The organism is Paenibacillus hebaui (genome assembly GCF_051934385.1).
Lineage (GTDB): Bacteria > Bacillota > Bacilli > Paenibacillales > Paenibacillaceae > Paenibacillus.
This window is the reverse complement of the sequence record NZ_CP196836.1, coordinates 403699-519041: the sequence shown is the minus strand read 5'-3', so window position 1 is coordinate 519041 and position 115343 is coordinate 403699. Positions and strand designations below refer to the sequence as shown.

Sequence of the window (115343 nt, the reverse complement as noted above, 5' to 3'; positions counted from 1 at the left end):
GCGCTTAGCGCTACTTCGCCTCCGTCATAAATGTTCCCCATCACGTCCTGCATATTGGAAGATACGACGCAAGGTGACCCTGATTCCCCTGAACACCAATTGGGACCAAGTGACCCCCCAGCTACAAGTCTGTACAGTTCTCCAAGCTTGATCTCCTCACTCGGGCGACTTAGCAGATATCCACCATGAGCCCCTTCCTTGGTTGTCAGGTAACCATGCTTCCGCAGAACACTAAGCACCTTGCGCACTCTGGCGGGATGTGTACCTACACTCTGGGACAAGTCTTCACTATTCGCCATACACTCATCTTTCATGGACAGAAACACAAGACAGTGCACAGCAATGGTAAATTCACTGTTCATAACTTACTCCCTTCCCGGCATACAACACCGATGAACTTCAACCCAAGGTCATTATAACTGTTATTATATGAATAACAGTTATGTTTGTCAACTTCCGCCTACTGGTGAGCAGAAGACCTCATTTCCCTATCATAACAGTATATACAGCTCTCTCATGCACACACAAACAACCTCTCATATCCCTAGTCCATTCAATGGAAAAAGAACAAAAAAAGTGAGCCTTTCGCTTCGCGAAGGGCTCCAATAAGATAGACATATGAAAGGGCTTACGTGATTATTATAATCGGTTATTCTCAATTTGAAAACGCTTTTTTTGTAAACTGGATCATTATTTCAAATTTCTTTATTAAAAGAATAATCCATGACTATTGCATAACTAATGTAATTAGTTTACGATACTAACAACATTAGTTTTGAGGAGGGTTTTATCATGCGAATTACTCGTGAGCATGCTGTCGTTCAAATTTCATTCCTTCCACGACTCTTCCCTGTGAACGTATACCTTGTGGAAGAGGCAGATGAATTAACTCTTATCGATGCGGGTATGCCATTCAGTCTTAAAGGGATATTGGCCACTGCACAATCCCTCGGCAAACCGATTACCAAAATCATTCTGACCCACGCCCACGGCGACCATGTTGGTGCTTTAGATGGTCTCAAAGATGCGCTGCCCAAAGCAGAAGTCTTCATCTCCAGCCGGGATGCCCGGCTGCTAACCGGTGACGCTTCCCTGCTGCCCGGCGAGCCACAGACCCCGGTACGCGGCAGCGTACCCAAAGCTGTACGTACCCGTCCGGATCGACTGCTGGAAGATGGCGACCAGATCGGCTCGCTGGTCGCCATTGCCTCACCAGGCCATACGCCGGGGCATATGGCCTTTATGGATACGCGCAGCCGCGTGCTTATCGCTGGGGACGCGTACCAGCTACACGGCGGCCTCGCCGTATCCGGTCACCTGCGCCCGCTCTTTCCGTTCCCCGCGCTGGCGACGTGGAATCGCGAACTCGCTCTGACCAGTGCGAAGCGTCTGGCGGAGCTGGACCCGTCCGTGCTGGCGGTAGGCCACGGACGGATGCTGCGCCAGCCCGCGGCCGCCATGCGCGCAGCTGCCGCTGATGCACAGCAGCGGCTGCGCCCTGCCGGGGGTCACCTGTGAGCCCCCGGCAGGGTCTGGATCGCGGCGCTCTGCTCAGCGCCGCCGCCCAGCTTGCTGACAGCGACGGCTTTCAGGCGCTGACGCTGGCCGCATTGGCCCAGCGGCTGGATGTGCGCTCCCCGTCGCTCTACAACCACATCAGCGGACTTCCGGGGCTTCGCCAGGAATTGGCGCTGATGTCTGTACAACAGCTCAGCCACGCATTAACCGCGGCTGTTGCTGAACGCACTGGCGGCGTTGCCATTCAGGCCGTCGCTGCGGCATATATTGGCTTCGTTCGCGAGCATCCAGGCCTATATGAAGCCTCATTCCACGCCACAGACCGTGAGGAGCCACAACTCGTTGCGGCCAGCATGGCTACGCTAGATTTGCTACTTCACACGTTAGAGCCCTATCCTCTAACCGAAGCGGAAGCACTGCATGCCGTCCGTGGTTTGCGAAGCCTGTGTCATGGGTTTGCATCCATCGGCGCACAAGGCGGCTTCGGCATGAACTTCGATCCAGACGAAAGTTTGCGCCTTGCAGTCGCCGCTTTTCTTAATGGACTGCACCATCTTCATAAAAGCTGATCCTTCATCATACCAATGGAAAAAGGGCTGCCGATGCTCTGCAGCCTCTTCCTATGTATATCTCCGTTCCGCTTCTCTGGTGGAACGGTTTTTCTATTGCCAGGGCTGCCGAGCTGCCTGCACTTCCTGCAAAATACTCTTCATCACCGGAACATATACCTTCCAGTAAAACAGATCAGGAATTCCTTTTTGATCCGGCGTAAGTTTCGCTTTAACTACATCCCATCCCTTGATTCGGCGCCAGAATGAATAATATTTCATCTCTCCGAAGGTGCCTGCCATATAATAAGCTCGATTATAACCCTCATAACAGATAAGTGCAGCGAACTCCGCTGGTATACCTGCATTCACCAGCTTCTGCTGACCACTCTCAGTCAAATCGGTATTATACCAAGCGAGTACAGAGTCTTTTTGTTCCGGCACAATGATGTCGAACCAGTTACTATAATGATTATCCTGTTTAATTCCACTCCACTCCTCACCTTTCTGTGTGAATGCGAGTTGTATATCTCCTGTCTCTACATCTTGCCCCTTCTCCAGTACAAGCACCCGTCCATCCTCGTGTACCAGTACAATACCGGCTCCATGAAAAGCCCAATTTCTATTCTCCCTAGCCTCATAACTCATCCGCACCCTCGGGGGTACTTCATCCGCGCTTTGCAGTTTAGATACTGATTTTGCCTGCCACCCGCTGCTTTTCATGCCCAGAATGGAATACATCTGCTCTCTCGTCGAATCAGAAGCCGAGTTCAACAGGGCGCTAAACTCGGCTACAATCGTTACTCCTTTATATGCAGCTTCACGAATTTTTTGCGCATCATATATCGTGAGACCTTCATCCATTTTGCCTTGTATACGTTCATTCGTATCTGACAAAGAAATATTCTGGTTTGCTGTCAGGTAGATCAGATCTGTGTCCGTCAATTCATCGGGCAAGGTCTTCTTAATATAGGAAACGCCATCTTTGATATCATAACCGTAGTAATCTTCCTCATACCTGTAGCGTTCGCCTGTTTGTTGTACAATTTTCTGCTGGTTCAACAGCCACACCAGTCCCTTATGACCCTGATAGGTCAAGTCTGGTTCACTTTTGTCGATAATCATGATGTTAAGTGGTACCGGGGCCTGTGATTGCCACAAAATCCAGGGGACAACCAGAACCACCGATACCACAGTCAGGCAAGCCATCGTCCATACCGTGACTGGCCTGTGATTTCTATTCATGAAACGTCTTCCTCCTTGCTCTGTTCCAAGGTATTACTGCCGACCTCCAACACAGGTCCCAACCATTCTACAACCATGAAAGATGCTTCCTCTTTATCCGTATATGTAACACTTTCTACGAAAGTTTAACTTTGTCCACTGAAGAACTGGGCATACCTGCGTAAATGTTTATTCATGCCCTGATTTTCCCTTACTCGAATAAACCGTTATACATAGGGTACAATAATACAAATTTTTCAATTATATCCTACATGTAGAATACGGATAAATGATACACTAAGCATTCTATCGGCTTTCTGCGTTTGTGATATAATAGGAACAGAAAATTCCGGTAATTCGCATTTTCATCCGGATGTCCGGATCATATATTATTCCGAAAAGAGGGAGTTCTACGTGGCTCAAATCAGTCCGTTTTACCTGCAGATCGGTGCAACTCTGGGTATGCTTGTCATGGCCCTGCTTGCCATTTTCATTCGCATGAAAGCCAGCCACCGTCCGGTAACCATTCGCAAAATACTTATTCCCCCGCTGGGAATGAGCACGGGGTTTCTCATGTTTGTTGTGCCGCAGACACATGTTCCGCTGCTGTGGGCACTAATCGCACTGCTCGTGGGCTGGTTTATTTTCTCGTATCCCCTCATTCGCAGTACCCGGTTTGAACGCATTAATGATGAAATCTTTGCCACACGTTCACGAAGCTTTGCTTTCATTCTGCTTGGCTTGCTGGCTGTACGTCTGATCCTGCATGAAATCATTCAGCGCTATGTGAGCATTCCGCAAACGGGTGGATTGTTCTTCCTTCTGGCCTTCGGCATGATTGTTCGCTGGCGCGTATATATGTACAAACACTACAAGGAAGTTGCAAGTGCTGCATCCTGACAGGCAAATCAAAAGACACGTTCTCCGCACTTTCATCGTGCGAAAAACGTGTCTTTTCCTGTTATCTGCATATTGCATCATTCGATTCAAGATGCTCTTTGGATGTATGCAAAATGCTCGTTGTAGCTATGTGCAAGTTAAAAAATTGATCTATTCAGGGTCTGCAACTTTTACAAGCTGCTTGCCCAGATTATCTCCAGAGAAGAGGCCCATAAAGGCTTCTGGCGTCTGTTCAAACCCGTCCACAATGTTCTCTTCGTACTGGATATGACCTTCCTTGATCCACTTCGCCAATTTGGCGCGACCTTCCTTGAAGGATTTCGCATAATCACCCAGCAGGAAACCTTTCATCAGCGCAGTGTTCGTTAACAGTAATGTCTGTGGACGCATGCCAATATCCGGCTTCTCCAGATTATAGGACGAAATCTGACCACATAACGGAATACGTGCATTCCGATTGATATGACGTAAAACCGCATCAGAAATGTCACCGCCAACGTTGTCGAAATAGACATCCACGCCATCCGGACAAGCCCTCTCAATGGCAGCTGACATATCCTGTTCCTGTTTGTAGTTCAACACCACGTCGAAGCCCAGTTTTTCTTTCAGGTACGTGCATTTTTCGTCAGAGCCTGCGATCCCGACTACGCGCGCACCTACAATTTTGCCAATCTGACCTGCAATCATGCCTACCGCTCCGGCTGCTCCCGATACAACCACCGTCTCGCCGTCCTTCGGTTTACCGATGTCTTCCATACCGAAATAAGCGGTCAAACCCGTCAGACCGAGCGCACCCAGATAAGCTGTAATCGGTGCCTCTTCGGTATCAATCAGAGAAAGATCACCCGTATTCACTGCTGCATATTGCTGCCAGCCCCACATTCCTGACACCAGATCACCTTTGCGCAGATTGGGTTCCGAAGACTCCACAACCTGTCCAATGGCTCCACCCTTGATCACTTCATTCAACGCGTACGGTGCAGCATAGGATTTTGTATCTTTCATCCGGCCCCGCATGTACGGATCGACCGACAAATATAATGTACGTACCAGGACTTGCCCAGCTTCCGGTTCAGGAAGAGGTGCATCAATGAATTTGAAATTCTCTCTGGATGGGGCACCTTCGGGACGAGACGCAAGTACGATCTGTTTATTTACAGACACCAAAATTACCTCCTTGTTGCCAAGTGGACGCAAGGTTATCCCTTGTCAGCTGAGATCACTTACCACTGGCTCTGTGTTAATCACTTCTTATTAGTTTAAACCGAAACAGGCGGATCACAAACGTGGGCCGCCTTGAAATATGCAAATATCGTCACATTGTAGCTGCTTTTAGCTATTATTGTGCAGTCAAAATCACAGGACCATCCGCTGTGATGGCAATTGTATGTTCATACTGAGCAGACAGACTTCCGTCTTGCGTACGTGCAGTCCATCCATCCGAATCCAGCTTACTGCGGTACGTACCGATGTTCAGCATCGGCTCAATGGTAATAACCATGCCTTCCTTCAGACGCGGACCCCGATGTGGCGGGCCGTAGTGAGGTACTTGTGGTTCCTCATGCATCTTCTCACCGATCCCGTGTCCAATAAACTCACGTACAACAGACAGGCCTTCACCTTCCGCATACGTTTGAATCGCATTGGAAATATCACCGATCCGGTTGCCAATCACCGCTAGTTCAATGCCTTTATACAGAGATTTTTTGGTCACATCCAGCAGGTGTTGTGCTTCAGGAGTGACTTGACCTACAGCATAAGACCATGCGGAATCGGCCAACCAGCCGTTCAGATTCACAACCATATCGATCGTAACGATATCGCCGTCCTTCAACGCGTATTTCCCCGGAAATCCATGACATATCACATCATTAACCGACGCACATGTCGCATATTGGTATCCGTTATATCCCTTTTGTTCTGGCGTAGCGCCATTTTTCTTCATAAAAGCCTCTGCAAACTGGTCGATCTCCTGTGTTGTGATACCCGGACGGATCATTCCCGCGATTTCTCTATGGCATGCGGCGAGAATTTCTCCGGCCTTTTTCATATGTTCTATTTGCTCTTTCGTCTTCAACGTAATCATTACAACTACTCCTTGTCCGTTAAAATCTTATCCTGTCTTCTATTGTAACGCGAAACGCTCAAAATAAAAAATTCCGTGTAATCATCAACATCCTATTATACGCCAATGACTTGTCCAATGAATACACTTTTCCATAAAAAAATCGAAACCCCTCCGGTAAAGCCACGTATAAGCTTAAAACAGTTGAAGACGAAAGGATGAACTTTCATGTTCAAAAAGATTATAGGCAAACTTCTCGATTCTAAATCTTCATCTCACCGTAGGCGTAACAGCTCATCGGATCGACGCTCATATAAACGTTACAGCAGTTCTTCAGGCAAACGTAGTTACAAACGCTATTCATCTTCAGATGTGAAATACCGGGATAACCGTCATGGCTCAGGTTACTATAAAAACAGAAAATACAGCTCCAGCTGAACTGGTGCTACTCTATTTAAACTGAACTGCTCGTACCAGCCAGACTGGCGCTAAAATAATGGGATATGTAATATAAAGGGGTGTTCTGCCAGCCGTACTCACGGTCAGCAGAACACCCCTATTTTGTTTCCTTATCGCACCTTCAGCAACACACGCTCAATTTCTACCTGTAACTCCGTTGCCCCACCCTCATACGCTGGGCGTAACCCCAGAAGTCGCTCCAGCATGTGGCGCAAATCCGGCGTGAGCTTGAGTTCTTCCTGCCAGCTGGCAGGTTCTCGGCCCTTCTCCGGTTCGTAAGCGGAGTACAGCATAAACAAGAGAAAATGACCGATATCCTGCAAATCTTGCTCAGGCGAAGCCGGTTCATCTTCAGGCTCGGGCACTTCTCGCATTCGGCGTTTCAGCTCAGGCAACAACGGCTCCCCCATTCGCCGCACCAGGCCAAAATCAATCAGATGTACATGCCCGTTACGCAAAATGACATTCGGGATGCGCACATCCCCATGAATAAATCCTCTCTCATGAACATGAGCAATGGGCACCAGCAGTTGGCCTACCAGCTCCAGGCATTCCTGTTCCGTATATTTGCGGCCTTGCTCAAATATGCACTGTTCCAGTGTCTCCCCACGGATATACTCAGTCACGATGTAACTACGTGCCCGATAGGTGAACGCCTCCAGCAACGCCGGGATAGCCGGATGATCCAGACGTCTCATCACGTCTGCCTCCCGGTCCAGCAATTGTGCAGAGAGTCTGCCCTTGCTGGGCTTGGATTCTTTTAAAGCCACTTCCTTACCAGTATGTTCATCCATACATAGGTATGTCAGTCCATAGCTCCCCATGCCGAGCAATTCATGTATCGTATAACGCCCGGCAACCACCGTCCCTTTCCCCCGGGGACGGTCAGTCCATAGTCCAAGCAGTCTTTGCCAGCTTCGTCGCAGCTCCACAGATCCTCCCTACGCCAGCCATCTGATCTCATCTCTATCTCCTTATAGGTAGAAGCAGAGCAGCAGCCAGTCTTCTTGTTGTTGTATGGAGCCTATTATATCAAGCTATTTGTACGAAATCACGATCAGCGTGAACCTGGTTCTCAGGCTTCTTTTCGCTTCCTCGGCAGCAATCCAAACAGCATGCGCAGCGAACTCCCCTTCGGTTTGCGTTTTCTTCCCTGGAAGCTTCGCAGATTGGTGACCAACTCACGGTCCCGCTCCTCTTCCAGCTTTTCATTCATCCACAGGCGCTGCTTCTCCATCTGCTCCTGGAGAGCAAGATGGGTGTCCGCCAGATGTTGCAGTGTTAACTCCAGCTCATCCACTCGCTGTTGTAGTAGCTGCATCCGATCGTCCTGCTGCTCCACTGCACCGTACGTCACTTCACTCACCAGTTTTCCAAGGCCTTCATAAGCTCTCAGATTAACCGATGGTTCAGGTTCCTCAGGAAATATCGCTGGCATGACGGTTGCCGCACATTCTGTCTCCGAAGGACTCTCCACTGCCATCACAGGCAGGTCTGGAGACAGTACGGTCACTACAGCATCTGCCAGTGGCAAGTTATGTTCTCGGAGTTCTGTCATCAGACGTTCGATGCACTCGATATCATCCGATTTGAACAGTCTGGATTTGTTAGCGGAACGCTCGAATCGGTATCCCTGTTCCTCAAGTGCAGCCGCATATTTACGAAGAGTACTGGCACCAATGCCCAGGCTTTTGGCCGTTTCCGTCGTTGCTCCTGCTTCTTCAATCATTATTATTCCCTCCCGGAATGAAGTTTTTGTGAATTAAAGGTAGTGGCTTCAGCGTTTCCCTTCTGGAACTGTCATCGGATCGGGTCAACCTGTCTCAGGATCAAGTACGCATTTCATTTGCTTGTCCCTATGTATTCGTCAGCTTCTTTACAGATCCCTTTAGCGGTTTTGTTCTGTTTCTGCGGATTCATAAGAACATTTGTCAGTTCTTTTATTCGTAAAAATAACCCTGCATCCGACAATGAGCATAAATGCTGTCATGTCGAATTTCAAGGGTGCGAACGCTGTCACTTTATATAAATATGAATTATTCATGTCAATTTTATTGACTCCGCCACTCCAATACGCTCCCGCGATAGAGGATATCATTGCCGCACAGCTTTTCCTTGTGTTATCTTATGTAACGTAGAAGTAGGAATCAACATATAGTATAGGACTATACTTAACATAAAACTCAATAAGAACGGATAAATCAATGTAAATGGGGGCTGAACGGCGTGTTAGGCAAATCAGGTAAGGTAGCGGTGATCGGGGCGGGTCTTGTCGGTTCCAGTTGTGCATATTCCATGATTAATCAATCGATATGCAGGGAAATTATGATGGTGGACCGGACGTATGATCGCGCCGTTGCGCAGGCGCTGGATTTTTCCCATTGTATGGACTTCACTCACAACCGTACCAAAGTATACGCAGGCACTTATGCAGATTGCGGTAGCATGGACGTGATTATACTGACAGCCGGAGCGAATCCGAAGCCAGGACAGACTCGTCTGGACATTTTGGAAGAGGCCGAATCCATCACCAAAGATATTGTCATTCCCATCATGGATAGTGGATTCCGCGGGATTTTTGTCGTTGCAGCCAATCCGGTTGACATAGTAACTTATATGGTATGGAAGCTGTCCGGGCTTCCGCGTGAACGTGTCATCGGCACAGGGACTTCCATTGATTCCTCACGTCTCAAAACGTTGCTATCCGAAGTCTTCTCCATCGACCCACGAAGTGTGCACGGTTATGCTCTCGGAGAACATGGAGAATCTCAGTTCGTAGCCTGGTCACATGTCACCATCGGGGGCAAACCCATTATGCACATTCTGGAGCAGCACAAGGAGCGGTTCAAACATCTGGATCTGGACGATATCGCCCGTAAAACGAGGGATGCCGGATGGGAAATCTTCACCCGTAAAGGCTCTACTCAATTCGGAATCGGTAACGCACTTGCGCATATTACCCGTTCGATTCTCAATGATGAACACAAGATCATTGCCGTATCTGCGATCCTCGATGGAGAGTACGGGCAGCACAATGTCTGCGTTGGTGTTCCGGCCATCATTGGTGGGGATGGGATTCAGGAGGTTATTGAACTGAATCTGGATGCAGCCGAGCGCGAGAAATTCGACCTCTCCTGTGAAGTACTGTCAGGCAACATTAATCGTCTAACCTTGGTATGATTCATCCCTTCTACGAATGTACTAATCAAATCATCGTAAACATCCAAAAGCCAATAATCTCCTGAGTCAGGAGCCTATTGGCTTATTCATTGTATCTCTGCCTATTATTGTATCTCTGTCTATTATATATCTGCTCATCCATTGTTCAGCTTGGTGCAAGCTGAGGTTCATCTGTGGGTCCCCACTGCTGCAGCACCCGCTTCAACTCACTCAGCATGACTGGTTTGCTGATAAAGTCACGCATTCCAATTTCCAAACAGGCTTCCTTGTCTTCACGTTTGGCATTACCGGTTACGGCAATAATAGCCGGAATTCGTTCCTGTGGAATTAATCGATGTACAAGGTCTGTCGCTTTGAGCCCATCCATGACAGGCATCTGAAGATCCATCAGCACGATATCATAAGCATTCTGCGAAATGGCCTCGATCGCCTCGACTCCATTGGAGCATACATCGGCTTGGTAACCAAGCTTCTCCAGATACTCCGTTAAAATCTTCCGGTTCACCGGGTGATCTTCGGCAACCAGAATACGCCTCGCCACCTTGTCACCCTGACGTGTTCGATCATCCTTGAACTGACGGGCTGATTGCTCTGCAGCCGCATCTACACTTGTTGAAGGAATGGCGAATCGGAAGGTCGAACCTTCCCCGTCCTCACTCTCGACACCGATGCTTCCACCCATAATCTCCACGAGTCGCTTCGAAATAACCAGTCCAAGACCTGTACCGCCATACTTGCGGTTAATCACCGGATGCAGTTGAGAGAACGACTGGAACAATTGATCCAGCTTATCCTCTGGAATGCCGATCCCCGTATCCTTCACGGCAAAATCAAGCATACTCAATTCAGGTCGATTGCCATGAATAATATCCACTGACACATCAATGCTTCCCTGATCGGTAAACTTTAAGGCATTACTGACCAGATTGACGAGAATTTGCCGAATGCGCATCGCATCACCCACCATAAATTGAGGGATATCAGGATTCAGACGATACCGTATCTTCAACTGCTTTTTTTCCGCTCCTGGGGAGAATAGCTCTGCTACCTGTTCTAGCATCTCGCGCAGCGAGAAAGGTTCATAGGCAATAGCCATTTTCCCGGACTCCAGCTTACTGAAATCAAGTATATCATTCAGAATGTTCAACAGTGCATCGCCACTCTCACGGATAATCTCAGCATACTCACGCTGTTCCTCCGAAAGATCTGTGCTAATTAACAATTCCGTCATTCCCACGATTCCGTTCATCGGGGTGCGAATCTCATGACTGACCATCGACAGGAATTCCGACTTGGCCTGTGCAGCAAGTTCAGCAGTCTCCTTGGCTCGTACAATCTCCCGATCGCCGGTCACATCATTGAATACAATAACGGCGCCCCGAATCTGACCCTCATCGATAATCGGTGTAACCTGGTACTCGACCAGAAAGCTGGTTCCGTCTTTTCGCCAGAATACATCCTCCTTAACCGTGCGACACTGTCCGTCCATCACGGTCATATGAATGGGACAATCATCTTTTGGTAAATGACTGCCGTCTGCACGTGAATGATGAATGATCGGATGCGAGCTTTTGTTAACAAACTCTTCAGCTTCATAGCCGAACATGGAAGCAGCAGCCGGGTTTATAAACATGGTGATGCCATCTGCATCCAAGCCATAAATACCCTCTGTAACCGAATTGAGAATCAGGGCATGCTGTTTACTAAGCTCCTGAATCCGCTCCATGTAGTCTTTACGCTCCGTTATATCAGACACAATACCATATACACCCACGAGTTCCTGGTCCACAAGAATAGGGACATTAAGGATGGACACGTCCACCTTCCTGCCACCTGAATTCACAATCCGCGTTTCATACTGCTGAGGTTTCCCCTGCTTCACCAATTCAAAGTAAGCCTTTCCACTCTGAACCTCACATGGATCGAGATGCGATAGGAAAGACTGACCGATCAACTGACCGCGAGGCACATCCAGCATTTTGACCAGATTGCGATTCACTGCACTATACTTGCCCTCCAGATCCAGGGAATATACAGCTGCCGGATTGTGTTCGAACAATGATTTGTACCGCTGACGACTTTCTCTAAGACGTCTTTCGGTATTCTTCTGCTGGGTAATATCACGGCTTATACTTACGATCTGTGTACTTTCGTCTTGCTCTCCAGCCACTGGCTTAGCCAGTGTTTCAACCCAGATGTAATGCCCCTCCTTATGGCGCACACGCATCTTGCAACCATTTCCATTCGTGGACAGTTCCAGCAATTCAGGATAGTCCCCAGGGTAACAATAATCCTTAAGGAACTTACCGGTCACCTCTTCAGGACGATATCCCAGCAACGGATATACGGATGGGGACACATAAAGTAACTTGCCATCCAGCGAACTTGTGGTGATCAGATCCTGCGCATGATCCGCCAGCATCTGATATTTCTCCTGCGTTTCCTTCAGTTTACGTTCCACTTCCAGAATCTCGGTTACATCCTTGGCTATGCCATAGATCCCCACGACATCCTCTCCAACGGTTATGGGAATGTAGGTTACTTCCGCATATTTTATGGACCCATCTTTATGATAAAAGGCCAGTGAATCACTGACTGAATGTCCAGCCAGTACATCCCCGATGTATTTTTGCCGTAAACGTTCACTTTTCGGTGGACTAATCCGATCACGGCTTATTCCAGCCAGATCTTCAATTTTATATCCAGATAACCGCTCAAACGAGGGATTGGCGTCGATATGATTTCCATGGATGTCCATTACATAAATGGCATCGGGATGATTGAAAAACAAGGATCGGTAAGAACTTCCTTCAAAAATAATACGCTTTAGGGTTTCCGTTTTATCCATATCCAAGGCTTACCCCTCTTTTCTCAGCCTATATCTTCATCTAACAATTAAAATGAGTTGTTTTACACGAAATGGTCCTACCTTCGAATAACCACGTAAGCCTGCCTAGAAACAGCTTTTTATATTTTCCAGACTCCAGTCTCGTTTTGCTTACAATCCATGATTCATACTTGCCATTCCTAAAGGCTGGATCAGAATGTTAAAAAATCCCCCTTAAGCCCACATACAATAAGTCTTTGCATGTATTGGCTTAAGAAGGATTATAGATTACTGCCCTCACGGGATGATCAGGCTGTGTAACTGGTCATTTAAATCTCTTTTTTTCTAAAATAGATGATCCCAATCAAAATGAAGAGAATGGCACTGCCTCCGACCACTGTCAGCATCGTTCCCAGCGATGCAACTGGCGGAAGACTATAGCTGTTATTCCCCGCCGTCGACATTAAAAGCATCGGCTGAGCCCATGGATAATACGGGCCAACTGTGGCAGAATTCACGACCAGAATATTGGGTACCGTTAGCGCAAAATTCAGTGCCAACGGTGCGGCAAAGCTGCTCCACACCAAGGAAACGAACAGCTGCAGGGCAGCCAGGGGTACACAAGCGAACAGCCCCAACAGCAATTTGCCTGCCATGAATCCCCATGGCACAGGTGCTGTTATCCCATGAATCACACCCGCCAGCAAAATGGACCCCAGAAGTAATCCTTGAGTCCCCGCCAGAAGTAAAAGCACGATGGTCAGTTTACCAGCATATACGCCTGTACGCGTAAGAGGTAGCACCAACATCTGCTTCCACCCTCCCCCCGCGTGTTCGAAACGGCACACAAAGGAGGTGAATACTCCGGTCAGAATCGGTAACAGGAGCAACCCGTGCAGAAAGACCATTGTGCTCATTAGCACGCCCCAATGGCCAGAAGGGGTGGATAACAATCCGATGAGCAGTGCTATTAATGGACTCAGCAGGATCAAGAGCCATATGGGGGATTTGCCCATTTTCAACCGTTCGGCGGACAGAATTCGGAAATACGTTGTCGCAAAGCTCACTCTAGGCCACATCCTTTCGGCTGAAATGCATCATACCCACGAACATGATCAAGAGCCCCAAGCCTGCACCCATGCCTGCATACATGAGCGGATTTGGTCCAGTCCAGGCCATCTGTGCCCATGCGAGTGGAAAAAGCGGGGATAGGCTGAGCGAGAACAGGCCCATTACGGCGAGAATAATACCAAGGGTAACCGGAAGCGCCTGATTCTTGGCTACCATTGTGAGCCATAGCTCAAGCGCTAACACCGGAAGGGCACCAGCCAGCGGCAGGAGACCCAGCTTGATCGCTTGCGTCCAAGGTATTTCACCGGCATCGAAGCCGAGCACCAGCCCCAGTCCTACAGTCCCCACTGTTAGCAACAAACACGAGATGATAAGAAGAACGCAAGCCAACAGAAACTTGGCCAGATACACAGCCGATCTAGGAATCGGCAGCGCCAGAAGCTGCTTCCATGATCCTTGTTCATGTTCAACATTGGCGATCATGGAACTGAGAATGGTTGCGCCCAGCATCAAGGCCAAGGGTACAAAAACAACCATGTTGCCCAGCAATCCTCCCCATAAATTCCCCGCGTACTGCTCCTTCAGATAATCCAATCGTAATCCGAAGTTCAACGCCTGCATCGCCGTTAGTCCAATCGGCGCCAGAAAAACGAGAAACCAGATGCCTTTGCCACGAATCTTGAGCCAGTCGGACGATAACGCACGGCCGGTCATACGGTTGCCCCCTCGCCGATGACCCGCATGAACAGGTCCTCCAGAGACTGACGGTGTTCTTCCACGCGGTACACCGCGTGATCCTGCTCGACTAGGCGACGTACAAGCAGCGCAATCGCGCTGTTGTCCATATAAGGGAATGTTAACGCAGCCCCTTGTTGCTGTCCGAACTGTCCCTGTTCCCTTGCAAGCTTCATTGCCTCTTCCGGTTCAGATACGGTTAGTCGAATAGAGCTGCCCGTCTGGCTATGCAGATTGGCGATGGTATCCTGGAGCACCATCTTGCCTTCACGAATAATGCCGACACGGCTCGCCATCTGCTCTACTTCACTCAGCAAGTGACTGGAAACCAGCACCGTAATCCCATGTTCCAGTGGCATACGTTTAATTAATTCCCGTATCTCCTGAATGCCCGCAGGATCAAGCCCGTTCGTAGGCTCGTCCAAAATCAGCAGTTCCGGTTCACCCAGCAATGCACTGGCAATACCCAGACGCTGCTTCATGCCAAGGGAATATCCCTTCACCGAACGCTTGGCATCCTTGGTCAGATCCACAATGGACAACACTTCGGCAATTCTGGATTTCGGTACATTGATAATCCGGCGCAAGGCTTCCAGATTCTCTACGGCATTCAGATGTCCGTAATATGACGGATACTCGACCAGTGAACCTACACGACGCAGAATATCCATACGATCCTTGCGGATATCCTTGTCAAATATACGGATGATTCCTTTGGTTGGCTTGATTAAGCCAAGAAGCATCCGAATCGTTGTTGTTTTGCCGGCACCGTTGGGACCGAGGAAGCCGTAGATATCTCCCTTTTTAATATGCAGGTCAAGTTCACGAACCGCGGCACGGTCCCGGTATGTCTTCCATAAATTAGCGGTTTGAATAATGTTATCACTCACTGTTTAATCACCTCGGATATCATCATAACTGCCCGAGGTTAAAGCTAAGGTTGGCTCAAGTTTAAGTTTGGTTTAAAAAAAGCTATTCCAGCGGTTTGACCACTCCCGAACCACTGTAGATGCACATCTGAACACCTTCTTCGGAACTGTCCACCCGCTTGCGCAATCCCATCTCACGAATCAACAGGTCTACAATGGATAAACCCAAGCCTGTCCCTTTCGTATCGGCATCCTTCTGCATTCCCGGACCCCGATCTCGAATAACGAGCGCCGTCTCTCCCTGAATCTGCTTGGTTGATATACCAATGTACTTCCCACTCGCCGCATGACGGACCACATTCTGAAACAGATTGTCGAGAACCCGGCGCATTCCCTGCTCATCCATATGCCAGATCAATGGTTCTTCCGGCAGATCAATATCGATCTCGAACTGTTCTTTTTCCCAGACCGGGTACCATGCTGCCGCCGTTTCCCTTACAACACGGAAAATATCTTTCTCCTCCAATTTCAGTGTATACTTCCCGCTCGTGAGCAGATTGTAAGATAACATGTTATCGATGAGCCCGCCCAGGTCCTCCATCTTCGCTTCCATGCGATTTAATGAACCAACGCCTTGCTCGCTGAGCGCTTCCTTGTTCAGCGCATGCATATGTCCACGAATGACAGTCAGCGGAGTGCGCAGATCATGGGAGAGCCCGGCAATGAGACGTTTCCGCAAATGTTCTTCCTCACGCTCTCGGTGACGGCTGTCCGTCAGTTGATGCACCATCTGATTAAATGACTCCTCCAGCTGACCAATCTCGTCTGACCGACGAATATTAACCGGAAGCGGAATGCCCTCCTTTCCTGTGGTCATCATCGCTGTCTGCAAACGAATAAGCCGCTTGCGAATACGTGCAAAGAAGAGAATCGACATGATGATGAAGATCATGAAAATGATGGCCGTTACGATTCCCAGATACAAAAGTTCCATCTGCCAGTTATTCTGTGACTTTTGCAAAAGTGATCGCGGCACTTCAATGACCATGAAGCCCTGTCCTCTGTCCTGTCCATCCCCGCCTATATATGCAACTACGGTCAGTGGATCACGATAGAAAGCTTCTTTCATGAATTGCACGGCATTGTTCGCATTCCACTCGGCTGGAATTTGGGTCTCTTCGGTTTTACCCGAATCCAGCGACCACTTTAATATGGTGTCTGTCGCGCCATCGGATGAAGTGGATTTCACTAGTGTTACATCTGCACCACCCAGAATAAAGGTGGTCTTACCATCCGCATTCACAAGATACATGGACGATTTGGGATACTGTTCATGCAATCGCTCCAACCGCATGCTAATCTCTCCCTCGGAGGCTCCATCCAGATTCAGCGCTTCACGCGACCACAGTTTACTGATCCGGTCAACGTCACCGTATGGCGCCGTTTGATTCGGGCTCGTGTTGTTCACCACGACCACATAGATGATGGATATGATCGGAAGTACGACGGGTACAAACAACACCGCCGCCAAAATCAGGAGAATATAGCGGGACATCAGGGATCGTCCAAAACGCAGCCTGCTTTTCCCTGACGAAGTCTGAGCGATGCTTCTTTCTTCCCTCGTCGACTCTCGTGCTCTGGACCGCCGGATCATGGCTTCTTCACGCGGTACCCTACACCACGGACGGTTTGAATAACGACAGGGTTGGCCGGATCACGCTCCAGCTTCTCGCGCAGATGACGGATATGTACCATTAATGTCTTGTCTCCATCCAGATAGGATTCATTCCAGACCGCTTCGTAGATCTGCTCTTTGGTCCGAATCATGCCCATATGTCTGAGCAGGTAGGCGAAGATGTGAAACTGTTTTCCCGATAAAATAATCTCTTCCCCCGTCTCGTCATTGACGATCCGATGATCTTTCTCATAGATCGACAGATGATCGAGCTTCACTACCGTATCCGCCGAGATCGCTGTTCCTGCCTTGCGCAGCTGTACTTCAATCCGTGCAGCAAGTTCATCGGGGTGGAACGGCTTGGTTACATAATCGTCGGCAAAATCGAGCCCATGCAGCTTGTCATCAATGGACGTTCTGGCCGAAAGCATGACAATGGGCACAGCAGGATGTTCTTTTTTGAGCCGTTGCCCCACCGTAAATCCATCCAGACCCGGCAGCATGACATCCAGAATAATCAGCGAACAGCCCCCGGCAGCTTCTGCTGCGCCTTCACCACTTCCGAGCCATATCACCTCATATCCGCGCTCCTCCAGGTCCGCCTGGACCCAAGTGGCTATTTCCGTATCATCTTCAATATATAGCAGTTTCGTTTTCATGCGCGCATTCGTTTCCTTTCTGTACCCTTTGGGTTAATTATATATTTGAACACAATGGCGTAAGCTCTTACTAAAATCATCGCTTGTTAATTACACGAAGCTGTTCGGTTATGTCCCTATTCATTATATCGTAATCAATCCATTGAATGATGCCATACCCGCTCCACAAATACATAATCTCTGTATCCATGACGGGAGGAATTTCAACATGCTGCTGGAAGCCATCTATCATCAACCAAAACGGAATTGGGCCTATGCCTACGATCAGGATACGATCCGCCTGCGTCTTCGTACCAAAAAGAACGACCTCACTGAGGTACACGCCCTGACCGGGGATAAATACGCCTGGGAACAAACCAAGGCGTTTATTCCTTTAACCAAGTTTACCACGGACTCCATGTTTGATTACTACGAGGGAGAGGTGAAGCCTCCTTATCATCGGCTGAAGTACTCTTTTCTGCTTAAAAGCGGAGACGAGCAGATCTGGATGACCGAGACGGACTTCCAGAAGGAAGAGCCAGACGATCCTGGTCGGATGTTCCAATTCCCTTATATTCATGCCGGAGCCGTGTTTACACCACCCGCATGGGTGAAGGATGCCGTGTTCTATCAGATTTTCCCGGAACGATTTGCGAATGGCAACCCGGATATCAACCCGGACAACGTAGAACCCTGGGGCGGCGAACCCACACCTTTCAATTTCTTCGGAGGTGACCTTCAGGGTGTAATCGATCATCTGGACTACCTCAGTGAGCTGGGCATTAATGCGATTTACTTCACACCGATCTTTGAGGCGACCACCAATCATAAATATGATACAGAGGACTATCTACGGGTAGATCGGCATTTTGGTGATGCAGACACCGTCAAACGATTAGTCAAGCTGTGCCATGAACGTGGCATCCGGGTACTGCTGGATGCCGTGTTTAACCACTCCGGGAAGACGTTTGCACCTTTTGTCGACGTGCAAGAGAACGGGGAGAAATCCAAATACAAGGACTGGTTCCATGTACACGAGTTCCCGCTGGATGTGAAGGATGGCATTCCTACGTATGAAACCTTTGGATTTGAAGCGCACATGCCGAAGCTCAACACGGAAAATCCCGAGGTAAAAGACTATCTGCTCAAGGTTGCCAAGTACTGGATCAAGGAAGTGGGTGCGGACGGATGGCGGCTGGATGTCGCAGACGAAGTGGATGATGCATTCTGGCGCGATTTCCGCCGTGTAGTGAAGGCCTCCAATCCAGATGCGTATATTCTCGGCGAGATATGGAATGAATCCTCGTCCTGGCTGCAAGGTGACCAGTTCGACGCATCCATGAACTATCCGTTTACCGATGCCGTGAATAGTTTCTTTGTGAAAAACAAGATGCATGCCGAGACATTTGCGAATTCCATTGGACGGCAATTATCACGTTATCCGCTGCAAGCCAGCGAAGTCGCATTCAATCTGCTGGATAGTCATGATACGCCGCGACTACTCACCGTATGCGAAGGCGATCAGCGGAAGCTGAAGCTGGCAGCGTTGTTCCAGTTCACTTACCTGGGTGCCCCGTGTATCTATTACGGAGACGAAATTGGGATGGATGGCGAGCATGATCCAGGTTGCCGAAAATGCATGGAATGGGATGAGGCGAAGCAGGACCGCGAGCTGTTTTCTTTTTATCAAAAGCTGATTGCACTTCGCCATGCCCATCCTGCCCTCCGTGCGGAAGGCGGCGTTCGATTCTTGCAGGCCCGTGAAGGCGGAAGCCAGCTGGTGATGGAACGGCAGGATGATGAGGAACGTATTTTGATCCTGTTCAATCGCTCGGAAGAAACGGCAATTATTGAGCTGGAGGCGGGTGCCGGGGAATGGACGGAACTGTTTGGTGAGAAGCATCGTACAGCTCTGGAGGATGGCATTCTGGCGGTTGAGCTGCCCGCATATGGATATGCTGTTCTAAGTACGAATCCCGCGTAATACGATAAATAGCGCTCACAGACCTGTAGCTGATCTGTTGAGCGCTTATTTGGCGTTAAGGATGGTTCGTTGGGGCATGCTCTTTTTCCATCGTAAGGAGCATCAGACACGTTCAGACCACGCACTCGCTCGCTACAGACGTGTTCAGATCCGCGCCAGCTTTCAGACCGAGGTTTTGAAGACACACTCTAGTTAAAATAGAGTTCATGCCAAGCAAGTTATACCTTAGCTTCTGGTTCGTTTTGATCGGGAGACTTAGACTCCACTTCAGCCTCATTCTCCGCACGCTTCGCCTTCGGTTTGGCAAGCTTCTCCATCATCTTCCGTCCCGTTGGCGTCTGAGCTAGGCCGCCTTGGGCTGTCTCCCGATGACGACTTGGCATCGCGCTGCCTACTTCCAGCATAACGCCAATGACTTCGTCGGAAGGAATGGCACTGCGGACTCCGGCCAGCGCCATATCGGCCGCAGCCAGCGCGGTTACGGCACCCAGTCCGTTACGGACGATGCAAGGAATTTCCACGAGGCCAGCAACCGGATCGCAGATAAGGCCCAATGTATTTTTCAACGCAAGACCTACCGCATGAACCACTTGCTCTGGCGTTCCTCCACGCAGCTCTACCATGGCACCTGCAGCCATACCGATGGCAGAACCCACTTCCGCCTGACAGCCACCCTCGGCCCCGGAGATAAATGAATTGTTGGCAATGACATAACCGATTGCTCCCGCACAGAACAGACCATTTACGAGGTGCTCATCACTCCAGCCAAAACGCTCTTGGGAGCTGATAAACACACCCGGGATAATACCGCAGGAACCCGCTGTCGGTGTCGCCACGATTCGGCCCATAGAAGCATTCACTTCAGATACACACAAGGCATACGCCATGGCAAGTGCCGAAGCATCACCGGAGCAAGTCTCACCCTTGCGAATATACTCGGCCATTTTTTTGCCATCTCCACCCGTCAAGCCACTGCGTGATGTCGTATCTTCTGTCAGTCCTTTGTGTACCGCTTCCTTCATCACCTGATAGTAATCCGACATCTGCCGCACAACATCCGCTTCTGGCGTATTGGTTTCCTGAACCTGCTCTTCAATCATTAACCGGGCAATGGTTTTGGACTCGGCTGTACAGATGGTATTCAGTTCATGCAAATGTTTAAATCGCATCCGGCTCCACTCCTCTCTTCAAATCGATTACGCGAATTTCAAGTACATGGTCCAGCGCTCGCAGGTAATTCAACATCTCAGGATTTGGCACACCATCCATCTCCATCGCAGTTAAGGCTTCACCATCCCTGGCTTTCCGATCCACTTGCATATACCCGATGTTTACACCTGATGAGCTAATTGTGGACGTCACCGAAGCGAGTACCCCAGCTTTGTCCGAATGGCGCAGAACAAGCGTCGGAAACTCTCCGCTGATCTGTACACGGAAATCATTCAAAGCATGCACCGATACACTTCCACCACCAATGGAAGCACCGATTAGAGAACATTTGCGCTCTCCATACCACAACTCAATCTTGACCGTATTCGGATGTGGGGCCGGCAGGCCGCTCGTAAAAAATTCTACCTCCATGCCCGCTTGCTCTGCGTATTGCTCCGCATCCGGGATACGCGGATCGTCTGTGACATAATCAAGCAAACCACCGATCAAGGCAAGATCCGTACCATGCCCCTGATACGTATCGGCAAACGAGCCGTACAGGGTTAACCGGGCGCGTTCCGGCGTACACCCCAGCCACTGACGAGCAATTCGTCCCAGCCTTGCCGCTCCGGCGGTATGTGAACTTGAAGGCCCCGTCATCGACGGACCAATAATTGAGAAAACATCCTTAAAACGCATCAAAAGCCCTCCATTATTAATCATGGTTCATATTTGTAACTTGTATTCGTCATCGTTTCCATCCAGGAGATTAATCCATAATGTCCCTTATTTAAGGTATAATGACATCAAAAAAGGACAGAAGAAGGCCTTAGGCCCTCTCTCTGTCCTCGATACCTGAGAGTTTCATGATGTAGCTACACGGAACGATGCAATCCTGTATTCACCAGGCGATGGCATCAGACAAACCCGTGCTGCTTGATCATATACCCCTTGGGTGGCGCAGTTCGCGCACTCTCCAGAGTTGCGTCCAACGATGGTACTTTTACCTGAGAGATTAACCGCTGCGCCGGGTGCGCAGCAGCTTGCTCCTTCGGTGCCCGATAGCCCGCCATCTTACTTGGTCTGCTCAGGTCTCTCCCGCTCGTTTTCATTCGCTGTATTATCAATCATTTGATTTGGAATGTTACATTACTGAGTTTTGGATCATGTATATCCATAGAGTAATGTACCCAATCATATATGTCAACAAAAGTAACGTGTATTTATCATCTGTTAAGAAAATCTATTCTAACTGAAGCGGATGGCATTGATATTTCTCACTTCTGCTGAAGCACTTGTGACGTTTCAATTTTCGTAAATTCTATGCCTACCGTGTATGCGTTGGTAGTTGTCGCAGGAGCGGTATCCACGTAGGTATTGGAAGAAAGAAACCTCAATGTCCCTGCAGCATTATCTGTACGGGAGAGCTGCAATTGATTAATCAGAACCCCGTTACGTCTGAGGTTAATTGTTATACGAGATATTCCAGTTTGAATCTACAACCACGGCCACTTGCGTACTATTGTCGATTTTTACCCGCTGACCAGCCATCACAGGCACATTAAGGGTTTGAACACCATAGTATTTTCGATAGGGCCTGTGGATAAAACAGCCATATTTTGATGCCTCCTTTTCTCAGCCTTCTGTCGGCGGATTGAGATCATCTTATATGAATATGCTTCATATCGAGTAGCGTGCGCCCGTTTACAGCTTTATGGATGGGATGGATGACCCGCGTTCCTCATAGAACGATCTTCTGGAAGCCAACACTATTTGTCCATCATACCAACAGGGAAGAGAACCAAAAAAAAGGACTGCCGTATCACTTCAACGGCGGTCCTTTTTTTTGGTTCCATTCACGTCAAGATGGATTGGGCAGGGTCAACGCTTCCGCCCAGGCTTGCAGCTTCGCTTCTGTCCAGCCATCGTGCTCACCCATGAGAGAATAGCGTAGTCCAGCTTCGTCCCAGGATATATTCCGAATACTCTTCATATATGTGCCTTCAACCCCACGCACTTCAGTTGATTTCTCATCTGGCAAAAGTGTTGGATTCGCGTCATCTTCCGGCGTCTTGAAGATCGTCAGACTCACTTCAACCTTATTATCCCGCACATAGTACAGTGTCACTTCATCCCGGTTCAGCTCACCGCCCGTATGAGACATCTCGATACGAGACAGCTCCATTCCTTCGCCCTTATACTGCAAAAAAGATTGCCCCAGTGCCTGCTTCGCTTCCTCCAACGTTACTTCCGAGCTCTGGCTCAGATCATTCAAGTCCTTCACATCGACTTCCTTCGGGATGTCGATCACGAAAATGTCTCCTGGAAATTCGGGATCATATTGAATCGGATTGTAGACCATTTCTGATTTTCCATCACCATACTCACTAATGACTTTGACAATCATCCACGTTTTGGGATCCACCCAATATTCAGATGAGATGGATAATGTGCCCTCTTCCTTCGGCGTCAGTTTAATGTGGATGACATCCTGTCCGTGAAGCTTTTCCTGCCCCTTCATATCCACATCATGGGAATCCCGTAACCGTTCTAACTGATCAACCAGCATCTGCTTCTGGGTTTGTTTAGGCTGTTCACCCAAGCTGGATACGTTCATTGAATAAGCTGTTCCCGTCTCTTTTTCGTAGATTGTAATCTCCGTTCCGTTATTGACTGCGTAACTTACCTTGCCATTCTCCTCTGTTTCCGTGCGCTTTCGTCCAGTTTGGCCGTCTACCCATTCCTTGATATGCATCGTGTTAGTCAACTTGTCATCCGTCCATACTTTCATCACACCTTCAGCATAATACGAGGCGGGTTCCGTTTCTGCAGATACAACCTTCTCGATCATCTCATCTCCTGACATGGCCAGCATGTCCTTCTCCGCGCATCCTCCGAGCAAAGACACTGCAAGCAACGCAGTACCAATCATCATCCATCCTTTATTCATCATCCCAATCTTCCTCTCCTGTTTCGAATGTTCTACATTTCAGGTAATCGACATACTGCCAGTGTCCCGTATCCCTCAGATGACCACATACGCATAGCCCCTCTGTGCCGTATTGCAATCCGTTTGGCTATACTTAATCCCAGACCCGAGCTACCTGCATACCCCTTTTCCTTTTCCTTCTGATTCTGATGTTGAACATAGGGCTCGAAAATGCGATCAAGCTGTTCCCCTGGAATAGCCTGCCCTTCGTTATGCACCAGAATCAAAGTAGATCCCTTCCTATATTCATTCAACTCCAAACCCAGCGAAGGAATGATCCATTCCGGCAGCGGCTGATCTGAAGCAATTACCCCCAGACCCATTACACCATTCGTCCTCGTATAGCGCAGTGCATTGGTAATCAGATTATCTGTCAGGCGCATCAGTTGTTCGGGATGAACCCGGTACAGGTGGTCTGTGCGGACAACCGTCCTCACGTCAACATGTTCACGCTCGGCGAGTCCCCCATAACTTCCCAGCAACATGTCGAAGAACTCTTCTCCTTCCACCTCAACCATGGCCATCTCCAAATCACTAGAGCCCAGTGCCGTGTACATCTCAAGTTCACTAATCATCTGTTTCATCCGCTCCACATTTCCAAACAACACTTGCCGGTATTCCTGCCTTTCAAGGTGTTCCAAATGCCGATCATCGCTAAGCACTTCCGCATAGGCACTAATGGACATTAAGGGTGTCTTCAGATCATGGGATAGCGAAGCGACCATAAGCTCTTTCTCTTTTTGCTCCTGCTTCACTTTGATCTGCGTCCGCCTGACCGTTTCCTGCATCGCATCGAATTGCTGCATTAATATCCCCATTTCATCATGGCGAACCGGGAATGAATCCTTGACATCTGTTCCTTGAGCAAAAGCACCCATTCGCTCCATCAGTCGTTGCATGGGACGAAAGAGTTTTCTCGATAGCAGCCAGAGCATCGTCCCATAGAGAGCAGCAAAGAAAACCACCAAGCAGCCTACCACCCATGCGGTGCGCAAGGAAATGCCTTCCAGCCAGTCTGTACGCAGCATCGTTATCTCATAAATACCGATCAGTTCACCCTTTTCCCATACAGGCTTCTTGAGTGAAAATGTACGGTGCTTCAATTGCATATCGTACAGATCCCGGTACAATTCCGCACCTCTAACGGTATAACCGCCCACGCCCACAGACAGTGCATCGGATTCAGATGCGTATACCCGTATGCCTGACGGCAAATAGAGGTTGAAGCTCACCTGATCATTTGCCAATTTGGAGAGCCGCTCATGAGGTTGCGAGGATTGCAATTGATACAGACTTGGATCAGATAACGCCTGCTCAATGGGAGCCATACGACTGGACAGTTCCACATATTCGGACACGGCGCGTTGATCGTTGTAATGGTTGTACAGCGAGAACAACGCCCATCCGGCAATTACAGGCAGCAGCATCACTAGGAGAAACGCGATCATCAACCAGTATTTCAGCTTCATTCCACTGTCACCCCGACAAATCGATAACCACTGCCCCATACCGTTTGCACCCAGCGTGGATGATGCGGCTCGTCTCCAAGCTTCGCCCGAAGACTCTTCACGTGAACTGTGACCGTGCTGGAGTTTCCCGATTCCGGCTGACCCCAGACATGTTCATAGAGTTCAGCCTTGGTGAATGCACGACCCGGGTGAGAGGCAAGCAGTGTGAGCAAGCTCCATTCCTTGTTGGTCAGGATCACATTCGTTCCATGAAGCTGCACCTGCTGATTCAACGTATCGATTCGTAACCCGTCATTGTACAACTGCATACCCGAATCAAGCTTTATACCCTGATATCTTCGGTATCTGTTCAGGTGGGATTCAATTCGTGCGCTGAGTTCAGCCAGACTAAAGGGTTTAGTAATGTAATCGTCAGCCCCCAGACCAAGACCCCTAATTTTGCTCTCCTCTTCGATCCGTGCACTCATCATGAGCAGCGGCACGTCGCTGATCAGCCTGATATTTTTGCATACTGTGAACCCATCCATCTCCGGCAGCATCAGATCCAGCAATACCAACTGATACGTCCCCTCCCTGAAGTCTTCCCAGCTCTCCATGCCAGTTGATGCCCAAGTCACTTCATATCCCTCATGCCGCAAATGATCTCGCAGAATACGGGCTATCTCAGGGTCATCCTCCACGAGCAGTATGTTCACGCTGTCTCTCATCGCTGTCCCATCCTCCCATGACTGTATTGTAACGAAGAATATCCATCTCTCCGCAGAGTTTATACTTTCTTTATAAATGGCGTCACACGAATACAAAAAGAGCACCCTGATCTCCAGGACGCCCGTTCATTATCTTAAAGTATATCTACTAGCATTTATTTATCATACAGGTTAACTCATCCAATAGGAAAGACCTCATAGTTCGTAGAAAATACTCTCGTTCTGCAGATATGGTTTGCAAAATTTGCTGCATATGAGTGGCATCCGTTCTTTCATCCATTCGTGCCTCGACTCGTTCGCCATCTGAAACGCAAAGTAACCAAACGTAAAGATAAGCATAAACCCTTCCATTAACCGGATATCCCGTTCTGTCAGTGGCGCTGTCTGCTTGGTGTAACCCGACAGGAAAATATCACGTTCCTCCCGGTTAAAAATCGTAGCTGCACCTCCTGCATCAAAGAGATAGTAGCCATAGCCATATAAGCAAAAGTCGATCATGGAAATGCCCTGATCCGTCACGAGCAGATTATTGCGCGTAATATCTCCATGGATGACTCCCCATGTCTCAGGATGGTGCGGATATATTTTAAGCTGTCCGTTGATGTTCTCGATCGTCTCGCGAATCACAGTGAAATCTTCCGGAGTAAAGACCCCTCGTCTAACGCCTTCCTCCAGTTGTCCCAGCAGAACCAGATTTTCCTGAATGCTACCATACGCCGGGCGTACCTTTGTCAGATCCATCATGTCAGTCCCCAGTCCTGCCAGCTGTTGATTCGTTTCTTCCACAGTACGATGGCCTTTCTCCGTGCCCGCCGTTGTTCCAGACTCCTCCTGCACACGACCATGCTGATGAAGTATCTGAAGTTGATCGCCAAGATCATGGATCTGCTCTGTGGACAGGCGTTCTCCCTGTTGAATATCCCTGCCCTCAATCCATTCCAGCACGGTACAGCAGATGGTCGCCCCCTCTTCACTTGTCCATACCGTAACCCATTCTCCCGATGCATTTCGCACCGGCTTCTGCACGTGCATTGCTGTCGTTGCGTTTAATTCATGAAGAAGGTTCATCTCTGCTTCAAGGGCTGGCTGTGTATGCTGAATGCCCGTCATACTTGCAAAAGCGGCTTTATGTATACGCAACAGATACTTCTGTCCGGTTACTTCATCAACGACTTGATACGTTAGATTCTCATTATGACGGATAAAGGAAACCGAAGGCTTCTTCATTGAATAATGCTTTATGATCTCGGCCGCTATATTGTCATGGGACATCGTGTGGTTAGTCATCATCAACATCTCCTTCGTTATATCGCATTAGAAGTGCTTGGCCTTTCGTTTCCAACCTATCGAGCTTATCTCTGAAAACGCTATATTCACTCCGGTTATCGTAGCATGATTCTTTTTATTCTGGCAAACAACCCCAAATTAAAAGCATATATAAAAAGGCATAACCCCCGAACAACCTTGCACGGGAATTATGCCTTTCGTTTATTTCTATAGATCTATCTCTTTCTCTATCTCATACTCCATCCAATATAACAATTAACCGAAACGTCCCATGATATATTCCTGTGTGAGACGGTTGTCCGGGTTGGTGAAAATATGCTCCGTATCCCCGTGCTCAATCATGTTTCCCAGATAAAAATAAGCCGTGTAATCCGAGATGCGTGCCGCCTGCTGCATATTATGGGTGACAATGACGATCCGCAGATCCTTCTTGAGCTCCGAGATCAATTCCTCGACCTTACCCGAAGATACCGGGTCAAGGGCAGATGCCGGCTCGTCGAGCAGCAGAATCTGCGGATCAACCGAGAGTGCGCGGGCGATGCACAGCCGCTGCTGTTGCCCACCCGAGAGAGATAGGGCAGACTCGTTCAGTCTGTCCTTTACTTCGTCCCAGAGCGCAGCGCGGCGCAAGCTTTTTTCCACAATTTCATCCAGTGCCTTCTTGCTCTTGATACCACGGTAGCGGGGGCCAAACGCGATATTGTTGTAGATGGACTTGTGAAAAGGGTTAGGCTTCTGCCACACCATGCCAATCTTCTGACGAAGCTTGATTACATCCGTACCTGGCTCATTCAGATCGTTGCCATCCATCCAGATATGTCCCTCCGTGCGGGAGCCTGCGATCTCGTCGTTCATCCGGTTGAGCGACCGCAAGAACGTCGATTTACCACAACCAGACGGCCCAATGAGTGCCGTAACACTCGCTTCGGGAAAAGCCAGGCTAATCTGCTTCACTGCCTGAAAGTGTCCATAATATATGCTTAACTGTTCCGTACCAAAAGGTATGGCCATGTTGGTTCCTCCTTATTTCGATGCTGTCATGCGGCGGTAAACCACCCGACCGATCCAGCGTGCACTCAGATTGAACGCCAGCACGAGAAGTACAAGCACGGCTGAAGCGCCAGCTGCTATCTCTTTGGAATCCGGACCAATGCCTTCACTGTTGACTTTCCAAATATGGACAGCAAGTGTCTCTGCCGGACGGAAAGGGTTAAGCGGCGATCTTGGGCTGGTTGGATTCCAGTCTGTGAAGTCCAGCGGAGGACTACTCATCCCTGCCGTAAACATCAGCGCTGCTGCCTCACCGAAGATCCGGCCCGAGGCCAGAATTGTACCCGTAATTAAGCTGGGCAAAGCCACAGGCAACAGAATGGAAGTGATAATTTTCCATTTGGACAGTCCAAGCGCCAGACCTGCCTCTTTCTGTTCCTTTGGAACGGCCCGGAAAGCCTGCTCAGTCGTCCGCACCATCAGTGGCAGGTTAAAGATCGCCAGAGCTAAGGCACCTGATATCAGAGAGAAACCTAGACCAAATGTATTTACAAGCAGCAAGAGACCAAACAAACCGATAACGATGGACGGAAAAGAAGATAATACTTCAACGACCAAACGAATGAAGCTGGTAATCTTGCCTGGTTTGGCGTATTCCGCCATATAAATGCCGCCGCCCCATCCAAGCGGAATGGTAATAATCAAGGTCAGGACAAGCAGGAAAATCGAGTTAAACAGCTGAGGACCTATCCCCCCGCCGCCCTTGAGCAACTGTGGTGTACTGGTCAGGAAGTGCCAGTTAATCTGCCCAATTCCCCGTACCAGAATGAAACCGAGCAAACCAAGCAGAAGAACAACAATGAACAGGGCCAGTACAACGATGACGGAAGTTGCAATTTTATCGACCGTTTTCGCCTTCATTTTCATACCCGGTTCCTCCTTTCAAGCAAGCGAACCAGAATGACGAAGACAAAGGTCATCACGAGCAGGACAAGCGCCATACTCCACAGTGCATTGTTATGAACAGAACCCATCGTGGTGTTACCCATACTCAGGGTGATTACACTTGTTAACGTTGAAGCCGATTCCAGCAAAGAAGTAGGTACATGCGGTGCATTCCCGATGACCATCTGTACAGCCAGTGCTTCACCGAACGCACGAGCCATACCGAGTACAATACCTGTCAACAAGGCAGGCAGAACCGTCGGGATAATGACCCGATAGATGGTTTGCCAGCGTGTAGCACCCAGAGCATAAGACGATTCACGCAGACCTTTGGGCAGAGCGGATAATGCATCCGCCATAATACTTGTTACTGTAGGCAGAATCATGACGGACAAGACCAGACATCCGGCTGCAATACCGATCCCGGCTCCTCCAAAGATGCTACGTAACATAGGAACGATAACACTCAGACCGATAAATCCGTATACAACGGATGGGATACCCGAGAGCAATTCAATCGCAGGCTGTAGAATCTTTTTGCCTTTACCGGGTACAATCTCCGTCATAAAGAGCGCTGCACACAGACTAAGCGGGCTCGCAATGAGGGCTGCAAGCAATGTGGTTGTAAAGGAACCGGTGATGAACGGCAACGCACCATAAACCGCAGGTTCACCTGCTGGATTCCATGTTTTTCCGAATAAGAATTCACGCAGGCTTATGCCGTCCTGGAAAAAGGTCGATAACCCTTTGGACGCCACAAAATAAACGATGGAGAACATGACAACGATCAGGAAAACAACACAAATCGATGTATAGATCTTTCCAGTCCACTCTTCCCAGTAATGTTTCTCTCTCAAGGGCCGGCGTGGTTTCAGCTTATTGTTCATTACCGTTCCCCCTTCGGTCTGTTCCATAACAACCATCCTTCTATAGTAGAATTAGTGCAAAATATGGGATAATTCCTGAGCAAACCGCGCAAAGAGGCAGGACCTGGGTCCGCCTCTTTCGCTGTATGCGCAAGTTCAAGGAATATTACTGTGTCACGTTACCTGCTGCATCGCGTTTCACTTTCATGCCGGATACCGGAATGTAACCCAGTTCCTTCACATCATTTTGTTGAACTTCGTCACTTAGCATGTAGTCGAGGAATGCTTTCGTTGCTGCATCCGGATCACCTTTAGTGTACATGTGTTGGTAAGCCCACACTGGATATGTTCCTGCTTCCACGTTCTCAACAGTTGCTTCTACACCTTCGTATTTCAGAACTTGCAAGCTGTCATCCAGGTAAGACAGAGCCAGGTAACCAATTGCGCCTGGAGTCTCAGCTACAAGCTTCTTAACTGTACCGGAGGAATCTTCTTGGATCGAACCTTGGATGTCTTCTACTTTCGTTCCCAGAGCGAAGTTCTCGAATGTTGCACGTGTACCCGAGCTGCTAGGACGGTTTACGATAACGATCGCTTGGTCCTTACCGCCAACGTCTTTCCAGTTCTTGATTTTACCGGAGAAGATGTCGATCAGTTGTTGCTTCGTCAAATCTTGAACTCCTGCATCTTTGTTGCTAACTGGCGCGATAGCTACAACAGCTACTTGATGGTCAACCAGTTCTTTTGCTTTGGCTTCTTCTTTCAGCTTCTCTTCTGCAAATACGTCGGAGTTACCAATCGTAGCTTGTCCTTCGGATACTTGTGTCAGACCAGTACCACTACCGCCGCCTTGCACTTGTACCATCACGTTCTTATATTCATCAACTGCCATAAATTTCTGTCCAGCTTGCTCTACCAGAGGTTGCAGTGCAGTCGATCCAACAGCCAGAATGTTACCGCTAAGTTCAGTAGCAGCTTCACCTGATCCATTGCTTGCGGCACCCTCTGTACCCGCGTCATTTTTCGATCCGCATGCTGCGAGCACCAGTACGAACGTTAAGGTCATCAAAATAAACGGCAACTTTTTAAACATGTTTTGTTTTCCTCCCCCAATGTAGTGACGGCGTTTTGTGAATTTGTTTGTTCACCATCAACTCTTTACTCATTGTAGTTTCGGTATGTCATCTCAAAATCATTGTTTTGTAAACGCAATGTTAAAAATGTGGGCTGTAGATCAAAAATGCATTGGAGACAAGTCGCTGAAGTGGTCGCTTCGGGAAGGGACGATGTTTACAATCGTTATGGTGTCCAGATTTTTATAAAAAAATTAACTCAATAATATATGAAGTAGTTGATGCCCGAAGGTGGACGTTCCGGTTACGGATCGCTCTTCCGATCGCTGTTGTCTCCAAATTTTCTTTGAACTGATATGTATAATGTTAAAACTCGGAGACAAAAGCGAGCGCTTCGCTTCTTCGGAATCGATTCCGTCCCCTTCACTACTTCGCTTTTCCACAATCGTTCCGTTCCCTGCGTTTGTCAGCGCTCGTTGGTTCCGGCATTTCAAATCTATACCTGGGGAAAGGCAAAAAAGAAGGCCAGCCCCATAGAAGGCTGACCTTGTGTAAATACTACCGGAAAACGAGAAGGGGATGTCCTATCTGTCATAAGCATGACAGAGGACACCCCTTGTAGCGTTACTTTATTCTAAGGAACCTAGGACACGCTATTTGCTCCGGTTGGCACAGTTCTGAGGTGTAACGAAACACAGAGACGTTATTTCGTCGTATTGGGTCGATTTTCAGGTTTTTACACATTGTATGACGGAATAACGTTACTGAGATTCGTTACACTTTATATTCCTTGATCATCCACCTATTAGGATGCGGTAAATTCGTTAGCGCTTGGAGCGAGAGAACATCCCTGTCGGGATAGCCCAGTAGAAACAAAAAAAGCTCCACCGCCAGTGCATAGCACCAGCAGGAGAGCAGCTTTTCACAATAAGTTGGATCATATGATGATTGTTAATGTAAATACGATTGTACTAACCTAAAATCCAGAGCCATAACGCCAATCCGGCCAACGTGATATGCGCACCCTGAATAGCCAGTGCATTGATCAATACCGTTGGCAGATTATACGCGCTGCTGAGATATCATAGCGAAGCGGAATACTTTTGCGATAGTACAAGAACAACATCGCTGTACTCGCTACAATAGAGAAGAGATTCGGCACAACCATCCGCACGGCATACTCCACAAACGTAATACCGAAGTAATCGGCAGATACGATATTAACCAGATTGCTGACGACCAGTGGCAGTGATGTGGTATCCGCGATAAATCCACTAGCCATGACAAAGGCAAGCACCATCCGCTCATCGAACTTCAATGCACGTACCATCGCCAGCACAATCGGGGTAAGTATAAGCGCTGCACCATCATTGGCGAAGAGAGCGGACACCGCCGCCCCCAGTAAAATGGAATAGATAAATCAACTGGACGATGTAGTTATACAGAGCTGCAGGAGGATTGTCTATCTTTATTTTCTTCTATATAAAGCGCAGTAGGTTCCCTCGTTCAATGTTAAGATTTGCCGCTATCTTTCGGTGATTCCTCCACCATCTTGAACATGCCGAGCAATCCTTGCAATTGTTCTGCCATACTGTTCAGATGTGCTGAAGACGAAGCGATCTCCTCCACAGATGCCAACTGTTGCTCGGATGATGCCGAGACGGATTCCGTATTCGCAGCAGACTCCTGGGTTACGACAGAAATATCGTTCATCGCTTTGGCAACGTGGGAAGCACCACTCTCCAGTTGTTTCGTTGTTTCGGACAAGTCATCCAATGTATGAACAGCATCCTCCACAGCATCCCGAATCTGGGCAAAGGATTGTCCGGACGTGTTCACCGCCTGAATTCCGTCTCCCACCCGGGTCTGAGCCGCAGTCATGGCTTTCAGGGCCGCGTCCATATCCTGACGGATATTATGAACCAAATCACCAATTTGTGCTGCCGAGCTTCCCGATTCTTCAGCAAGCTTGCGCACCTCTCCTGCTACGACAGCAAACCCACGGCCAGCATCACCCGCTCTTGCCGCTTCAATGGAAGCATTCAGTGCAAGCAGGTTGGTCTGTTTCGAGATGGAGGCGATCACTTCTACCATGCTGCCGATCTCTACAGATCGGGCATTCAATGATTGAACTACTTCTGCCAGCTGTTCCACTGTTTCCTGAATGCTGTTCATCTGCTCAACAGCCTGCCCGGCAGCCTCATTTCCTGAATAGGCGGCTCCTGATGTATGCCGCATGTTCTCTGTAATGGATTGCACACGCTCAGACATCATACGGACATCTTCAGCCATACGGCTCATTTGTCCTGATCCATCGCTCACACTCTTCACTTGCTGTTCGGCACCTTCGGCCAATTCCTGAATCGCCATCGTAGAATGCTCAATGGCTTTGGTTGTTTGATCCGCACTGGCAGACAATTCTTGTGAAGAGGCAGATACCTGTTCTGTCGTTTCCTGTACACCCAGAATCATCATGCGCAGATTATCGACCATCCGTTCGAAATACTTCGCCAGATCGCCCACTTCGTCTTTGCGCCCAGTCTCCATTTTTACCGTTAGATCACCTTTGCTTACCGCTCTGGCGGATTCCTGCAGACGTTTAATTGGACGTAACAACGAACGTGTAAACCAGATAATGAATACCAGCGTAAGGAAGGTAGCAGTCAAAATGACCATAAGGGTTGCCATCCGAATGTCTTTACTCGCACTGGATACTTCGCTCTTGAACATTGTGCCTGCAATTTTCCATCCAGTTGCTTCATTTGTATCAAAAATCATCATCTTGGCTTCATCATTATACATGTATTCGAATTGACCTTCTTTACTCTGATACATCTCATTAAGTGTATTACTTGTATCTTGCGTACCCGATTCCTCAACGGGTGAGACCACGTAATTTTTGTCCGCATCCATAATGATGACGTAGCCTTCCTTGCCAACCTTGATGGAAGCCTGTTCACGCAGCGCTGTCAGATCCAGAGACAAACCAATGACACCGGATTGATCCTTTAATGTTTTGGATATGAAAACAACGGCTACTCCATCCGTATTCTTGGATACAGCTGAAATTACAGGAGTGCCCGGCTTCTCCATGGCAAGCTTGTACCAGTCGCGTTCGCGGGGATCGTAAGCAGCTCCCTGCGAGCTAGCCGTGTTTTCTTTGCCACGAATCATGACTCCATCTGTCGTTCCCAAAAACATATTCAAGGCCTCGGGATGCAAGCCCAGATATTGTTTCAGCTTCATCTCGATCTCAGGACTGTCCTTCTCCCCTTTAATGGAGATCGGATCAATAGCTTCCACAAAATAATTGATGTCATAAATTTTGGAATTCACTTGACTTTCAACAATAGAATTGGTGGTACTTACACTCTGCTTGGCACTATCTATCAGCTGGTCTTCCACCGTATGATCAGCAATAAGCAGCGTAACAATACCAACCGTCAGGCTGGGCAAGAGCAGAACTGCCAGGAAGGATACCAGTAGTTTGTTTCTTATATTCCATACAAAACCTTTTTTCTTGTTGTTTTTCTTTTTTGGTTTATTATCTTTTGGTTTGGCTGGCTTGGTAGCCGTCTTGGCCGTCTTCACTTGCTCGTTCTTCCTAATGTCACTCATCATGCTCTCCCCCTCCGAAATTTAAATCTGCCTATTCTTCTTATGTAGGACCTCTTCACTCTGAATAAATACTAAATCCTATAGATATAGATGTAATAAGGTCTACCTTATATATCGGCTAGGAGAGCGTTTTTATTTGAGTGAAAAATTTACAGTGAAAACCAAACAAGCCACTCCGTAATTCAAAGTGACTTGTTGATTAATCTACGGTTCACCACATGCATTTAGGCAGTTGTTTGTCGGTAAGGACCTTGTGGCGGGTGTGCCGCCGGCTTACCAAAGTAGTACCCTTGAGCCAGTTCGATACCTACCGAACGACAGAACTCAAACTCCTCGATTCGCTCGATGCCTTCCGCAAGCACACGTCCGCCAAATCGGCGTGACATCTCGACAATATCGACAATCTTCTGTTGTTTGGTCAGATCATGATCACATCGATCAATGAGGCTGCGATCTATTTTGACAAAATCCGGCTCCAATCGATTCATCACTTCAATGGTTGAAAATCCGGCTCCCACATCATCCAGCGCAACCGACATTCCCCGAGAACGATACACCTCAAAAATATGCTGTAAGCTGGACATATGCTGAATCTGCTCTGTTTCCACCACTTCAAACACAAAATCTTTAGGATCAAGTGCCAGGCGTTCAATGGCTTCAAACGTATGTGTCAGGCAATATTCGGGATTGAAGATGGAGGAGGGCAAGAAATTAACAAAGCGTTTGACGCCATGTGGTAATAAAACCGCGCTTGTCTCGATGGCAGCAATACGCGCTGTCCGATCCAGAAACGAATGCAATCCGGTATCCCGGGCAACTTCAAATAATTCATAAGAACTGAAAGGTCTGCCATTCTCAGCAGGACGAAGTAAAAATTCAAACCCGATAATCTGCTCCGATGAATCTACGATCGGCTGCATATAACTGCTGAATTGATGCTCCAGAATGATGGAAACCAGATCTGCATGCTTGAAGCGGGACTCCTGCATGGAGAGACTAATCCAGCCATCCGCATCCGCTTGACCGTATAGTGGAGCAACCTGAACCGTTAGCAATTCAGGTAAATCCCTCTCGATCTTCCTCATATTCTCAATACAGCTCTGTACAGATTCAAGATTCGAAAAATGCATCCAGATGAGTTCATTCGTATGTTCGACATGCCTTCCCTGCGTTTGCAGCGCTTCCAGCAAAGCGGGGGAAATGGGACGTATGTACAGGGTACCTTGATCCTCTATAGGATGGATTGGACTACAGCCACTGCAATTCATGTAGAACCCCCTTGCCAGTTTATGATTCCATGTCCATTAATGTTAACTGGTATTTACCCAAAGTTTGTAAATATTATAGCATGCGTACTCCAATTAATCTCTACTCTTTTGATGACTTCCTATATGACGGTTATTGATATAGTCCTTGTTACAATGGCATAAAAAAGACCGCCAGTCATCAGACTGGCGGTCTCCATTTTCCGCTTAATGGACTAAAGAAGCGGGAATTACGATTTTCTGTCCAACTTTCAGGTTGTGTACATTTGGAATTGCGTTAAATGTAACAAGCTTGCGCCAGTCCACACCATATTTCAATCCGATACGGTACAGGTTGTCGCCTTTTTTCACCACATATACCACTTTGTCGCCCGCTGGTTTCTCAGGTTGTGGCTTGGTCGTTGGTTTGGTTGGAGTAGTCGGCTTCGTAGGTGTAGTTGGCTTGGTAGGTGTAGGAGCAGGCTCCGTACCTGGTTTCGGAGTCGTTGTTGCTTCTCCAGTCAGTTTCATGCCATACTCCGCAAAACCATCATCATTTGTACCAATGAAAGACATCGCCGGATTTGCTTCTACCAGATTTTTGGCATCCGGGGAAGATGCGAATACCACTTCAAGATCACTGCTTGCTGCTGCCGCTACACCTGCCACTGGTTTGATTGGTGCCAGCGACCAGTTACCGTCAGCGGTTGGGTTAATCGTTTTGTTCTCTCGGATGTAGTCAATGATCACTTGACGGTTCTCATCCGGTGCAGCCAGAATGATACGTTTGCCATCCGGGTTAGCCAGCTTGGACGAAGAAGCACGATAGTTATTCGTCGCTACAATGAATTTTTGCGCTGGGTCAATCGGTTTACCGTTAAAGCTCAGATCCTTGATCCGACTTGCTGATGCATTTACAATGGTTGCTTTGCCGTCATATTTGGCTGGTTGTGTCACATCGATCTGATACGTCACGCCATCGATCACATCAAAGTTATACGTTGGGAAGTCCATATTGATCAGTTGTTGCTGTCCACCCTTGGCCGGGTCGATCTGGTTGAATTGGCCCGCAGACCATTCCAGCCATTCTTTCAGCTCAGCGCCATTAATCATTACAGCATGTACCGTATTAGGATACACGTACAAGTCAGCAACGTTTTTGATCGCAATGGTGCCTTTAGGGATATTCGTGTAATACGAAGCTCCTGAACGTCCGCCTGCCTTGAACGGAGCTCCTGCAGACAATACAGGGATTTTCTCGTATTCCGTACCTTGCATCTGTTTCTCGACATACCATTTCTGGGCATTCGTTACGATCTGAATGGATGGATCATCTTGAACCTGTGCGAAGAAACTGTTGATTGGTGCTGTCGTTTCGCCCACCGGACCACGAACATACTCCAATGTGCCTTTATGCTCTTCATGAACAGCGTCAATGATATCTTTATCTGCTTCTACCAGTGCTTTTTTGTTGGCCGTGTCATAGATTGGACGTGCTTCCGTTTTGGAATCCACCACTTTCCATTTACCGTCTACAAGCTCCAGATCCAGATCGATAATTCCAAGATGGTCACCCCAGAAGCCTGGCTCTACAGCAGGGACGCCATTAATGGTACCTTTTTCAAGATCTACACCTTTTTTACCGGTAAAATCAGCGCTCGGGAACACTTTGTGGGCATGTCCAAACAAAATCGCGTTAATGCCTTCAACCTGGCTCAGGTACAATACCGAGTTTTCCATTAGATCCGTTTGAGGAATATCTTCAAAGCCGGAGTGAGGAATAGCCACAATAATGTCAGCACCCTCTGCTTTCATTTGTGGAATGAATTTCTTCGCGGTAGCGATGATATCCTTGGCAATTACTTTACCCTCAAGGTTAGCACTATCCCACTGCATGATTTGTGGCGGCACGAATCCAATCACACCAACTTTGATGGTGTGCTCTTTGCCATTCTCATCCGTTACTTTTTTGTCCAAAATTTTATACGGGGTAAAATAGTTCTTGTCATTGGTTTCATCATCATCGCCATCATCCACATAGACATTGGCATTAATGTATGGGAAGTTCGCGCCTTCCAGCGTCATGTCGAGGAAATCAAGGCCATAGTTAAATTCATGGTTACCGATGTTTCCTGCATCATAATCGAGCAGATTCATCGCTTTATATACAGGGTGAGTCTCACCCTTTTTGAGTGGATCGATCTTCGCAACATAGTCTCCCAACGGGTTACCCTGAATCAGATCACCATTGTCGAACAGCAAGCTGTTCTTGGCTTCGTTACGTGCTTTTTTGATCAGTGTGGCTGTTTTGGCGAGTCCATACTGGTCTGTTTCTTTGTCGGAATAGTAGTCATAGTTAATCAGGTTGTCATGAATGTCTGTTGTTTCCATGATCCGCAGCTTAACTTTGGCAGCATCCGCGGCCGATACAGGTACTGGAAAAACTGCAAGCACGTTTAATGCAACCAATGCGGCAGTCAGGCTCGATAATACTTTTTTACTCTTTCTCAAGATAACCCCTCCCGGTTATGTACATTGAATCATGCATTAATGGGCAAACGAACAGGCGCAGAAAAAAGATAGATCTCATGGGTTGTGCGTACTGACGCTCGGATGACACGCATCGGAATTCCAGGTTAGTTTATCTCACATGAACATCTATTTATATCTGTGCTTGTCGTTTACATTCCAAATCATAACGCAATGTTCAGCCATTGAAAAGCACTATTTTTTTACGTTATCCGCATATACCCGTCTTTGTTTACATTTTCATGCGTGATTTCGACATCTTTTGCATAATTTCAGTTACTAAATAGTTTATGAACGCTGTTAAATACGTATATTACATGCGCCTTACATGTATATCCAATTCAACATGACCCATGTATAACGAAAAACCGTGAAGCCTTCACGGCCTCCACGGTTGGATGGTTCTCATGTACCTCTGCGTCATATCAGCACCAGAATCGCTGCTTCGCAGAGGTTATTTTCATCATTCGTTTACTGTTCCCACACCTGATGTTTGTGATCCTTGCCCGTATATTCAATACGACTTGGTGTGATATCCAGTATGACATAGTTCGGATCGTTAGGTCCGTCAAACCAAGCTTTCAGTTCATCATTCCACACTTGCTCACGCAAACCTTCGTTTTTGGTCACTTCACAGGTTCCTTCAATCTCAACCACTTCCTTGGACCCCCCCGCCTCATAGCCAAGTAAAAGGCTAACGTTCGGATTATTTTCCAGTTCCTCTACTTTGTGTGTACGGCGGTTCGTTGCCAGATGAATGTTCAGTCCATCGTTGAAAAGTGCCATATAACGGGATTTTGGTTTACCGTTCTCCACGGTGGAGAAACTGCAAAAAGGGTTGTTTTCCAATGCTTTTACAATGTTTTGTTCCAATTCAGTCTGGTTCATGGGAAGTGCTCCTTTCGGTTTGGGGGAATGTTGGAGGGACTATGTAGGCGACCGTTACGGGTACGGATCGTTCTTTCGATCGCTGTTGTCTCGCAATGATCCTGATCTCTTCCTCGTATAAATTGAACTAAAGACGATTTACACTGACACTACGAAGACAGAACAACCTTCCAATCGCTGTTATCCCCAGATTTTTTTGATTCCCTTTTCTCAAGGGAAAATCCGGTGATAGCGTATGCTTCCGATGTAGCTTTCTTTTAGAAAGCTTTTAGGCGAACGCTTCGCTTTTTCAGGTTTCTTCTGTCCTCTCCGTTATCGTGTAAATGTTTAATTCAACGGATATATAAGCGAAAATCTAGGATACAAGCGAACGCTTCGCTTCTTCAGAATCGATTCCGTCCCCTCCACTACGTCTACAGTTCTTCCAATTAGGGTGGATTAAGCTAAAATACCAAAGAGAAGTTTAGTTGTTACTATCCCTTCTCTTTGAAATTTAATGACAGTTCATTAATCGCGTATTACTAGAGCCAGCTTAATGCAAATACTTCTGTAATAAGCCTGTACTTATAGTGTACCCACCTCACCTATGGTGAATCCATGAACCTGTACGCAAACATGACCATATTGGAAAAGTTCTTTATAAAAATGTTTACATAAAAAGGTCAAGCACGTATTTTTCCTAGGGTGATTTTAATTCAGGTCTCCAAGATAGATCGGGGAAGGGCCCTGTTTAAGCAGTAACTCACCAATGGTTTTTGGATATAAACGAATCTGGGACAGATCCTCAAGTGCAATCCATTCCACTGCGACCTGATGATCGTCCGGGTTGGAGCCTTCAAATACAGTTGCCCCAGGATCGATCAGACTGCATTCAAAATAGAACTCAACCTGGTGGACATCTGCATCCCACTCGGCGAATTCATGATTTTGCCCGATATATTCCCGGATATGTAACAACTCTCCCACGTTCACTGCCTGGCCGATCTCCTCCAGACATTCACGCGCAACTGCGTCCCTCAGCTCTTCACTCTTCTCTTGTCCTCCACCTGGGAAAACATAAGCTGCACCGTATTGATCCTCCAGTCGGATCACGAGCAACCGCCCATCCTGTACAATAACAGCTTTCGCCGAATTGCGTATCGGTTTCATTGTCTACATGCACTCCTTGCAATCCATATTGTTCATGCTTTAACATGGCTTAATCATCTAGTATTACAGGGCCGCTCCATGCGCAGATAGGATAACGCCTTCCGTTTCAAGCAACGTACGTATGGCTTGGGCAAAAGCAAGAGCGTGCGATCCATCGCCATGGATACAGATCGTCTCTGCCTTTATGGGCACCAATGTACCTTCCGTGGATACAACAATACCCTCCTTTACCATACGTAACACTTGAGCAAGAGCATGTTCGGTCTGCTGAATGACAGCCCCGGGGGTGGTGCGCGGGGTCAATGTCCCTTCCACTCCATAGGTCCGGTCCGCAAATACCTCGCTCACACTACGCAAACCTATTCGTTCCGCTTCCCGGATCAGCGCACTTCCCGCAAGACCATACAGATACAATTCCGGTTGCACTTTATATATAGCCTCTGCGATTGCCTCAGCGAGCTGTGCATCTTCAGCTGCCATATTATATAAAGCCCCATGTGGTTTTACATGATGCATACGCCCTCCACATGAACGAACAAAAGCATCCAACGCACCGATCTGGTACACAACCATGTCATGGGCTTCCCGGGGTGTAATGTCCATGCGCCTTCTTCCAAAGCCCTGCAAGTCTGGCAGACCCGGATGCGCACCAATAGCCACCTGATGTTGCAAGGCTCTCTCCACGGTTTGTCGCATCGTTGCCGGGTCCCCTGCATGAAATCCGCAAGCGATATTGGCTGACGTAATCAGTGGCAGAATCGCCTCATCCGACTCCATCCGGTACACACCATAACTTTCGCCCAGATCACAATTGATATCCACCGTGTTCATCGATGTTCCCCCATTTCTGCCAATCTTCTGCGAATGAACTGACCCGTCAGCCTCATATCCTGTTCTTGCTTTACGAAAAGTTGCTGGGCTTGATCATGTGTGATCTGTTCAAAAGCAATCCTGCTCCCTGGCCGTGCCTGTGCTAGTATCGGTAGATCTACTCGGGCCACCTGTGCAATGACAGGATAACCTCCAATGGTCTGATGATCGGCCATCAATAAGATGGGCTGACCATCAGATGGTACCTGCACCGTGCCATAGGTAACCGCTTCTGACAAACGTTCTTTCGGCTGAACAAGTTCAAGCTGCGGCCCTTCCAAGCGATAACCCATCCGATCTGATTGGGAAGAGATCACATATCGTTCTTTGTAAAATCGTTCCAGACTAGTCCGGGTAAACTCCGCGGTATCTTTACCCGGCATAACACGAATAACAGGTTCAGGATGGTAGGCAGGCCATTCTCTGCTGGATAAATACCAGACAGGTGCATCCATCCGCTGGTTGTTACTTTCCGCTCGCCTGATCAACCGATGCAGCATTACTTGTGAGTTGTATGAAGACTCTCCTGTAAGCAGCATATCCCCCACCTGCAGACTGCGACCCTTGATTCCACCCAAGCCTGTCTTGAGATCGGTGCTTCTGCTGCCCATGATCTCAGGCACAACGATCCCGCCGGCATACGCCATGTATCCTCGCAAGCCGGATCGGCATGGACCAAATCTCAGCACACTGCCTGCGAGAATTGCGACCGGACGCCATAGCGGAACAGATCTGCCATCTATCGTTGCAGATAGATCCGCGCCACACAACGAAATGAATTGATTTTCATGAAAGCGAAGCTCGGGTCCCGTCATCGTCATCTCAAGTACTGTAGCATCTCGGGAATTACCAAGCAGTGTATTGGCCGCCCAAGCTGCGTATGTGTCCATAACCCCGCCCGGCTGAATTCCATACCGCCGATATCCAGTTCTGCCCTCGTCCTGGATGGTAGACAACAGGCCTGGGCGAATGACTTCAATACTCATCGATCGCCCTCCTTCATTTCCAAGTACGCTTGCAGCGATATGGATTCAAAACGAACCCGATCCCCAGCTGCCAGTAAACTGGGCGGGTCTTCAGAAGGACGAAACAACGATAACGGCGTACGCCCAATACATTGCCACCCACCAGGGGTCACTATCGGATAAACTCCAGTTTGTTTGCCACCAATGCCCACCGTTCCGGCCTCAACCCGGAGCCTCGGCGTCGCTCGTCTGGGTGTAGCAATTTTCTCCGATAATCCACCCAGGTAAGGAAAACCCGGCGCAAAACCAATCATATGCACCAGATAATCCCCGGATGTGTGAATAGCTATGACTTCATCTGGCGTAAGTCCATTCTCACTTGCAACGTGCCCCAGATCCGGTCCCTGCTCACCACCATAACAAACGGGAATAATAACTGTCCTTGGCTGTTTATACGCTTTCGCTTCTTCCGTCTTGTTCAATTGATGAAGCAGCATCCTGCATACCTCGCGATACGGAGAGATCAACGGGATACTTGCTCCCCCGCTTTTTTCACCCAATTCCGTCCCGTCCACTTCTGTCTGAATGCCTGGTTTAATGGCATCCAACAGAAGTAACGGATCATAGAACAGCGTCACTGATGCGAACGAAGGCACCCACTCAATGATGCCTGGTATAGGGCTCTTTTCTAACAAAGCACATACCGACATGACTCTTTGATGTACCTCATCCGATATCACATCCCCACAGCGAATAACCACCCCTGCTTCCCCCAGAGGAGACAGCATCTCTTCAGTCCATAAATATGGCGGTTGGGTCATGCCATCTCCCCCTTGTTCGGATGTGATGTGTATAATGCTGTGATTCCTACTTCTCCATTACTTGCAAAACCAGCTGACGTACACGAGGGAATGGTTCTGTTTCTTCCGTCCGTAGGGACAGATAGAGCGTCTGCAAAAAGACCCGCACATTCAAGCTCATCTGACTGATCTCCAGATGGGATTTCCCCTCTAACTTATCTGCTCGGTTAAGCGACTGCAGCCATACTGCTATATCAGACTCATCCAACAGATTGCGACGAAGAATAGTCACCACGGCATAGGCAATACGCTGATCCTCATCATGGATATAGACCACATCTGACTGGGTTATTTTCCCGGTGAACGCATACAAAAGCTCCAGCAAGGCGGCACGTTCCATATACGGCGATTGCGCTAGATCTTCCACCGCATCTGCCGCATGTGCCGGAGCGTGCGCCCAGCCTTTATCATCGATATAGCCGCGAACATCCTGTTCAAGCTCCAGATACGTAGTCAACCGGCGGTGAATAACTTCTATATCCTCCTTTTTCAGAAAAGGCTGCTGACGATCTACATTCAGAATGGGTGGCAATAATAACACCGAGAATGACCGGGTAAATACGCTGTCGGTTCCCTTCTCACCGATCCCATAGAAAAGGTGTTGATCATCCATCGCTATATGCAGCAACTGCCGGAGCTGTTCTTCCGAAAATGTACCTTGCCCAATCCAGGTCGCAAACGTAACATAGATCAGCTCATCCCGCAGAACCGGGTCCGGGCTACCGATGTGCTGCATCATATGCAGAGCCAATTCGTAAGAATGATCCACTTCATGAGCGGAGAGGTTAGCCGATTGGATGTGCAGCAATTTTTGTTTCAGTGCCAGAGCATCCATCTACAACGACTTCTCGGAGGAGTCCAAATGTATGCTGCAATTGTACAGCTCACACTGCCAGGATTCTGCTTTCCTGGAGATCCGGGTAATCGAGGTGTTAGACAGCTTGGCGCTCACATCAAGTTCAGGCACCAGACCTCTGAGTGTATTGCGAAGAACGGCGCCGTGACTGACAACGATAACTCTTCCATCGGGGTGCTGCCTTAAAATATCTTCAAGCGCAGCACTGCCTCGAATAGCACCTACATCAGCAAGCTCCTGCCCGAGATCCAGGTTATTCCATTCGGCTCCCCACTTGGCTACGCGTTCAGCTTCAGTTGTGCCCTCCACCTGTCCACCGCCCATTTCACGTAACCTCGGGTCCAAATGAATCTCCTGAATTCCTAAGCGGTCGCCAATGATGCGGGCCGTCTCGCTTGCACGCTCTAAGTCACTTGCATAGATGGCATCCCACGTTTCCTCACTCAGTCTTGCAGCAAGCAATAACGCCTGCTCTCTTCCTTCTTGATCCAGCGGATTATCCGTCTGTCCCTGTGAGCGTTTTTCCTTATTCCACGCCGTGCTCCCATGGCGAATCAATGCGATCTCTGTCATTGCTGTTCCTCACCTTTTCCTCTGTCTAATTCATCATCTGTAAAATGTTTACGTGCCTTCGGCTTGGCAAATTTCCCTCCATTGTACGCTGATGATGCGTTTTTGGGGATGGAAAGGCTGTCCCAAGCTGTTTCTTTAAGCATTTTGGCTGCAAATACAATTTGTCCTACATGATACGGATAATGTGCCAATTGCCGAATAATCGCCTCCATAAGGGTGTGCCCTTCATTGCGGATGTATATGATATGAGACAGTTGATCTGGTGTCAAAGAACGAATGGTCTCCAACATACAGCTCCAGCCTTCTTCCCATTTGGCGAGCAGCTCTTCCCGGGTTGAGATATCATTCACGAATTCGGCATCACGTTCACGCCACGGCTTCTCACCGTCGGTTGTCAACACATCCGTCCAGCGGGACAGCATATTGCCCCATAAATGCTTCACAATAACTGCAATACTGTTTGCATCTTCATTCCAGGCTTGAAAAAGCTGCTCGGACTCCAGTTGCGCCATGGCCTTCTCACCAAGCTGCTTGTAATACAAAAATTGTTTCTCGGCTGTATCCAGAAATACCTGATTCATATCCATTCATTCACACCCCTCTTCGGAGAAATAGGATGATGACCTGAGATCATCGTTCGATAGATACGCGATGCGTTACTTATTCAGGAAACGAAAACGTTCCATCTGCATTCGGTTCAAATGGAATAACTTTCCGCACCGCATCCAAATTAAGTTCACCGTAAATATGGGGGAAAAGCTCGTTTAACTCATATAAGTCCTCGTACACCAGCTCCGGCTTCAAGGCTCTCTCATCAATACTAAGCAAAAGGAGATCCGTACGCCCTTGATAATATTGACCTGCTACCCATGGAATCTGTTCTTTGGTAGAACAATGAATGAAACCATCCGTCTTCAGGCTATCCGGTGCATATATGCTTTGCTTGGATACCTGCTCCCATACCTCTTGGGAAATAATACTGTAGATCATCGTTCCCCCGCCTCCTTCAATTAAGTTATGTACCCTGTATGTCATTGGAAGTATTATAGATCATCCCGGATACGGGAGTACAATTTTTGATCCGTAAACACACCTTTGATTTTCAATTGTTTGCGCAGCAAACCTTCAACTGACATGCCCAGCTTCTCCATCACTCGTGCAGAGCCGATATTGTCTGCATTGCATCTCCCCTCCAGCCGATTGCAGTCCAGCTCCTGAAAGCAATAATCCACAATAGGCTGCATCGCTTCTGCTGCGAGACCTTTGCCCCAATATCTGCTGGCGATCGAATACCCCAGTTCAGCACTTTGCATGGATTCATTAAGATGAAAAATGCCGCCTCTCCCGATCAACCTCCCGGTTTCTTTCAGGACGAAGGCCCATAGATAGACCGTTTTCTGCTCATAGTTGCGCAAAGCTCGCTGTATATATTGAATGGAGTCGTCCAACGTCTCATGGCAGTTCCACAAACTTTGCTGACTCACGCTCGGATCGGAGGCATACATAAAGTAATCATCCACATCTTCCAGTGTCAGTCGTCTCAGTACCAACCGCTCTGTCTCAAACTCGGGTGATTCCGCAAATAACTTACTGATATTCATGCTCGCCCCTCCTCCTCATCAAGCCTTCTTATTTCTCAGGAAATAACGGTCAATCCCATACATGCACAGAATACCGACAGCATACCTAAGCAGATCCATCGCCAGAAACCCCTGTCCCAAAATAAGAGCACCCAGCACCGTTGAACGCACTTCGTTCAGCCAAGAGGTCTGAATCATTTGCGAACATTCGATAGCCCAGCTAAAAATCAGGCTAACCACAGTCGCCCACTCTCTGCTGTGATTGATCCATACCATACGTACCCCAAAATAGATCATTCCTGCCCATAAGGCATCACCGAAATGCTCACGCACAAAATCCGGCAAACATGCGCCAAAGTGTCTGGATGCGAGTCCTGCCGCCATGGTCAAGATGAACGCGACGAAATAAATCAGCCTGCCTTTGAAGAACGCCCTCTTCACAAGTTCAAATGCCTTCATCAAGCACTTGTAAAATAAACTCCGTTTTGGCAGCGGTATACGCTTCTCTGTCTTCCTTATTCTCATCAGCAAGCTTAGTCTTCAATGCTGCATAAGCATCAACCAAATCGGGTCGTTGGTTCAACACATCCCGAAACCGGATTTGACGGTCCCAACGTTTCTCTCCTGGGCGCATCAGATGAAGATGAACGGCTCTTTTGCCCTCTTTCACCCTGACCCAGAATCGTCTGTATTCCCGCCCGTCCAATTCAGGCGGAACGTAGTTCCAGCCTGACGGATTCAGTTGTTCAGCAATCAAATGCATGTCATCCCAAGACTGCACTTCTCCCATCAGATCAATAATGGGCTTGGCGGGCAATCCTGGAATGGATGTACTTCCGATATGTTCGAATTTATGGACATGGAGCTGTTGTAACAACTCTCTTAACTGCCAAATCTCTTCCTGAGCCTGTGAGCTCCATTCAGGATTGGGCTCCACAATCTCTACCGATTCTGTCGCCCATGCAGGCCAATTCTCCGGTTGCAGGTGGTCGTTCATATCGATGTTTCCTCCTTTGCGTGACTGTTTTTCAGACGGTACCCTTCCCGGTACTTCGAATGGGCTCGTTTCTTCATGTCCTCAACTGTGGTAAACATCCCAAGGGTCAGTATCGAAAGCAGGGTGAGAAGAAGGTACTTCATGTAAGCCAAGTCATTAAGGTTGATGTCTGAGCTTATAATTAAGGAATTCAGTTTCATCACATCCATTTTTGTTGGTTTAAAGCATCTGGCGTATATAGCCTGGAATTTTTTATACCTAAAAAGGGGCGTATGTCTACGCCCCATCTGTTTCTGTTCACGATGATTGAAATGATCTTCATTATAATGGATACGCTTCATTCAATGAAGCTTTATGTTTATTTTACCGTTACCGGTATTGTCACTTTTTTGTTGCCCCACTTGGCAGTGATGGACGTTTTGCCTTTACCTACAGCCACAATCTTGCCACCCGTCACTGTAGCTACACTTGGTTTAGTGCTGCTCCACACTGCGCTGTCCGTTACAATTGTTGTCTTGCCTGTATCATACCGGGCCATCACACTCAGAGTTGTACTCGCCTTTGGCGATAACACCAATTTTTTCTGACCTGTGATCAGCTTTTTGAGCAAGGGTACAACGGTAACCTCTGCCTTTATTGTCTGATTTTGATAGGTTCCTGTCAAGGTGGCTTGTCCTTCGGTCAGCGTTTTGACCGTTCCGTTTTTCACTATAGCTACATTATTATTGGAAGAGGACCACGTAACCTGTTTCGAAAGATTAATCGTTTTCCCATTGGCATATGTACCCATCACCTTCAGCGCCTTGGACTTCTTGATATTCAGCTGCATGACGGCAGGTGTTACTTCGACTTTGGTAATCTCATCGGTGATAGCCACGGGAACTTTAACGGTCACTGAGCCATACTTGCCTTGTAACAGCACTCTGCCGGGCGTGATTCCTTTAATCTTGCCACTCTCCAGCACCGCCGAAGTACTTGATACCGACCATACAATCTCAGACGTCACGTCTTCTTCCTTACCGTTCGCACGCTTAATGCTTACTTTAGGGAGAGCACCTTCACTGCCTTTAACAAAATTATAGGATTTCGGTGAAGCTGTAATGCTTTTGATTTTGTCCTGAACCTGTACCCGTAACTGAGTCTTGACTCCATTTACCTGGGCATATACCGTTGCTTCACCAGCTGCAATAGCTTTGATTTTGCCTTTGGCAATGGTTGCTACAGCCGCGTTACTCGTGGACCATGTAACTCCTTCCGTGACATCCTGCTTGTTATCGAATCCTTCAATAACCGCCATGACCTGAAGCGCAGTTGTTTCGGATACACTCATCTTCTGTGGGCTGTTATTGGTTATTTCGATAGATGTCACGTCACCTGTGGCCGCCAATGCAAATGAAGAAGCCCATACTGCAAATACAATAATTAGAGCAAGCATTCCTCGAAGTCCTATTTTAATTCTGTTCATTTCAGTCTCCATCTCCTGTAATCCATTATTTTACTTCTATTATATTATATCGGAAACGTATTGCATAAAATTGAATCAGATCGAAGTTTAATTTCGGACAAGAGGAAATTCGACATCTTCCTAATATATGTTCAACTAAACATTTACACGACAACGCAGAGGACAAAATTACCTAAAGAAGCGAAGCTACAAACTTTCTGCATGAAAGCTACTTAGAAAGCATACACTTCGCCTAAAAGATTTTTGAAAGAAAGCTGCTTCCAAAGCATACGCTTATCCATGGATTTCTCCTTGTCAAAAAGGAATTAAAAAAATTTGGGGATAACAGCGACCTTTAAGGTTGTTCTGTTGTCGGAATGCCGGTGAAATTATTCATGAGTTCGCAACACATGTTTCAGGGACAAATACAAAATGATCCGTGTATAATGAGTACAGGTGGAGTAATACTATTTTAGTATAAACCTCAAAAAGCGGAGGGGATTTACATGATTGAAGTGAATTTGCTTGATATGATGGCCCCTAAAAACAACCGGAAACGTATGAAAGTTATTGTCACTTCCGCATCCAGTACAATCCGTCCTGCGGACGAAATGATTCTACTGATGAAGACAGCTCGCAATCGTTTCAAAAAAAGCCTTGAATCCGGACGTATCGAAATCATTAACGAGCGGGAATGGAAGCTGCGTTAAGAATATACATAAGAGAAGTAACAGCCAATGAAGATCCCAAACTTGCATTGCGATTAGAACAAGAATACCAATGGGTCACAGTTAATATGTTTGAATAAGGGGCTGTATTGAAAGGGATTCCCCCCTCGTTCCAAACGCTAACGAATCTACCGCATCTTAAAAGCTCGATAATCAAAAAAATGCAGTGTTTAACAAATCTCAATAACGTTATTCCGTCATAAAATGGCGTTCGAACCTACAAATCGACCCCATCGACGAAATAACCCTCTATGATTCATTACATCCCAGACCTGTGGAAATTAGAGCGAATAGCGTATGCTCGATTCGTTAGAACAAAATAACCCTAACAAGGGATGTCCCGTAAGTCATGTGCATGACTCATGGGACATCCCCTGTTTGCTTTCTATTCTAGCTGACCACTTTTCTCTTACTCTTCATCCCGGTGTGGTAAATTCAAATATTCAGCACCGCCCATATAAGGCCGCAATGCTGCCGGAATATGAATGCTACCATCCGCCTGCTGATGATTCTCCAGCAACGGAATCAGAATACGCGGCGAGGCCACGGCCGTATTGTTGAGCGTATGGCAGTACGCCAGCTTGCCTTCGGCATCACGACAACGAATGTTCGAACGGCGAGCCTGGAAGTCGTGCAGATTCGACGACGAATGTGTCTCTCCGTACACGCCGCGGCTCGGCATCCAGGTCTCGATGTCATACTGTTTGTACGTTTTCTGCGACATGTCCCCTGTACATACGGCCACCACACGGTAAGGTAATTCCAGCAATTGTAGCAATTCCTCGGCGTGTCCCGTAATTTCTTGCAGCATTCGTTCCGACTCTTCCGCATCAGGCGCACATAGAATAACCTGTTCGACCTTGGCAAATTGATGCACCCGGTACAATCCACGCACATCCCGTCCGCCTGATCCAACCTCACTGCGGAAACACGTCGATGCAGCAGCCAGCTTGATCGGCTCCTCTACATCCACAATCTCGTTTGCATAATACGATACCAATGGCACTTCCGACGTGCCAACCAGCCACTTGTTCTCCCCTGCCAGTTCATAGACCTGATCCCGGCCAGTTGGGAAGAAACCTGTGTTCAGCAGCGCGTCCTCCCTCACCATCAGAGGAATCTCCATTGGCGTAAACCCATGCTTCAGTAGCAGGTCCAATGCAAGTTGCTGTACAGCCCGATGCAAAAGTACCCCTGCTCCTTTCAGCACATAACTTCGTGTCCCACCAATTTTCACCCCACGCGGGATATCAATCAGATCGTGTAGCTCTCCGAGTTCCACGTGATCCTTGGCCGTATAATCAAACACGGGCGGCTCTCCCACACGTCGCAGCTCCACATTATCCTCGTCCGATCCCCCCATTGGCGTATCCGGCGATACAACGTTGGGTACCAGCCATTGCAACCTTGTCACTTTCTCTTGCACAACCGCAAGTTTGGCTTCAATGTGCTCCAATTGTTCGTTCAATTGTTTCACCTGAGTCCTTAACACTTCCGTCTGTTCCCGATCCCCGGATTGCATCAGCCTGCCGATGTCCGCCGATAAAGTGTTCCGTACCCTGCGTCCTTCTTCGGTTTCCTGCAAAAGCATTCTGCGTTCTTCATCCCGCTCCAGCAACTCTCGAATATTCACATCGATTCGTTTGCCGTCTGCCGCCGCCTGTACCTCTTCTGCATGTGCCCGAATCCACTTCATTTCCAACATGGTCACCGTCTCCTTTGGCTGTAAAAATACAAAAAGCGCCCTCATCCCTTGGGACGAGGAGCGCTCTGCTCGCGGTGCCACCCAACTTGCCGAATCAGGATATCCTGATACAGCCTCTTGGTCCGCGATAACGGGCGGTTCCGGTTAACTTGGGGAAATATCGCTCCCCTGGCGAAAACGCCTCCGAGTTGGATGCTCTTCAATGGCATGGTCCGATCTGTAATTGTTGTGTCTCAGTATATACGAACCCTCGCCAGAATTGCAAGTCACGCGTGCATAGCTTGACATGTGCTGTTATGATAGAATTTGTTTGTTTTCAGGAAAGCTCCTGAATCAATTTTTGCATAATTTCATTTTATACATAATTTCAGAAGGAGTACTCCATGAAAAAATTGCTCTGGATTGGTTGTTTGTCCTACTTCCTCATTGGTCTCGCACACGTCATTCTCGGCTCCATTCTGCCTGTTGCCCTTGAACATTATGGGAAGGATTACAGTCAGGGAGGAACACTTATATTCGCCCAGTTTGCCGGATTCCTGGGTGGCGTGCTGTTATCTCCATGGTTGAATAGACGTTTCGGTAAAAGGGGCGGAATATTAATCGCTACAGTTCTACTCTGTGTAGCAGAGTTATCTTATATGCTTCTACCCCCTTGGGGATGGATGTTCGTTATTGCACCTGCAGCCGGATTTGGATTCGGCATGATCGAAGCTGTGATCGGTACGATTATCATTGCTGCAATCAAAGACAATACAGCAGTTGCCATGAGCAGGCTTGAAGTGTTATTCGGAATCGGCGCCATGGTCATGCCGCTCATTGCCAGCGGTCTAATCTCAGCAGGATACTGGCGTATGTCCTTTCTCATGGTCGCCATCTGTTCTGCGATGACCTTTGTCTTCTGGGCCAAAAGTTCATTCGGCGAACTGGACCATGTGCTGGGTCGGCGTAACTCAGACGAGCTTCCTGGGAATACTCATATTGCTGAGGTACCAATTGGAGCTCACCCTACAAACGTCAAGACATCTGGTTCCCTTTATCAGGGCCGCAATCTGGCTCTCCTGGCTCTATTTGTCCTATTCTTCTTTCTGTATGTCGGCACGGAGATGAGTCTTGCCAACTTTATGCCTGCGATTTTAATTGAGAAAATGAATATGAAGGAAGCCGGGGCTGCGCTTAGCGTGACCTGTTTCTGGATCGCCATGGCCGTAGGACGGCTGTTCGCCGGATATATCGCAGAGAAATTCCAATACCGCGTCTATATATTATACAGCTGCCTTGCATCTGTTCTGCTGTTGATGATCTTTCCGTTTACCAACCAGATCTGGTCCGCATTTCTGATCATTCTGTTACTTGGACTTGCCCTGTCTGGAGTCTTCTCCATCGCCCTTGTCTTTGCCAACAAGATGCTACCGGGAACAGAAGAGTCTACACCCAGCATCCTGATTGCATCAGGTGGGGTTGGCGGTGCCATTCTTCCCTTGATCACAGGCTGGAGTCTGGATCATCTGGAGGTTAATCAGTCTGCATGGATGCTGGCCATCTTTGCAGTCGGACTACTTGTCATTAGTGTGATTGCTTATCAATGGCAGCGTAAAGATGTGGCGGATTCAGCGATTTAACGGCTATATCCCATCCAGTCCCAATGATTGCATGTAAAAGAAACAGAGATGTCCACCGTCGTGATCAGACGGTGGACATCTTTTTTTATAGCGTCAATCGGGTCTAAAGAACCGAGCGCACGCTATTCGCTCCAATTTCCACAGGTTTGCGATCTAACGAATCACAGAGAAGTTATTTCGTCGATTGGGTTGATTTGTAGGTTTGAACACCATTTTATGATGGTATAGCGTATTGAGTTTCGTTAAACGTTGCATTCTTTGATTATCGAGCTTTTAAGACACGTCGATTCGTTAGTTCCGTGACACGAGAGGAACATCGCTTTCGGAAAGCCTCATTTTATGTCTCGTTATTTTGCATCATTCGATGGTTATCGCTCATGGGTACAAGATCTAGAAGAATCGAATCATTTCGATCTAGTTCTTGCTGATTGGAAGTCGCTTCGGAAATTTATACAAAATGCTCGTCTTTATAATACCTGCCTCATGATCGAAGATACGTTATGCGTTTTGTGCAAGATTACCCAGGAAATACTTTGTTCAGTGACTAATTAAGCACCCTTATTAAAGACAGGGATAACTATCCCTTTACCCTTAACGGATTTACCGAATATATATCGAACGAGTGGTCCCAGAATAATAAGCTGGTAAGGAAGCGCGAGGCTAAAATTACGAGCGATCGTATGAAGATACGTACTCAGTACGGAAGCCCCACTTAGCTGATTTGCAAGATACGCCGAAATTATTCCGTACAAGGACATGATCAGTACCATCCCAACAACCATGAAAAATGACATAACGAGAACGCTCAGGATCTTGTTGGACCTGTCAAAAGGTAAGGAAAATGCAATTTTTCTAGCCAATGGTCCAACAATGAAGGACTCCACTAGAAATGCAATGATGAAGCATAATACGAATTGGAACAGCATTTCAAGCGGGGATATCTTGCCAAGTAGCCCACTGTGCCATAGATTGAAGAACATCATGACCACGACCATCCCCGTACACATCATTAATCCAAACATAATTTGTTCTTTCTTTGTTGTTGGCAATTCTCTCATCCTCTCTGTTTACTCTGACAATTATAAAGATCATGGATGCCCCCACATAAGTGAACATTCTGTGAACTCCATAATTATTGGAAAGTATCTCTTGTTCGTTTTCACAGTGCCAAAATCCCTATTTGACATCCCCAATTTATCGCCCTATCATATCCCTTAAAATGGTAGAAACGAACCAACGGACGATAAGGAGGATTTGGAATATGAGTTTTCAAAAGCGCATTGACCACGTCGGCATTGCCGTTCGTGATCTGGAGACCACGCTCCGTTTCTATACGGAGATTGTTGGTCTTGAATTGAAAGATCGGGTGACCCATACAAATGGGGTCATTCAGCTCGCTTTTCTCGGCTTCAATGGAAGCGACGAGACCGAGATTGAGTTGATTCAGGGATATAGCGACAAGCTGCCTTCCGAAGGAACGGTGCACCATTTTGCCATCCATGTTGATGATCTTGATGCTGAGTATGAACGTATCCAGGCAACCGAAGCCAAGTTTATCGACGGAGAGATGATTACACTGCCTAACGGTTATCGTTATTTCTTTATTTATGGACCAGAGAAGGAATGGATTGAATTTTTCCAGCGTCAATGAAGAACATGAAGATAAACCAGCATTATAGGCAGAGAATCTGCATGCAGAATTGGAGCTGATGTATGAATATTTTAATTACTGGAGCAGCCGGGAAAATCGGAAGAGACTTGTCCCACTATTTATCAGAAGCATTCCATCTGCGTATAACCGATCTGAATATCGATAGACTGAATGAGTATCAAGATACACGCCATGAGATTATCGCACTTGATGTGACGGAGCCAGAAGCCTGCCGGAAAGCATGTGAAGGTATGGATATCGTTGTACATCTGGCTGGGGACCCATCCCCGCATGCCGGATTCTATGAATCCCTACTGGATATCAATATCAAAGGTACATTTAACGTGCTCCGTGCCGCCAAGGATCAGGGCGTGCGAAGAGTCATTCTGGCGAGTAGCGCACAGACAATTGAAGGGTATCCTATCGATGCCCAGATCTATCCCGACATGCCGACACAACCACGTAATTTGTATGGGGTTAGCAAATGTTTTGGCGAATCACTCGCTTCCTACTTTGCTTATACTGAGAGCTTACAAAGTGTTGCAATACGCATAGGGGCATATGATGATTTTCAACCGGATGGGCCACCGCTGGAGGCGCGTGATATGAGTGCTTATATTAGTCCGACTGACCTGTGTGATTTGGTGTACAAAGCGATCACGACTGAAGAACTCGAACCGTTCACCATTCTACATGGCATCTCGAATAATCGTTTCAAACGATTAAATCTGGAATCAACGAAAAAACAGATCGGCTATGACCCAAAATCCGATGCTTTTGCACTCAGTCAGATCCCCCTATACGATACGCCACGATAAATGGTTATAAGGCCGTTATTCACGTATAACGGCCTCTTTTCTTTACGGCACATACCTCCATTGCCCCATCCAGTTCCTGACTGGACATGCATGGCCCTCTGGCCTATAATAACACCTAGTAATGCCCGTAACTTCATAGTTTCCCAGGGGAGTCGGAATTGGCCGGCTGAGAGTGTATCCCACCAAGATACTGACCCTTAGACCTGATCTGGATCATGCCAGCGTAGGAATCGGAGTATATCGAATTGGCGCAGCCTCTTTGCTGAGTGCCACACCTCTAACGCCTGCACGCGTCCCGGATTACCGGGGCGCTTTTTTATGTTCTTTTGTCTAGCGAGAGCTAAAAAAGTGACGTCATCCGGATCATAGCTGGTATAAATCTGTCGATTTATGCAAGATGCTTGGATATGAAGCCAAGGAGTACCCCGTGCCACTGGCCGGACAACATGAAGGAGAGAATCAAAGATGACATGGCGTAAAATGACAGGACTACTACTCTTATGTGTGACACTGATTGCCATAACCGCTTGCGGTGGCAAGGAAGCAGCACCCACGGAACAGAACGGCAGCAGCAACACTGAAAATAGCAGTGGAGGTGACAACGCAGCCCTCAAGGATATTAAAGTGGTGCTGGACTGGACACCAAACACGAATCATACCGGCCTGTATGCGACCGTAGCTCAAGGTTTTTATAAAGCCGAAGGTTTAAATGTAGAGATTGTACAGCCAGGTGCCGGAGGCGCGGATACCATGGTTGCTTCGAACGAAGTACCCTTTGGCGTAAGCTATCAGGAAAGTGTGACCCAAGCCCGTACACAGGGCGTTCCACTTGTCTCGATTGCAGCGGTCATTCAACATAATACGTCCGGATTCGCCGCTCCAACGGATCGGAATATTAAGTCACCCAAAGATTTCGAAGGCAAAACCTACGGCGGCTGGGGCTCCCCGGTTGAGGAAGCCGTGATGCAGTCCATTATGGAAGGCGAAGGTGCCGATGTGTCCAAAGTGAAAAATATTAATATGGGCGACGCGGACTTTTTTACCGCAGTAAAACGTGATATCGACTTTGCCTGGATCTTCTACGCCTGGACTGGCATTGAAGCCGAACTGCGCGGAGAACCAATCGACATGCTGTATGTGAAAGATTATTCCGAAGCACTGGACTACTACACTCCTGTGTTAGTAACGAATGAAAAGACGATTCAGAACGATCCAGAGCTGGTTAAAGCGTTCTTAAAAGCCACTTCCAAAGGGTATCAATATGCGATTGAACATCCCGAAGACGCTGCCAACATTCTGATCAAGGCCGTACCGGATCTGGATAAGGACCTTGTACTCGCAAGCCAGAAGTGGCTGAGTCCGAAATATCAGGATGATGCACCGCGCTGGGGCGAACAGAAGCAGGAAGTATGGAAGAATTACACGAATTGGATGTTTAGCAAAAAACTGCTTGATGAGCAGGTTGATGTGTCCAAAGCGTATACGAACGAATTTTTACCTCAATAATAATTGTTTAAGTTGAACTTTTTTACACAAACGAAGAGTGCAGAACCCATCTGAAGAAGCGAAGCGCTCACCTAAAAGCTTTCTGAAAGAAAGCTTCTTCGGAAGCATATGCTATCCCCGAATTTCCTCCATTAAAATTTATTAAAGAAATCCGGGGATAACAGTGATCGGAAGAGGGTACTGCAATCGGAGTGTTAAGTGTAAAGCTGGTTCAACTCATGCAACTTAACCCGAAAGGAACCGTGATCTCTCATGGCAAGTACATTACTCAGCATTCAGGTCATTCCCAAAACGCCGAATGGCGAAAACTCCTACCCCTACGTCGATCGTGCCATCGAAGTGATTCAGCAGTCTGGCTTAAAATATCAGGTTAACCCACTCGATACTACAATGGAGGGAGAACTGGAGGAGCTGCTTGAGGTTGTCCGTAAAATGCACGAGGTTCTCGTGGAAGCGGGCAGTCCAAGCATCATCTCACAGATCAAGATTGCTCACAGTCCGAACGGCTTAAGCATGGACACGCTGACGGAGAAGTATCGCTAATGTATGCCTATTGGAAAAACGTGTGGCCGCCCTTTGTGGCGGTTATTCTCTTTATAGCGGTATGGCAGGGCGCTGTCTCCCTGTTCCATATTGAGAAATGGATGCTGCCTGCACCTTCGGATATCACTCATGAAGCGGCATCCCAGGCCAAACGACTGGGTATGCATGCATGGGCAACCACCCAGCTCACATTGATCGGATTTGCAGCAGGTACAATCGTGGGATTACTCATAGCGATGGTTCTGCACCTGATCCCTTTTCTAAAGTCAGCCCTGTATCCTTTACTTATTCTTAGTCAAAATATACCGACCATCGCGCTTGCGCCGCTCTTGCTGATCTGGTTCGGATTCGGGCTGCTGCCCAAACTGATCACCATCATTCTGGTTTGTTTCTTTCCGGTCGCTGTCGCGGCCATGGACGGATTAACCCGCACCGATGCGGCGATGATGAACTATATGCGCATGGCAGGAGCGAAACGCCGCCACATCTTCTGGAAGCTGGAGCTTCCGCACGCGCTGCCATCCGTGTTCTCTGGAGTTAAGATCGCTGCTACGTACAGCGTGATGGGTGCCATCATTGCCGAATGGATCGGTGCAGACAAGGGCATTGGATATTACATGATGCTGCAAAAGTCGGCCTATCGGACAGACCGCCTGTTCGTAGCCATCATGATTATTGTGGCGCTCAGCCTGCTGCTCTTCCTGTTCATTGCGTTGCTGGAGAAGCTGCTCGTTCGCTGGCGGCCGCAAAAGCGATGATGACATATTCCGAATGACATGTGTAACGGAGAAACCACATCCGACTGAAAGTTATTCGTTTCGTGCGACTGGAAGATCAGATGATGTAATCTGTATATTAGGATGTGATAACCATATGAAACTGCAACATGACGGACAGATGCATCCAGTAGCGGACATGAGCGTAACAGAGTCAAAGCAGGGCGAAATGTCTAATGCGGCTACCCTGGCTCGACCTGCCGACACTGCTCCAATTCCGATCCCACCAGCGCTGGAAGTGCTGGACGTGTATGCCTCGTTCCGCGAGCGGCGCAGCAAATTACCCGTTCTGGAGGGCCTGTCCCTGACCGTAGAACAAGGAGAATTTGTGGCGATCGTCGGTCCTTCTGGCTGTGGCAAAAGCACTCTGTTCCATATCATCGGTGGTCTGCTCAAGCCACAGGAGGGCCAGATTCGTATGAACGGTCAGGATGTCACTGGACATCGCGGCAAGATCAGTTATATGCCACAGCAGCCCGCCCTCTTCCCATGGCGTACCATAGAAGACAATGTGCTGCTTGCCGGTGAAGTGTCCACGGACGCACCACCCCGGGCTGATGCGCTTGCAGATGCCCGGAAGTGGCTGAGCAGTGTGGGCCTCTCTGGGTTCGAACGTGCCTATCCGCATATGTTATCGGGTGGCATGCAGCAACGGGTGGCATTTCTACGCGCCCTGCTCAGTCCGCAGGAACTGATGCTGCTGGACGAGCCCTTCAGCGCGCTGGATGCACTGACCCGCAGCGATATGCAGCGCTGGCTGCTCGATATCTGGGAACAGAATCGCCGCTCGGTGCTGTTTATCACCCATAATATCGAAGAAGCATTACTGCTTGCTGATCGGATCTATGTATTGTCCAATCGACCTGCCACTGTGTTGCATGAGGTTCATGTTCCTTTTGATCGTCCAAGACGTGAAGAAATGACGGAGAAAGCCGCCTTTCTTGAGCGTAAACGGCAGATTTCCCAGTGGATGAAGGAAGAACAACAGAAAGCCCGCCTATCTAAATAGTGCGGGCTTTCAATCTATTATTCCCCTAAAATGGGTGATCCATCATAAACCAATCTGCGTATCATATTTAAAAACAAAAAGGAGAGGTTCATCCTTGCATTCAACCGCTTTTGCACCCTTGATCGATGCCCATCTTCACTTGGACAAGTATACATCTGATGAACAACGTGAGATGCTCCATTCCTTCCCGTCCCAGCAGGTTGAAGCCGTCATCGCCGTTTCCATGAACCTGGAATCTGCCCAAGCCAATCTGGAATTAGCCAGAAAATACACTCGCACGGTATATCCAGCGTTTGGTTTCCATCCCGAACAGCCACTGCCTTCCGCAGCAGAGCAGGATCTGTTCTTCAACTGGATCAAAAACCACATGGGACAAGCCATTGCGATCGGAGAGGTTGGATTGCCTTATTATAGCCGACAGGAAGCTGAACAGGCAGGTCAAAGCTTCGATCAGAGCGGGTATATCGACCTGCTTGAGCGATTTATCCAGTTAGCGAAACGACATAGCAAACCCATCGTACTGCATGCCGTATACGAAGATGCCGATATCGCCTGTGATCTGCTAGAGCAATATCAGTATCGGAATGCCCATTTCCATTGGTTCAAAGGCTCACGTCGGACCGTTCAGCGGATGGCAGACAACGGATACTTTATCTCCTTCACCCCTGATATCGGATACGAAGAGGATATTCGCGAACTGGCTCGTCAGTATCCTGCCGAACAGGTGATGGCCGAGACCGACGGACCATGGCCTTTCGAGGGACCTTTCCAGGGAAGAATGACACACCCTGCCATGACAAGGCAAGTCATTCAGAGCTGGAGCGAGGTGACCGGTATGGGGACGGAGCGGGCTGCGCGACTCTTTTACCAGAATACGAAACGCTTCTATCGTCTTCCCTAACCATTTGAGGGCGCTTGCGATTAATCCATACAAAAGATATTTACCCCCAACTTTATACACACCTTATCTACAACTCAGGAAAATCACTATTACCTGATAACAAATTAAAAAAGTCAGTTGGCATCCGGCCCAACTGACTCTTTTTGTCATATTATCGTTAACGCTTCATGAAACCTTTGCCTTCAAGGAACGGCTTCATCTGCATACGTGCCGGCTCCGTGAGGCGATTCGCCATCAATTCGGACCATGGTGTGGTGCGTTCTCCATTGGTACGTTCTTTCATATATGCAGCGGTCGTTTCATCATAGCGTTCCACGCCTTTAAGCGTCTGCTCTGCGTTATAGCGGCCATGGTGTAAAACAGCATCCAGCGGCAGACGTGGACGAATCCCCGTCTCCTGATCGGCAACGCCAATGCACATGCCATAGACCGGATAAACTCCGTCAGGCAAACCCAATACTTCATTGACTTCCTCAATGCGGGTACGTAGCCCGCCAATATAGACAATCCCAAAGCCTAGCGACTCTGCTGCAATCGCTGCATTCTGTGAAGCAAGCGCGACATCGATTGTCGCAACCATAAAGTTTTCAGTGGAGTCCTCATAGGATTCCTTCTCTGGTAAATGACGTTTTGCAGCATCACTCAGCCGATAAAGGTCAGCACACCATACGAGAAACACAGGGCATTCGTTGACGTAAGCCTGATTGCCTGCCAATTCAGCCAACTTGGCCTTCTGCTCTGATTCGGTGACAGCAATCACAGTATAGGCCTGGACACTACTCGAAGAGGAAGCCATCTGCCCCGCCGCCACGATGGCCGCAAGCTGTTCCTCACTCACCGGGTCCGGCTTGAATTTCCGCACAGAGCGGTGTTTCATCATCAATTCAATGGTTTCGTTCATTGCTATTCACTCCCAATCCTCGAAGTACAAATTCAATCGTTTGCTCGGCAAGTTCATCTGTATTCATATCCTGATAATCAAAGCCGAAACGTGAATTCTTGGCCCGTTTGTGAGCCAAAGCCACACCCATGACCTGAAGCATTGCATAAGATACGGACTCGATTTGGAATACGCCCTGCTCTTTGCCTTCTCGCAGGAGCTCCCTCACTTTGGTCCAGACAGGGTCCAGAAATCGAAATACGGTAGCTGTACGATGGGTACGCAGCGTAATCTCCAGCTGTACAATATCGCTCATCTCCCGATCTGTCATCGTGAACTTCACAACTTCACCTACAATTCGTCGGATACCTTCCACGGGGGAAGACGAAGACTCTTGAGCCAACGCGTTCATCATATGATCAGGGAAAAAGTGCTCAAATAATGCTTCGAACACCTTTTCCTTGCCACCAAAATGATAGGAGACCAGCGACACATTCGCGCCCGCCTCATCACAGATTTGACGAACACTTGTCCCGTCATACCCCTGCTGTGCAAAAAGTTTTTTGGCTGCAAGCAAAATCCTCGTTTTTATATCCAATTCCGGTTCCGTCATTCCGTCCGCTCCTCTTGTCCGTTCTATTCATTTGCTCCAGCTCATCGGGCTGTAGCGAGACTACTCTATCATTTTATTATGAAAGTTTGTGTATCAAAGCGCAAGCTGTGGCGCCTGTGATCCTCTAAAGTAATCAGCATCACCCTGCTATTACACCAAGCACCCCGGTGAAAATCACCGGGGTGCTTGGTCAGATCCTATGCAGACAACTAGACAACTACGTCTGTACGATTAGCCGTTCATTTGGGCTGGGCTTGGTACCACCGCCGGCATGCGTTGTTTTTTCAACAATGTCACGACCAGAGACAAGGCTACAGCAATCAATAATACAATCGCAACGGAGCCAGCAGCCGATTGGGCTCCAGGTCCACCGAGCTGTACGCTCAGAATACCTTGTACTGCATATGTGGCAGGCAGATACTGACCAATGCCACTGTAGAAGCTGTTCAGCAATTCACGTGGTACCATTGCACCGGATGATACGAGTTGCAAGGACAGTGAAATGATGTTGAACAGACTTCCCGCTGGTCCGAAGCAGATCAGGAAGAACTGGGAGAAGAACATGAACGTACACAGGAAGAGCGCCTGGAACAACCAGAATGCAACGAATCCTTGTTCAATCTGACCTCCGAGCGCAACAATTAGTGACGATCCCAGCAGGGAGACCACCAAGGCGGAACCCATATTAATGACCATTCTTGCACCGAACAATGTCAAGCGAGAGTACGTAGCGGATAGCATACCCATCGCTGTCTGGAGATTCATCCCCATGATCATGGCTCCCACATATGAAGCAAGCACCATCATCATTGGAACCATCTGGTTATTCATCCCATTAACCGGGTTGATTGAAGTTGTTGTACCCTCCACACGGGAAGCCAGGTTAGTAGCAGCTTCAGCAGCCTGGTCCGCAGATGCCCCGGAAGCTGTCAGTACAGTCTGTACCCCTTGAGCTGTGGCTTGCTTGTTCATCGTGTTCGTCACGCTTTGCGATACACCTTGCATCATGCTTTTGATCGTAACCGGGTTAGCCTCGTTAATCGTGTATTTGATCTCAGCGGCGGAACCGGCTGTTTGCAGCAGTTCATTAAATCCTGCCGGAATATTCAGCACCATATGAATCTTGCGATGGTTTAACTGATCAAGCGCTTCAGCAGCACTCAGATTGGATACGGTATGAAAAGGAAGCGTCTCAGCCATGCGATCTGCAATCCCCTTGGATTGTTCTCCATCCTCGTTCACAACGGCCACCGTCAATTCATTCATCCGGTCATTCACTCCGGAATATGCGGTCATCCAGATCACGCTAAAGATCACTTGGAACATAAGTGCCGTCACGATCCCTACAATCACTGGCGGTTTTTTCAACAAAATTCGTAAAGCCTGTACCATAAATAATGTCCTCCATTACTAGATAGTTCTAATTTGATTTAAACGATCGTTTGAATCAAACAATTGTTTTAAATTTTAAGTCCCTATGTCCATATTGTCAATATAATTCTGAAATGTTCAGAAAACATCAAGTTACATTTCACAAATATTGGATCTATTTTCATAAAAGGACATCACTGAACCCTCCGCCTTCTTTCAGAAAGGAAAGGACATGCATTGGGACCTACCCTAACGGTTATTTCTCCCGTAAAAAAACACGGTCCGCCACAGCGAACCGCGCATGTACTCATCGTTTAATCAAAGGAAACGCTGAGCCTGTCTATAGAGTTCAGTCAGTCATTCCGCTTTAGCTTCATTCGTTGCAAACGTAACGAGTTCAGTACAACCGATACAGAGCTGAACGCCATCGCCGTACCCGCCAGCCAAGGGGCCAGGAAGCCTACTGCTGCAATAGGAATGCCAATCACGTTATACCCAAGCGCCCAGAACAGGTTTTGCTTGATATTGCCCATGGTGCGACGACTCATCTCGATGGCATCCGCGATGCTGTTCAAGTCCCCTCGCATCAAGGTAATATCAGCCGCTTCCATCGCTACATCGGTTCCCGTTCCAATCGCCATACCGATATCGGCTGTAGCAAGAGCAGGAGCATCATTGATTCCATCCCCCACCATAGCTACCTTGAGGCCGCTCTCCTGAAGCTTCTTCACTTCCGCTGCTTTGCCTTCAGGCAGTACCTCGGCCAAAACTTTACCGATTCCGGCTTGTTCCGCCACGGCACGAGCTGTTCGCTCATTGTCACCTGTAATCATAATGACATCGATCCCCATCGCCTGGAGCCTGCCAATCGCTTCACGAGAAGTTTCCTTGATGGTATCCGCCACAGCCACAATACCTGCCCATTGACCACCCACCGCCACCAGCATCGCTGTGCGGCCTTGCTCTTCCAGCTTGTTCATCTGCTGGACGGTGTTCTCCGAAACAATCACCTGAGCGTCCGCAAGCAAGCGCCGTGTCCCGACCAGGATCTCCTGTCCCTGAACCCGGGCCCGAACACCATAACCCGGTATGTTCTCAAACTGCTCCGACTGGGTCAGCTCCAATCCTTTGCCTCGGATTCCTTCAACTATCGCCTCAGCCAGAGGATGCTCTGAACTCTGTTCTGCTGCTCCAACCCGTTGCAACAGGTCGGCTTCTGTCCAGTCCGGAGCCGTAACTACATCCGTAAGTACCGGTTTACCTTGGGTTACTGTACCTGTTTTGTCCAGCACAACGGTCTGAATCTGCTGTGCCGATTCCAAATGCTCGCCACCTTTGAACAGAATGCCATATTCAGCCGCACGTCCCGATCCAGCCATAACGGACGTTGGAGTTGCCAGCCCTAGTGCACATGGACAAGCAATGACCAGCACAGCAATCGCCTTCTCCAGCGAACCGGCAAAATCACCAGGACTCGCGAACAGATACCAGATCAGGAACGTCACTGCAGCAATCCCGACCACTATCGGAACAAAAATGCCTGAAATAACATCCGCAATCCGCTGAATGGGTGCTTTGGAACCCTGCGCTTGCTCGACTACTTTAATGATCTGCGATAACGCCGTGTCCGAGCCTACTCGGGTCGCACGTAGCCGCAACACACCATTTTTGTTCAGTGTAGCGCCTGTAACGGTGTCACCCGGCTTTTTATCCACTGGCAGGCTCTCTCCACTTAACATGGATTCATCTACAGAGGATTGACCCTCTTCAACGACACCATCCACAGGGATGCTATCCCCCGGCTTCACCAGTACGAGATCACCAACCGCAACATACGCCGCAGGCACAAGCACTTCCTGTCCGTCCCGGATCACACGGGCTTCACGCGGGGCCAGTTCAATCAGGCTTTTGATCGCCTGTGAAGAACGACCCTTAGCCACGGCTTCGAACCATTTTCCAAGCAAAATTAACGTAATGAGGATTGCACTTGTCTCATAATAAAGTTCCACCGCAGGCATAGCGGCGGCTACGCTTGTACCCATTCCACCATGATCCATCGTGGTGGAGGCTACCGAACCACTTGTGAGAGTCAGATACAAACTGTAGAAGAACGCCGCACTGGTACCCAATGCAACCAACACATCCATATTGGCACTGCCATTACGTAATGCTTTATAAGCTCCCACATAGAATTGCCAGCCGATCACGAACTGTACCGGGGTTGCTAACACCAGCTGGAACCATGGATTCATGAACAGATCCGGTACCCAGATCCAGGTGGTGAACGAGAAATGTCCCACCATCGCCCACAAGAGAGGCAAGGATAATAAAGCAGATATCATCCACTTCCACTTTTTGCGTTGCAGCTCACGTTCACGGACCGATTGGGTTTCTTCTTGGGTCTGCTGCAATTCCGCGCCATAACCAAGCTGCTTGATCTTCGCAGTAATATCCGATGCTTTTAATGCGCCCGCGGCGAATTCTACACGCCCCGTTTCCAGTGCCAGATTCACGTTTGCCCGGGATACACCCGGCAGTCGGGAGAGCCCCTTCTCGATCCGCGCAGAACATGCCGCACACGTCATGCCCGTGATGTTCAGATCAACCGATTCCGTTACTGTGCCGTAGCCAAGTGCCTCCACCTTATCCCGCAATGCATTAATATTTGTTGTCTTCGGATCATAGGTTACGTTCGCTTGTTCGATGGCGAGATTAACGTTGGCCTGATTGACCCCTTCCATTTTGGACAATCCCTTCTCAATCCGGGTGGAGCAGGCCGCACAGGTCATACCTGTGATTTGCAATGTTGTCTGTAGGCCCTTTGATTCCGGTGAAGTTAAGGGTTCTGGTGCTGATGCATTTTCCGTTGTCGATGCCTTATCCATGTTGTTCGCCCCTTTCTTTATGAAATATTTATATGCAACAGATACCCCTAAGGGGTATATAAAAGACAGAAAATCAGGCTTAAACAATGAACTCATCGGAAAAGAGCAGTTAGCTTCTTATCCGTGCAAGATGAAAGTTCTGTTTAAGCCTGCAATGATTAAACTACGTCATACCCTTGATCTTCAATGGCAGCCTTGATCTGATCCACATTGACTTTCTGCTCATCATACTCAACTGCAACCGTTCCTGCTGCCAGATCAACCTGTCCATTCGCCCCCGCATTCTTCACGGCTTCTTCAACGGATTTCACACAGTGGTTGCAAGACATTCCTGTAACGTTCAACGTAATATTAGACATGGATAATTCCTCCTTATGATATAAAAAATGATGGACTTCCTTCATTACAATGAATTACTTCATTAACTTCCTTACCGTTACCAGCAATTCATCCACAACCTCATGTTCTCCAGCCTGGATGCGCTCAACGATACAGCTTTTCATATGGCCTTCGAGCAACAACTTGCCCACTGAATTGAGAGCAGACTGAGCCGCCGCAATCTGTGTCAGCACATCATCACAATAGGTGTCCTTCTCGATCAATCCCTTGATTCCACGAATCTGTCCTTCGACGCGATTCAAACGGGAAATCAGGTTGCCCTTCATCTCTTGGGAGTGATGGCTCTTGCGCACAGGCTTTTCGTCACTGCCTGTGGTATGACATGAATTGGCTTGCTGATCTGCATCTGAAGCTTGTATTAAATCCGGTACGGAGGACTGCAAAGGTTCTTTGGGATCGCTCTGATGATCCATCATGAACACCCCTTTTCTTTCGTTCTTTTATTAGAGTAACATACCCCGTGGGGGTATGCAATACTGTTCCATCATTTTTCTTACAATGGATATTCCCTGCCTATGAAATATAGCACTTTCCAACACTGTGGCTTCGGCTACCATATCCATTTGTTCAGAAAATTTCCCCAATAGTCTTCGCATACTAAGAGCAAGATATTCCGTATCCTTTGCATAACATATCCTCTGTATTTCAAAATGCTGCTCAAAATCCATCTGTTCACTCGAATTACCTCTCATCGTATTGGGCCCTCCCACAGAACATGGATTCACCAATGATTCTTCAATCCCCCACTCAGTCTGGACTTTACAGTATGTACTCCATTCTGCTGCTGCGGACGGCCAGACCCAACTGTTCATAAAATGCCTGTGCTCCCGTGTTAAATGTGGAAACAGTCAGCTCAACACTTTCGACCTGAATCTCTCTGCCAAGTTCGATCAGCACTTGCATCAGTTGTTTGCCTGTCCCATGTCCACGGTGCTTACTGTCCACAACAAGTTCATGGATGTATAGTACTTTGCGATCCAGCAACAAATCCACATTCTGAATCACATTCAACTGTGCGCTCGCATATCCAACAATCTCAACCTCATCCAGCAATTCTGCGACATATAGATAATGATAATCCGTTTCAAGTAGTTGCTCATATTCCTTATAATTCAATCTTGGCTGCATCGCCCTGTATACGTCGGGTCGGGCTTCCACATGCATATGATGCAGTTCATCCATTAACGACGATACTCCCGGATAATCCCCGATTTCAGCCCGTCTAATGTTAAGCCTGTTCATTTTATCCTCTCCTTTTCAAAAACACTTTCCATGATTATACAATAAAAAGCAGATACCTTAATGGCATCCGCTTCGTTTCAAGCTATATTTCGTTCCTCTTATTCCTTGGAGGATTTGGCCTCGTCAAAAGCTACAGGAGAGGGCTTAGCAGACCATTCGTCCGCTTGCGGCTCGATGTCCACCCCGCTCAAAATTTTCTTTTTCTCCATTAAGGAATCTCCGTCTTCATCCAATTTGTTGCGAATTGCCGCCTCATCCTGAGGTTGGTTGTTCTGTTTCACGCTGAAGTCCTCCTTTTTTCGTAATCATGGTGATGTTCCTTTATATAACGTGCCCATTTTCTGTATTACCATTCTCGGGAGGGACAAGCTAAATCCATCTTTGAAGCCTTGCTCATACATTTCCAGCTCTGCTGTTCCCTGAAGAAGGGTTATTACATTACAATAGTCCAAAAATAAAGACATCCCCTCTGGCTTAACATATTCACATAGCTCCATAAATAAACGATCACTTTCTTGATTCAATCTTTTATATTCTTCTGAATTATAAATCACAAGATTTCCAATACTCCGCATACGAAGCGCTTTGAATTGGTTAAATACTTCTTCGAATTCCTCCATCATATCCTCCAAAAAAGTGACATCACTATGAATTTAAATAATAAAGTGATTGCAGACAAAAACAAACGATCCATCGCAATGCAGATCGAGTATCTGATTGAGCAGCATATTGAGGAATTCGAGAAAGAACAAGGTGTTATTTCCCCTGATACACATAATGACGTATAGATCCTGCGCCCGTAGTACATGCGCATCATCCATACGTCATTTTTCATGATACATCCTGTTCCCTATTAATCGAAGTCAACCTGTTTATCCAAAATGACTTCCTCCGCTTCTAGCTGCATTCGATTTATTCAGGGGCACCGCACCTGTAGAACTTGTTGGATAGAACGCACTTTGTTCATTAGACGGTTATAACGATTGGTTGCACGTCGGTTGATGGTGCTCTGGTTTTACTATAAAAAAAGGGCGTCCCGTAAGGTCATGTTCGTGACCTTACGGGACGCCCCTTCAAATTGTCCACCTCAGATAGACATCATTTACGTGTTTTGCTTTATAACAATGAAACTCCAAAATACCCTGCCGAACCTTACTTACGCTTGATCCTGGCGAGCGAGTGCAGCCAGCGCACGCAGCGCTGCTTCAATCTCGTGTTCCACCGCTTGGGCTACCGCATCCGTATGTGGATCATACTCGGCGGCCAGATCGCTGTCTGCGAAACCGTCGATGGCAACAATCGCTCCGGCACGCGCACCACGCAAGGTGCTGACGATGTAGAGCGCCGCAATCTCCATCTCGGCGGCAAGAGCACCCGCTTGCTTGTATTTGCGATGCGGAATGTCCTCTACCCCGGCGAAGAAGGCGTCCAACGTCACGGTAATTCCTGCGCCGACCTTACCCCCGCCCAGGGCTGGCGTTCCCGCATCGCTAACGGCTGCTGCATTGCTTGCGCTGCTATCCAGCCCACGGGCCGCAGCGATCAATGCGCTCGTAACGCCAATGTCCGCTACCGCAGGGAAACCATCCGGTACCAGTTGGCGTGTCAGTCCGTCCGAACGAACCGCTGCCGTGCTGACAATGACGCTGCCTGCCGGATAATCGGCTGTATACGAGCCTGCCGTACCTACACGAATCAGGGTCGTTACGCCTGCCCGAATCAGCTCCTCGAAGCAGACAGCCGCTCCCGGTGAACCTACGCCATGGCTGACAACAGCCATCTGCACACCTTCGAATTCCCCTACAAAGGTACGATATTCGCGGCTAAATGCGAGTTCCTTCGCCCCATCCAGCTTGCGAGAAATTTTTTCCGCCCGTGCCGGGTCACCGCACACGATGGCATACGCCGGCATGTCTTCCGAATGAATTTGCAAAATGGGCAGCAACATGTTCATCCACTCCTTTTAATCATACTTTCTATAATCAAACTTCTTATAATGAAACTTTCTTTAATCAAATTCCTTCTTCGTCCATTCGTCTTCTGGAATCGGCAGATCCTCACCCGAGAAGCGCTGCTCCTTAAACGGATCGGCAAAATGGTGAAATCCATTCACTTCCCAGAAGCCATTGCGATCTTCGGTCATGAATTCCAGACCACGCACCCACTTCGCACTCTTCCAGAAGTAGAGCTGCGGCACGACAAGGCGCAGCGGGAAGCCATGCTTGGGCGTAAGCGGCTCGCCATTATATTTGAAAGCGAGCAATACGTCATCATGCATTAATTCTTCGAGCGGTACATTCGTCTCATAATCATGATCAGCATGAATCATGACGTATTTCGCTTCTGGCTTAACTCCCAGAAGCTTCACAAAATCGGAGAACCGAATACCTTCCCACGGCGTATCAAATTTCGACCAGCGTGTGACACAGTGGATATCACTCACAGTATTCACCTGAGGCATAGCCTGAAGCTCGGCCAAGGAGAACACCTTCTCCTCTTCAACTTCGCCAAATACTTTCAGATCCCAGGTGGACAGATCATATTCCGGCACTTCGCCTTCATGCAGAATCGGAAATTTCTCCGTTAGCATCTGCCCCGGCGGCAGCCGGTCTCCATGCTCGGTACCTGCTTTGGGTGCCTGAGTTTTGGTTTTTTTTAGACGTTCAGCCTTGTTAAGCAACGTTATCCCTCCCTCTTTTACATTAACGCGAGCTTCCGCCCGCTTTCAGTGCGTCCTGTGCATATGTGCGATCTTTGAAAAAGAACATCGCCACCAGTGTCACAATATACGGCAGCATCATTGTAAAGTGAGTTGGCAGGGTGAAGCCCTGCAAACGAATGCTCAATGCTTCCATGAAACCGAACAGCAGACTGGAACCCATGACACCGAGCGGATTCGCTTGTCCCAGCATCGTTGCTACCAACGCGATGAAACCGCGTCCGGCAGTCATGCCCTCCGTGAACATGGTTACCTGACCCAGAGACAGCTGGGCACCCGCCAGGGCGCACAACACGCCGCACATCAGGACGGCCCCATACTGGATGCCACGCACCTTGATGCCAATGCTCTGCGCTGCAATCGGATTCTCGCCCACCGAACGCAGACGGAAACCGGAGACACTTTTGAACAGATAGAATTGTAATCCAATAACGAGCACAATACCGAGATAGACGAGAGGGCTATGCCCTGAGATGACGTCACCGACCCACGGAATATCTTTGATGAGTGGGATGTCCCATTTAGGAAGTCCCTGCATATTTTTATCGTAGTATGCACCCTTCACATCAAAAATCGCACGCAGTGCAAAGGTCGTCAGTCCTGCTGCCAGGAAATTTAGCGAGATTCCGACTACGATCGCATTGGCCTTTAGATTAATACTGATAAAAGCAAACAGTGCCGAGAATAACATCACGATGATAATCGAGAAAAGTACGGCCAGAAGCACATTACCAAACAGATAGTTACCCACAATAGCGGAGAAAGCCCCAATTAGAACGAGTCCTTCGAGACCCACATTAAACAGACCGACACGGGAGCATAAAGCCCCACCGAGCGCTGCAAGCAGGATCGGAGTCATAATCCGCAAAGTAGAGCCAAACATGGCTGCATCAAACAGTTGTTGCATTGGATTTTTTCTCCTTTCTCCGCTTCAGGAATGAATATCCGATCTGAGCTGACACAAATAACGTCAATACCGCCTGGATAACGCTGCCGACCTCAAGCGGCACATCGGTATTACGCTCCATGCCCATGGCACCTGTCTGCAGAGCAGCAAGTAGAATCGCTGCCACAGCTGTACCGAGCGGATGCGAGCGGGCAAGCAGCGTTGCCATAATACCGCTCCACGCGTAACTTGCCGATGACAACGAGCCATCAAGGAAGCGGTACTGTGTGCCAAGCACTTCGCCCGCGCCCGCCAGACCTGCGAGCCCACCACTGATGATCATGGACAGCATCATCATGCGAATGCGTCGAACGCCGCCATACGTTGCAAACGATGGGTTGCTACCCAGCATGCGAATTTCATATCCGGTTACCGTTTTGTGTGTGAACCAGTAGATGAGAAAGGCCGCTACAATAGCAATGATGAAACCGGCGTGCAGTCCCATACCCTGGAACAGCTTTGGCAACCAGACGCTCTGATCAATCATCGGTGTCTGGGCCATGGCTGCCGATCCGGTGCGATCCTTGAATGGGTAGGATACCATGTATCCCCCAAAATAAATCGCAATATAGTTGAGCAGCAGTGTTGTGATCAACAGATTCATTCCAAAGCGTGCATCCAGCCAGCCTGCAAACAGGGACCAGATTCCTCCGGCAATAATACCTGCCACAATCGCCGCGATGCAGACAAACCAGCCCGGCCCCGGCAGATAGAGCGCCGTCAGAGCGGCACTAAGTCCACCGAGAATCATCTGACCTTCCGCTCCCATATTGAAAAATCCGGCACGGAACGCCAGTGCTACACCGAGTCCTGCCAATATGATTGGCGTGGAGCGAGCCAGGGTGTTCGTGAAGAAGTAGAAGTTGCCGAAGGCCCCTTTCCACATCTCCCCATACGTATCCACCACATTACCGCCAACGATCAGAATCGCTACAGCGCCTGCAAGCAGGCCAATGAACACGGCAAGCAGCGGCTGTACGAGTCCGCGAAGACTGTCTTTTACCCGATTCATATCCGCACTTTCCCTCCTGCCATCAACAAGCTAATCTGTTCTTCTGTGGCTTCATCTGCCTTCAATTCACCGGCGATTTCGCCTTCATACATGACAATAATCCGGTCAGACAATTGTAAAATTTCGGACAACTCCGAGGAAACGAGCAGAACACCCGCGCCTTCATTACGCTTACGAAGCAATTCGGCATGAATCGTCTCCATGGCTCCGATATCTACGCCCCGTGTAGGTTCAGCTGCAACCAGAAACGGTGTATCCTGTGCAAATTCACGAGCGGCAATCAGCTTCTGCAGATTACCACCGGACAAAAACTGTGCTTTCGTTTCCGCAGAACCTGTCTTGATGCTGAACTGCTTGATCCAGTCCTCCACCATGGCTCGTGCTGCCTTCGCTTTAATGATCCCACGTGATTGCAGACGATGATGGTGCCCCATCAGTCCGTTCTCACGAACACTCGCATCCTTCGCTGCTCCCCACATATACCGATCTTCCGGAATATGAGCGAGTCCATGCTCACGAATGCGCCGTACGGGCCAGTTCGTTGTATCCTGCCCCGATAGCAGCACACGACCGCTGTCCGCCTTGTGCAGCCCGGCAATGACCTGAATCAGTTCAGACTGGCCGTTACCCGAAATACCTGCAATCCCAACAACCTCACCCTTCCGGACTTCCAGGTGAATATTCTTAAGCGGCGAACGATCCTTGGCTCCTGACAAAGTTAACGCTTCTACTTGCAGAACAGGTTCTGCCGGAACAGAAGGCGACTTATTCATGCGTACTAGCTCACGCCCAACCATCAGACGGGACAATTCTTCCACATGGGTATCCTTCGCTTCCAGCGTGCCTGTCACCTGGCCATCACGAAGGACCGTGATCCGGTCCGCCACGTCCATGACTTCTTGCAGCTTATGGGTGATGAGTACAAACGTTTTGCCCAGCTTGGCAAGAGCTTTCATGTTCGCCAGCAATTCCTTCACCTCCAGCGGTGTCAGCACCGCCGAGGGTTCGTCCAATATAATAATGTCCGCTCCTTGATGCAGCACCTTGAGAATCTCAACACGTTGCTGCATCCCCAAAGGGCACTCGGATACTTTTTTCCACGGGTCCACAGGCATACCATATTGTCTGCCCAATTCGTTCACCTGGGCCGCTGCCTTTTTGCGGTCAAACACACCTGCCCCAGCCGGTTCGCGACCGATCACGATATTCTCCGCCACCGTAAAGGAAGGAAACAGCATGAAATGCTGATGCACCATGCCGATGCCACTTGCCATGGCCTGAGACGGGGTAGCGAAGCTTACCTCGCAACCACGAACTTTAATTGTGCCTGATGTGGGTTGCTCCATACCATATAACATGCGCATCAGGGTCGTTTTACCGGCTCCGTTCTCACCGACAAGGGCATGAATCTCTCCTTCTCGCAAATTAAAATGAATGTCCCGGTTAGCGGTGAAGCCACCATATTTCTTCGTAATCTGCTCCATCTCCAACAGCATATCCAGCGTTCTCTCCTCTCGGTCTGGTCATTTAATAGCAGCAAAACCGGCTGCCTGATCGGGCAGCCGGCTATTCAACGCCATCACTCACTCATTGCACAGAACAATAAAAACTATTGTTGCAATGGATCTTTCACTACGATTTTGCCAGATACGATATCATCCTTAATTGCTTTAACCTTGTCGATAACTTCTTGTCCCACAAAAGCATTCAGCGGGGATTCGCTATCGCGTGTTACGTAAGTCAAGCCTACGCCATCTTCTTTCAAGCCGTAGTTTACAGCGCCTGCTTTGAAGTTGCCTTCTACGAAGTCCTTCACTGTCTCATAAGCAACCGTATCGGTTGACTTCAATTGAGACAATACGATATGTTCCGGATCTTCAACGGTACGGTCTGTATCCTGACCGGAAGTATAGAAGCCTTTTTCTTTCGCTGCTTCGAACACCCCCAGATCGCCTACAGCAGATGCGCCAGCGATGAAGTCAGCGCCTTTGCCGAATTGAACCAGTGCCAATTCTTTTGCTTTGGCCGGGTCATTGAATCCACCAACATAGTTCACGAGGAATTCTGCATTCGGATTCACCGATTCCAGACCGGCTTTGAAACCTTCTGTATATTTCTTGATCAATGGAACGTCCATCGCAGCAATCATACCGACTTTGTCTGTTTTCGTGGACAATCCGGCAGCTGCACCCAGCAGGTACGCCCCTTCATATTCACGGAAACCAACGCTACGAACGTTAGGCAGATCAACGGTTGTGTCCACAATCGCAAAGGACTTGTCCGGATTCTCGGCAGCTACTTTTTTCAATGCATCCTCTGCCTGGAATGTTGCTGTAATAATCAGATCATAGTTCTCCGCAACCGCAGCACGCAGATTTTGCTCAAATGCTGCCGGGTCTGTGGATTCAATCGTTTTGGTATCTACCTTAAACTCTTCGCCTGCTTTTTTGAAACCTTCATCCATCTGTACAAAGAAAGGGTTAACCCCTATTTTTTCAGGAAGTACGAGTGCCATGCGCAGTGATTTCTCCGAATCGCTACCTTTGGCAGAATCGTTACCTTGGGCCGATTGTTCGTCTTTAGAAGCCGAATTCCCACAAGCCGCCAACAAAATAGCCAACATCATGATCGATAAGACGAACGATAAACCTCTTTTCATTTTGAAAATACCCCTTTTCAACATTCTTTTTTCTTATCCTAGCGGATACTGTCGATCCTTGTCAATAAATCTTTGAGCGTATACACTCAAATGGAATATAATTGGTGATTTGCATACTTTGAAGCTCTGGAAAGCGCTCTATATCAAGCTTTATTTCCATTGACATGGAGTGCTTCTCCGTGCTAAAGTCAATCCAATTATTCTATTCAGATAGGATTTGTCAGAATTATAATGCAATCTTCATTATTTTCCAACCCATTTTAAGGAGGCTATTCATTTGAAAAAAATCACCCAGATCACGCTGGCAGCCCTGCTCGCCGCTCCGGTTACCCTTGGCAGCCTTAGCCTGCCCGCTTCTGCTTCCGCAGCCTCTGCTACGCCAACGGGAAAAACGACTTCGTTGACGGTCAAAGGACCGTCAGCCCAAGCTCCAGCGGCTTATACTGAAAGCGCAGCAGATTATGCCCAATTTTTACAAGCCAAGTACAATATTCAATTACCGAAGCAGATCACCAAGGGCGACTTTATCCAAGCGATTGCAGCCATTATTGAAGCCGATCAAGCAGCCATAGCTACGGATGAAGCGAGCAACGGTATAGCCAAGGCACCAGCCTTTACTGATCTGACCTCTGGTGATTCTGCCTATGATGCAGCCGCTTCCTTACATAACAACGGTATTCTGTCCGGCACAGAGGTTCGTGCCAAGGACCCATTGAGCACCTATGCCGCTGTCTTCATCGCGGTGAAAGCAGCCGGGTTCAAAGAGCTTGCCTATACGTATCCCGAAGAGAAAACCGTGAAGGCACTCGCAAAGGTTGGCATCAATCCGAACCGCGTTAAGGGACAAGCGGCACAAGAGCTGGCCGCGGCCATTGACACCGGTCTGATTCCTGAAAGCCTGTATCCTGCTCTTCTTAAGGGAGGCGTAGCGAGTAATGATTTTGCCAACATTCTGCTTGGACGAGTACTAACCAGCCAAGGTAAGTACAAACACGAGATTGGACGCTCCGGCGATGCTGATATCTATTCCAAACTGGTTGCTGCCTTTAGCACGGCAGATCTTATTGAAGCACCCGAACTGAGAAAGATCGTGGATCAGGCGCTGCGGAATGACCTCGTAACAGGTTACAACCTGAAGGATAGCCGCTTCAATTCCAACTTCATCGATGAGCTGACCCTAACTTACGGACATGACAATATCAAACATGCTGTACAGTTGGTTGGTTTACTGCGTAGCGAAGGTATTGATGCCGATGTGCAATTCCAGCCGAAGACATCTGCCTTCATTTATTTGAAGGAATGGGGCGAGCCGAAGGAAACGCCAGACTATAAAGTGACACAGATCGAGAACGGCAACTATATTGCCTATGCGAAGGAATATGACATTCAATTCGAGTTCAACAATGCGGCAGACAAAGCCCGATTTAACGACATCATTTTAAAATATGCCAAAAAGGACAGTGATGATGCGTCAGCTCTCATCCATGCTTCCTGGTGGCAGCCACTGTATTATTCACCAACAACTCTTGCCAACTATCCGGTCATTACGAATAATAAAATCTCGCTCGGCAACTATTATGCACAATCCTTCTCTCTGAAAGAGAATTCCAAGACGATTCAGGAAGGCTTCCGGAAGCTTGCCCCTGATGCGGACATATCCAGTTACAACTTCTGGGTGGACCAGCCTTTCTTCAATTATCTGAACGGTGAATCGGAGTAAACATACTATCCTTGAACATTTGCACTAAAACTCGCATTTTGGCATCATATTGAGCCGTCTTTACCGAACTTTACAATGGATTCGACCCATTGGTTCGTAAAGGCGGTTTTTAATTCAGCATTTTGCAAATTTCTTATGTGAAAATCATTTTTTCTATGCAGGATTTACCAATAAAAGGTCGAATGTCTTTATGTACATAAACATGTAATGATACTACACATATCTGCACGAACAGGAGTTACTCATGGTATACGATGGCATTCTGCTTGGCTTGATCGTTGGACTATTCCGGGGCGGTTTCCGGTATGGTGTCCACCAGTTTGCAGCACTTAAACTGCGGGGTGGCTGGATATTTCCATTATTGTTACTGACTCAGTTCTTCATTTTTTTCCTACAGGAAAGATATGCATGGGTCGCTTCCATTAACGGTTATCTATTTGCTGCCATTTACATCACAGGTCTGGCATTTCTGTGGTTGAACCGGCATTACCGAGGATTTATGCTGATCTGGATCGGCGTATTTTTCAATTTTGTCGTGATGGCGGTTAATGGAGGACGCATGCCTGTTTCTCTCGAATCATCCACTGTACTGGGTTCCAATTATATGGATATGTTGCGGGAAGGCGGGGCGGTGTCCAAACATTTTATGATGGATGCGTCTACACGCCTCTCTTTTCTCGGTGATATCATCCCGCTGTCCGCACCTTATCCGCGTACCCAAGTCATCAGCATCGGTGATGTCGTTATGAACGTCGGCATATTCCTGTTTATCCAGTACATGATGGTGAATCGGAGCAATGAGACTTTGCAATCCACCGAACCCCATCAGGCCTGAAGAGATTCGAACAGACTCCAAGGAAGGGAGGTCTTTTCCATGAAAAAATTCGAGGGCATTAAATATTCCCGTCTGGTCATTAACGCAATCATCGTGGCTTCTGTTGTTGTTGCATTAACATCAGGATACAAGCTAGGCGGCTAGTATTGAACTCGCGAACCAAGAAAAACAGGCCGCCAGCGGCCTGTTTTTTCTTTCTGGATTTTTGGGACGTAACTTGTTATGTTATACATCAACATCGTGCAAACGGATATATCTACAACAAGAGCAGACTAAACCAAGCAGGAGAATTTTTATGAACTTTATTCGTAACCTTATCCATAAAGCAGATCGAAGCAGCTTATACGTTGTGCTGCTATGCTGCACAGGCATCGGTATTTTTCTGTACATGAACAAATGGTCCTACCTTCATTTATCGACTACAGATTGGGTCATGGTCTACACTATGCTGGGTGCAGCGCTAATACTGGATTATTTCACGTTCCAGATTCCACCCAAGGGCAACCAGCAATCCATGGACTCTTCCGTATATCTGGCCTGCATATTCATGTTTGGCGGAGCCTTCAGTCTGTCTGTGCTGCTCCCTGTCTCCATTATCCTGTTAATCAAAGATCGCAAGCTCACCTGGTGGAAACACATCGTTAATTTCAGCATTTACAGTCTCATGATTACGGGGGCTGCGGCCGTATTCGAATGGACTGGCGGTCAGTCGGGAACTTTGGATGGGTACAACCTGTTTCCCTATTTTGCAGCGCTCGCAGCCTATTTCATGATTAACACGATCACACTCGGCTTATTTTTTCACTTTTCAACCAAAGATGCATTACAGCAGATGAAACGGGTATTCGTTACCGAATCCCTGTTGGTTTATCTATGTACACTGATTCTGGCACTTGTCCTGACCATTCTCGTGGTGCACAACGGCGTGTTGGGCCTGATTTTATATCTGAGTCTTAGCATCCTGCTCTCTCATGCATTCAGGCAGTTGTTTGTGATGTATCAGACGATTGAAGAAAAGGCCAATACAGATCAACGAACAGGACTGTTCAATCATAGTTATTTCGAAAGCATGCTGGAGAGTGAACTGACTGCCGCCCGTACCCACGGAACCCCGCTCTCTCTGGGACTCATCGATATTGATGATTTCAAAAAGTATAATGATCGCTTCGGTCACCTGCAGGGCGACAGTCTGCTGGCTTTTCTCGGGGACTTTCTCAGTAGAAAGACAGAAGGTACACAGGTCACTGCGTTTCGTTATGGCGGGGAAGAGTTCACACTGCTCATGCCGGGCATTGATTTAGACGAAGCCTACACGTTCATGAACAAACTGCGCAAGCAACTGAATGATACGCCGTTTGAAGGGGTTGAAGTGTTTCCCCACAGCTGTCTCTCCTTCTCGGCGGGTGTTGCACGGTATCAGGTGGATATGTATAACAAGTCACAGCTCGTGGATCAGGCAGATAAAGCACTGTATTATGCCAAGAAACAGGGTAAAAACAATGTGCATCGCCACGGCAGCAATGATGGCATAGAGCATGAGATCGATCTGGTGCAGGATGTGCGCGATATTGAGCAGCAGCTCAACCTATTCAGGTATAAGGATATGGATACGTTCAAACATTCCAAAAGAGTGTATAAATACGCGCTCGACATTAGTGAGTTACTGGAGCTCGACAATGCAGAGAAACGGAGTTTCGTGCTGGGCGCACTGATTCACGATATTGGGAAATTGGAGATTCCTTGGTCCATCCTGAACAAAAAAGAGAAGCTTACTGTAGAAGAGTGGGAGACGATCAAGGGGCATGTGACGTGGGGCAAAAAGATGGCCATAGCCACGGACCGCTTCGCAGATCTGATTCCTTATATTGAACTTCACCACGAACGGTATGACGGAACGGGTTATCCTTATGGTCTAAAAGGACATGAGATTCCAAGGCTGTGCCGGATGCTCACGGTAATTGATTCCTTTGACGCAATGACTACAGAACGACCTTACCAGGAAACCAAAAACGTCGAAGAGGCGATCAAGGAACTGCGGATGTGTTCAGGTTCACAGTTCGATCCAGAGCTTGCAGAGATATTCATCCGATATATTCAAAAGCGGACTGTACAGCAACAACATTTATAACACGAAACAAGTTAACGTTCCGGTATAAATCCAAAAGCGCTACCCCCGGTCTGATCAGGAGTAGCGCCATTTTTCATTTTCATCATGGAATGAATCGTACACCAGACTACTTCATTCTCGTGCAGATTCTACATTAACGATTGCTATTGGTATTCAGTTCATGTGAGGTCTGATGCAGCTCTTTGATCATCTGCTGCAAAAACATGTTGTCTTGACGACTGATCCCGTGCTGATTGTCTTGAACAAGCATCTGATGAATGTTCTTTTTGAGCAATTCACTGCGACGTTCCAATACTTCTTGACTCATGTTGTTGCTTCACTCCTTAACATGTTTTGTAATGAATTCACGTTCTTTATTAAGTATAGAGGACCTTCTCCGATAGGGAAAACGGACTCAGCCCTCCTCAGCTGTTCACATCAATCCTCATCTAGCGTGACAACATTTCACCCCATGCTGTTCTTAGATATCCTTCTAAATACTCCCTGATCCTCCCCAGGTTCCTCCAAAAGTACAGACTAGGGTCTTGGACAAGCTTGCGTTATAATGGTGCCAAACCTACTTAAACAAACTACATATCTAAGTTAATCCTATACCAAAGGAGTTCTGCATTCATGTCATATAAACAAATCAAATGGATGATCCTGCTTATTCCCACTTTCACCGTTGGCATCTGGGAATATATTCGTCATCAGTTCCTGATGCCATATCTTTCGATGGATGCAGGAAACTGGTTAACCCCTGTCATCGTTTACCTCGTGAGTGTGACGCTGCTCATCCGATTATTTCGCATGCTGGAAGGTGCCAGGGCTGCTCTGGAGCAGGAACGTGCTTCCAAAGCGGCGCTTGAAGCGCGTGACGAGCTGGCCCGGGAGCTGCACGACGGTATCTCACAGTCTCTTTTTCTCCTGTCGGTGAAAACGGATAAGGCCGAGCGCAGCCTGGCAGGCAGCGGTCACGAGAGCGAGATTCGGGAAATTCGCAAAACCGTGCATGAGGTCAACGCGTACGTGCGGCAAGCCATCGCCCAGCTCCGTTACGTACCCGGACATACTGCGGCTCCCGAAGAAATTGCCCTGCATGCACAGGTCGAAGTCCTTGTCAGAGAAACGGTACCTGATGCTCATATTCACTGGAACCTGAATGGAACAACGTTCTCGGCCAAGGAGCAAGTAGAGTTGCTGGCCTGCATCCGGGAAGGGCTGCTCAATGTACGTAAACATGCTCAGGCTACGAAAGTTCAGGTCCACGCTGAAGGTAACCCAATATCATGGTTTATCCATATTCGAGATAATGGTGTCGGACTGAGCGGAGACCCGTTACAGCTCAAAGATCGTTACGGATTGCGAATTACGAAGGAACGTGCTGTTCAGATGGGCTGGTCTTTTACCCTTGATTCAAGACCAGGTCAAACACAGATGACCATTGGAAAGGAGCATGCCTAGTATGGAACATGTACGTGTACTGGTTGTTGATGATCACGCGCATGCGCGTGAGGCAATCTGTAGTATTTTATCCGAAGACAGTCTGTTTGAAGTTATTGGTATGGCTTCGAATGGAACAGAAGCACTGGAGCTTACCGGGCAATGGATGCCCGATCTTATTCTGATGGACGTGCAGATGCCGGATATGGATGGACTGGAAGCCACCCGACAGATCAAGCTCCGTTTTCCGTATGTCATTATCGTCATGGTCACTGTATCGGATGATGTAACCTATCTCTTCGAAGCACTGAAACAAGGTGCTCAAGGATATTTACTCAAAAACCTTTCTCCCTCCACCTGGCTTGAATACCTTCGCGCCATCGTCAGCGATGATGCACCATTAAGCAAGGAGTTGGCCTACCGGATTCTGCAGGAATTCCCCGCACCTCGCAGCGAAGATGTACAGGACAATCCCCTGACCACGAGGGAGCTTGAGATTCTTCAATGGGTCTCTGCGGGATATACCAATCGCGAGATAGCCGACCAGCTTGGCATTTCGGACCAAACGGTGAAGAATCATCTGAAAAATATTTTACAGAAACTTCAACTCGAAAATCGCGTACAACTGACCCGTTACGCACTGGAAAGCGGACTGGCAGGCCGCAAGCTTCGTAAATAATTATTTTTTCAAATATAATCATAAATTCCAATCCAATAGCAGAGCATTCATGCTTTTGTCACAATTCCCTGGATCAAATTGTTTTTTTATAGCCCAAAGTAGTCATACGCCTTTATTTTGGACAAAGTTATAATGGTATAGATTGTGTGCGCATGACAAAGATTGACTACAATTCTACGACCTAAGGGTGATGTTTTTTTGATGTTAGCCTGGTTCACCACGAAATTGGGCAAACGGCATTGGGCAATGATGGTCTGCCTGCTGCTTGTATGTTGCCTTGTTATACCGCAATGGGCATCTGCCCATGCATATATTGTGCAGGCTTCCCCAGGAGAGAACGAACAGCTTGCGGTTGCACCTGAACGCCTGACTCTGGAGTTCAACGAGTCTTTGCAGACGGCCTTTTATGATATTAAAATCACCGGACCTGACGGATCACAGGCAGACGACGGAAACGTACAGGTCGAAGCGGATCGCCCACATATTCTGGAGACGGGTCTGCGTACTGGCCTTGGGAACGGAACTTACGCCGTCAATTGGAAAGCCGTATCTGCGGATGGTCACCCCATTCAGGGAGCTTACGTCTTCCATATTGGAGAACCATCGGGCTCACCCGCCGGGCTTGGAGACCTTACGTCAGGTTCCGGTCAAACTGGCGGTCCGCTAAAATGGATCTTATCCCTGACAGACTGGATTCAATATCTGGGACTGTCTGTGATTTTGGGCACACTCGCTTTCCTGCTCTTCCGGATTGCGCCTTCTTCCATGGCGAGAGAACCACTGGATGTGCCAGGGAGTTACAAACTGTTATGGATCAGTTATGGTGCCACATCTGTTGCCGCTCTGATCAGCCTGCCCCTGAACACGTTGTATGAATCAGGCGTATCACTTGGGGAGTTCAGCTGGGCACTGATCGGCAGTGCACTCAAATTGACATCATTTGGGCAGATTTGGATCGTACAGATGTTGATTGTAATGCTGCTGGCAGTCACCATTCTCTCTGGATATGATCGAGACCGTTCCATAGGTATCCGTATCTGGTCCTCTTACGGATCACTTGCACTTGTTCTTGGCTGGTTGTTCACCCATGCAATGACGGGACATCCCGCTGCTGCGGATCAACGTGCACTCGCGATCACCATGGACTTCGTACATCTGATCGGAGCTGCGTTCTGGATTGGGGCATTGACTGCCATGGCGATATGTCTGCCACCACTGGCGGATAAGCTACCAGCCAAGGTTCGAGGAGAAGTCTATTGGACCGCCATTCGCAGGTTTACCGCATGGGGCATAGGTGCCGTGGCTGCTCTGGTCGCTACGGGAATATACAGCAGCCTGATTATTCTGCCTGCACCCGTGCTGACCTCCTTGTTCACTACAGCATATGGCCTTGTCCTGATCGCCAAGATCGTCCTGCTTATTGTGATGCTTGTCTTCGCTTGGCGTCATGCCAGCATTGCACGTACCGCGAGCGGCAGCAGACTCTCAGGCAGTCTCAAGGCTGAGCTTGCCGCGGGTGCCGTTGTTCTTGCTCTTGCCGCTGTGCTGACTCACTTGTCTCCAGGACAACCAGCAGCGGTCGGGCCTTATAACGAAGTGCAGACCACCGATGATGGTTCTACGATTACACTCCAGGTAAGTCCAAATGTGACCGGAGAGAACCAGTTCAAGGTTGACGTGAAGAAAACAGATGGCAGCACAGTTAACGATCTGGAACAGATCACACTGTCCCTAACACATCTGGATATGGATATGGGCATTTATGAAATTACGATTCCGAAAAACGACACCGGGGTCTATCAGGCAGAAGACTACATTTCCATGCCGGGACGCTGGAACGTCAAGGTACATCTCCTGACCCGTTCCCTGGATTCGCTGGATGCCGAATTTGAGATCGACACCGCCAATCCATAGTTACAAATCATTTAATTAATTGATCTATATATGTTCAACTAAACATTTACACAATAACGGAGAGGACAGAAAAAACCTGAAAAAGCGAAGCGTTCGCCTTTATCACCGGATTTTCCCCTTGAGAAAAGGGGATCGAAAAATCTGGGGATAACAGCGATTGGAAGGTTATTCTGTCATCGGAGTGCAAGTGTAAATCATCTTTAGTTGAAATCATATATGTAGAACTGAGAGGGGTTATTTATTTTGAAGAAAACATCATGGACTTCCAAACTGACATCCACTATCGCAACAGGTGCCGCAGCGTTGATGCTGTTCGCCGGATTCGCTAGCGCTCACGTTACTGTCAACCCAACCGTAGCACAGACAGGTGCATGGCAAACGTACAGCATCAAGATTCCATCAGAAAAAGAACTGGCTACCACCAAAATCACCTTGAAAGTACCGAAGGGTGTTGCATTCAAGCAATACCAACCACTGGCAGGCTGGAAAATCTCCACTGAGAAAAATGCATCCAATGAAGTGACGTCAATTACATGGGAAGTGGACGGAGATAACGAAGGAATTCTGGCTGGTCAATTCCAGCAGTTCAACTTCGTCGCTCAAAATCCGGAGACTAAAGCTGAAGTAGCCTGGGATGCATTCCAGTATTACAGCGATGGCAGCATCGTGGAATGGACAGGCGAACCAAGTGACAGCAACCCGCACAGTATTACGACGATCAGCGAAGACCCTGCTGCTACAAGTAACGCTGCGGCAGGCGGAGATCACCATAGCGGTGCTGCGAGCGGCAACGAAGGACATGAGGATACCAAAGCGGGCACTGGTACTGGAGCTGCTGACGATACCAAAGCAAACGATGATACCACGCTGGGTGACGCCTTGAACGACACCGTTACAGGTGAGCCGAACAATACGGATTCAGACTCGGGTACACTGAAGCTGCAACAGGCAACACTAATCGTATCCATTCTAGCTCTGATTCTGTCCTTCCTGGGGATTGCTCTGGCAACACGTCGCAAAAAACGCTAAGAACGACTTGAAGTTCACGATAAATTAAGATAACTTGAGATAAAAAAGAAGCCTATGGCATAAGGGATTTAACCCGATGTGCTATAGGCTTCTTTTTTTGGCTATCCCTGTTCTTTTTTTACTCAGTGGTTCATGCACTTAATCATACTGAATTCCACAACAAGTTCACACTCATATTAACGCTGAATTGTCATCCACAACATGACATTGCATATTGCCTATCAGCGTCCCTCATCCGTCTGAATCATAACCTCAATATATTGCAGCAAGCTCTTCTTCTGTTGCTCTATTGAATGAATGCGACTGGACAGACCCGCAAAGAACGCTTCAACTTGTTCCCTTGTATGATCCGCGGATTGTCCCTTCCAGTCGTTCAGCCGACCGTACAATGCACGAGCCTCCTGCTCATCCGCTTGTAAACGGGCAAGCAGCTGAGTCAGTTGTTTTTCGGCAATCCGAAGATCATCCAATTCCACCAGCAATTGTCCACCCACTCGTGTTTCCCTCCCCTATGTACATGATATTTACGTTAACCATTCTGGAACCCTAATTAAAATGAACCGGACTCTCGTCCGCCTGCCGAAAGGCATCCGCCTTCTCATCAATGAAGTTCAGGAACTGGCTCGTATGTTTCATATGCCATGTGCTCAATTCGTTAATAGACGCATCCAGCTGGGTCACGATCGGCTCCAGTCTGCGACTGCGACTGGAATGCAGGTATTGTGCCATACGGCTTCGCACCTGATTCAGCTCTGCATTGCACTGTTGTGCACTCTGCTTCCACCGGCTAGCCACACTTTTCAGTTCTTCCGGCGTAACCTGAATCAGCCCGGAACCTGCTGCCCCCGTGGCTACTGCACCTCCGCCACCACCACTTGTCTTGGGACGTACAGGGCCCACGTTCTTGCTAAACGGTCCTAGGTGATCCATAAGACGCGGGGAGTAGCGAACTTTCTCTCCCGTAATTGGATCATACAGGTCATTGGATACATAACCGTTCTTGAAGTCATATCGGTCTAAGCTGTGATAGTTTTCCCCGCCAAACGTGTTCTTGGTTTTATCTATAATACTCACACCATCATTCGCCGAGTCATAATCGGAATTGATGTAATAGGTTGATCCCACATGCCGATCATATCCCCCCAGTGTTCCACTGGCCACCAGATCACTCGGGTTCGCATAGTTCACAACCTGCCCGTCAAATTCACCCGCTTCTGCCCTGCGCCGGGCTTCCGGGGTCAAGTTACCCATTACGGATGGCGCGCTGAACGTCACAGCAGGAATTCCGGTATAAGCGGATGCATACTGCGCATTGCCCCCACCGAGTGAATGTCCGGTCATTGAGAAATTGAGATCCTTATGTTTATCCTGCATGTGACTGGCATAGTTTTCGGATTGATACATCTGGTTAGCCCAGCCTGTAGGGGACACTGTTTTTTCAATATCTTTTACACGTTCACCAGTCCAGTTTTCCACGTCCCTTACTCTGTCACCCGTCCAATCTTCCACTTTGGATATGCCAGTAAAGTCCTTAACGCCCTCAACCCCTTTGTCGAGCCATTCAGGCGTAAGATCATTGATAAAATTTCCAGTCTCCTGCTGTCCCTTGCGAATCAACTCTCCGCCCCCGATTCGGGCATCCATGACAAAGTCAGGTACAGACCGATCCAGAGGCGCACTTCCTTCGGTACCGCGATATGCGATCACCGCTTCCTTGGTCTCGGGATTATAGAAGGTCATAGCATCAAAACCGGATAATTTATTACTCTCCGTACCTTCAAGCACCTCCCATCCAGGGAGTTCTGTTAGCTTATCCCCGGCTTTTTGATCCTGGTACGCTAAATCAGACATAATTTTATACGTCTCGTCATCAATCTTGGACTCGTTACTCAAAACTACACCTCCTCTTTATTTGGCATATGGATCATGTCCCTTGGCCATCATGACTTCCTCAATTTCAGGACTGATTACCAGATTCTTGGTTACCTTCTTTTTGTAGTCGTACGAAATGCCAAAGCTCTGATCTTCATGATCTTTCACATGCCCTTTCAACCCAATCTGTGACACTGCCATCTCAGGCAATAACTCTTTGCTTGTAATCACAACATCCAGTTCGAACTTCTGCTTGAAGTGCTGAATTACGGTCGCTTCAGCTTCCTGGTATAAAGCTTCCTTCTCACTTGCATTCATGTTCTGACAACCTCCCAGAAATATAGTAAACACCATCATCAGTGCGAATAAACCCTTTAGCCATCCTGTACGTTGAATACCAATCCCCCCTTTTGGTTCAAGCGAATGTCCATAGTCCACCAGTACCTGAATCATAGTACAAAATCAACATGGTCACATCGGCTAAGAGCATCGTTTTTATATAACTTTATTCCTATAATGATTCAAACAGAGCTTTTCGGTGTACATTACCCGTTTCCCCCCTTGTTGCATCATACACTTGATAAATATTCGGAAAAACCAAAAGGAGCCTGCTCTATAGAGCGGCTCCGTCTAGCCATACTTAATTGTTATTCCAGCACCAGCCGCAGAGCGGTAAGCGCAATCCCGATAATAAAACCGGTTACGGCTCCGTTGATTCGAATCCATTGCAGATCCTGTCCGACCTTATCCTCAATTAAGGAGACCAAGGAGGCATTGTCCATTTTGTCCACATTTTCACGTACGAGGTTACCTATTTTGGAATGGTTTTTCTCCAGCAGATTCGTTACGCCATCCACAATCTTGGCATTCATCCCTGCCAGCAATGCATCATCTGCCCGCAAATCGGACAATACCCGCTCAATGGCAGGAAGTGCGTACGTCTCTACATACTGCCCATCTTCCATCGCAGCCAGCGCCTTATCCCTCAGTTCGACCAGCTTGTTCAGCACCGTTTCCTCTGCGTTCCATCCATCCAGCATATTGTTCTTCCAGCCGTTGATTCCATCCTGCACACTCTCACTCATAGCCAGACGTAAGGTCTGGGTCCGTACCAGATCAAGCACTTTGTAACGGAGAGCACTGCCTTCCCTCTTCATGTCCTCTACCCGTTCAAACAGGTACCCTTGCAAAATGCTACCCAGACGCTCTTCGTTCAAATAGCCCATGAACGCATTCATCGCAAATTGCATCAACCCGTTCATCTGGATTCCACTGATCGCTTTCAGGCCGCTTTCGCCCAAAAACATAACAGTCTCCGGTTTCACAAGCCACTCCTCTGCCTGTTTCAGACCGTAGTCCAGCGCTTTGGCATCATAACCTCGCTCGCTCATCTGAACCTGCGCCCGCTCCAGAATGGGACCCAGGTCGAAGGCTCCAACCTGTGATTTGATCTCACCTGCAACTAGTGGAGCAATCTGCTCCAGCGGCAGTCCGGCAAGGATACGTTTGCAGAGTGTATCAATCATGGTCTTGATTCCATCGGTGTGGAGTTCACGTGTCAACGTATCCAACACCCTCTCCGCTGCTTTAAAATCAGCGATTTTTTCGGTAATGCTGTCTTTATTGAGCAAGTTGTTCTCCACCGCGGAGACAAGGCCTTCCGTCATTTTATCCCGATTTTTGGGCAGCAATGCTGTATGTGGAATCGGAATACCCAGTGGATGACGGAATAACGCCGTTACGGCGAACCAATCCGCGAGTCCACCCACCAATCCCGCTTCAAATGATCCTACCAGCATTTTCCCCACTACACTGCCCTGGAATGGCAACGACGCGGCAAATCCTGCTCCCATCACGACGAGAGACCAGGCGGCTGCTTTTTTGGTTTGTTTAGGTTTAGCCATTGTCATCTTGCTCCTTTATCGTTAATCGCACGGTCCGGCTTATAACCGAATACCCCGCACTCCTTCTGTTCTTTATGTAAACCCTCCACTAGAGAAGTCTTGGCTTCCATATTTCGTATACTTCATCTTATCACCCACACGCGTCAAAACCAAACCTCTGGTTGGCGAAAAAAGAATAAAAGAGGGGGTTTTTCCAATCTAAATAGTCGTTTTTCGCCAATACCAGACCGTTTCCAGTATAATGAATTCAGACGGCTTCCCTGTTTTCGATTGGCAGCCGGACCACAGGGTAATTACATAATGGAATCATTGATGAATCAAAGGAGGAATTTCGGACCATGAAACACGTGCAGGACACAACAACACTTTATAACGGAGTCAAAATGCCTTGGCTGGGTTTTGGCGTATTTAAGGTTAAGGATGGCGAAGAAGTCGTCGAAGCCGTCAAAACGGCAATTCAGGCAGGTTATCGCAGCATTGATACCGCCAAAGCGTATAACAACGAATCCGGTGTAGCTCAGGGTATTCGTGAATCCGGAATTGCCCGCGAGGATTTGTTTATTACCACCAAAGTGTGGAACGGCGATCAAGGGTACGAATCCACCCTGGCGGCCTTTGAAGCCAGTATGGAACGGCTCGAATTGGAATATCTGGATCTCTACTTGATCCACTGGCCCGTCAAGGGCAAGTATAAGGACACATGGAGAGCAATGGAGAGGCTGCATAAAGAAGGACGTATTCGTGCCATTGGGGTAAGCAATTTCCATATCCACCACTTGGAAGACCTAATGACCGATGCCACCATTAAACCTGCTGTGAATCAGGTGGAGCTTCACCCGCTACTGACCCAAACAGAGCTTCGAGAGTATTGCAGCAAACATCAGATTCAGATTGAAGCGTGGTCTCCACTGGGTCAGGGACATCTTCTGGAGCATCCGCTGCTTCAGGATATCGCTGCCAAATACAGCAAGTCCCCCGCACAAGTAATTTTGCGCTGGGATCTGCAAAATGGTATCGTAACCATCCCGAAATCCATTACACCACAGCGTATTCGTGATAACGCCGACCTGTATGATTTCGAGCTGACTCCTGAAGAAATTGAGCATATTAATCAATTGAACGAGAACAAACGCTTCGGTTCCAATCCCGACAACTTTAACTTTTAATATAAGCATCTATACTTAGGGTGTGTCTTCAATCCATTGTTGTTTCCACCGATTTCTATATGGACAGCTGGATGAGTAACGAGAATCCGAATTGATCCGTCATCGCCATAGCGTACCAAATACACTCCATTCAAAAATCCCGATTCAGATGCCTATGCATCTGGATCGGGATTTCATTATAAAAGTTATAATTAGCCTTTGGCTACCAGCTTGAAATCATCAAAGTGGAAACCTGGTGCTACCACGCATGTAACCAGTACAGGCTCATCGCCCAGTGGACGTGCGGTTTGCCATACGCCAGCAGGAACGAGCACCTGTGGTGATTGTCCCGCAGCAATATCCATACCCAGAATGAGAACTTCCTCGTTCTCCGGGTTCTCCCCGTTGCCGCCCAGTTTCAGTTCAACCGGACTGCCGCTGTGCCACAGCCAAAGTTCATCGGACAGAACCGTATGCCATTCCGAGACTTCATGCGAATGCAGCAGGAAGTACGTCGAGCTTGCCGAGAATCGAGGGCCTGAGTATGTATCCGGCAGAACCGATTGCGGAATCTGATACGATGCCTTCCATTCTTCCTTATACCAACCGCCTTCAACGTGTGGCTGCATATTTAGCGCAGCAACCAATGGCGATAATTCATGTGTCGTCATAACCAGTTTCCTTCCTTTCAAATCGGATTGGAGACACCCTAACCAGAGTTTTGCCTCACTCTCCTTACTCTAAAACATCATCAGACTTTTGTCACCTATGCAGCAAGAGGAGGTGAATAAAAACACGGTCTTAACATTCTTTTTGTCCGATTCTTCTAACTCCCTTTAAAATGATAGCGTTTACAATAAGATGGATTTTCCGTTATGATATGGATATAAACGTGAATTAGCTGAAGCGGAGGGGAGCCGTGTTTATGAGTGTAATAGAGGATCGGATTGGACCCAAATATCGAATTGGCGAAAATTCATTCACCATTGAACATATGAGCAGACATGATGGGAATGCCATGCCACAGCCTCACGCGCACCATTTTTACGAGCTGTATTATCTACTGGAAGGTGAACGGGTATATTCCATGAATGGTCAGCTTCTCACCGCGAGCAAAGGTGATCTGATTCTAATCAATCCCCATGATGTACATACGACTTCCAAAGGAAATATTCCAGGCTTTGAGCGAATTCTGATCGGATTCTCGCCTTCTTTTGCCACCGGGATGGAGCTTGGCATATGTGGTCTGCTCCCCTTTGATCGTTCGAGACTGCTGCACTTCCCCAAGGCGGAACAGCCTGAGATGGAACGAATACTGTGGCAAATGCTGCAAGAATGCAAAGAGCGCCGTCCTCACTATGAAATCGTGGTGAGAAGCCTGCTTGCCCAGCTCCTGATACGCATCCATCGGGTTGAAGAGGCCGTCCGTCAATCATCTCCAGCTCCTCTGCATCCGATGCAGGACAAAATCAGTGAAATCGCCACTTATGTGAACAGCCACTATAATGAACCACTTACTCTTGAAGAAGCAGCTGCCCGCTTTTATATCAGCCCATCCTATCTGAGCCGGATGTTCAGCCGTTTTACCGGATTCCGGTTCAGCGAATATCTGCGTGTTGTTCGGGTCCGAGAGGCACAACGAAGATTGCTCTCCACACAAGAGCGTGTACACATGATCGCAGAGAAGGTAGGATTTGAGCATACGGCTCATTTTAACAAAACATTCAAACAGGTAACTGGTACAACCCCGCTGCGCTACCGCAAAGAACACCGATCAATCATCACATAACATCACCATTGATAGGAGTGGTATCCTTTGTCCATGAGTTACAACCCACACAAGCAAAAAGTAATCGAAGAGATTCAGCACAGACAATTGTCTTCCATCATGAACAACACTAAATGGACCAAATTACAGGATGCGATCTATGATGAGCTGCCCTTCGCTCCTCCTTTTCAAATTAAAATGGTGTTAGAGCAAGCGCCCTATCCGGATTCATTCGAGCAGGATGTAACATATATCGGGGATTGGTTGAGTCTTAGTACTGCCTTCTATAATGTAGAGTGGGTTCGAGTGAAACCACGGACGCTCAAATCTGTCGGTCGATATGTGCAGCCAGAGGTAATGGATATAGAAGCCGAGTGGGTAGCCTTGCTCCAAAAACTACGTATTCCATATATGAAGAAGGATCATAATTACTGGATATATGGCTACGCCACTGCGGCAGAATTTGACAAATTATTATAAACCTTATTATCCATACTTATGGGTACAAACTATTTTGGGGTATAGCTGAAGCTGAGTCCATTTACCTGCGAATGATCACACCACCTCGTACTTCAGGAGCAACGGAGATCTGGCGTCCCTCCTCGTCTGCATCGGCTTCCCGGCACACAATTCCCGCCGAATCATGCCCCGTCACTGTCAGAAGTCGACCATCCGCGCCCTTGCCCTCAATCGCTTCCAACTCCGCACCCTTGCATTGGTGCAAATGAATGAGCGGACCTTCGGTAATCTGAGCGTGCAGTTCAGTGATGTGCAGATGCTTTGCATGAGCACAATGCACACCGCTACGAGCAGCCACCTTGTAACGTTGAATGATCACACCGTCCAAAGGCATTTCCGGCAGTCCACTCACCAATAACGCCGTGTCAGCACCGGCACAGACTACATCCGATATTCGAATATCCCGGAACACCGGCGTCTCTTCGCTAATCTCCTGGAACAGATCACTTCCCCGAGCAGAGCCTTCCTGATTCGCATAGAAAAAGGAAAATGAGATGGCTTCCATGATGATATCCTTCATATATATGCGCTCCACCTGAATATCCTCCACCACCCCGCCGCGCCCACGCGCGCTTTTGAAGCGAAGTCCAATATCTGTTCCGATAAATGTACAGTCCGACACCCTCACATGCCGCACACCACCGGACATTTCACTGCCGATGACAAAGCCGCCATGACCGTGATATACGGTGCACTCCCGAATCGTAATGTATTCCGATGGGAGAGCCAGCTCGCGGCCTTCGGCATCCTTACCTGATTTCAGGCAGATGGCATCATCGCCGACATCGAATACACTTTGCTCCACCACAACATGACGACAGGAGTCGATGTCCAGCCCATCCCCATTCTGGGAGAACCACGGATTCCGCACACTCACGTTACGAATTGTGACATGCTCCGATGCCCAGGGGTGCAGATTCCATGCAGGCGAGTTCTGGAACGTTGGACCGTCCAGCAGTACGCGTTTGCAGCGGCGCAAGCTGACCATGTTGGGACGCAAGAAGTCTCTGATTTCCTCATATGCTGCCACATCACGCACTTGCTCCTGATGAAGACGATCTGCAATCGTCCCACCTTTAAGCGCAGAAGTCGAGGGCCACCAGATTTCTCCATCTCCACCGGATTGCTCCACAACACCACCCGAAGCAACCAGTCGATTCCACTGTGAGGTGGTCATTTTGGAACGTTTCACCGGGCGCCAGGCTTCACCGCTTCCATCCCATATTCCTTCACCGGTAATTGCAATATCTTCAAGCTGATCACCATCAATGGGGGATTGGCAACGTACCGCCTGCCAGCCCTCGAAGCTTGATGCAATTAAAGGATACTGATCAAAATCGCGACTGAACGTAACCAGCGCCCCCGCTTCCACATGAAGCTCAATACGGCTGCGCATAACAATCGGGCCTGTGAGCCAGACACCCGCAGGAATTTTAATTCTACCGCCGCCCGCTTCAGCGCAAGCTGCGATCGCAAGCCGAAACATCTCCGTATTATCCGTTATGCCATCTCCGACAGCTCCATAATCCGAAATGCAGAAATCCTGAGCAGGAATGATGGGTAATTCTACTTCATAAGCTCGAACATCGGACCGGGGACCTGCTCCTGTCGACCCTGAGGAGTAATATGTATTCATTCAAAGCCTCATCCTCTCTACCTGTATTCTTATAGCCATGGGGATTAAACGCTTCTCTTCTATGGTTATTGCTCACTTTTAGTCCAGTATTCTCTAGCTCCATCATATCAATGGCATGGAAGGCCAGGTTGAGCTTTTTTGCCATGTACGGCTAGAACTTGATGTTATTTGTTTTTTATTACAGAGTCATAAAGTGAACATCCCTTTAAGTATACTCTATACATCTATTCCAAAGGTTGGAAAACAACTAGGAGATTCGATTCATTTTTCTGTCAGGATTCGTCACAATCACTCTAATAATCTAACAAACATATAACACATTTACTGGCTATAGCCCTATAAAACCTATTACTTATGTCATGTTTTATCACAAACCAATTGCCATAAGCAGGATGAGTATGTATGATTAAATAACTAGTTTCAATTTATTCCTTAAAATTCCTTTTCAAACAGACGTTGCAGAAAGGATGGGGTGTATTCTTGATTGAATTTAGGGGTGTCCAGAAGCATTTTGGTCATTTTCATGTCCTCAAAGATATTCATCTTCACATTGAAGAAGGAGAGGTCGTTGTCATTATCGGCCCTTCCGGCTCAGGCAAAAGTACCTTGCTCCGCTGCATCAACCGCCTGGAGACGATTACCGAAGGTGAACTTGTCGTCAGTGGTGTCCCTTTACATCAGAAAAAGGTAGACATCAACCTCTTCCGCCGAGACATCGGCATGGTATTTCAACACTTCAATCTCTATCCTCACAAAAAAGTCATCGACAACATTACCCTTGCACCAGTGAAAGTGCGCAAGCAATCTAAAGAACAGGCAGCAGCCACGGCAATGAAATATTTGACCCGGGTTGGCATCGCCGACAAAGCAGACAGTTATCCCTCCCAGTTGTCCGGTGGACAGCAGCAGCGGGTGGCGATCGCCAGAGGGCTTGCCATGGAGCCCAAAATCATGCTTTTTGATGAACCTACCTCTGCACTCGACCCCGAGATGATCGGGGAAGTCCTTGATGTCATGCGTTCCCTTGCCCATAATGGCATAACCATGGTCATCGTTACACATGAGATGGGATTCGCCCGCGAAGTGGCAGACCGGGTCATCTTCATGGATGAAGGCCGAATTGTGGAAGAAGCCACCGCGAACGAATTTTTTGACAACCCCAGAGAAGAACGGGCACAACAGTTCCTGAGTCGTCTGATTCACCACTGAGATTCTTCACAGAAATTCGCAGCATTCATACCATAATCCATTTCGAAAGGGGTCTTTATCCAATGAAGAACATGTTGAAGTGGCCGTCGTTTATGCTCGTATTGATTCTATCCCTTGTCTTGTCCGGGTGTAGCACAGGCGAGGAAAACAGCAGTAGCGGTGGCTCTGGTGGGAATGCCGAAGCGAAAGGCACGATTGAACGGATTAAAGAGCGCGGCAAACTCATTGCCGGTGTGAAATATGATACGAAGTTATTCGGTCTCAAAGATCCCGCAAGCGGTGAAGTCGAAGGATTCGATATTGATATTGCCAAAGCACTCGCCAAGCAGATTCTTGGAGATGAGACCAAGGTGGAACTGAAAGAAGTGACATCCAAAACGCGCATTCCGATGCTGCAAAACGGGGACATCGACATCATCATTGCCACAATGACGATTACAGATGAGCGCAAGGAACAGGTAGACTTCAGTGACGTTTACTTTGAGGCAGGGCAGTCCCTGTTGGTGAAAAAGGATAGTTCCATTACCGGTCTGGACAGTCTCAGCGGTGTGAAAGTGCTCGCCGTGAAAGGCTCCACGTCTGCCCAGAATATTCGTGAGAAGGCCCCGGATGCCGAGGTCCTCGAATTCGACAACTATCAAGATGCCTTCACTGCCCTCAAAGCAGGTAAAGGCGAGGCCTTGACTACGGACAACATCATCCTGATCGGCATGCAACAAACGGATGACAGCTTCCAATTGGTTGGTGGCAATTTCACGAGTGAACCTTACGGGATGGCTATTCGTAAAGGCGATACTGCCTTTGTCGAAGAAGTCAACAAACTGCTCAAAGGGTTGCATGACAGCGGTGAATACGACACGTTACATGAAAAATGGCTGGGCTCCAAGCCCGAGTAATCCCGATTAATGATGGTTACGCGGCGAATTCGCCTGCTGGGTGCTATGCATGAGCAGGTGTAATCGCCGTTTCTACATCTGGAGAACGGAGGCTTCGCCTACATGGGCAAATTGGACTTCACCGTACTGTTCAAACACTCGGATCGTTTCCTGGAAGGCTTCCTCAATACCATCCAGGTGAGTATCATGGCCTTGATCGGCAGCTTTATCCTTGGTGCCATCATGGCCATCTTTCGAATATCGCCTGTTAAGCCGCTCAACTGGATCGGTACGGCTTTTGTGGAGTTTATCCGTAACATCCCCTTGCTGCTGGTCGTGTTTTTCTTCTATCTCGGACTGCCGGCACTCGGCATCTCACTGGATGGATTCATCTCCGGTACTCTGGGCTTGACCATCTATACAGCTGCATTCATTGCCGAATCGATCCGGGCGGGTATTCAGACGGTCCCTCACGGGCAGTTAGAGGCCGCGAGATCTTCCGGTCTGTCCTACGTACAGGCTATGAACCTGGTCATACTGCCGCAGGCGATCAAAATTGTATTGCCGTCCATCGGCAACCAGTTTATTAATCTGGTCAAAAACTCGTCCATCCTGGCGGTCGTGGCTGGCATGGATCTGATGTATTTTGCCGATCTGATCAACTCGGATACGTTCTTGCCACTCAGTGTATACACCATTGTTGCGCTATTATATCTTGTGTTGACTTTACCGCTCAGCTTTCTGGTTCACTATATGGAACGAAGATTCGGACAAAGTGATGCCGACGCCAGCCGTGCCAAAGACAAACCGAAAAAGACCAAACCAACGGGTCAGGTCACGATGTAACATTCGAGCTATATTCTCTCTGTGTTCAGAAGGAGGCTGATGAATTATGGACTTTAGCGGGGCCTATGCTTGGCCCAACCTTCGTTACCTGTTGCAAGGATTCCTGATCACCCTGCAAGTAGCAGGGTTGTCGATTGTATTCAGTTTTGCACTCGGCACGGTTCTCGGTACCATTCGGTACACCCGTATTCCGGTCCTGTCCCAAATCGTGGCGGTTATTGTGGATATGATTCGAAATTTGCCCCTGCTGCTGATCATCTTTTTCATTCATATTGTGCTGCCTCAGCTTGGGATCAAAATGTCTGTCTTCTGGTCCACAGTTGTTGGACTGAGCCTGTTCGAAGGCGCCATGATTGCGGAGATTGTCCGCAGCGGACTCAAATCGATTGAGCGAGGCCAGATAGAGGCGGCCCGTTCCTCCGGTCTGAGCTATATGCAAACATTGGGCGGCATTATTATGCCACAGGCTCTACGGCGCATGTCGCCGCCGATGGTCAGCCAGTTCATCTCGCTGCTCAAAGATACTTCACTGGCGATCATCATCTCCCTGCCGGAGCTGATGCACAACGTGCAGATTCTCGGTGGTCAAAGCTTCGATTACGTTATCCCTGCCCTGCTGCTCGCAGCCGTATTGTACTTTGTCATCAACTACTCCCTGTCCATCGTGGCACGGCGGCTTGAAGCACGGATGAATTGAATGAGTGTATAGAACCGAAAGAACCCAAAGACTCCAACTCCACTTCAACGGTGGTTTTGGAGTCTTCTAAGTTTTCAGCTTGGAACTGAGCCAGATGATGGGCCAGATCACTTTACTTTTTGGTGCAGTCCCTTTTCATATCACCCACTCCGCAAAGGGTTAGTTCGCACCCTCAATCGCCGCTCCGTTGCGACGCAATTCCGACTGTAGCAGCGCGATCGGCAGTTCCACCGGATCAAGCTTCATCTTCACAGCTATAGCAGCGGCTGTTCCTGCAGCCTCACCCGTAGCCATACAGCTTGGTGTCAGCCTTGTCGTCGCATGCGCCTCATGTGTGGTCGAGATGCAGCGTCCTGCCGCCAGCAGATTGCGGATATTGTGAGAGATCAAGCAGCGGTACGGAATATCATATGCCCCGTCTCCCTCTATAAAGGTAGCCACAACACCTTGGCCCGAAGGGTCATGAATATCAATCGGATAACCGCTTCTGGCGATCACATCGTCAAACTTTCGCCCTGCAACCACATCCGCCCGGGTCAACGCGTAATGACCAATAATCCGCCTGGATTCACGGATACCGATCTGAGGTGCTACCGCTGAGATTGAAGCCCGTTCAAATCCAGGCACATCACGCTGCAAAAACTCAGCAATCATCAGCACCTGCTTCCTGCCTTCCTGTTCAGCAGAGGTCAGATCCTCGGCATCTGTCGCATCGAGCCCCTGCACCCGGGTGCAATTAATCAGCACTTCATCCTCAGCCGGTCCGGTAAAAAACAACACCTGATCACGATTAATCGGCACATCCGCTTTTTTCCACTGGGAATAAAAGCCGCTCACGCCGGTTAACGGGATGCTGTCCAACTCAGCAAAGGGGGTCTTCACATAAAAATCTTCCGGGTGCTCCTGCATATATTGTTTCACTCGTCCAAGATCTACACCACGCATGCGGAATTTCATGGTCATTGGTTGTGACTGATGGTCCCCGTCTCGTCCCTTTGCCACAGAAGCCCCCGCAAGATATGCCAGATCCGCATCCCCGCTCGTATCCACGAATACGCTCGCCTGGAACTCCATTCGTCCAGACTTGTTTGTCACTCGCACAGCTTCCACCCGATCATCCACAACGACCACTTCATCCACGAAGCTGTGCAATAACAGCCGGACACCAGCCTCCTGCAACATATCTGTCGCAACCACCTGGAAGATGGCCGGATGGTACGGCGTAACGGTATGCACAAATCCAACCGTATCCCGCAGATGCCCCGGAGAGCCGCCGCGTGCCTGCAATCGTTCAACGATCTCCTGCGCAATGCCCTTAATAACCTGCTCACCACGCTCCGTATGGAAAGTCATCCAGGGATAGACCATGGCGGCAGTCGACATCCCGCCCACAAATCCGTATCGCTCCACCAGCACTGTTCGTATACCCTGCCGTCCAGCCGCGATGGCTGCCGCTATACCCGCAGGACCCCCTCCCACAATAACGACATCTGCCTCTTCCTTTTTCATGCTCATCCGTTCACGCAAATGTTATCCCTCCTTCCGTTCTATTGCACGTATTGCACGGCTTACTCTTTCAGTCCCGTCATGGCAACCCCCTCGATGAAGCGCCGTTGTGCCAGGAAAAAGACAATTAACAGTGGCAAGGTCGCCATGACGGTGGCGCTCATCAGATATTGCCAGGCTGTCCCCACTTCATCTGTAAACAAGGATAATCCAAGCGGCAGGGTCATCAAATCACGTGAGTTAATGAAGATCAACGGGTCAAAAAACTCATTCCAGATCGTCACAAACGTGAAGATCGTCAGCGTAGCCATACCCGGCTTCGCAATTGGCAGCATAATTCGCGCATATATTCGGAAGCGGTTGCAGCCGTCGATCATCGCTGCTTCCTCCAGCTCCGTTGGCACCGTAATGAAAAACTGTCGCATCACAAAGATGCCAAACACACCGCCCGCGCCAAAGATCGGCAATAATATCAGCGGAAGATGGGTATCAATCCACCCCAGCTGCCGCATGAACAGAAACATCGGAATCGCCGTCACCTCATGGGGAATCATCATCGCACTTAGCAGGATGAGAAATACCACATTGCGTCCCTTAAATGGAATTTTGGCGAATGCATAACCGGCGAGGGAGGCAAAGAATACCGTTCCCAGCACAACCAACGCAGAAATGTAGACACTGTTCCAATAAAAACGGTGAAACGGGATCAATTGAAAGACATCGATGTAGTTCTGAAAGCGAAACGTTTCCGGTATCCACTGCGGCGGATAGGTGAATATGCTCTGGGGCTCCTTGAATGACGTCGATATCATCCAGATAAATGGCACAATCATAATGAGCGAAATCAGGGTCAGCAACAAATACGTACCCAGGGTACTTCCTATCTTCCGACCCGAAGGACTAGGCATCGCCTTCATTGAATACCCACCTCTTTCGGAGCTGCCATTGCAGCAGCGTCAGGATCAGAACGATGAAGAACAGCACATACGCGAGGGCAGAGGCATAGCCGAACTGAAATAATTTGAATGCTTTTTCCCAGATATAATAGACCAATACCTTTGTGCTGTTACTCGGCCCGCCCTGTGTCATCACATAGATCTGTCCGAATACTTTGAGCGAGCCAATCACGGTCATGACCACCGTCAGAAACACCGTTGGTGTGATCATGGGCAGCGTGACGTGAAAGAAGGTCCCCCTTCTGCCCGCACCGTCCAATGTTGCTGCTTCGTACAGTGAACGTGGTACCTGCTGAATGGCTGCAATGAACAGCACCATATTCAGACCTACATTTTTCAATACACTTGTCACGATAACCGCAGGCATCGCTAGGTCCTGATTGTAGAGCCAGGCCGGACCTTTGATGCCCACCATCAACAGAAGCTGATTAATCAATCCCGACTCTGTCGCATACATCAGCTTCCACACGATGGCCCACACGATCAACGAGGTCATGACCGGAACAAAGATGGCTGTTCGGAAAATTCCGATACCGCGAATACTTCTGGACAATAGCAACGCGAGCAGCAGGGCGAGCACAATATTAAGCGGTACCAGCCCCGCTGTGAAATAAACCGTATTGGCAAGCACTTTCCAGAACATGGCGTCTGTCATAATATTCCGGTAATTGTCCAGTCCAATAAATTGATGATCCCCCAGCAGTGGCCAATCGGTCAGGCTCATGTATAACGCCAAACCCATGGGAAACAGCAGCAGCAGGGTAAACCCGAGCACCATCGGGGATACAAACAGCCACCCCGCGATCTGGGCCTCTCTGGCGAGCGGCCCCCTTCCTGTACGCTTGCGTGAATGGGTCACAATTAGGCCCTCCCCCTTTATCAAATTTCTCCCCCTGAAGCTGAACTCTGTGACGTTTCTATATAAGGTGAACTATACATTTACACAAGAACGTAGAGGACAGAAAAAACCTGAAGAAGCGAAGTGGTCGCCTAAAAGCTTTCTGCAAGAAAGCTGCATCGGAAGCATATGCTTATCCCCGGATTTCCCCTTTATATAAGGGATTCAAAAAAATCTGGGGATAACAGCGATCGGAAGGTTGTTCTGGCATCGGAGTGGCAAGTGTAAATATTCTTTAGTTCAACTTATATAGTCCGAACGGTTCAGACTGTCCACCGCATTACGGAACCCGTTCACAGCCCTTCGCAGCTGTTCCTCCGTGTTGCCTGTGACGACCGCTCCAAGCATGATCACTTTGACCCCGGTATCGCATAGCACCCGAACATCCTCTGGTACCAGCTTTCGCTGGGAAGGAACCAATACCGGGACCTGGGCCTGCAAGACCAGACGGCGATACTTGAGCACATCCGCAAAGCTGAGCGGTGTACCATATTCTTTTCCAGGTACAATGGATGCCTCCAGAGCGGTGAAGCCGAAGTAAGATGCCGATGTTACGAGGGAAGCATCATATTCCTCATTGATCGCAAACGTTGGGTCCAGCCCCAAGTCATTCAACATGAAGGAAGGCAAGTGATGTGCATAGATGGAATAGAAATCAAAGCCCAGCCCACCAAGACGCTTCACATCCTCCCTTTGTGCTCCATCTATACTACCAGAAGGTACGACCCCAAGCGGACCACCAAACTCACTGCGGATCGCCCGAAACACCTCGGCATACATGTCTAATGGACCAAAATGATTCCCGCTGGCGCGATGACCGACATTATAATGCACCTTCAGTGCATCAGCGCCCTCTTCCATGGCTGCCCGAGCCAAACCAATATCATTCTCAGGCAGGCTGACCACCAACGACAGTGACTTCCGCTCAAGCAATTCTTTGAATTTGCCCATCATCCTCACCTCCTGTTTCTGTCAAATGATTTAGGGTTGCAGCACGCTTTGGATCTCTTCCTGCATTTGTTTCAAATTTCCCTCAGCTTTCGCTGTCCGGGCAAACAGTCGGTCAAACCCCTGCAATACCGCATTGTCGATATCCTGCCAACGGATATGACCGGGAATCAATCGCGCTTTCGGCATTTCATCAATTACTGCCTGCACAATATGCTCCTTGCTCGGATTATTCGGCTGTTGAATGAACGCATCGGAATTCAGTACAGAGGTACGCGGAGGCACAAAGTAGGTAGCTGTCGCCTGAATCCCCTGCTCACTGGCAAAATACTTCAACAGCTTCTTCGTTTCCTCCGGATGTTTGCTATCATTGAACATGGCATATCCGGCCTGCCCCAGCATCGGCACACTGCCTTGAGAACCGGAAGGCATAGGAGCGATGCTCCATTCAAAATCCGTAATTTCTCTTGCTTTGGAAACATAGCTGTAATTATCAAAAAACATGCCCACATTACCCGCATCAAAGCTGACCTGTTCGCCCGCCTTCGGGTGTGATTCATCGGTGAACATCACGCGTTCCAGCAGTTCAAAGGTCTGTACGCCATAGGGATCGTTCCAGGTGAACTTCGTCATCCCCTCATCGAATGGACCGCTTCCATTGGACCAGGAATAGGAGGAAAGCACCGCCCAGGTCTTCCAATCGCGAAAAAAGTTGGCGCCATAGACTCGGTTGGTCGCATCCTTGCTGGTAATGGCTTTGGCGGACTCTTCGAACTGTTCCCATGTCCATTGTCCTTGGGTGGCAAGTGTGTTTGGATCAGTCAGGCCGGCTTGATCGAACAGCGTTTTATTGTAAAACATGACCACCGGAGGTGTAGAAAAAGGTAGTCCCAGCAGTTCATCACCATCACGGAACAAATCCAATGTACTTGGAATATAATCATCCAGTTTAAACTGTGCATCATCCTTGAACTCGGATACATCGGCCAGAATGTGATTGGACTTGAATTGTGGCACCATCCGCTCCGATACCCAAGCGAGATCGGGAAGAGAGCCTCCGGCGGCAAGCACCGAAATTTTTTGCTGGTATTCTGCGAAAGGTACGGATTCCATCGTTACTTTGATGCCTGGATTTTCCTGCGTGAAGCCATCGATCAGCTTGTTATACACATCCATATGTGCCTGATTGCCCCACATCATGAACTTCAGCTCCACCTCTCCATTCTCCCCGGCTGCATTGCCAGAATCACTGCCAGAATTGGAGCTTGTGCACCCGATTGAAGCGACCATCATGAGTACGAGCATCAGTATCAGTCCTGCTTTTTTCATGGAAATCCCCCTTATGGACGTAATGGTATAACCTGGCAACCAAAGTATAACGAAAGCATCGTTCGCTCATAAATCACCTCAACTACAGAAATGGTATGGTTTTTCAAGAAATACTGAATCGATCTCGATATTCCCCTGCTGTCCATCCCACCTGCTGCTTGAACACCAGCATGAAGTGTTTGGGACTCTGATGCCCGGATAACCTTGCCACATCATAGATTTTGAGACCCGTGTTGACCAGCAGCCACTTGGCTCGCTCCATACGTGCCTCAGCGATGTATTCGGAATAGTTGGTTCCCGTTTCATTCTTGAATAGCTGACTTAAATAGGTGGGATTCAGGTTAACAAGTGCCGCTACCGTCTGAAGACGCAGATCCCTATCGGGATGCTGCTTGATGTGCTCCTTCACATCTCGGATAATCTTCCTCGTATCTCCGCCAACGTGCTCTGCTTTCCCAGATGGCTCAGGGATAGAAAGGGTTGAAATACCGTATCTGCGATCCAGCAGCAATTGAATTTTTTGTATACATAATGCCAGTTCATGGCGTTCGATCGGCTTCAGCAGGTAGTATAAAACTCCGTACTCCATCGCTCTGCGCGCATATTCAAACTCGCCGTATCCGCTGATGATGAGCATCAACAGTTCAGGGTACATACCTCTGGCTTTGGATACCAATGTCAATCCGTCCATTTCACGCATGCGAATATCCGTGATCAACACATCGGGCACTTCACACCTCAGAAAATCCAGTGCCTCAGTTCCACTCGAAGCTTCGCCCATCACCAGAAACTGGGAAGACGCTTGCACAATCAGCTCTCTCAATCCCTGACGGATGACCGTCTCATCCTCTACAAGCAATACTTTATACATGTGCTTCATTCCCCTTTCGGTAGAACTTGAATGGATATGGTGACCACCAGACCCTGTCCCGGACTTCCATCGATGCTCAGGCTGCCGCCTTCTCCATATATGAGACGAAGCCTTTGAGCGATATTGTTCAGCCCCAGACTGTCACCGGCATGGCTGCGTAATGCCTGACTCGAAGGCTGTTTCGAGACGGACTCGTTTAACTCGTCAATCTCTGCCTGAGCCATGCCCTTTCCGTTGTCTCGTACGCTAATCAGCAGTTCGTGGTCGAATTTCAAGGCAGATACCCAGATTATTCCTCCATTTTCCTGCCCTTCAATGCCATGGTAGAGAGCATTCTCCACCAGCGGTTGCAGCATCAGCTTGGGGATCAAACATTTCGTTACTGCTGCTTCGATATCATAGATGACCTCTAGCTTGCCGTCGTAACGTACCTGCTGAATGCGTACATAGGATTGTACAAAAGCCAGCTCTTCCCCAAGTGGAACCATCCGGTCCACCTTATCAATCGTATAACGCAGCAGCTTGCCAAGCGCCGTGACCATATCAGACACCTCAGCGTGCTTCTGGCGGACAGCCATCATGTTAATGGACTCCAGCGTGTTGTATATAAAATGGGGATTCATCTGGCTTTGCAACGCTGACAGCTCTGCCTCCCGCTCTTGAATACCCAGCAGAAACACCTCATTGAACAGTCGGTGGATCTCTTCCATCATTCGGTTAAAGCCCCGGCTGATCTGTCCGAATTCATCACTGCTGAAGTGTGCTACCCGCTGGCTGAAGTCTCCCTGCTCCACCCGAATCATATGGTGCTTCAGTCGAATCAGTGGCCGGGTGATGCGATAGGACAACAGAACCGCCAGAATCGCTACAGCCGCCATACACAGCACAGCGAACCCCATCGTGAAGGTAAGCATCTCACCCGACTCCTTTTGAATCACAGCAATAGGTGTAAGGCTGATCACCGAAAGCCCGGAATAGCCGGAATGGTGTTGCACGTAGAGATAGGGCTGCCCATCCAGAACAACTTTTTGGTTTCCTGCATAGCTTTGAAGCTGTCCCTGCAAGAGCAACTGGTCGTACGCAGACAGTCCTCCGGTTGAGGTCCGTTCGAACAGAAGACGCTGCTTGCTGTCTACAATCATCAGGCTTGCATCTTGCTCAAAATTCAGATTGGATAACAGTTGGCCGAAGGCCTCTAGACGGATGTCAATCAGAATGTACCCCAATCGCTGGAGCGTACCCGGATCTCGAAGCACTCTGCCCACTGATATATACGATTCTTGCTGACCACCCGTGTAATAGCCGGGTTCATGCGGAGGAAGCAGGCGCCATGCCCCTTCCGAGTCGTCAAGCTCTGCAAACCAGTCATCCTGCCTGCTGTCCCATACCGGCTTGACCGCCAGCGAATCGAGATTGGAGAACAGAATGCCGCTGTTGCTGATCAGATGAATCCCCCGAATCTCGGGTCGGTCATAGGCTTGACCAGACGTGTAGAGCTTCATTTTCAGATAATCCTCAGACCTCGCCCATGTACCTGACCCCATTGGAGCGTTATATTTGCCCAGAATGCCAAGTACCATCTGATCGTAGAGCGGCAAGAGCGACAACCGCTCAAAGTCCTTCAGCAGCCGATTCAGATTGGCGTTAATCTGGCGAACCATATCAATGGTGAACTGCTCGGTCTTGCGATCCATCGTCTGCGAGAAATGCAGGTAGTTCACCACTCCCTGCAAGCTTAGCGGCAGCAACGTCAGCGCCAGGAACAATAGGAGCAGCTTGGTGCGCAGGTTTACGTTTTTTCCAAAATAGCCCTGTACCTTGTCCATCATTTCCACCCATCCCTCCCTCTCCCGATCATTGTATGAGCCCCCTTCACAGATCAATCTGGATATAACTGGGGTCATCATATCCAGTTTTAATGATCATTGGCTATCCTGCCAACCCTGGAATTGGTACGGAATTTCAAGTTGGCCGCATCGGCTCCAGGTGAACGCAAAAAAGCCGACTGTATCGCTACAGTCGACTACGCTATTTCTATAGAACAAATCCGCTGAATTAATCTATCGAACTAATCTGCTGAACCAGACGAGGAAGCCATTCTTCCAGTGAGTCAAATGTAAATCCGGCTTTGGCCGCTTTTCCTGTATTCATATCCCAGGATGACGTAATGCCAAATGGAGAGGAATGCTGCTGCTCTGCCTGAGGCTGAATAATCGCCCTTTTTCCTACAGCAGCTTCGATATGCCCAATCAGTTCATTGAGCGATATCGTTCCTCTGGACGCCGCATTAACAGGGCCGTTAATCTCCGCATCCCCCAGCCAAGCCAGAAAACGTGCCGCTTCCGAAGAGTGAATGAATCCAATATCCGCTCCCGGGTTAGGTAAACCGATTGGCAACTCCTGTTGAACATGCTCTATATGAAAATGTAATCGTCTCGTATAATCATCCATACCCAGAACAATTGGGGACCGAACAGTTACTACAGGAAATGTTGCCTTTTGTATCAACACAGCCTCCGCTTGTCTTTTGCCTTCCTGATAAGAAACGACTTCATCTCCCGCAATTCGAACAGGATAGGCGGACGGATCAAAGTCCTCTTCATGAAAGCCATCGTCTCCCTGTGTCCCTGCCTCATAGACAGATAAGCTTGAAGTGAGGATGTAACGTTTCACTCTCCCTTCAAAGATGTTCACTGCTGCCAGAGCCGCTTCTGCCGAGTAGCAGGCATGATCATACACCACATCCCAATACTCCAATTCCGCAGCCTGACGCAATGATGCTTCGTTTGCCCGATCCAGGATGATATGGGTAAGCCTCGAATCAAACGGAAACGCAATATTCCCTCTGCTCACTACTGTGACTTCAACGTTCTCCTGGGCTGCCCAATGCTCCACAAGCCTTTTGCCAAAAAGCGGGTGCCTCCAAGAACCAATATTTTTTTACGCATTCCATACCCCTCCATGTCTCATGATGATGAATCCAGAATGCTGCCGGACTCTGACGTTCTATGGGTATACGATAGAAGAGTATTAAAAGATACGCATTGAGTGGATCGGCTTGCTCACTTTCTGGTTTATGCATAAAAACAGCCGACTGCATTATGCAATCGGCTGTCTGTTTCTGAAACTGTTTTTATATTTAAAACGATTATATTCATTAATAAGCTCGTCCAGTACCATGGACTGTCGAAGGACTTGTTTGTCTTGCATGCCATGATTCTCCGCCAAACGACTCAACTCATGCCTGTTCCGCTCGATTTGGTCCCTGATCTGTTTCGGTTCACTCACAGCATGCACCCCCTCTTTTTAAAACATTTTAGGATACATTGCCAAAAAATTCATATTATATTCCTTTGCAAAATAAAATGCTTGTTTGCAAAGGCATACTTTCATAAATCAAGCTTGATTCATGCCCCCTTTAAAAGTCACTAAAACTACATTATGTAGATATGTATTTCTTCATTCGCCCACATATCCCGTTTATTAGGAATCGGAGTTAAAAAGGTATTCATAAATATTCGCATCGTTATCTACAACTACAATATTTAGAAGTTTTTATATGAAGATAGAAACATTTTCTTCATTAGTCGCGTCTATTCTTACAACTAGTCTTAATTTTAGGAGGATTATAAATGTTAAAAAAATTATCTCTCACCGTTTTGGCGGCTTCCATGCTTGCGCTTCCCAATTTGGCTCAACCTGGTTATGCTGCAGACACAGTAAATACAATTGATAGTGGTATTATAAAAAATAATCGTGTACTCATTCCTCTACGTGCAGTTTCTGAAAACTTGGGCGCTGACGTTACTTGGAATCAACAACAAAAAACTATTACCATTACTAAAGATGAAACGGAAATGGTTCTTACCCTAAATTCAAAAAAAGTTCTGCTCAATCAATCGGAGATTCTTCTTGATGTTCCTGCGGAACTAAACTACAACTCCACATATGTTCCGGCCCGATTTGTAAGCCAAACTTTAGGAGCAGATGTGGATTGGAACCAACAAGCTAGTCAAGCCACTATTACTTTGGATGGGAAACAACTCCAAGTAACTATGCAAAAACCACAGGTTCAAATTCCTAATGCAAAGAAAATAACGGATAAACAAAGACAAGTGTTAGTTAACAAATTAAACGAAGCAACTGATCTGTCTTCAATAAAGCAGATCAGAAATCACTTCAGCCCATACTTCACGGATAAGTTTATCAATGAAATCATACGCGACAAAGGATTAAAATACGACTTTAAATTTACGACTATTTATCAATCTGCCATCAGTTATACCGATGCTAATAAAGCTAAACTGAGTCAGTCTTCAGGTCCTAACTCTAAATATGCTCCCAATGAGACACTCTACAGAACTGCAAAACTTGTGTATACGAGTAAAGGATGGAAAATTGACGGTGTGGATTTCTCCATGGTGAGAGAAATATTAAATCCGTAATTATACTCAAATAGAACAAAACAGCTCCTAAAGAGGAGCTGTTTTGTTCTATTTATATCTATTCATTCTTGATGAATAATTATTGTAAGGTTACAACAGGATTCAAAGTAACTTCAAAAGCCCTCTTCCAAATATAGTCTGGCTCGCCATAAGCAAGTGTTGAATTTGCATAGCCAGCAAACGACCAAGTACCCCCGCTAATTTGGCGAACATTATAAGAAGTTCCTGAGCCGCTAATAAGGAATGCACTTTTTCCAGAAAGTGTAGTCTTATGGGTTTGCATTCTGTTTCGTAATACATTCTGTAAATGTGAATAATCGGCAGGACTATTAAATAGCAGCATATTTTGATCCGCGATTGTAGCGACATTAGTATACAGCGAATTCGCTCTGGAGTAGGTACGAATTTCGTCAATAGCGCTCGTTTTGTAATAGTAATCTTTTAAGAAACGTTTAAATAAGAGCGAACCATGGGCATCAACTGCTGTATTCAGCGCAATAGTATCTGTTTCAGTCACCAAGTACGCATATCGGGCTTGACCCATTCCTAAAGAAATCCCAATTTTATTTCCTGGTGTATTCCAGGCACTATAACCCAAAATGCGTCCGGTGTGCTGGCTGCCTAGGAGAGCCTCTGTTACAGTTGGATCTGCTGCTCCTCCACCAACAAAATCAATCACCACGGTTGGAACACGGTTGGTGCTGTTAGCAGCAATCCGATTGACCGCAGCATTGACCTGGGCCGCATCAGTAATCCCAATAATCTCAACATTAGGTGAACTACTTACGGACTGTCCACCGATAGTATCAACATGCCGCAAAATATTCTGATGCACATCCATATATTCATATTGACTGGTGATGGTTGAGCCGTGTGGTCCGAAGTACTGTACCGCATACCTCGGTTTTGCACCATTGCGATAAAGCTGATTTGCCATTCTCGCCATCAGTGCATGACCTAATCCATCGGCATCCGGAAGAATAATAGCACGATCCGGATTTTGACCGTTCGTACCACCGAGCCAAGCATTAATACGCCCTTCCACAAATTTAATCTCGTTGATCTGCACCCCTTGTGTGTTAGCATCATCTACTCCAATGGCTAGGAAATCAATATACCCCGACTGGGCCAGTTGCTCTAGAATGTACCGATTACTCTTGAATTTATGTTGTCTCGTGTTGTAATACTGTTCTTTGTTGAAGTTTGTTGTACTACCATATGAACCGGTAGGAGATAGATTATAACCGGTTAGAATATCAGCAAACTGTGAGAAACTTCTTCGAGGTTGGAGCATAAAAGTACGTGATTCATTATAGGCGGCAAAAGATAATCCATCTGCAAAGGCAGTGGTAGCAAGCCTCATAATCGTATCTAATACAAAGATTGGTTTACTCGGATAAGACTGCTTTACCAAGCCAATGACATCCAACAGATTCGTTGTGGTACTGTCATACGCCGGATAAGTCCCCCCAGCGCTTGTCCGCAAACGTCTGCTAGCAATTAGTCCTCCGTAAGCAAGCATGTCTGAAGAAATAATAAATCCCTCTACAGAAGCTGCATTGTTCAGAATGAACTGTCTTATGTTTGCAGGATTCCCGTAGGTCGGAGAAGATGTCGAGAGAAGGGTAGTTCCAGAGACAGTCTTCTGGGAATCCAAACGGTTTGTAATATCATTTAAATTTGGTGTAATAACATTGATCCCTGCTGATCTTCCTTGCACGATGACATCATCCAAATTCACTGGTCGATCATCCAACGGTATATACAATACATTTTTCATATTCTTAATCTCCTTTGAGTTATATAGGCACAACAACAAAGGGAAGATAGCAATGAAAAGGATCTCTTCCCAAATCCAATTCATTTCTATTTTGTTTATGCCTTCACTTATAAGGTAATTTGAATACCTTAAATACAACTTGAAATAAAAAAAACTTAAATTCGTCCTTTTAACCACTTTATTCAGACTTCTTAAAAACGAAATATTGATACAATGAAAATCAAGAGCATAAGCTCTGTTTTATTAGAAAAGTTACTATATGTTTTTTTGACAGAAGGAGTGAACATAATTGAAAGAGGAACAAACGGTTTTCGAGCGCTATAGAAAAGAGCTTTATAGGATTGGATGGAGAGTGCAATATCGAGCAAAAAGCATTCGCAGAAAAGAAGTTCCTATACATAATAGTCATTCTTCAGGCGTTGATACCACTCAAAACTCTGAAAACAGAATATATGTAAACCAGATTTTAAATTCTCTACCTGAATTCGGTAGGTCTATCATGTATAAATTGTACATAGAGGGTTATTCCGAAAAGGAAATCGCAATTCAGCTGGATATTAGTCAACAGGCGGTGAGTAAATGGAAGCAAAAGATGATCAATCACCTATCACAGACAGTGAATTTATAAGTCTTTTAGAAGCAGCCAGGTTCCAAGACCGTGAATCAATACTCCGACTTATCGATTTATATAGAGGGGACATCCAACGAATGAGTAAGTATATACTTTTACCTGAAGAAGAAGCTATCTCGGAGATCATAGGTGAATTTCTTGAATTCGCTCTAACAAAAAAAGGGTTCCTGTAGCTTCAGGAACTTTATTTTAAAGTTGGAAATAAACTTTTAGAAGAGATTTAGAGTAGACTTTACCTGGATAATGCACAACTTTGTTATCTATTAATCAAAATAATTAACTGAAAAGAACAGAAATGAAGCAGCAACGCTGGCCTCCGAGACCACAGCGTGGGAGGGCGTTCGCAGATAGCGGAAAAACAGCCCCGATGTCCGGCCTGAAAACTGCAAGGCGACGAGTTGTAGGAGCCCCATCGCAATGCACTGGCACATCACGAATCCCTCTATCGCCTGGATCGTTTTCTGGATGCGTTGCCGGTCTTGTTCGTTACGGCTTCTAGGGGACGCGCTTCCTCTTTTTTCAAAAACCGGTTCAGCTTCGGCATGGACTTGCTCCAGAAGCGGTAGCCGAAGGCGTGGGTGACCTGCTTCATTTCCCGAAACGTGCACTCAATTTTGAAGCGATAGCCGTACAATCGGATGATGTCGGTGGCCGCCGGGCTTAAATCCATACTGACCAAGATGGATTAGCGGCCCTGATGAACCACCAGCACAAAACGTAATTCCTGATATAAGCCCTGGCCCCAAAGCAGATCTAGGCACAGAAATTGAACCGTCTCTTCTTTGTCGTACAGCAGAACGGTCGCGGTTTGAAAATCGGCAGCGCGAGTCGTGAACAACTCCTTCAGTTTGATCGCTTGGCCTTTTTTCGGCGGTCGGCCACGCCCGGGCTTCTTCGCAGGGGGACACGTTCGTAAGCGACTGCGTTCGATTTGGCTTTCGTCACCAGGTGCATGCGAGTTTCGGAAGCAAGGTGGCACGCATTCAGTCGCTCCAAGGCCGGAACCGACAAAAAGTAACGATCCAAAAGTAGCAGCGCTTGACCGAAGGCTTTCGCAGCCTCAAAGCCTTGTTCAATCATTTGAACGACATGGGAAGGTGATTCGAGTTCGCTCGCGGACTTCGTCCAACCCAGAATGGTTTTGACACCGTCTTGTAGATTCATGAACAAGGGCAAGCAGAACCACTTGCGGGAATCACCGACCAGAATGCCGATGGCACCGAACAAATGACCAAAGATATAGTCACCTTGGAGACATTCTCGGATTCCTGATGGAGCTTCTTGACCCCCGGCATTCGGCGACCTTCCTTGGCCTGCTTCATCCCGTCGCCGACAAGGAACACGCGATCCTGAATCACCAGCAGAGGCGCAGACTGGCGAACGACCTGAAGCCAAATCTGCCGCAGCGATTGCAAAGACCAAGCGGACGAACGGAAAAAATGAATCAGCGTCTCGTAGCAACGGCTATTCAGCAAGAGATCGCGAATGATGAAAGTCACGCCCAGATGGTCGGAGCGCAGCATAAAACCCACAACAATAACGACAAACCACTCGAACGTGGCTTGTCTGGAAGAGCAGGCACGGAAAGGTTGTAAAAGGTTGTTCAAGTATTTTAGCATAGGTATGGTCAACCGCCTGGAAATGGAGTACAATTTTTGTCGTAACCCATTCAGCGTTTGTTATCCTTTCTGGAGTGAGAACCAAAGGATACCATACAAGCGACGATTGGGTTATTTTTCTATGTTACGATTTTTCGACAAGAACTTTTGACTGTCCAGACATATACATATACAAATTTAAACTCAGCGGGTTTGTCAGTTCACCCTCGTACGTATCTTCACTAATAAACCGAGCCGTAGCCGGATCATACCAACGCGCTCTCAAATACTGGAGGTCTGTCACTTCATCCCAATACTCTCCGGCATAGCGCAAGACGTTCGGGACCGTTTCCTCTGTTGTTTCGGGATTGCCCCAGATGTCATAGGTGTATCGGTTCAATACGTTGCCTGACGCATCCCGGATTTCCGTTACATTCCCAAACGCATCACACCTATATACTTCAAAGGATCCGTTGTACCAGAAAACAGGCGTAGAGGATAAAAATGATCTTGGGGAGAAACCCCAAGATCACTAAGTTTAAATTTCGACTATCATTAATCCTTCTGAATATGACTCTATTGAAGAGATATTAAGCCATGGTAACTCATTTTCTCTAACCGAATAAAAACGTAAAACAATGTCTTCTCCATCATACGATAGTACGAGGGAAAAACTTCTTTGTATGTTAAATTGTCTAAGGAGAACAGCCACATACACATTTAAGTTAGGCCCTTCTGATCCTTGACCTAGTGTAAAAATTGATTGCTTATCAATCAATGAAATTGAGGTCGCAGTTTGTTGTTAGTTATTCTAAATTTCGAAGAGTTGTAAACCCTAATACCACTTCACCCTCATGAAAAAACTCTATAGCATATCCAGAAGTTTGGCAATAAACCCAAGTATCGGAACCGACAGCAGTTACATCATCAATATTCTCCAATACTTTTTTTAAGTTTGTAAGAACCCCGGGAGCATCCGTATAATTCCAAAGCAAAAAGACTTCCTCACTAAATTCACTTCCATAATGGTTATTCAAAAAAATTAATGTTTCCGCAACATCTGTGATTTTATGGTAATCCTCAATTTTACTCCAATCTATTCTTCCCCAGGAAGTAACAGGAAAACAAAATACAAGCTCATTAAATAATTCTTCTGTTTGCTTGGAAGATAATATCCTTGTTTCTTCTCCTAATGATTGAACACATTCCTCAAAAAGCGTCATTTAATTACCTCCATCCTGTTATTTTTGAAGATGCTTTAATAAAGATTTAAATGTATTTTCATTACCTTCAAAAGGAATAACTAGCTTAACAGCCTTATTTCCTTTTCCCCCTCGGTAATCTTCAATATTAATATGTGTTCCTTTATTAGGATCGTAATCCAATCTCCATATTAACTTTCCATCAGCTGATTGTCTGCCAACTACTTTACCATAGCCTGCACTACTCGGGAGACGACCAATAACAGTTTTAGAATCCATTCCTAAACTTCCTATAAGATCAAATGTTAGGTTTCTAGCCTGTTCATATGATTTGAGAGTTGAGTCTAAAGTCTTTTCTACCCCATTTCCAACAAAATTTACTGCTCTCTCAATTTGTCTTCCTTCTTTACTACCTAGCTTAATAATAAGCTTACCACTTTTATATAAGACGGATTGTAATATGAAGTGCGACACCTACTGAAAATAAAAAAATGGCTCATAGCCTGATTCGTGTAGAATGAAAGTTACCACACCAGCATTCACACAAGGAGAATCAGTCCATGAGTTATTCACATCTTAGCATAATCGAACGTAGCAAGCTAGAAATCCTCCACAAGCAAGGCCAAAGTTCACGAGCCATTGCAAAGGAACTGGGTAGACATCCTTCCACGATTTGCCGTGAGCTAGATCGTGTTGTTGCATCGCATCCCTATCAGGCAGAACAAGCTCAGAACGCTTATGAGGAGCGTCGTAAGGTTTCTGTCTCTCCAGGTAAATGGTCAGACGCCTTGGCTGCTTCACTGGAGGAAAAACTTGAGGCAACGTGGTCTCCGGAACAAATCACTGAACGTTTCCGCACCGAAGGCCGGCGTGCAGTCTCTTTCAAAACCATCTACCGCTGGATCTACGCTGGGCGCTTGGTTCGAGGTGTATTACAGGTTCTTCGACACAAGGGGAAGCGCCAGAAACCCGCAGAAACTCGCGGTAAATTCGCTATTGGTCAATCCATTTCAGATCGCCCCAAAGAGGTTCGTTCCCGTGAAACGTTTGGACACTGGGAACTGGATACCGTCGTATCGGGTCGTGGGAAAAGTAAAGGATGCGTAGCGACGTTGATTGAACGCAAAACACGCTTATATACCGCTGTTCTCATGCCCGACCGTACCGCTTTGTCGATGGAGATTGCGCTCGGTGTAGCTATATCACAGTACCCTACTGGGACCTTCCTCACAGCTACGGCTGATCGAGGAAAGGAGTTTGCATGCTATGCCAATCTGGAAACGACCCACAACCTGCACGTTTATTTTGCTGATCCGTATTCGTCTTGGCAACGCGGTTCCAACGAGAATGCAAACGGGTTGCTTCGAGAGTTTTTCCCTAAAGGTACCGATCTCGCTCAAGTGGAGGATGAAGATCTCGCCCATTCACTCGATCTAATGAATCACAGACCACGAAAATGCTTGGGTTGGAGAACCGCTCACGAATCTTTCACAGAGGAACTGTCGCACTTAGTTTGACAATCCGTCATAACTTAGATATCAGTATAAAATTGACTGCGGCAAGTGTTTTGTCAAATGATGAAGAGTTGGGGTCTATTATTGTGTTAATATCATCTACAACAAGGAAATTTGCAACTGCCATAGATGCTTCCAATGTTCCCTCGGTGAACTCATTCCAACATGTTCTTAATCCTACATTCGCACAATGATTTACAATTTGTCTATTGGTATATCCAGTTCCGGTTGGGAAAAATTTATGACCATTTGGATCTACATACTTTAATGGATTGTTTCCTACATAAGCATACAAATTCAAACTCAGTGGATTCGTCAACTCGCACTCGTACGAATCCTCACTAATAAATCGCCCGACACTTGGATCATACCAACGGGCTCTCAGATACTGAAGTCCCGTCACTTCATCCCAATACTCCCCGGCATAGCGCAAGACGTTCGGGACGGTCTCTTCTGTTATTTCCGGATTGCCCCAGATGTCATAGGTGTATCGGTTCAATACGTTGCCTGACGCATCTCGGATTTCCGTTACATCCCCGTGGCCGTTAGTCACATAGGACTGTAGCTGACTCTCTCCTGCCATCTGCCGGGCGGTCAGTTTTCCGGTTGCATCGTATACGTAACCTACCGTGATTTGCACCGTTCCTGTGCTGCTTACCGTCCCTTCGGCCACCAGCAACCCACGGTCATAATAGTAGTAACAGGTTGTTTTCCCTCCCGTACTTCGCTCGGTCATTAGACGTC

111 protein-coding genes, 1 pseudogene and 3 riboswitches (1 of these 115 running past the window's edge) are annotated in these 115343 nt (G+C 47.9%); of the genes and pseudogenes, 32 read left to right on the top strand and 80 right to left on the bottom strand.

Annotated elements, in window-relative coordinates; genetic code table 11:
* Positions 1-362, bottom strand: partial view of an RrF2 family transcriptional regulator gene (locus tag ACR32F_RS02390; protein ID WP_440115794.1) — the 5' portion only. 136 nt of this gene lie to the left of the window's left edge; 362 of the gene's 498 nt are visible here — the first part of the coding sequence; the start codon lies at positions 360-362; the stop codon falls past the left edge of the window.
* 430 nt (positions 363-792) lie between these two features.
* Here ACR32F_RS02390 and ACR32F_RS02385 point away from each other — a divergent pair, with 430 nt between their 5' ends.
* Positions 793-1518 carry an MBL fold metallo-hydrolase gene (locus tag ACR32F_RS02385; protein ID WP_440115792.1) on the top strand — a complete coding sequence of 242 codons (726 nt, stop codon included), beginning with the start codon at positions 793-795 and terminating at the stop codon, positions 1516-1518.
* Entirely contained in the window at positions 1515-2087 is a 573-nt protein-coding gene (locus ACR32F_RS02380) for a TetR-like C-terminal domain-containing protein (RefSeq protein ID WP_440115790.1), read from the top strand. The genes ACR32F_RS02385 and ACR32F_RS02380 overlap by 4 nt, the downstream gene beginning before the upstream one ends.
* Positions 2088-2180: 93 nt before the next feature.
* Here ACR32F_RS02380 and ACR32F_RS02375 read toward each other — a convergent pair whose 3' ends face one another.
* Complete coding sequence (locus ACR32F_RS02375) at positions 2181-3311, bottom strand: hypothetical protein (RefSeq protein WP_440115788.1); 1131 nt, start codon at positions 3309-3311, stop codon at positions 2181-2183.
* A gap of 393 nt (positions 3312-3704) precedes the next feature.
* On the opposite strand from ACR32F_RS02375, the gene ACR32F_RS02370 reads away from it, so the two are divergent.
* Positions 3705-4190 carry a CcdC family protein gene (locus ACR32F_RS02370; protein WP_440115786.1) on the top strand — a complete coding sequence of 162 codons (486 nt, stop codon included), beginning with the start codon at positions 3705-3707 and terminating at the stop codon, positions 4188-4190.
* A gap of 150 nt (positions 4191-4340) precedes the next feature.
* Here ACR32F_RS02370 and ACR32F_RS02365 read toward each other — a convergent pair whose 3' ends face one another.
* The 4 genes from ACR32F_RS02365 to ACR32F_RS02350 form a co-directional block, all read right to left on the bottom strand.
* Positions 4341-5354, bottom strand: a complete 1014-nt coding sequence (locus ACR32F_RS02365) for an NADP-dependent oxidoreductase (RefSeq protein ID WP_440115784.1) — start codon at positions 5352-5354, stop codon at positions 4341-4343.
* A gap of 175 nt (positions 5355-5529) precedes the next feature.
* Positions 5530-6276 (bottom strand): type I methionyl aminopeptidase, encoded by a 747-nt coding sequence (map, locus tag ACR32F_RS02360; protein ID WP_440115782.1) that lies wholly within the window; start codon positions 6274-6276, stop codon positions 5530-5532.
* A gap of 548 nt (positions 6277-6824) precedes the next feature.
* A complete protein-coding gene (locus tag ACR32F_RS02355) occupies positions 6825-7646 on the bottom strand; it encodes a serine/threonine protein kinase (RefSeq protein ID WP_440115780.1) in 822 nt (273 codons plus the stop codon).
* A 143-nt stretch (positions 7647-7789) separates the two neighbouring features.
* The gene (locus ACR32F_RS02350) at positions 7790-8443 is read right to left on the bottom strand and encodes a hypothetical protein (RefSeq protein WP_440115778.1); all 654 of its coding nucleotides are present in this window, start codon (positions 8441-8443) and stop codon (positions 7790-7792) included.
* A gap of 497 nt (positions 8444-8940) precedes the next feature.
* Between ACR32F_RS02350 and ACR32F_RS02345 the strand changes: the two genes are divergently transcribed.
* On the top strand, positions 8941-9894 hold the full coding sequence (locus tag ACR32F_RS02345; protein WP_440115776.1) for an L-lactate dehydrogenase: 954 nt from the start codon (positions 8941-8943) through the stop codon (positions 9892-9894).
* 145 nt (positions 9895-10039) lie between these two features.
* Here the strand turns inward: ACR32F_RS02345 and ACR32F_RS02340 are convergent, their stop codons facing one another.
* The 6 genes from ACR32F_RS02340 to ACR32F_RS02315 all read right to left on the bottom strand — a co-directional run bounded on the left by ACR32F_RS02340 (position 10040) and on the right by ACR32F_RS02315 (position 17730).
* A complete protein-coding gene (locus ACR32F_RS02340) occupies positions 10040-12742 on the bottom strand; it encodes a PAS domain S-box protein (RefSeq protein WP_440115774.1) in 2703 nt (900 codons plus the stop codon).
* Between the two features lie 308 nt (positions 12743-13050).
* On the bottom strand, positions 13051-13800 hold the full coding sequence (locus ACR32F_RS02335; protein WP_440115772.1) for an ABC transporter permease: 750 nt from the start codon (positions 13798-13800) through the stop codon (positions 13051-13053).
* Positions 13790-14506 (bottom strand): ABC transporter permease, encoded by a 717-nt coding sequence (locus tag ACR32F_RS02330; protein ID WP_440115770.1) that lies wholly within the window; start codon positions 14504-14506, stop codon positions 13790-13792. The genes ACR32F_RS02335 and ACR32F_RS02330 overlap by 11 nt, the downstream gene beginning before the upstream one ends.
* Positions 14503-15417, bottom strand: coding sequence for an ABC transporter ATP-binding protein (locus ACR32F_RS02325; RefSeq protein WP_440115768.1), 915 nt, complete (start codon positions 15415-15417; stop codon positions 14503-14505). The genes ACR32F_RS02330 and ACR32F_RS02325 overlap by 4 nt, the downstream gene beginning before the upstream one ends.
* Before the next feature lie 82 nt (positions 15418-15499).
* On the bottom strand, positions 15500-16951 hold the full coding sequence (locus ACR32F_RS02320; RefSeq protein ID WP_440115766.1) for a HAMP domain-containing sensor histidine kinase: 1452 nt from the start codon (positions 16949-16951) through the stop codon (positions 15500-15502).
* Positions 16952-17046: 95 nt separating this feature from the next.
* On the bottom strand, positions 17047-17730 hold the full coding sequence (locus tag ACR32F_RS02315) for a response regulator transcription factor (protein WP_440115764.1): 684 nt from the start codon (positions 17728-17730) through the stop codon (positions 17047-17049).
* Positions 17731-17938: 208 nt separating this feature from the next.
* On the opposite strand from ACR32F_RS02315, the gene ACR32F_RS02310 reads away from it, so the two are divergent.
* Complete coding sequence (locus tag ACR32F_RS02310; RefSeq protein WP_440115762.1) at positions 17939-19693, top strand: alpha-glycosidase; 1755 nt, start codon at positions 17939-17941, stop codon at positions 19691-19693.
* A gap of 218 nt (positions 19694-19911) precedes the next feature.
* Here the strand turns inward: ACR32F_RS02310 and sdaAA are convergent, their stop codons facing one another.
* The 27 genes and pseudogenes from sdaAA to ACR32F_RS02175 all read right to left on the bottom strand — a co-directional run bounded on the left by sdaAA (position 19912) and on the right by ACR32F_RS02175 (position 48762).
* Positions 19912-20862, bottom strand: a complete 951-nt coding sequence (sdaAA, locus tag ACR32F_RS02305) for an L-serine ammonia-lyase, iron-sulfur-dependent, subunit alpha (RefSeq protein WP_440115760.1) — start codon at positions 20860-20862, stop codon at positions 19912-19914.
* Entirely contained in the window at positions 20852-21541 is a 690-nt protein-coding gene (sdaAB, locus tag ACR32F_RS02300) for an L-serine ammonia-lyase, iron-sulfur-dependent subunit beta (RefSeq protein ID WP_440115758.1), read from the bottom strand. The genes sdaAA and sdaAB overlap by 11 nt, the downstream gene beginning before the upstream one ends.
* A 141-nt stretch (positions 21542-21682) precedes the next feature.
* A riboswitch (glycine riboswitch) is annotated at positions 21683-21824 on the bottom strand.
* 4 nt (positions 21825-21828) lie between these two features.
* A riboswitch (glycine riboswitch) is annotated at positions 21829-21953 on the bottom strand.
* Between the two features lie 750 nt (positions 21954-22703).
* Positions 22704-23795 (bottom strand): LolA family protein, encoded by a 1092-nt coding sequence (locus ACR32F_RS02295; RefSeq protein ID WP_440115756.1) that lies wholly within the window; start codon positions 23793-23795, stop codon positions 22704-22706.
* Between the two features lie 29 nt (positions 23796-23824).
* Complete coding sequence (locus tag ACR32F_RS02290; protein WP_440115754.1) at positions 23825-25300, bottom strand: ATP-binding protein; 1476 nt, start codon at positions 25298-25300, stop codon at positions 23825-23827.
* On the bottom strand, positions 25297-26007 hold the full coding sequence (locus ACR32F_RS02285; protein WP_440115752.1) for a response regulator transcription factor: 711 nt from the start codon (positions 26005-26007) through the stop codon (positions 25297-25299). The genes ACR32F_RS02290 and ACR32F_RS02285 overlap by 4 nt, the downstream gene beginning before the upstream one ends.
* 195 nt (positions 26008-26202) lie before the next feature.
* Positions 26203-27297, bottom strand: a complete 1095-nt coding sequence (locus tag ACR32F_RS02280; RefSeq protein ID WP_440115750.1) for a phosphotransferase enzyme family protein — start codon at positions 27295-27297, stop codon at positions 26203-26205.
* Between the two features lie 252 nt (positions 27298-27549).
* The gene (gene pstB / locus ACR32F_RS02275) at positions 27550-28305 is read right to left on the bottom strand and encodes a phosphate ABC transporter ATP-binding protein PstB (protein ID WP_440115748.1); all 756 of its coding nucleotides are present in this window, start codon (positions 28303-28305) and stop codon (positions 27550-27552) included.
* A gap of 12 nt (positions 28306-28317) precedes the next feature.
* A complete protein-coding gene (gene pstA / locus ACR32F_RS02270; protein ID WP_440119654.1) occupies positions 28318-29205 on the bottom strand; it encodes a phosphate ABC transporter permease PstA in 888 nt (295 codons plus the stop codon).
* Positions 29206-29207: 2 nt separating this feature from the next.
* The gene (gene pstC / locus ACR32F_RS02265) at positions 29208-30143 is read right to left on the bottom strand and encodes a phosphate ABC transporter permease subunit PstC (protein WP_440115746.1); all 936 of its coding nucleotides are present in this window, start codon (positions 30141-30143) and stop codon (positions 29208-29210) included.
* A gap of 118 nt (positions 30144-30261) precedes the next feature.
* Entirely contained in the window at positions 30262-31188 is a 927-nt protein-coding gene (locus ACR32F_RS02260; RefSeq protein WP_440115744.1) for a phosphate ABC transporter substrate-binding protein, read from the bottom strand.
* A gap of 1055 nt (positions 31189-32243) precedes the next feature.
* Positions 32244-32588, bottom strand: a pseudogene (locus ACR32F_RS02255) (ArsB/NhaD family transporter); the annotation flags it as partial.
* Positions 32589-32680: 92 nt separating this feature from the next.
* The gene (locus ACR32F_RS02250; RefSeq protein WP_440115742.1) at positions 32681-34789 is read right to left on the bottom strand and encodes a methyl-accepting chemotaxis protein; all 2109 of its coding nucleotides are present in this window, start codon (positions 34787-34789) and stop codon (positions 32681-32683) included.
* 221 nt (positions 34790-35010) lie between these two features.
* On the bottom strand, positions 35011-36054 hold the full coding sequence (locus ACR32F_RS02245; RefSeq protein WP_440115740.1) for an EAL domain-containing protein: 1044 nt from the start codon (positions 36052-36054) through the stop codon (positions 35011-35013).
* 204 nt (positions 36055-36258) lie between these two features.
* Positions 36259-38541 (bottom strand): bifunctional 2',3'-cyclic-nucleotide 2'-phosphodiesterase/3'-nucleotidase, encoded by a 2283-nt coding sequence (locus ACR32F_RS02240; protein WP_440115738.1) that lies wholly within the window; start codon positions 38539-38541, stop codon positions 36259-36261.
* A 489-nt stretch (positions 38542-39030) separates the two neighbouring features.
* Positions 39031-39447, bottom strand: a complete 417-nt coding sequence (locus ACR32F_RS02235) for a pyridoxamine 5'-phosphate oxidase family protein (protein WP_440115736.1) — start codon at positions 39445-39447, stop codon at positions 39031-39033.
* 690 nt (positions 39448-40137) lie between these two features.
* Positions 40138-40596, bottom strand: coding sequence for an NUDIX domain-containing protein (locus tag ACR32F_RS02230; protein WP_440115734.1), 459 nt, complete (start codon positions 40594-40596; stop codon positions 40138-40140).
* A gap of 63 nt (positions 40597-40659) precedes the next feature.
* Complete coding sequence (locus ACR32F_RS02225; protein WP_440115732.1) at positions 40660-41427, bottom strand: LamB/YcsF family protein; 768 nt, start codon at positions 41425-41427, stop codon at positions 40660-40662.
* Positions 41424-42452 (bottom strand): biotin-dependent carboxyltransferase family protein, encoded by a 1029-nt coding sequence (locus tag ACR32F_RS02220; RefSeq protein WP_440115730.1) that lies wholly within the window; start codon positions 42450-42452, stop codon positions 41424-41426. The genes ACR32F_RS02225 and ACR32F_RS02220 overlap by 4 nt, the downstream gene beginning before the upstream one ends.
* Positions 42449-43252, bottom strand: a complete 804-nt coding sequence (gene pxpB, locus ACR32F_RS02215) for a 5-oxoprolinase subunit PxpB (protein WP_440115728.1) — start codon at positions 43250-43252, stop codon at positions 42449-42451. The genes ACR32F_RS02220 and pxpB overlap by 4 nt, the downstream gene beginning before the upstream one ends.
* Before the next feature lie 46 nt (positions 43253-43298).
* The gene (locus tag ACR32F_RS02210) at positions 43299-44126 is read right to left on the bottom strand and encodes a DUF2785 domain-containing protein (RefSeq protein ID WP_440115726.1); all 828 of its coding nucleotides are present in this window, start codon (positions 44124-44126) and stop codon (positions 43299-43301) included.
* The gene (locus tag ACR32F_RS02205; RefSeq protein ID WP_440115724.1) at positions 44127-44720 is read right to left on the bottom strand and encodes a histidine phosphatase family protein; all 594 of its coding nucleotides are present in this window, start codon (positions 44718-44720) and stop codon (positions 44127-44129) included.
* Complete coding sequence (locus ACR32F_RS02200; protein ID WP_440115722.1) at positions 44717-45307, bottom strand: DUF1572 family protein; 591 nt, start codon at positions 45305-45307, stop codon at positions 44717-44719. Before ACR32F_RS02200 ends, ACR32F_RS02205 begins: the two co-directional genes overlap by 4 nt.
* Positions 45308-45380: 73 nt before the next feature.
* Positions 45381-45710 carry a DUF952 domain-containing protein gene (locus ACR32F_RS02195; RefSeq protein WP_440115720.1) on the bottom strand — a complete coding sequence of 110 codons (330 nt, stop codon included), beginning with the start codon at positions 45708-45710 and terminating at the stop codon, positions 45381-45383.
* Positions 45711-45763: 53 nt separating this feature from the next.
* Positions 45764-46321 carry a GNAT family N-acetyltransferase gene (locus ACR32F_RS02190; protein WP_440115718.1) on the bottom strand — a complete coding sequence of 186 codons (558 nt, stop codon included), beginning with the start codon at positions 46319-46321 and terminating at the stop codon, positions 45764-45766.
* A gap of 18 nt (positions 46322-46339) precedes the next feature.
* Positions 46340-46759, bottom strand: a complete 420-nt coding sequence (locus ACR32F_RS02185; RefSeq protein WP_440115716.1) for a DUF2809 domain-containing protein — start codon at positions 46757-46759, stop codon at positions 46340-46342.
* Positions 46746-47297, bottom strand: coding sequence for a GrpB family protein (locus tag ACR32F_RS02180; protein WP_440115714.1), 552 nt, complete (start codon positions 47295-47297; stop codon positions 46746-46748). The genes ACR32F_RS02185 and ACR32F_RS02180 overlap by 14 nt, the downstream gene beginning before the upstream one ends.
* 358 nt (positions 47298-47655) lie before the next feature.
* Complete coding sequence (locus ACR32F_RS02175; RefSeq protein ID WP_440115712.1) at positions 47656-48762, bottom strand: Ig-like domain-containing protein; 1107 nt, start codon at positions 48760-48762, stop codon at positions 47656-47658.
* Between the two features lie 485 nt (positions 48763-49247).
* Here ACR32F_RS02175 and ACR32F_RS02170 point away from each other — a divergent pair, with 485 nt between their 5' ends.
* Positions 49248-49451 (top strand): hypothetical protein, encoded by a 204-nt coding sequence (locus ACR32F_RS02170; RefSeq protein ID WP_440115710.1) that lies wholly within the window; start codon positions 49248-49250, stop codon positions 49449-49451.
* 427 nt (positions 49452-49878) lie between these two features.
* Here the strand turns inward: ACR32F_RS02170 and serS are convergent, their stop codons facing one another.
* Complete coding sequence (serS, locus tag ACR32F_RS02165) at positions 49879-51174, bottom strand: serine--tRNA ligase (RefSeq protein WP_440115708.1); 1296 nt, start codon at positions 51172-51174, stop codon at positions 49879-49881.
* Between the two features lie 383 nt (positions 51175-51557).
* Between serS and ACR32F_RS02160 the strand changes: the two genes are divergently transcribed.
* Positions 51558-52793: an MFS transporter gene (locus ACR32F_RS02160; protein WP_440115706.1), complete on the top strand. Its 1236-nt coding sequence runs from the start codon at positions 51558-51560 to the stop codon at positions 52791-52793.
* Positions 52794-53341: 548 nt separating this feature from the next.
* On the opposite strand, the gene ACR32F_RS02155 is transcribed toward ACR32F_RS02160, so the two are convergent.
* Positions 53342-53842 (bottom strand): hypothetical protein, encoded by a 501-nt coding sequence (locus tag ACR32F_RS02155; protein ID WP_440115704.1) that lies wholly within the window; start codon positions 53840-53842, stop codon positions 53342-53344.
* A gap of 212 nt (positions 53843-54054) precedes the next feature.
* On the opposite strand from ACR32F_RS02155, the gene ACR32F_RS02150 reads away from it, so the two are divergent.
* The 7 genes from ACR32F_RS02150 to ACR32F_RS02120 all read left to right on the top strand — a co-directional run bounded on the left by ACR32F_RS02150 (position 54055) and on the right by ACR32F_RS02120 (position 59997).
* Complete coding sequence (locus ACR32F_RS02150) at positions 54055-54444, top strand: VOC family protein (protein WP_440115702.1); 390 nt, start codon at positions 54055-54057, stop codon at positions 54442-54444.
* Between the two features lie 62 nt (positions 54445-54506).
* On the top strand, positions 54507-55262 hold the full coding sequence (locus tag ACR32F_RS02145; protein WP_440115700.1) for an NAD-dependent epimerase/dehydratase family protein: 756 nt from the start codon (positions 54507-54509) through the stop codon (positions 55260-55262).
* A 135-nt stretch (positions 55263-55397) separates the two neighbouring features.
* A riboswitch (TPP riboswitch) is annotated at positions 55398-55510 on the top strand.
* A gap of 217 nt (positions 55511-55727) precedes the next feature.
* Entirely contained in the window at positions 55728-56768 is a 1041-nt protein-coding gene (locus ACR32F_RS02140; protein WP_440115698.1) for an ABC transporter substrate-binding protein, read from the top strand.
* A gap of 252 nt (positions 56769-57020) precedes the next feature.
* Entirely contained in the window at positions 57021-57311 is a 291-nt protein-coding gene (locus ACR32F_RS02135; protein WP_062322512.1) for an MTH1187 family thiamine-binding protein, read from the top strand.
* Positions 57311-58069 (top strand): ABC transporter permease, encoded by a 759-nt coding sequence (locus ACR32F_RS02130; protein WP_440115696.1) that lies wholly within the window; start codon positions 57311-57313, stop codon positions 58067-58069. Before ACR32F_RS02135 ends, ACR32F_RS02130 begins: the two co-directional genes overlap by 1 nt.
* A 187-nt stretch (positions 58070-58256) precedes the next feature.
* Positions 58257-59096 (top strand): ABC transporter ATP-binding protein, encoded by an 840-nt coding sequence (locus ACR32F_RS02125; RefSeq protein ID WP_440119653.1) that lies wholly within the window; start codon positions 58257-58259, stop codon positions 59094-59096.
* Positions 59097-59190: 94 nt separating this feature from the next.
* Positions 59191-59997 (top strand): TatD family hydrolase, encoded by an 807-nt coding sequence (locus ACR32F_RS02120; protein ID WP_440115694.1) that lies wholly within the window; start codon positions 59191-59193, stop codon positions 59995-59997.
* Between the two features lie 157 nt (positions 59998-60154).
* Here ACR32F_RS02120 and nfsA read toward each other — a convergent pair whose 3' ends face one another.
* The 10 genes from nfsA to ACR32F_RS02070 all read right to left on the bottom strand — a co-directional run bounded on the left by nfsA (position 60155) and on the right by ACR32F_RS02070 (position 68010).
* On the bottom strand, positions 60155-60898 hold the full coding sequence (gene nfsA, locus ACR32F_RS02115) for an oxygen-insensitive NADPH nitroreductase (protein WP_440115691.1): 744 nt from the start codon (positions 60896-60898) through the stop codon (positions 60155-60157).
* A complete protein-coding gene (locus tag ACR32F_RS02110; RefSeq protein ID WP_440115689.1) occupies positions 60882-61490 on the bottom strand; it encodes a TetR family transcriptional regulator in 609 nt (202 codons plus the stop codon). Before ACR32F_RS02110 ends, nfsA begins: the two co-directional genes overlap by 17 nt.
* 231 nt (positions 61491-61721) lie before the next feature.
* The gene (locus tag ACR32F_RS02105) at positions 61722-62882 is read right to left on the bottom strand and encodes a YhgE/Pip domain-containing protein (RefSeq protein WP_440115687.1); all 1161 of its coding nucleotides are present in this window, start codon (positions 62880-62882) and stop codon (positions 61722-61724) included.
* 332 nt (positions 62883-63214) lie between these two features.
* Positions 63215-65746: a heavy metal translocating P-type ATPase gene (locus ACR32F_RS02100; protein WP_440115685.1), complete on the bottom strand. Its 2532-nt coding sequence runs from the start codon at positions 65744-65746 to the stop codon at positions 63215-63217.
* A gap of 158 nt (positions 65747-65904) precedes the next feature.
* Positions 65905-66105: a copper ion binding protein gene (locus tag ACR32F_RS02095; RefSeq protein WP_053779829.1), complete on the bottom strand. Its 201-nt coding sequence runs from the start codon at positions 66103-66105 to the stop codon at positions 65905-65907.
* A gap of 54 nt (positions 66106-66159) precedes the next feature.
* Positions 66160-66558: a metal-sensitive transcriptional regulator gene (locus ACR32F_RS02090; RefSeq protein WP_440119652.1), complete on the bottom strand. Its 399-nt coding sequence runs from the start codon at positions 66556-66558 to the stop codon at positions 66160-66162.
* Positions 66559-66588: 30 nt separating this feature from the next.
* Positions 66589-66837: a hypothetical protein gene (locus ACR32F_RS02085; protein WP_440115683.1), complete on the bottom strand. Its 249-nt coding sequence runs from the start codon at positions 66835-66837 to the stop codon at positions 66589-66591.
* A gap of 67 nt (positions 66838-66904) precedes the next feature.
* Entirely contained in the window at positions 66905-67387 is a 483-nt protein-coding gene (locus ACR32F_RS02080; protein WP_440115681.1) for an N-acetyltransferase family protein, read from the bottom strand.
* A gap of 98 nt (positions 67388-67485) precedes the next feature.
* Entirely contained in the window at positions 67486-67668 is a 183-nt protein-coding gene (locus ACR32F_RS02075; RefSeq protein ID WP_440115679.1) for a hypothetical protein, read from the bottom strand.
* Between the two features lie 24 nt (positions 67669-67692).
* On the bottom strand, positions 67693-68010 hold the full coding sequence (locus ACR32F_RS02070) for a hypothetical protein (protein ID WP_440115677.1): 318 nt from the start codon (positions 68008-68010) through the stop codon (positions 67693-67695).
* Between the two features lie 24 nt (positions 68011-68034).
* On the opposite strand from ACR32F_RS02070, the gene ACR32F_RS02065 reads away from it, so the two are divergent.
* Positions 68035-68175 (top strand): hypothetical protein, encoded by a 141-nt coding sequence (locus ACR32F_RS02065; protein ID WP_440115675.1) that lies wholly within the window; start codon positions 68035-68037, stop codon positions 68173-68175.
* A 368-nt stretch (positions 68176-68543) separates the two neighbouring features.
* On the opposite strand, the gene ACR32F_RS02060 is transcribed toward ACR32F_RS02065, so the two are convergent.
* From ACR32F_RS02060 to ACR32F_RS02035, 6 genes are all read right to left on the bottom strand, one after another.
* A complete protein-coding gene (locus ACR32F_RS02060; protein WP_440115673.1) occupies positions 68544-69335 on the bottom strand; it encodes a nucleoside phosphorylase in 792 nt (263 codons plus the stop codon).
* Between the two features lie 60 nt (positions 69336-69395).
* The gene (locus tag ACR32F_RS02055; protein WP_440115671.1) at positions 69396-70067 is read right to left on the bottom strand and encodes a sulfite oxidase-like oxidoreductase; all 672 of its coding nucleotides are present in this window, start codon (positions 70065-70067) and stop codon (positions 69396-69398) included.
* A gap of 22 nt (positions 70068-70089) precedes the next feature.
* Positions 70090-71013 carry an ABC transporter permease gene (locus ACR32F_RS02050; RefSeq protein WP_440115669.1) on the bottom strand — a complete coding sequence of 308 codons (924 nt, stop codon included), beginning with the start codon at positions 71011-71013 and terminating at the stop codon, positions 70090-70092.
* Positions 70997-72064 (bottom strand): ABC transporter permease, encoded by a 1068-nt coding sequence (locus tag ACR32F_RS02045; protein ID WP_440115666.1) that lies wholly within the window; start codon positions 72062-72064, stop codon positions 70997-70999. The genes ACR32F_RS02050 and ACR32F_RS02045 overlap by 17 nt, the downstream gene beginning before the upstream one ends.
* A complete protein-coding gene (locus ACR32F_RS02040) occupies positions 72061-73560 on the bottom strand; it encodes an ABC transporter ATP-binding protein (protein ID WP_440115664.1) in 1500 nt (499 codons plus the stop codon). The genes ACR32F_RS02045 and ACR32F_RS02040 overlap by 4 nt, the downstream gene beginning before the upstream one ends.
* A gap of 113 nt (positions 73561-73673) precedes the next feature.
* Entirely contained in the window at positions 73674-74723 is a 1050-nt protein-coding gene (locus ACR32F_RS02035) for a BMP family lipoprotein (protein WP_440115662.1), read from the bottom strand.
* Positions 74724-75000: 277 nt separating this feature from the next.
* Between ACR32F_RS02035 and ACR32F_RS02030 the strand changes: the two genes are divergently transcribed.
* The 3 genes from ACR32F_RS02030 (at position 75001) to ACR32F_RS02020 (ending at position 79406) form a co-directional block, all read left to right on the top strand.
* The gene (locus ACR32F_RS02030; protein ID WP_440115660.1) at positions 75001-76443 is read left to right on the top strand and encodes a hypothetical protein; all 1443 of its coding nucleotides are present in this window, start codon (positions 75001-75003) and stop codon (positions 76441-76443) included.
* A gap of 244 nt (positions 76444-76687) precedes the next feature.
* The gene (locus ACR32F_RS02025; protein ID WP_440115658.1) at positions 76688-77278 is read left to right on the top strand and encodes a DUF5317 domain-containing protein; all 591 of its coding nucleotides are present in this window, start codon (positions 76688-76690) and stop codon (positions 77276-77278) included.
* 295 nt (positions 77279-77573) lie between these two features.
* On the top strand, positions 77574-79406 hold the full coding sequence (locus ACR32F_RS02020) for a bifunctional diguanylate cyclase/phosphohydrolase (protein ID WP_440115656.1): 1833 nt from the start codon (positions 77574-77576) through the stop codon (positions 79404-79406).
* Positions 79407-79539: 133 nt separating this feature from the next.
* On the opposite strand, the gene ACR32F_RS02015 is transcribed toward ACR32F_RS02020, so the two are convergent.
* On the bottom strand, positions 79540-79713 hold the full coding sequence (locus ACR32F_RS02015; protein ID WP_440115654.1) for a hypothetical protein: 174 nt from the start codon (positions 79711-79713) through the stop codon (positions 79540-79542).
* Between the two features lie 305 nt (positions 79714-80018).
* Here ACR32F_RS02015 and ACR32F_RS02010 point away from each other — a divergent pair, with 305 nt between their 5' ends.
* The 4 genes from ACR32F_RS02010 (at position 80019) to ACR32F_RS01995 (ending at position 84450) form a co-directional block, all read left to right on the top strand.
* Positions 80019-80849, top strand: coding sequence for a sensor histidine kinase (locus ACR32F_RS02010; protein ID WP_440115652.1), 831 nt, complete (start codon positions 80019-80021; stop codon positions 80847-80849).
* Between the two features lies 1 nt (position 80850).
* Entirely contained in the window at positions 80851-81507 is a 657-nt protein-coding gene (locus ACR32F_RS02005; protein ID WP_440115650.1) for a response regulator, read from the top strand.
* A gap of 201 nt (positions 81508-81708) precedes the next feature.
* Positions 81709-83421, top strand: coding sequence for a copper resistance CopC/CopD family protein (locus ACR32F_RS02000; RefSeq protein ID WP_440119651.1), 1713 nt, complete (start codon positions 81709-81711; stop codon positions 83419-83421).
* 243 nt (positions 83422-83664) lie between these two features.
* The gene (locus tag ACR32F_RS01995) at positions 83665-84450 is read left to right on the top strand and encodes a YcnI family copper-binding membrane protein (RefSeq protein WP_440115648.1); all 786 of its coding nucleotides are present in this window, start codon (positions 83665-83667) and stop codon (positions 84448-84450) included.
* Positions 84451-84671: 221 nt separating this feature from the next.
* Here ACR32F_RS01995 and ACR32F_RS01990 read toward each other — a convergent pair whose 3' ends face one another.
* From ACR32F_RS01990 to ACR32F_RS01975, 4 genes are all read right to left on the bottom strand, one after another.
* Positions 84672-84944 (bottom strand): hypothetical protein, encoded by a 273-nt coding sequence (locus ACR32F_RS01990; protein ID WP_440115646.1) that lies wholly within the window; start codon positions 84942-84944, stop codon positions 84672-84674.
* 52 nt (positions 84945-84996) lie between these two features.
* Complete coding sequence (locus ACR32F_RS01985) at positions 84997-86343, bottom strand: lipase family protein (RefSeq protein WP_440115644.1); 1347 nt, start codon at positions 86341-86343, stop codon at positions 84997-84999.
* A 15-nt stretch (positions 86344-86358) separates the two neighbouring features.
* Positions 86359-86640, bottom strand: coding sequence for a hypothetical protein (locus tag ACR32F_RS01980; RefSeq protein ID WP_253429381.1), 282 nt, complete (start codon positions 86638-86640; stop codon positions 86359-86361).
* Positions 86641-86969: 329 nt separating this feature from the next.
* Positions 86970-88226 (bottom strand): DUF445 domain-containing protein, encoded by a 1257-nt coding sequence (locus tag ACR32F_RS01975; protein ID WP_440115642.1) that lies wholly within the window; start codon positions 88224-88226, stop codon positions 86970-86972.
* Between the two features lie 338 nt (positions 88227-88564).
* Here ACR32F_RS01975 and ACR32F_RS01970 point away from each other — a divergent pair, with 338 nt between their 5' ends.
* Positions 88565-89392 carry an aldo/keto reductase gene (locus ACR32F_RS01970; protein WP_440115640.1) on the top strand — a complete coding sequence of 276 codons (828 nt, stop codon included), beginning with the start codon at positions 88565-88567 and terminating at the stop codon, positions 89390-89392.
* Between the two features lie 191 nt (positions 89393-89583).
* On the opposite strand, the gene ACR32F_RS01965 is transcribed toward ACR32F_RS01970, so the two are convergent.
* On the bottom strand, positions 89584-90042 hold the full coding sequence (locus ACR32F_RS01965) for a cupin domain-containing protein (RefSeq protein WP_440115638.1): 459 nt from the start codon (positions 90040-90042) through the stop codon (positions 89584-89586).
* A 254-nt stretch (positions 90043-90296) separates the two neighbouring features.
* Between ACR32F_RS01965 and ACR32F_RS01960 the strand changes: the two genes are divergently transcribed.
* Together ACR32F_RS01960 and ACR32F_RS01955 are read left to right on the top strand one after the other, a co-directional pair.
* Positions 90297-91160: an AraC family transcriptional regulator gene (locus ACR32F_RS01960; protein WP_440115636.1), complete on the top strand. Its 864-nt coding sequence runs from the start codon at positions 90297-90299 to the stop codon at positions 91158-91160.
* Positions 91161-91193: 33 nt separating this feature from the next.
* Entirely contained in the window at positions 91194-91619 is a 426-nt protein-coding gene (locus ACR32F_RS01955) for a DUF6678 family protein (RefSeq protein WP_440119649.1), read from the top strand.
* Positions 91620-91680: 61 nt separating this feature from the next.
* Here ACR32F_RS01955 and ACR32F_RS01950 read toward each other — a convergent pair whose 3' ends face one another.
* The gene (locus tag ACR32F_RS01950; protein WP_440115633.1) at positions 91681-93294 is read right to left on the bottom strand and encodes a glycoside hydrolase family 28 protein; all 1614 of its coding nucleotides are present in this window, start codon (positions 93292-93294) and stop codon (positions 91681-91683) included.
* 480 nt (positions 93295-93774) lie between these two features.
* Between ACR32F_RS01950 and ACR32F_RS01945 the strand changes: the two genes are divergently transcribed.
* From ACR32F_RS01945 to ACR32F_RS01930, 4 genes are all read left to right on the top strand, one after another.
* Positions 93775-94503 (top strand): amino acid ABC transporter ATP-binding protein, encoded by a 729-nt coding sequence (locus ACR32F_RS01945; RefSeq protein WP_440115631.1) that lies wholly within the window; start codon positions 93775-93777, stop codon positions 94501-94503.
* A gap of 62 nt (positions 94504-94565) precedes the next feature.
* Positions 94566-95399: an ABC transporter substrate-binding protein gene (locus ACR32F_RS01940; RefSeq protein ID WP_440115629.1), complete on the top strand. Its 834-nt coding sequence runs from the start codon at positions 94566-94568 to the stop codon at positions 95397-95399.
* A gap of 102 nt (positions 95400-95501) precedes the next feature.
* Positions 95502-96224 (top strand): amino acid ABC transporter permease, encoded by a 723-nt coding sequence (locus tag ACR32F_RS01935; RefSeq protein WP_440115627.1) that lies wholly within the window; start codon positions 95502-95504, stop codon positions 96222-96224.
* A 46-nt stretch (positions 96225-96270) separates the two neighbouring features.
* Positions 96271-96921 (top strand): amino acid ABC transporter permease, encoded by a 651-nt coding sequence (locus tag ACR32F_RS01930; RefSeq protein ID WP_440115625.1) that lies wholly within the window; start codon positions 96271-96273, stop codon positions 96919-96921.
* Between the two features lie 159 nt (positions 96922-97080).
* Here ACR32F_RS01930 and ACR32F_RS01925 read toward each other — a convergent pair whose 3' ends face one another.
* The 9 genes from ACR32F_RS01925 to ACR32F_RS01885 form a co-directional block, all read right to left on the bottom strand.
* Positions 97081-98430 (bottom strand): FAD-dependent oxidoreductase, encoded by a 1350-nt coding sequence (locus ACR32F_RS01925; RefSeq protein WP_440119648.1) that lies wholly within the window; start codon positions 98428-98430, stop codon positions 97081-97083.
* 59 nt (positions 98431-98489) lie between these two features.
* The gene (locus ACR32F_RS01920; protein ID WP_440115623.1) at positions 98490-99344 is read right to left on the bottom strand and encodes a carbohydrate ABC transporter permease; all 855 of its coding nucleotides are present in this window, start codon (positions 99342-99344) and stop codon (positions 98490-98492) included.
* On the bottom strand, positions 99328-100242 hold the full coding sequence (locus tag ACR32F_RS01915) for a carbohydrate ABC transporter permease (protein WP_440115621.1): 915 nt from the start codon (positions 100240-100242) through the stop codon (positions 99328-99330). Before ACR32F_RS01915 ends, ACR32F_RS01920 begins: the two co-directional genes overlap by 17 nt.
* Positions 100243-100521: 279 nt before the next feature.
* Positions 100522-101235, bottom strand: a complete 714-nt coding sequence (locus ACR32F_RS01910) for a hypothetical protein (RefSeq protein WP_440115619.1) — start codon at positions 101233-101235, stop codon at positions 100522-100524.
* Positions 101236-101262: 27 nt separating this feature from the next.
* Positions 101263-102558 carry an ABC transporter substrate-binding protein gene (locus ACR32F_RS01905; protein ID WP_440115617.1) on the bottom strand — a complete coding sequence of 432 codons (1296 nt, stop codon included), beginning with the start codon at positions 102556-102558 and terminating at the stop codon, positions 101263-101265.
* Positions 102559-102661: 103 nt separating this feature from the next.
* Entirely contained in the window at positions 102662-103429 is a 768-nt protein-coding gene (locus ACR32F_RS01900) for a response regulator transcription factor (protein ID WP_440115615.1), read from the bottom strand.
* A gap of 5 nt (positions 103430-103434) precedes the next feature.
* Positions 103435-105258 carry a sensor histidine kinase gene (locus ACR32F_RS01895; protein ID WP_440115613.1) on the bottom strand — a complete coding sequence of 608 codons (1824 nt, stop codon included), beginning with the start codon at positions 105256-105258 and terminating at the stop codon, positions 103435-103437.
* A gap of 226 nt (positions 105259-105484) precedes the next feature.
* Positions 105485-106282, bottom strand: a complete 798-nt coding sequence (locus ACR32F_RS01890) for an NAD-dependent dehydratase (RefSeq protein ID WP_440115611.1) — start codon at positions 106280-106282, stop codon at positions 105485-105487.
* A 246-nt stretch (positions 106283-106528) separates the two neighbouring features.
* Entirely contained in the window at positions 106529-106717 is a 189-nt protein-coding gene (locus ACR32F_RS01885; RefSeq protein ID WP_440115609.1) for a Spo0E family sporulation regulatory protein-aspartic acid phosphatase, read from the bottom strand.
* A gap of 344 nt (positions 106718-107061) precedes the next feature.
* Between ACR32F_RS01885 and ACR32F_RS01880 the strand changes: the two genes are divergently transcribed.
* Entirely contained in the window at positions 107062-107874 is an 813-nt protein-coding gene (locus tag ACR32F_RS01880; protein WP_440115607.1) for a stalk domain-containing protein, read from the top strand.
* A 79-nt stretch (positions 107875-107953) separates the two neighbouring features.
* On the opposite strand, the gene ACR32F_RS01875 is transcribed toward ACR32F_RS01880, so the two are convergent.
* Positions 107954-109654, bottom strand: coding sequence for a DUF4127 family protein (locus ACR32F_RS01875; RefSeq protein ID WP_440115605.1), 1701 nt, complete (start codon positions 109652-109654; stop codon positions 107954-107956).
* Positions 109655-109943: 289 nt separating this feature from the next.
* Here ACR32F_RS01875 and ACR32F_RS01870 point away from each other — a divergent pair, with 289 nt between their 5' ends.
* Positions 109944-110282, top strand: coding sequence for a terminase gpP N-terminus-related DNA-binding protein (locus tag ACR32F_RS01870; protein WP_440115603.1), 339 nt, complete (start codon positions 109944-109946; stop codon positions 110280-110282).
* Positions 110283-110727: 445 nt separating this feature from the next.
* Here the strand turns inward: ACR32F_RS01870 and ACR32F_RS01865 are convergent, their stop codons facing one another.
* From ACR32F_RS01865 to ACR32F_RS01845, 5 genes are all read right to left on the bottom strand, one after another.
* Positions 110728-110964: a hypothetical protein gene (locus tag ACR32F_RS01865; RefSeq protein ID WP_440115601.1), complete on the bottom strand. Its 237-nt coding sequence runs from the start codon at positions 110962-110964 to the stop codon at positions 110728-110730.
* A 481-nt stretch (positions 110965-111445) separates the two neighbouring features.
* Positions 111446-111904 (bottom strand): transposase, encoded by a 459-nt coding sequence (locus ACR32F_RS01860; protein WP_440115599.1) that lies wholly within the window; start codon positions 111902-111904, stop codon positions 111446-111448.
* Positions 111905-112028: 124 nt separating this feature from the next.
* Complete coding sequence (locus tag ACR32F_RS01855) at positions 112029-112283, bottom strand: RHS repeat-associated core domain-containing protein (RefSeq protein WP_440115597.1); 255 nt, start codon at positions 112281-112283, stop codon at positions 112029-112031.
* A gap of 406 nt (positions 112284-112689) precedes the next feature.
* Positions 112690-113106 (bottom strand): CDI toxin immunity protein, encoded by a 417-nt coding sequence (locus ACR32F_RS01850; RefSeq protein WP_440115595.1) that lies wholly within the window; start codon positions 113104-113106, stop codon positions 112690-112692.
* Between the two features lie 18 nt (positions 113107-113124).
* Positions 113125-113364: a hypothetical protein gene (locus ACR32F_RS01845; RefSeq protein ID WP_440115593.1), complete on the bottom strand. Its 240-nt coding sequence runs from the start codon at positions 113362-113364 to the stop codon at positions 113125-113127.
* A 281-nt stretch (positions 113365-113645) separates the two neighbouring features.
* Here ACR32F_RS01845 and ACR32F_RS01840 point away from each other — a divergent pair, with 281 nt between their 5' ends.
* Entirely contained in the window at positions 113646-114602 is a 957-nt protein-coding gene (locus ACR32F_RS01840; RefSeq protein WP_440108877.1) for an IS30 family transposase, read from the top strand.
* Positions 114603-114609: 7 nt separating this feature from the next.
* Here ACR32F_RS01840 and ACR32F_RS01835 read toward each other — a convergent pair whose 3' ends face one another.
* Positions 114610-115335 (bottom strand): RHS repeat-associated core domain-containing protein, encoded by a 726-nt coding sequence (locus ACR32F_RS01835; RefSeq protein WP_440115591.1) that lies wholly within the window; start codon positions 115333-115335, stop codon positions 114610-114612.
* Positions 115336-115343 lie beyond the last annotated feature (8 nt).

Bases quoted from the DNA above. Each gene is read 5' to 3' on its own strand.
- ACR32F_RS02385 (WP_440115792.1), top strand. From the start codon at position 793: ATGCGAATTACTCGTGAGCATGCTGTCGTTCAAATTTCATTCCTTCCA.
- ACR32F_RS02375 (WP_440115788.1), bottom strand. From the start codon at position 3,311: ATGAATAGAAATCACAGGCCAGTCACGGTATGGACGATGGCTTGCCTG.
- map (WP_440115782.1), bottom strand. From the start codon at position 6,276: ATGATTACGTTGAAGACGAAAGAGCAAATAGAACATATGAAAAAGGCC.
- ACR32F_RS02350 (WP_440115778.1), bottom strand. From the start codon at position 8,443: ATGATTGAAGAAGCAGGAGCAACGACGGAAACGGCCAAAAGCCTGGGC.
- ACR32F_RS02340 (WP_440115774.1), bottom strand. From the start codon at position 12,742: ATGGATAAAACGGAAACCCTAAAGCGTATTATTTTTGAAGGAAGTTCT.
- ACR32F_RS02335 (WP_440115772.1), bottom strand. From the start codon at position 13,800: ATGTGGCCTAGAGTGAGCTTTGCGACAACGTATTTCCGAATTCTGTCC.
- ACR32F_RS02330 (WP_440115770.1), bottom strand. From the start codon at position 14,506: ATGACCGGCCGTGCGTTATCGTCCGACTGGCTCAAGATTCGTGGCAAA.
- ACR32F_RS02320 (WP_440115766.1), bottom strand. From the start codon at position 16,951: ATGTCCCGCTATATTCTCCTGATTTTGGCGGCGGTGTTGTTTGTACCC.
- ACR32F_RS02315 (WP_440115764.1), bottom strand. From the start codon at position 17,730: ATGAAAACGAAACTGCTATATATTGAAGATGATACGGAAATAGCCACT.
- ACR32F_RS02310 (WP_440115762.1), top strand. From the start codon at position 17,939: ATGCTGCTGGAAGCCATCTATCATCAACCAAAACGGAATTGGGCCTAT.
- sdaAA (WP_440115760.1), bottom strand. From the start codon at position 20,862: ATGCGATTTAAACATTTGCATGAACTGAATACCATCTGTACAGCCGAG.
- sdaAB (WP_440115758.1), bottom strand. From the start codon at position 21,541: ATGCGTTTTAAGGATGTTTTCTCAATTATTGGTCCGTCGATGACGGGG.
- ACR32F_RS02295 (WP_440115756.1), bottom strand. From the start codon at position 23,795: ATGATGAATAAAGGATGGATGATGATTGGTACTGCGTTGCTTGCAGTG.
- ACR32F_RS02290 (WP_440115754.1), bottom strand. From the start codon at position 25,300: ATGAAGCTGAAATACTGGTTGATGATCGCGTTTCTCCTAGTGATGCTG.
- ACR32F_RS02285 (WP_440115752.1), bottom strand. From the start codon at position 26,007: ATGAGAGACAGCGTGAACATACTGCTCGTGGAGGATGACCCTGAGATA.
- ACR32F_RS02280 (WP_440115750.1), bottom strand. From the start codon at position 27,297: ATGATGACTAACCACACGATGTCCCATGACAATATAGCGGCCGAGATC.
- pstB (WP_440115748.1), bottom strand. From the start codon at position 28,305: ATGGCCATACCTTTTGGTACGGAACAGTTAAGCATATATTATGGACAC.
- pstA (WP_440119654.1), bottom strand. From the start codon at position 29,205: ATGAAGGCGAAAACGGTCGATAAAATTGCAACTTCCGTCATCGTTGTA.
- pstC (WP_440115746.1), bottom strand. From the start codon at position 30,143: ATGGAACAGACCGAAGGGGGAACGGTAATGAACAATAAGCTGAAACCA.
- ACR32F_RS02260 (WP_440115744.1), bottom strand. From the start codon at position 31,188: ATGTTTAAAAAGTTGCCGTTTATTTTGATGACCTTAACGTTCGTACTG.
- ACR32F_RS02250 (WP_440115742.1), bottom strand. From the start codon at position 34,789: ATGATGAGTGACATTAGGAAGAACGAGCAAGTGAAGACGGCCAAGACG.
- ACR32F_RS02245 (WP_440115740.1), bottom strand. From the start codon at position 36,054: ATGAATTGCAGTGGCTGTAGTCCAATCCATCCTATAGAGGATCAAGGT.
- ACR32F_RS02235 (WP_440115736.1), bottom strand. From the start codon at position 39,447: ATGAACCAGACTGAATTGGAACAAAACATTGTAAAAGCATTGGAAAAC.
- ACR32F_RS02230 (WP_440115734.1), bottom strand. From the start codon at position 40,596: ATGAAACCGATACGCAATTCGGCGAAAGCTGTTATTGTACAGGATGGG.
- ACR32F_RS02225 (WP_440115732.1), bottom strand. From the start codon at position 41,427: ATGAACACGGTGGATATCAATTGTGATCTGGGCGAAAGTTATGGTGTG.
- ACR32F_RS02220 (WP_440115730.1), bottom strand. From the start codon at position 42,452: ATGAGTATTGAAGTCATTCGCCCAGGCCTGTTGTCTACCATCCAGGAC.
- pxpB (WP_440115728.1), bottom strand. From the start codon at position 43,252: ATGACCCAACCGCCATATTTATGGACTGAAGAGATGCTGTCTCCTCTG.
- ACR32F_RS02210 (WP_440115726.1), bottom strand. From the start codon at position 44,126: ATGGATGCTCTGGCACTGAAACAAAAATTGCTGCACATCCAATCGGCT.
- ACR32F_RS02205 (WP_440115724.1), bottom strand. From the start codon at position 44,720: ATGACAGAGATCGCATTGATTCGCCATGGGAGCACGGCGTGGAATAAG.
- ACR32F_RS02200 (WP_440115722.1), bottom strand. From the start codon at position 45,307: ATGGATATGAATCAGGTATTTCTGGATACAGCCGAGAAACAATTTTTG.
- ACR32F_RS02195 (WP_440115720.1), bottom strand. From the start codon at position 45,710: ATGATCTACAGTATTATTTCCCAAGAGGTATGGGAGCAGGTATCCAAG.
- ACR32F_RS02190 (WP_440115718.1), bottom strand. From the start codon at position 46,321: ATGAATATCAGTAAGTTATTTGCGGAATCACCCGAGTTTGAGACAGAG.
- ACR32F_RS02185 (WP_440115716.1), bottom strand. From the start codon at position 46,759: ATGAAGGCATTTGAACTTGTGAAGAGGGCGTTCTTCAAAGGCAGGCTG.
- ACR32F_RS02180 (WP_440115714.1), bottom strand. From the start codon at position 47,297: ATGAACGACCACCTGCAACCGGAGAATTGGCCTGCATGGGCGACAGAA.
- ACR32F_RS02175 (WP_440115712.1), bottom strand. From the start codon at position 48,762: ATGAACAGAATTAAAATAGGACTTCGAGGAATGCTTGCTCTAATTATT.
- ACR32F_RS02170 (WP_440115710.1), top strand. From the start codon at position 49,248: ATGATTGAAGTGAATTTGCTTGATATGATGGCCCCTAAAAACAACCGG.
- serS (WP_440115708.1), bottom strand. From the start codon at position 51,174: ATGTTGGAAATGAAGTGGATTCGGGCACATGCAGAAGAGGTACAGGCG.
- ACR32F_RS02160 (WP_440115706.1), top strand. From the start codon at position 51,558: ATGAAAAAATTGCTCTGGATTGGTTGTTTGTCCTACTTCCTCATTGGT.
- ACR32F_RS02150 (WP_440115702.1), top strand. From the start codon at position 54,055: ATGAGTTTTCAAAAGCGCATTGACCACGTCGGCATTGCCGTTCGTGAT.
- ACR32F_RS02145 (WP_440115700.1), top strand. From the start codon at position 54,507: ATGAATATTTTAATTACTGGAGCAGCCGGGAAAATCGGAAGAGACTTG.
- ACR32F_RS02140 (WP_440115698.1), top strand. From the start codon at position 55,728: ATGACATGGCGTAAAATGACAGGACTACTACTCTTATGTGTGACACTG.
- ACR32F_RS02135 (WP_062322512.1), top strand. From the start codon at position 57,021: ATGGCAAGTACATTACTCAGCATTCAGGTCATTCCCAAAACGCCGAAT.
- ACR32F_RS02130 (WP_440115696.1), top strand. From the start codon at position 57,311: ATGTATGCCTATTGGAAAAACGTGTGGCCGCCCTTTGTGGCGGTTATT.
- ACR32F_RS02125 (WP_440119653.1), top strand. From the start codon at position 58,257: ATGTCTAATGCGGCTACCCTGGCTCGACCTGCCGACACTGCTCCAATT.
- nfsA (WP_440115691.1), bottom strand. From the start codon at position 60,898: ATGAACGAAACCATTGAATTGATGATGAAACACCGCTCTGTGCGGAAA.
- ACR32F_RS02110 (WP_440115689.1), bottom strand. From the start codon at position 61,490: ATGACGGAACCGGAATTGGATATAAAAACGAGGATTTTGCTTGCAGCC.
- ACR32F_RS02105 (WP_440115687.1), bottom strand. From the start codon at position 62,882: ATGGTACAGGCTTTACGAATTTTGTTGAAAAAACCGCCAGTGATTGTA.
- ACR32F_RS02100 (WP_440115685.1), bottom strand. From the start codon at position 65,746: ATGGATAAGGCATCGACAACGGAAAATGCATCAGCACCAGAACCCTTA.
- ACR32F_RS02095 (WP_053779829.1), bottom strand. From the start codon at position 66,105: ATGTCTAATATTACGTTGAACGTTACAGGAATGTCTTGCAACCACTGT.
- ACR32F_RS02090 (WP_440119652.1), bottom strand. From the start codon at position 66,558: ATGGATCATCAGAGCGATCCCAAAGAACCTTTGCAGTCCTCCGTACCG.
- ACR32F_RS02085 (WP_440115683.1), bottom strand. From the start codon at position 66,837: ATGAGAGGTAATTCGAGTGAACAGATGGATTTTGAGCAGCATTTTGAA.
- ACR32F_RS02080 (WP_440115681.1), bottom strand. From the start codon at position 67,387: ATGAACAGGCTTAACATTAGACGGGCTGAAATCGGGGATTATCCGGGA.
- ACR32F_RS02070 (WP_440115677.1), bottom strand. From the start codon at position 68,010: ATGATGGAGGAATTCGAAGAAGTATTTAACCAATTCAAAGCGCTTCGT.
- ACR32F_RS02065 (WP_440115675.1), top strand. From the start codon at position 68,035: ATGAATTTAAATAATAAAGTGATTGCAGACAAAAACAAACGATCCATC.
- ACR32F_RS02060 (WP_440115673.1), bottom strand. From the start codon at position 69,335: ATGTTGCTGCCCATTTTGCAAATTCATTCGGAAGACATGCCGGCGTAT.
- ACR32F_RS02050 (WP_440115669.1), bottom strand. From the start codon at position 71,013: ATGCAACAACTGTTTGATGCAGCCATGTTTGGCTCTACTTTGCGGATT.
- ACR32F_RS02045 (WP_440115666.1), bottom strand. From the start codon at position 72,064: ATGAATCGGGTAAAAGACAGTCTTCGCGGACTCGTACAGCCGCTGCTT.
- ACR32F_RS02040 (WP_440115664.1), bottom strand. From the start codon at position 73,560: ATGCTGTTGGAGATGGAGCAGATTACGAAGAAATATGGTGGCTTCACC.
- ACR32F_RS02035 (WP_440115662.1), bottom strand. From the start codon at position 74,723: ATGAAAAGAGGTTTATCGTTCGTCTTATCGATCATGATGTTGGCTATT.
- ACR32F_RS02025 (WP_440115658.1), top strand. From the start codon at position 76,688: ATGGTATACGATGGCATTCTGCTTGGCTTGATCGTTGGACTATTCCGG.
- ACR32F_RS02020 (WP_440115656.1), top strand. From the start codon at position 77,574: ATGAACTTTATTCGTAACCTTATCCATAAAGCAGATCGAAGCAGCTTA.
- ACR32F_RS02015 (WP_440115654.1), bottom strand. From the start codon at position 79,713: ATGAGTCAAGAAGTATTGGAACGTCGCAGTGAATTGCTCAAAAAGAAC.
- ACR32F_RS02010 (WP_440115652.1), top strand. From the start codon at position 80,019: ATGTCATATAAACAAATCAAATGGATGATCCTGCTTATTCCCACTTTC.
- ACR32F_RS02005 (WP_440115650.1), top strand. From the start codon at position 80,851: ATGGAACATGTACGTGTACTGGTTGTTGATGATCACGCGCATGCGCGT.
- ACR32F_RS02000 (WP_440119651.1), top strand. From the start codon at position 81,709: ATGTTAGCCTGGTTCACCACGAAATTGGGCAAACGGCATTGGGCAATG.
- ACR32F_RS01980 (WP_253429381.1), bottom strand. From the start codon at position 86,640: ATGAATGCAAGTGAGAAGGAAGCTTTATACCAGGAAGCTGAAGCGACC.
- ACR32F_RS01975 (WP_440115642.1), bottom strand. From the start codon at position 88,226: ATGGCTAAACCTAAACAAACCAAAAAAGCAGCCGCCTGGTCTCTCGTC.
- ACR32F_RS01970 (WP_440115640.1), top strand. From the start codon at position 88,565: ATGAAACACGTGCAGGACACAACAACACTTTATAACGGAGTCAAAATG.
- ACR32F_RS01965 (WP_440115638.1), bottom strand. From the start codon at position 90,042: ATGACGACACATGAATTATCGCCATTGGTTGCTGCGCTAAATATGCAG.
- ACR32F_RS01960 (WP_440115636.1), top strand. From the start codon at position 90,297: ATGAGTGTAATAGAGGATCGGATTGGACCCAAATATCGAATTGGCGAA.
- ACR32F_RS01955 (WP_440119649.1), top strand. From the start codon at position 91,194: ATGAGTTACAACCCACACAAGCAAAAAGTAATCGAAGAGATTCAGCAC.
- ACR32F_RS01950 (WP_440115633.1), bottom strand. From the start codon at position 93,294: ATGAATACATATTACTCCTCAGGGTCGACAGGAGCAGGTCCCCGGTCC.
- ACR32F_RS01940 (WP_440115629.1), top strand. From the start codon at position 94,566: ATGAAGAACATGTTGAAGTGGCCGTCGTTTATGCTCGTATTGATTCTA.
- ACR32F_RS01935 (WP_440115627.1), top strand. From the start codon at position 95,502: ATGGGCAAATTGGACTTCACCGTACTGTTCAAACACTCGGATCGTTTC.
- ACR32F_RS01930 (WP_440115625.1), top strand. From the start codon at position 96,271: ATGGACTTTAGCGGGGCCTATGCTTGGCCCAACCTTCGTTACCTGTTG.
- ACR32F_RS01925 (WP_440119648.1), bottom strand. From the start codon at position 98,430: ATGAAAAAGGAAGAGGCAGATGTCGTTATTGTGGGAGGGGGTCCTGCG.
- ACR32F_RS01920 (WP_440115623.1), bottom strand. From the start codon at position 99,344: ATGAAGGCGATGCCTAGTCCTTCGGGTCGGAAGATAGGAAGTACCCTG.
- ACR32F_RS01910 (WP_440115619.1), bottom strand. From the start codon at position 101,235: ATGATGGGCAAATTCAAAGAATTGCTTGAGCGGAAGTCACTGTCGTTG.
- ACR32F_RS01905 (WP_440115617.1), bottom strand. From the start codon at position 102,558: ATGAAAAAAGCAGGACTGATACTGATGCTCGTACTCATGATGGTCGCT.
- ACR32F_RS01900 (WP_440115615.1), bottom strand. From the start codon at position 103,429: ATGTATAAAGTATTGCTTGTAGAGGATGAGACGGTCATCCGTCAGGGA.
- ACR32F_RS01895 (WP_440115613.1), bottom strand. From the start codon at position 105,258: ATGATGGACAAGGTACAGGGCTATTTTGGAAAAAACGTAAACCTGCGC.
- ACR32F_RS01880 (WP_440115607.1), top strand. From the start codon at position 107,062: ATGTTAAAAAAATTATCTCTCACCGTTTTGGCGGCTTCCATGCTTGCG.
- ACR32F_RS01875 (WP_440115605.1), bottom strand. From the start codon at position 109,654: ATGAAAAATGTATTGTATATACCGTTGGATGATCGACCAGTGAATTTG.
- ACR32F_RS01860 (WP_440115599.1), bottom strand. From the start codon at position 111,904: ATGCTAAAATACTTGAACAACCTTTTACAACCTTTCCGTGCCTGCTCT.
- ACR32F_RS01850 (WP_440115595.1), bottom strand. From the start codon at position 113,106: ATGACGCTTTTTGAGGAATGTGTTCAATCATTAGGAGAAGAAACAAGG.
- ACR32F_RS01845 (WP_440115593.1), bottom strand. From the start codon at position 113,364: ATGGATTCTAAAACTGTTATTGGTCGTCTCCCGAGTAGTGCAGGCTAT.
- ACR32F_RS01840 (WP_440108877.1), top strand. From the start codon at position 113,646: ATGAGTTATTCACATCTTAGCATAATCGAACGTAGCAAGCTAGAAATC.
- ACR32F_RS01835 (WP_440115591.1), bottom strand. From the start codon at position 115,335: ATGACCGAGCGAAGTACGGGAGGGAAAACAACCTGTTACTACTATTAT.